At 61.7% G+C, this 111,243-nt stretch carries 112 protein-coding genes, 1 tRNA gene, 7 pseudogenes and 1 riboswitch (1 of these 121 only partly in view); of the genes and pseudogenes, 77 read left to right on the forward strand and 43 right to left on the reverse strand.

Features of this window, described 5'->3' with window-relative positions; genetic code table 11:
- Positions 1 to 294, forward strand: a 294-nt coding sequence (locus C5748_RS28715) for a hypothetical protein (RefSeq protein ID WP_210204473.1), incomplete at its 5' end; no start/stop codon positions are given.
- 117 nt (positions 295 to 411) lie between these two features.
- Positions 412 to 810, forward strand: coding sequence for a hypothetical protein (locus tag C5748_RS12260; RefSeq protein ID WP_105742234.1), 399 nt, complete (start codon positions 412 to 414; stop codon positions 808 to 810).
- 32 nt (positions 811 to 842) lie between these two features.
- Here C5748_RS12260 and C5748_RS12265 read toward each other — a convergent pair.
- A tRNA-Gln gene (locus C5748_RS12265) sits at positions 843 to 916 on the reverse strand.
- Between the two features lie 287 nt (positions 917 to 1,203).
- Positions 1,204 to 1,283: riboswitch (Fluoride riboswitch) on the forward strand.
- A 145-nt stretch (positions 1,284 to 1,428) separates the two neighbouring features.
- Here C5748_RS12265 and crcB (C5748_RS12270) point away from each other — a divergent pair.
- The 5 genes from crcB (C5748_RS12270) to C5748_RS12290 all read left to right on the forward strand — a co-directional run bounded on the left by crcB (C5748_RS12270) (position 1,429) and on the right by C5748_RS12290 (position 5,015).
- Entirely contained in the window at positions 1,429 to 1,830 is a 402-nt protein-coding gene (gene crcB / locus C5748_RS12270; RefSeq protein ID WP_105742448.1) for a fluoride efflux transporter CrcB, read from the forward strand.
- Positions 1,806 to 2,243 (forward strand): fluoride efflux transporter CrcB, encoded by a 438-nt coding sequence (gene crcB / locus C5748_RS12275; protein ID WP_105742235.1) that lies wholly within the window; start codon positions 1,806 to 1,808, stop codon positions 2,241 to 2,243. Before crcB (C5748_RS12270) ends, crcB (C5748_RS12275) begins: the two co-directional genes overlap by 25 nt.
- Positions 2,244 to 2,257: 14 nt before the next feature.
- Positions 2,258 to 2,605 carry a DUF190 domain-containing protein gene (locus C5748_RS12280; RefSeq protein ID WP_105742236.1) on the forward strand — a complete coding sequence of 116 codons (348 nt, stop codon included), beginning with the start codon at positions 2,258 to 2,260 and terminating at the stop codon, positions 2,603 to 2,605.
- 194 nt (positions 2,606 to 2,799) lie between these two features.
- On the forward strand, positions 2,800 to 4,314 hold the full coding sequence (locus C5748_RS12285) for a Ppx/GppA phosphatase family protein (RefSeq protein ID WP_105742237.1): 1,515 nt from the start codon (positions 2,800 to 2,802) through the stop codon (positions 4,312 to 4,314).
- On the forward strand, positions 4,311 to 5,015 hold the full coding sequence (locus C5748_RS12290; protein WP_105742238.1) for an RlmE family RNA methyltransferase: 705 nt from the start codon (positions 4,311 to 4,313) through the stop codon (positions 5,013 to 5,015). The genes C5748_RS12285 and C5748_RS12290 overlap by 4 nt, the downstream gene beginning before the upstream one ends.
- Positions 5,016 to 5,024: 9 nt before the next feature.
- Here C5748_RS12290 and C5748_RS12295 read toward each other — a convergent pair whose 3' ends face one another.
- Positions 5,025 to 6,446, reverse strand: a complete 1,422-nt coding sequence (locus C5748_RS12295; RefSeq protein ID WP_105742239.1) for a DHA2 family efflux MFS transporter permease subunit — start codon at positions 6,444 to 6,446, stop codon at positions 5,025 to 5,027.
- A gap of 191 nt (positions 6,447 to 6,637) precedes the next feature.
- Between C5748_RS12295 and C5748_RS12300 the strand changes: the two genes are divergently transcribed.
- Entirely contained in the window at positions 6,638 to 7,621 is a 984-nt protein-coding gene (locus tag C5748_RS12300) for an MBL fold metallo-hydrolase (RefSeq protein ID WP_105742240.1), read from the forward strand.
- A 395-nt stretch (positions 7,622 to 8,016) separates the two neighbouring features.
- Here the strand turns inward: C5748_RS12300 and C5748_RS12305 are convergent, their stop codons facing one another.
- Positions 8,017 to 9,396: a chloride channel protein gene (locus C5748_RS12305; RefSeq protein ID WP_199194783.1), complete on the reverse strand. Its 1,380-nt coding sequence runs from the start codon at positions 9,394 to 9,396 to the stop codon at positions 8,017 to 8,019.
- A gap of 190 nt (positions 9,397 to 9,586) precedes the next feature.
- Here C5748_RS12305 and guaB point away from each other — a divergent pair, with 190 nt between their 5' ends.
- Together guaB and C5748_RS12315 are read left to right on the forward strand one after the other, a co-directional pair.
- Positions 9,587 to 11,080, forward strand: a complete 1,494-nt coding sequence (gene guaB / locus C5748_RS12310) for an IMP dehydrogenase (RefSeq protein WP_105742242.1) — start codon at positions 9,587 to 9,589, stop codon at positions 11,078 to 11,080.
- Positions 11,081 to 11,382: 302 nt separating this feature from the next.
- Positions 11,383 to 11,799, forward strand: a complete 417-nt coding sequence (locus C5748_RS12315) for an MAPEG family protein (protein ID WP_105742243.1) — start codon at positions 11,383 to 11,385, stop codon at positions 11,797 to 11,799.
- 349 nt (positions 11,800 to 12,148) lie between these two features.
- On the opposite strand, the gene C5748_RS12325 is transcribed toward C5748_RS12315, so the two are convergent.
- Complete coding sequence (locus tag C5748_RS12325; RefSeq protein ID WP_105742244.1) at positions 12,149 to 13,078, reverse strand: hydrogen peroxide-inducible genes activator; 930 nt, start codon at positions 13,076 to 13,078, stop codon at positions 12,149 to 12,151.
- 162 nt (positions 13,079 to 13,240) lie between these two features.
- On the opposite strand from C5748_RS12325, the gene katA reads away from it, so the two are divergent.
- The 6 genes from katA to C5748_RS12355 all read left to right on the forward strand — a co-directional run bounded on the left by katA (position 13,241) and on the right by C5748_RS12355 (position 20,861).
- Positions 13,241 to 14,737 carry a catalase KatA gene (gene katA, locus C5748_RS12330; RefSeq protein WP_105742245.1) on the forward strand — a complete coding sequence of 499 codons (1,497 nt, stop codon included), beginning with the start codon at positions 13,241 to 13,243 and terminating at the stop codon, positions 14,735 to 14,737.
- Between the two features lie 105 nt (positions 14,738 to 14,842).
- Positions 14,843 to 16,132, forward strand: coding sequence for an RsmB/NOP family class I SAM-dependent RNA methyltransferase (locus C5748_RS12335; protein WP_105742246.1), 1,290 nt, complete (start codon positions 14,843 to 14,845; stop codon positions 16,130 to 16,132).
- Between the two features lie 174 nt (positions 16,133 to 16,306).
- The gene (locus C5748_RS12340) at positions 16,307 to 16,762 is read left to right on the forward strand and encodes a PaaI family thioesterase (protein WP_105742247.1); all 456 of its coding nucleotides are present in this window, start codon (positions 16,307 to 16,309) and stop codon (positions 16,760 to 16,762) included.
- A 20-nt stretch (positions 16,763 to 16,782) separates the two neighbouring features.
- The gene (locus tag C5748_RS12345; protein ID WP_245429053.1) at positions 16,783 to 17,418 is read left to right on the forward strand and encodes a 5'-methylthioadenosine/S-adenosylhomocysteine nucleosidase; all 636 of its coding nucleotides are present in this window, start codon (positions 16,783 to 16,785) and stop codon (positions 17,416 to 17,418) included.
- Positions 17,419 to 17,747: 329 nt separating this feature from the next.
- The gene (gene guaA / locus C5748_RS12350; protein WP_105742249.1) at positions 17,748 to 19,310 is read left to right on the forward strand and encodes a glutamine-hydrolyzing GMP synthase; all 1,563 of its coding nucleotides are present in this window, start codon (positions 17,748 to 17,750) and stop codon (positions 19,308 to 19,310) included.
- 294 nt (positions 19,311 to 19,604) lie between these two features.
- Complete coding sequence (locus C5748_RS12355; protein ID WP_105742250.1) at positions 19,605 to 20,861, forward strand: tyrosine-type recombinase/integrase; 1,257 nt, start codon at positions 19,605 to 19,607, stop codon at positions 20,859 to 20,861.
- On the opposite strand, the gene C5748_RS12360 is transcribed toward C5748_RS12355, so the two are convergent.
- The 3 genes and pseudogenes from C5748_RS12360 to C5748_RS28860 all read right to left on the reverse strand — a co-directional run.
- A complete protein-coding gene (locus C5748_RS12360) occupies positions 20,827 to 21,111 on the reverse strand; it encodes a helix-turn-helix transcriptional regulator (protein ID WP_425350243.1) in 285 nt (94 codons plus the stop codon). The genes C5748_RS12355 and C5748_RS12360 overlap by 35 nt on opposite strands.
- 485 nt (positions 21,112 to 21,596) lie before the next feature.
- Entirely contained in the window at positions 21,597 to 22,301 is a 705-nt protein-coding gene (locus tag C5748_RS12370; RefSeq protein WP_245429086.1) for a LysR family substrate-binding domain-containing protein, read from the reverse strand.
- 18 nt (positions 22,302 to 22,319) lie between these two features.
- Positions 22,320 to 22,553, reverse strand: a pseudogene (locus tag C5748_RS28860) (helix-turn-helix domain-containing protein); the annotation flags it as partial.
- Between the two features lie 535 nt (positions 22,554 to 23,088).
- Here C5748_RS28860 and C5748_RS12375 point away from each other — a divergent pair.
- Positions 23,089 to 23,727: a TetR/AcrR family transcriptional regulator gene (locus C5748_RS12375; protein WP_105742451.1), complete on the forward strand. Its 639-nt coding sequence runs from the start codon at positions 23,089 to 23,091 to the stop codon at positions 23,725 to 23,727.
- 47 nt (positions 23,728 to 23,774) lie between these two features.
- On the opposite strand, the gene C5748_RS12380 is transcribed toward C5748_RS12375, so the two are convergent.
- The 4 genes from C5748_RS12380 to C5748_RS12395 form a co-directional block, all read right to left on the reverse strand.
- Positions 23,775 to 25,250 carry an amidase gene (locus C5748_RS12380; protein ID WP_105742252.1) on the reverse strand — a complete coding sequence of 492 codons (1,476 nt, stop codon included), beginning with the start codon at positions 25,248 to 25,250 and terminating at the stop codon, positions 23,775 to 23,777.
- Positions 25,251 to 25,324: 74 nt separating this feature from the next.
- Entirely contained in the window at positions 25,325 to 25,912 is a 588-nt protein-coding gene (locus C5748_RS12385; RefSeq protein WP_105742253.1) for a nitroreductase family protein, read from the reverse strand.
- Positions 25,913 to 25,971: 59 nt separating this feature from the next.
- Complete coding sequence (locus C5748_RS12390) at positions 25,972 to 26,376, reverse strand: DoxX family protein (RefSeq protein ID WP_105742254.1); 405 nt, start codon at positions 26,374 to 26,376, stop codon at positions 25,972 to 25,974.
- Positions 26,377 to 26,515: 139 nt separating this feature from the next.
- Positions 26,516 to 27,268: an SDR family oxidoreductase gene (locus C5748_RS12395; RefSeq protein WP_105742255.1), complete on the reverse strand. Its 753-nt coding sequence runs from the start codon at positions 27,266 to 27,268 to the stop codon at positions 26,516 to 26,518.
- Between the two features lie 112 nt (positions 27,269 to 27,380).
- On the opposite strand from C5748_RS12395, the gene C5748_RS12400 reads away from it, so the two are divergent.
- On the forward strand, positions 27,381 to 28,286 hold the full coding sequence (locus C5748_RS12400; RefSeq protein WP_105742452.1) for a LysR family transcriptional regulator: 906 nt from the start codon (positions 27,381 to 27,383) through the stop codon (positions 28,284 to 28,286).
- A 104-nt stretch (positions 28,287 to 28,390) separates the two neighbouring features.
- Here the strand turns inward: C5748_RS12400 and C5748_RS12405 are convergent, their stop codons facing one another.
- From C5748_RS12405 to C5748_RS12470, 14 genes and pseudogenes are all read right to left on the reverse strand, one after another.
- A complete protein-coding gene (locus C5748_RS12405) occupies positions 28,391 to 28,639 on the reverse strand; it encodes a DUF2274 domain-containing protein (protein ID WP_105742256.1) in 249 nt (82 codons plus the stop codon).
- A 2-nt stretch (positions 28,640 to 28,641) separates the two neighbouring features.
- Positions 28,642 to 29,430: pseudogene (locus C5748_RS12410) on the reverse strand (TraB/TrbI/VirB10 family type IV secretion system protein); the annotation flags it as partial.
- Positions 29,428 to 30,007: pseudogene (locus tag C5748_RS12415) on the reverse strand (TrbG/VirB9 family P-type conjugative transfer protein); the annotation flags it as partial. The pseudogenes C5748_RS12410 and C5748_RS12415, both read right to left, overlap by 3 nt.
- Positions 30,004 to 30,687, reverse strand: coding sequence for a conjugal transfer protein TrbF (gene trbF, locus C5748_RS12420; protein WP_105742257.1), 684 nt, complete (start codon positions 30,685 to 30,687; stop codon positions 30,004 to 30,006). The gene trbF and the pseudogene C5748_RS12415, both read right to left, overlap by 4 nt.
- Positions 30,687 to 32,039 (reverse strand): P-type conjugative transfer protein TrbL, encoded by a 1,353-nt coding sequence (trbL, locus tag C5748_RS12425; protein WP_105742258.1) that lies wholly within the window; start codon positions 32,037 to 32,039, stop codon positions 30,687 to 30,689. The genes trbF and trbL overlap by 1 nt, the downstream gene beginning before the upstream one ends.
- A 4-nt stretch (positions 32,040 to 32,043) precedes the next feature.
- A complete protein-coding gene (gene trbK-alt, locus C5748_RS12430; RefSeq protein WP_105742259.1) occupies positions 32,044 to 32,406 on the reverse strand; it encodes a putative entry exclusion protein TrbK-alt in 363 nt (120 codons plus the stop codon).
- Between the two features lie 10 nt (positions 32,407 to 32,416).
- Positions 32,417 to 33,190, reverse strand: a complete 774-nt coding sequence (trbJ, locus tag C5748_RS12435; RefSeq protein WP_105742260.1) for a P-type conjugative transfer protein TrbJ — start codon at positions 33,188 to 33,190, stop codon at positions 32,417 to 32,419.
- Positions 33,187 to 34,158 (reverse strand): annotated as a pseudogene (locus C5748_RS12440) (TraG/VirB4 family ATPase); the annotation flags it as partial. The gene trbJ and the pseudogene C5748_RS12440, both read right to left, overlap by 4 nt.
- Positions 34,082 to 34,483 carry a DUF2840 domain-containing protein gene (locus C5748_RS12445; RefSeq protein WP_105742261.1) on the reverse strand — a complete coding sequence of 134 codons (402 nt, stop codon included), beginning with the start codon at positions 34,481 to 34,483 and terminating at the stop codon, positions 34,082 to 34,084. The gene C5748_RS12445 and the pseudogene C5748_RS12440, both read right to left, overlap by 77 nt.
- A complete protein-coding gene (locus tag C5748_RS12450; RefSeq protein ID WP_105742262.1) occupies positions 34,480 to 34,734 on the reverse strand; it encodes a hypothetical protein in 255 nt (84 codons plus the stop codon). The genes C5748_RS12445 and C5748_RS12450 overlap by 4 nt, the downstream gene beginning before the upstream one ends.
- Positions 34,731 to 35,369 carry a ParA family partition ATPase gene (gene parA / locus C5748_RS12455; protein WP_105742263.1) on the reverse strand — a complete coding sequence of 213 codons (639 nt, stop codon included), beginning with the start codon at positions 35,367 to 35,369 and terminating at the stop codon, positions 34,731 to 34,733. The genes C5748_RS12450 and parA overlap by 4 nt, the downstream gene beginning before the upstream one ends.
- Positions 35,370 to 35,577: 208 nt before the next feature.
- Complete coding sequence (locus C5748_RS12460) at positions 35,578 to 36,465, reverse strand: replication initiator protein A (RefSeq protein WP_105742264.1); 888 nt, start codon at positions 36,463 to 36,465, stop codon at positions 35,578 to 35,580.
- Between the two features lie 11 nt (positions 36,466 to 36,476).
- Complete coding sequence (locus C5748_RS12465; protein ID WP_105742265.1) at positions 36,477 to 36,761, reverse strand: helix-turn-helix transcriptional regulator; 285 nt, start codon at positions 36,759 to 36,761, stop codon at positions 36,477 to 36,479.
- Between the two features lie 345 nt (positions 36,762 to 37,106).
- Positions 37,107 to 37,973 carry a LysR family transcriptional regulator gene (locus C5748_RS12470; protein ID WP_105742266.1) on the reverse strand — a complete coding sequence of 289 codons (867 nt, stop codon included), beginning with the start codon at positions 37,971 to 37,973 and terminating at the stop codon, positions 37,107 to 37,109.
- Positions 37,974 to 38,072: 99 nt separating this feature from the next.
- Between C5748_RS12470 and C5748_RS12475 the strand changes: the two are divergent.
- A pseudogene (locus tag C5748_RS12475) lies at positions 38,073 to 39,263 on the forward strand (MFS transporter); the annotation flags it as partial.
- On the opposite strand, the gene C5748_RS12480 reads toward C5748_RS12475, so the two are convergent.
- From C5748_RS12480 to C5748_RS12490, 3 genes are all read right to left on the reverse strand, one after another.
- Positions 39,234 to 40,256 carry a nucleotidyl transferase AbiEii/AbiGii toxin family protein gene (locus C5748_RS12480; RefSeq protein WP_245429059.1) on the reverse strand — a complete coding sequence of 341 codons (1,023 nt, stop codon included), beginning with the start codon at positions 40,254 to 40,256 and terminating at the stop codon, positions 39,234 to 39,236. The pseudogene C5748_RS12475 and the gene C5748_RS12480 sit on opposite strands and share 30 nt — an antisense overlap.
- On the reverse strand, positions 40,256 to 41,098 hold the full coding sequence (locus C5748_RS12485; protein WP_105742453.1) for a type IV toxin-antitoxin system AbiEi family antitoxin: 843 nt from the start codon (positions 41,096 to 41,098) through the stop codon (positions 40,256 to 40,258). The genes C5748_RS12480 and C5748_RS12485 overlap by 1 nt, the downstream gene beginning before the upstream one ends.
- 1,128 nt (positions 41,099 to 42,226) lie before the next feature.
- Positions 42,227 to 43,474, reverse strand: a complete 1,248-nt coding sequence (locus C5748_RS12490) for an MFS transporter (protein ID WP_105742268.1) — start codon at positions 43,472 to 43,474, stop codon at positions 42,227 to 42,229.
- A gap of 128 nt (positions 43,475 to 43,602) precedes the next feature.
- Between C5748_RS12490 and C5748_RS12495 the strand changes: the two genes are divergently transcribed.
- Positions 43,603 to 44,181, forward strand: coding sequence for a TetR/AcrR family transcriptional regulator (locus tag C5748_RS12495; protein ID WP_105742269.1), 579 nt, complete (start codon positions 43,603 to 43,605; stop codon positions 44,179 to 44,181).
- A 152-nt stretch (positions 44,182 to 44,333) separates the two neighbouring features.
- Here the strand turns inward: C5748_RS12495 and C5748_RS12500 are convergent, their stop codons facing one another.
- A complete protein-coding gene (locus C5748_RS12500) occupies positions 44,334 to 44,741 on the reverse strand; it encodes a winged helix-turn-helix transcriptional regulator (protein WP_105742270.1) in 408 nt (135 codons plus the stop codon).
- 102 nt (positions 44,742 to 44,843) lie between these two features.
- On the opposite strand from C5748_RS12500, the gene C5748_RS12505 reads away from it, so the two are divergent.
- Positions 44,844 to 45,764: an NmrA/HSCARG family protein gene (locus C5748_RS12505; RefSeq protein ID WP_105742271.1), complete on the forward strand. Its 921-nt coding sequence runs from the start codon at positions 44,844 to 44,846 to the stop codon at positions 45,762 to 45,764.
- A 387-nt stretch (positions 45,765 to 46,151) separates the two neighbouring features.
- Here C5748_RS12505 and C5748_RS12510 read toward each other — a convergent pair whose 3' ends face one another.
- Entirely contained in the window at positions 46,152 to 46,478 is a 327-nt protein-coding gene (locus tag C5748_RS12510; protein WP_105742272.1) for a conjugal transfer protein TraD, read from the reverse strand.
- Between the two features lies 1 nt (position 46,479).
- On the reverse strand, positions 46,480 to 46,806 hold the full coding sequence (locus C5748_RS12515) for a conjugal transfer protein TraD (RefSeq protein ID WP_105742273.1): 327 nt from the start codon (positions 46,804 to 46,806) through the stop codon (positions 46,480 to 46,482).
- A gap of 180 nt (positions 46,807 to 46,986) precedes the next feature.
- On the opposite strand from C5748_RS12515, the gene traA reads away from it, so the two are divergent.
- The 6 genes and pseudogenes from traA to C5748_RS28865 all read left to right on the forward strand — a co-directional run.
- Entirely contained in the window at positions 46,987 to 49,995 is a 3,009-nt protein-coding gene (gene traA / locus C5748_RS12520) for a Ti-type conjugative transfer relaxase TraA (RefSeq protein ID WP_105742274.1), read from the forward strand.
- A gap of 130 nt (positions 49,996 to 50,125) precedes the next feature.
- The gene (locus C5748_RS12525; protein WP_105742275.1) at positions 50,126 to 50,341 is read left to right on the forward strand and encodes a helix-turn-helix transcriptional regulator; all 216 of its coding nucleotides are present in this window, start codon (positions 50,126 to 50,128) and stop codon (positions 50,339 to 50,341) included.
- Positions 50,331 to 50,570: a hypothetical protein gene (locus C5748_RS12530; RefSeq protein ID WP_105742276.1), complete on the forward strand. Its 240-nt coding sequence runs from the start codon at positions 50,331 to 50,333 to the stop codon at positions 50,568 to 50,570. The genes C5748_RS12525 and C5748_RS12530 overlap by 11 nt, the downstream gene beginning before the upstream one ends.
- Positions 50,567 to 51,046: a putative toxin-antitoxin system toxin component, PIN family gene (locus tag C5748_RS12535; protein WP_245429062.1), complete on the forward strand. Its 480-nt coding sequence runs from the start codon at positions 50,567 to 50,569 to the stop codon at positions 51,044 to 51,046. The genes C5748_RS12530 and C5748_RS12535 overlap by 4 nt, the downstream gene beginning before the upstream one ends.
- Entirely contained in the window at positions 51,043 to 51,297 is a 255-nt protein-coding gene (locus C5748_RS12540) for a toxin-antitoxin system HicB family antitoxin (RefSeq protein WP_105742277.1), read from the forward strand. Before C5748_RS12535 ends, C5748_RS12540 begins: the two co-directional genes overlap by 4 nt.
- 251 nt (positions 51,298 to 51,548) lie before the next feature.
- Positions 51,549 to 52,601: pseudogene (locus C5748_RS28865) on the forward strand (recombinase family protein); the annotation flags it as partial.
- Positions 52,602 to 53,090: 489 nt separating this feature from the next.
- On the opposite strand, the gene C5748_RS12550 reads toward C5748_RS28865, so the two are convergent.
- The 3 genes from C5748_RS12550 to C5748_RS12565 form a co-directional block, all read right to left on the reverse strand.
- Positions 53,091 to 54,902, reverse strand: a complete 1,812-nt coding sequence (locus C5748_RS12550; RefSeq protein WP_105742278.1) for a recombinase family protein — start codon at positions 54,900 to 54,902, stop codon at positions 53,091 to 53,093.
- A 458-nt stretch (positions 54,903 to 55,360) separates the two neighbouring features.
- Entirely contained in the window at positions 55,361 to 55,876 is a 516-nt protein-coding gene (locus C5748_RS12560; protein ID WP_105742280.1) for a GNAT family N-acetyltransferase, read from the reverse strand.
- Complete coding sequence (locus C5748_RS12565) at positions 55,864 to 56,130, reverse strand: type II toxin-antitoxin system TacA family antitoxin (RefSeq protein WP_105742281.1); 267 nt, start codon at positions 56,128 to 56,130, stop codon at positions 55,864 to 55,866. Before C5748_RS12565 ends, C5748_RS12560 begins: the two co-directional genes overlap by 13 nt.
- A gap of 200 nt (positions 56,131 to 56,330) precedes the next feature.
- Here C5748_RS12565 and C5748_RS12570 point away from each other — a divergent pair, with 200 nt between their 5' ends.
- From C5748_RS12570 to C5748_RS12615, 10 genes and pseudogenes are all read left to right on the forward strand, one after another.
- Positions 56,331 to 57,302 (forward strand): ArdC family protein, encoded by a 972-nt coding sequence (locus C5748_RS12570; protein WP_105742282.1) that lies wholly within the window; start codon positions 56,331 to 56,333, stop codon positions 57,300 to 57,302.
- Positions 57,299 to 57,669: pseudogene (locus C5748_RS12575) on the forward strand (DUF2958 domain-containing protein). The gene C5748_RS12570 and the pseudogene C5748_RS12575 overlap by 4 nt, the downstream one beginning before the upstream one ends.
- A gap of 77 nt (positions 57,670 to 57,746) precedes the next feature.
- The gene (locus tag C5748_RS12580; RefSeq protein ID WP_105742283.1) at positions 57,747 to 58,088 is read left to right on the forward strand and encodes a hypothetical protein; all 342 of its coding nucleotides are present in this window, start codon (positions 57,747 to 57,749) and stop codon (positions 58,086 to 58,088) included.
- Positions 58,089 to 58,219: 131 nt separating this feature from the next.
- Complete coding sequence (locus C5748_RS12585; protein ID WP_105742284.1) at positions 58,220 to 60,364, forward strand: ParB/RepB/Spo0J family partition protein; 2,145 nt, start codon at positions 58,220 to 58,222, stop codon at positions 60,362 to 60,364.
- 251 nt (positions 60,365 to 60,615) lie between these two features.
- Positions 60,616 to 61,038: an antirestriction protein gene (locus C5748_RS12590; protein WP_105742285.1), complete on the forward strand. Its 423-nt coding sequence runs from the start codon at positions 60,616 to 60,618 to the stop codon at positions 61,036 to 61,038.
- 165 nt (positions 61,039 to 61,203) lie between these two features.
- Positions 61,204 to 65,547, forward strand: a complete 4,344-nt coding sequence (locus C5748_RS12595) for a strawberry notch-like NTP hydrolase domain-containing protein (RefSeq protein ID WP_425350249.1) — start codon at positions 61,204 to 61,206, stop codon at positions 65,545 to 65,547.
- A complete protein-coding gene (locus C5748_RS12600; protein WP_105742455.1) occupies positions 65,547 to 66,578 on the forward strand; it encodes a DUF7146 domain-containing protein in 1,032 nt (343 codons plus the stop codon). The genes C5748_RS12595 and C5748_RS12600 overlap by 1 nt, the downstream gene beginning before the upstream one ends.
- Positions 66,579 to 66,893: 315 nt before the next feature.
- A complete protein-coding gene (locus tag C5748_RS12605; protein WP_105742456.1) occupies positions 66,894 to 67,823 on the forward strand; it encodes a DUF2493 domain-containing protein in 930 nt (309 codons plus the stop codon).
- A gap of 29 nt (positions 67,824 to 67,852) precedes the next feature.
- Positions 67,853 to 68,269 carry a hypothetical protein gene (locus C5748_RS12610; protein ID WP_105742287.1) on the forward strand — a complete coding sequence of 139 codons (417 nt, stop codon included), beginning with the start codon at positions 67,853 to 67,855 and terminating at the stop codon, positions 68,267 to 68,269.
- Between the two features lie 305 nt (positions 68,270 to 68,574).
- Complete coding sequence (locus C5748_RS12615) at positions 68,575 to 69,534, forward strand: DUF2971 domain-containing protein (RefSeq protein WP_105742288.1); 960 nt, start codon at positions 68,575 to 68,577, stop codon at positions 69,532 to 69,534.
- A 275-nt stretch (positions 69,535 to 69,809) separates the two neighbouring features.
- Here C5748_RS12615 and C5748_RS12620 read toward each other — a convergent pair whose 3' ends face one another.
- Positions 69,810 to 70,241 carry a RidA family protein gene (locus C5748_RS12620; protein ID WP_105742289.1) on the reverse strand — a complete coding sequence of 144 codons (432 nt, stop codon included), beginning with the start codon at positions 70,239 to 70,241 and terminating at the stop codon, positions 69,810 to 69,812.
- Positions 70,242 to 70,414: 173 nt separating this feature from the next.
- Between C5748_RS12620 and C5748_RS12625 the strand changes: the two genes are divergently transcribed.
- Positions 70,415 to 71,191, forward strand: a complete 777-nt coding sequence (locus C5748_RS12625; protein WP_146119513.1) for a hypothetical protein — start codon at positions 70,415 to 70,417, stop codon at positions 71,189 to 71,191.
- 78 nt (positions 71,192 to 71,269) lie between these two features.
- Here C5748_RS12625 and C5748_RS12630 read toward each other — a convergent pair whose 3' ends face one another.
- Positions 71,270 to 72,184 (reverse strand): aminoglycoside phosphotransferase family protein, encoded by a 915-nt coding sequence (locus C5748_RS12630; RefSeq protein ID WP_158259852.1) that lies wholly within the window; start codon positions 72,182 to 72,184, stop codon positions 71,270 to 71,272.
- 61 nt (positions 72,185 to 72,245) lie between these two features.
- Here C5748_RS12630 and C5748_RS12635 point away from each other — a divergent pair, with 61 nt between their 5' ends.
- The 3 genes from C5748_RS12635 (at position 72,246) to C5748_RS12645 (ending at position 74,548) form a co-directional block, all read left to right on the forward strand.
- Entirely contained in the window at positions 72,246 to 72,731 is a 486-nt protein-coding gene (locus C5748_RS12635) for a GNAT family N-acetyltransferase (protein WP_105742292.1), read from the forward strand.
- Positions 72,732 to 72,906: 175 nt separating this feature from the next.
- Positions 72,907 to 73,542 (forward strand): class I SAM-dependent methyltransferase, encoded by a 636-nt coding sequence (locus C5748_RS12640; RefSeq protein ID WP_105742293.1) that lies wholly within the window; start codon positions 72,907 to 72,909, stop codon positions 73,540 to 73,542.
- Positions 73,543 to 74,143: 601 nt separating this feature from the next.
- Positions 74,144 to 74,548: a single-stranded DNA-binding protein gene (locus C5748_RS12645; protein ID WP_105742294.1), complete on the forward strand. Its 405-nt coding sequence runs from the start codon at positions 74,144 to 74,146 to the stop codon at positions 74,546 to 74,548.
- A 72-nt stretch (positions 74,549 to 74,620) separates the two neighbouring features.
- On the opposite strand, the gene C5748_RS12650 is transcribed toward C5748_RS12645, so the two are convergent.
- Positions 74,621 to 75,055 (reverse strand): hypothetical protein, encoded by a 435-nt coding sequence (locus C5748_RS12650; RefSeq protein ID WP_146119514.1) that lies wholly within the window; start codon positions 75,053 to 75,055, stop codon positions 74,621 to 74,623.
- A gap of 422 nt (positions 75,056 to 75,477) precedes the next feature.
- On the opposite strand from C5748_RS12650, the gene C5748_RS28580 reads away from it, so the two are divergent.
- The 8 genes from C5748_RS28580 to C5748_RS12680 all read left to right on the forward strand — a co-directional run bounded on the left by C5748_RS28580 (position 75,478) and on the right by C5748_RS12680 (position 79,606).
- On the forward strand, positions 75,478 to 75,645 hold the full coding sequence (locus tag C5748_RS28580; RefSeq protein WP_199194784.1) for a hypothetical protein: 168 nt from the start codon (positions 75,478 to 75,480) through the stop codon (positions 75,643 to 75,645).
- Between the two features lie 197 nt (positions 75,646 to 75,842).
- Positions 75,843 to 76,055, forward strand: coding sequence for a helix-turn-helix domain-containing protein (locus C5748_RS12655; RefSeq protein ID WP_105742296.1), 213 nt, complete (start codon positions 75,843 to 75,845; stop codon positions 76,053 to 76,055).
- Positions 76,056 to 76,095: 40 nt separating this feature from the next.
- Positions 76,096 to 76,236 carry a hypothetical protein gene (locus C5748_RS28195; protein WP_158259853.1) on the forward strand — a complete coding sequence of 47 codons (141 nt, stop codon included), beginning with the start codon at positions 76,096 to 76,098 and terminating at the stop codon, positions 76,234 to 76,236.
- Between the two features lie 31 nt (positions 76,237 to 76,267).
- Positions 76,268 to 76,531: a DNA -binding domain-containing protein gene (locus tag C5748_RS12660; RefSeq protein WP_105742297.1), complete on the forward strand. Its 264-nt coding sequence runs from the start codon at positions 76,268 to 76,270 to the stop codon at positions 76,529 to 76,531.
- Between the two features lie 154 nt (positions 76,532 to 76,685).
- Positions 76,686 to 77,009 (forward strand): transcriptional regulator domain-containing protein, encoded by a 324-nt coding sequence (locus C5748_RS28870; protein ID WP_245429065.1) that lies wholly within the window; start codon positions 76,686 to 76,688, stop codon positions 77,007 to 77,009.
- The gene (locus C5748_RS29475) at positions 76,963 to 77,472 is read left to right on the forward strand and encodes a DUF2285 domain-containing protein (RefSeq protein ID WP_425350250.1); all 510 of its coding nucleotides are present in this window, start codon (positions 76,963 to 76,965) and stop codon (positions 77,470 to 77,472) included. The genes C5748_RS28870 and C5748_RS29475 overlap by 47 nt, the downstream gene beginning before the upstream one ends.
- A gap of 215 nt (positions 77,473 to 77,687) precedes the next feature.
- The gene (locus tag C5748_RS12675; protein ID WP_105742299.1) at positions 77,688 to 78,485 is read left to right on the forward strand and encodes a class I SAM-dependent methyltransferase; all 798 of its coding nucleotides are present in this window, start codon (positions 77,688 to 77,690) and stop codon (positions 78,483 to 78,485) included.
- A gap of 335 nt (positions 78,486 to 78,820) precedes the next feature.
- Positions 78,821 to 79,606 (forward strand): alpha/beta fold hydrolase, encoded by a 786-nt coding sequence (locus tag C5748_RS12680; RefSeq protein WP_105742300.1) that lies wholly within the window; start codon positions 78,821 to 78,823, stop codon positions 79,604 to 79,606.
- Between the two features lie 406 nt (positions 79,607 to 80,012).
- Here C5748_RS12680 and C5748_RS12685 read toward each other — a convergent pair whose 3' ends face one another.
- The 3 genes from C5748_RS12685 to C5748_RS12695 all read right to left on the reverse strand — a co-directional run bounded on the left by C5748_RS12685 (position 80,013) and on the right by C5748_RS12695 (position 81,278).
- Positions 80,013 to 80,294 carry a putative quinol monooxygenase gene (locus C5748_RS12685; RefSeq protein ID WP_105742301.1) on the reverse strand — a complete coding sequence of 94 codons (282 nt, stop codon included), beginning with the start codon at positions 80,292 to 80,294 and terminating at the stop codon, positions 80,013 to 80,015.
- A gap of 79 nt (positions 80,295 to 80,373) precedes the next feature.
- Positions 80,374 to 80,739: a nuclear transport factor 2 family protein gene (locus tag C5748_RS12690; RefSeq protein ID WP_105742302.1), complete on the reverse strand. Its 366-nt coding sequence runs from the start codon at positions 80,737 to 80,739 to the stop codon at positions 80,374 to 80,376.
- Positions 80,740 to 80,981: 242 nt separating this feature from the next.
- Positions 80,982 to 81,278 (reverse strand): nuclear transport factor 2 family protein, encoded by a 297-nt coding sequence (locus C5748_RS12695; RefSeq protein ID WP_342588359.1) that lies wholly within the window; start codon positions 81,276 to 81,278, stop codon positions 80,982 to 80,984.
- Between the two features lie 69 nt (positions 81,279 to 81,347).
- On the opposite strand from C5748_RS12695, the gene C5748_RS12700 reads away from it, so the two are divergent.
- The 9 genes from C5748_RS12700 (at position 81,348) to C5748_RS12740 (ending at position 88,944) form a co-directional block, all read left to right on the forward strand.
- Positions 81,348 to 81,926 carry a TetR/AcrR family transcriptional regulator gene (locus C5748_RS12700; RefSeq protein ID WP_105742303.1) on the forward strand — a complete coding sequence of 193 codons (579 nt, stop codon included), beginning with the start codon at positions 81,348 to 81,350 and terminating at the stop codon, positions 81,924 to 81,926.
- Complete coding sequence (locus C5748_RS12705) at positions 81,923 to 82,594, forward strand: hypothetical protein (RefSeq protein ID WP_105742304.1); 672 nt, start codon at positions 81,923 to 81,925, stop codon at positions 82,592 to 82,594. Before C5748_RS12700 ends, C5748_RS12705 begins: the two co-directional genes overlap by 4 nt.
- Positions 82,595 to 83,060: 466 nt before the next feature.
- Positions 83,061 to 83,327 carry a helix-turn-helix transcriptional regulator gene (locus tag C5748_RS12710; protein WP_105742305.1) on the forward strand — a complete coding sequence of 89 codons (267 nt, stop codon included), beginning with the start codon at positions 83,061 to 83,063 and terminating at the stop codon, positions 83,325 to 83,327.
- A 12-nt stretch (positions 83,328 to 83,339) separates the two neighbouring features.
- Entirely contained in the window at positions 83,340 to 84,185 is an 846-nt protein-coding gene (locus C5748_RS12715; protein ID WP_105742306.1) for a replication initiator protein A, read from the forward strand.
- Positions 84,186 to 84,507: 322 nt separating this feature from the next.
- Complete coding sequence (locus C5748_RS12720) at positions 84,508 to 84,999, forward strand: DUF2840 domain-containing protein (RefSeq protein ID WP_105742307.1); 492 nt, start codon at positions 84,508 to 84,510, stop codon at positions 84,997 to 84,999.
- Positions 84,999 to 85,559: a S26 family signal peptidase gene (locus tag C5748_RS12725; protein WP_105742308.1), complete on the forward strand. Its 561-nt coding sequence runs from the start codon at positions 84,999 to 85,001 to the stop codon at positions 85,557 to 85,559. Before C5748_RS12720 ends, C5748_RS12725 begins: the two co-directional genes overlap by 1 nt.
- 36 nt (positions 85,560 to 85,595) lie before the next feature.
- Entirely contained in the window at positions 85,596 to 85,922 is a 327-nt protein-coding gene (locus C5748_RS12730; RefSeq protein ID WP_105742309.1) for a DUF736 domain-containing protein, read from the forward strand.
- Positions 85,923 to 85,928: 6 nt separating this feature from the next.
- A complete protein-coding gene (locus C5748_RS12735) occupies positions 85,929 to 86,966 on the forward strand; it encodes a lytic transglycosylase domain-containing protein (RefSeq protein ID WP_199194785.1) in 1,038 nt (345 codons plus the stop codon).
- A 241-nt stretch (positions 86,967 to 87,207) separates the two neighbouring features.
- Positions 87,208 to 88,944 (forward strand): relaxase/mobilization nuclease domain-containing protein, encoded by a 1,737-nt coding sequence (locus C5748_RS12740; protein WP_105742310.1) that lies wholly within the window; start codon positions 87,208 to 87,210, stop codon positions 88,942 to 88,944.
- 32 nt (positions 88,945 to 88,976) lie between these two features.
- Here the strand turns inward: C5748_RS12740 and C5748_RS12745 are convergent, their stop codons facing one another.
- Positions 88,977 to 89,756, reverse strand: a complete 780-nt coding sequence (locus tag C5748_RS12745) for a DUF5710 domain-containing protein (protein WP_105742311.1) — start codon at positions 89,754 to 89,756, stop codon at positions 88,977 to 88,979.
- A gap of 170 nt (positions 89,757 to 89,926) precedes the next feature.
- Here C5748_RS12745 and C5748_RS12750 point away from each other — a divergent pair, with 170 nt between their 5' ends.
- The 10 genes from C5748_RS12750 (at position 89,927) to C5748_RS12805 (ending at position 101,986) form a co-directional block, all read left to right on the forward strand.
- Positions 89,927 to 91,954, forward strand: coding sequence for a conjugal transfer protein TraG (locus tag C5748_RS12750; protein WP_105742312.1), 2,028 nt, complete (start codon positions 89,927 to 89,929; stop codon positions 91,952 to 91,954).
- A gap of 3 nt (positions 91,955 to 91,957) precedes the next feature.
- Entirely contained in the window at positions 91,958 to 92,377 is a 420-nt protein-coding gene (locus C5748_RS12755) for a ribbon-helix-helix protein, CopG family (protein ID WP_105742313.1), read from the forward strand.
- 236 nt (positions 92,378 to 92,613) lie between these two features.
- Positions 92,614 to 92,916: a heme-degrading domain-containing protein gene (locus C5748_RS12760; protein WP_105742314.1), complete on the forward strand. Its 303-nt coding sequence runs from the start codon at positions 92,614 to 92,616 to the stop codon at positions 92,914 to 92,916.
- A gap of 243 nt (positions 92,917 to 93,159) precedes the next feature.
- Entirely contained in the window at positions 93,160 to 94,026 is an 867-nt protein-coding gene (locus tag C5748_RS12765; RefSeq protein WP_105742315.1) for an alpha/beta fold hydrolase, read from the forward strand.
- A gap of 807 nt (positions 94,027 to 94,833) precedes the next feature.
- Entirely contained in the window at positions 94,834 to 95,463 is a 630-nt protein-coding gene (locus tag C5748_RS12780; protein ID WP_245429068.1) for a (2Fe-2S)-binding protein, read from the forward strand.
- Positions 95,464 to 95,465: 2 nt separating this feature from the next.
- Positions 95,466 to 96,443, forward strand: a complete 978-nt coding sequence (locus C5748_RS12785; RefSeq protein WP_105742318.1) for an FAD binding domain-containing protein — start codon at positions 95,466 to 95,468, stop codon at positions 96,441 to 96,443.
- A complete protein-coding gene (locus C5748_RS12790) occupies positions 96,440 to 98,674 on the forward strand; it encodes a xanthine dehydrogenase family protein molybdopterin-binding subunit (protein WP_105742319.1) in 2,235 nt (744 codons plus the stop codon). Before C5748_RS12785 ends, C5748_RS12790 begins: the two co-directional genes overlap by 4 nt.
- 23 nt (positions 98,675 to 98,697) lie before the next feature.
- On the forward strand, positions 98,698 to 99,555 hold the full coding sequence (locus tag C5748_RS12795) for an aldo/keto reductase (protein ID WP_105742320.1): 858 nt from the start codon (positions 98,698 to 98,700) through the stop codon (positions 99,553 to 99,555).
- 55 nt (positions 99,556 to 99,610) lie between these two features.
- The gene (locus C5748_RS29480; protein ID WP_105742321.1) at positions 99,611 to 99,877 is read left to right on the forward strand and encodes a response regulator; all 267 of its coding nucleotides are present in this window, start codon (positions 99,611 to 99,613) and stop codon (positions 99,875 to 99,877) included.
- A 318-nt stretch (positions 99,878 to 100,195) separates the two neighbouring features.
- A complete protein-coding gene (locus C5748_RS12805; RefSeq protein WP_105742322.1) occupies positions 100,196 to 101,986 on the forward strand; it encodes a PAS domain-containing sensor histidine kinase in 1,791 nt (596 codons plus the stop codon).
- Positions 101,987 to 102,130: 144 nt separating this feature from the next.
- On the opposite strand, the gene C5748_RS12810 is transcribed toward C5748_RS12805, so the two are convergent.
- Complete coding sequence (locus C5748_RS12810) at positions 102,131 to 103,027, reverse strand: LysR family transcriptional regulator (RefSeq protein WP_105742323.1); 897 nt, start codon at positions 103,025 to 103,027, stop codon at positions 102,131 to 102,133.
- A 138-nt stretch (positions 103,028 to 103,165) separates the two neighbouring features.
- On the opposite strand from C5748_RS12810, the gene C5748_RS12815 reads away from it, so the two are divergent.
- The gene (locus C5748_RS12815; protein WP_105742324.1) at positions 103,166 to 103,489 is read left to right on the forward strand and encodes a hypothetical protein; all 324 of its coding nucleotides are present in this window, start codon (positions 103,166 to 103,168) and stop codon (positions 103,487 to 103,489) included.
- Between the two features lie 46 nt (positions 103,490 to 103,535).
- A complete protein-coding gene (locus tag C5748_RS12820; RefSeq protein ID WP_105742325.1) occupies positions 103,536 to 104,144 on the forward strand; it encodes an FMN-dependent NADH-azoreductase in 609 nt (202 codons plus the stop codon).
- A gap of 260 nt (positions 104,145 to 104,404) precedes the next feature.
- On the opposite strand, the gene C5748_RS12825 is transcribed toward C5748_RS12820, so the two are convergent.
- Positions 104,405 to 104,827 (reverse strand): DUF983 domain-containing protein, encoded by a 423-nt coding sequence (locus tag C5748_RS12825; RefSeq protein ID WP_105742326.1) that lies wholly within the window; start codon positions 104,825 to 104,827, stop codon positions 104,405 to 104,407.
- A 222-nt stretch (positions 104,828 to 105,049) separates the two neighbouring features.
- Here C5748_RS12825 and C5748_RS12830 point away from each other — a divergent pair, with 222 nt between their 5' ends.
- The 7 genes from C5748_RS12830 to C5748_RS12865 all read left to right on the forward strand — a co-directional run.
- Positions 105,050 to 106,444, forward strand: coding sequence for an aminotransferase-like domain-containing protein (locus C5748_RS12830; RefSeq protein ID WP_245429071.1), 1,395 nt, complete (start codon positions 105,050 to 105,052; stop codon positions 106,442 to 106,444).
- A 452-nt stretch (positions 106,445 to 106,896) separates the two neighbouring features.
- Complete coding sequence (locus C5748_RS12835) at positions 106,897 to 107,223, forward strand: hypothetical protein (RefSeq protein WP_105742328.1); 327 nt, start codon at positions 106,897 to 106,899, stop codon at positions 107,221 to 107,223.
- A gap of 36 nt (positions 107,224 to 107,259) precedes the next feature.
- A complete protein-coding gene (locus tag C5748_RS12840; protein WP_105742329.1) occupies positions 107,260 to 107,667 on the forward strand; it encodes a hypothetical protein in 408 nt (135 codons plus the stop codon).
- A 44-nt stretch (positions 107,668 to 107,711) separates the two neighbouring features.
- Entirely contained in the window at positions 107,712 to 108,554 is an 843-nt protein-coding gene (locus C5748_RS12845) for an alpha/beta fold hydrolase (RefSeq protein ID WP_105742330.1), read from the forward strand.
- 309 nt (positions 108,555 to 108,863) lie between these two features.
- Positions 108,864 to 109,754, forward strand: coding sequence for a LysR family transcriptional regulator (locus C5748_RS12855; RefSeq protein WP_105742332.1), 891 nt, complete (start codon positions 108,864 to 108,866; stop codon positions 109,752 to 109,754).
- A gap of 189 nt (positions 109,755 to 109,943) precedes the next feature.
- Positions 109,944 to 110,948 (forward strand): P-type conjugative transfer ATPase TrbB, encoded by a 1,005-nt coding sequence (gene trbB, locus C5748_RS12860; RefSeq protein WP_105742333.1) that lies wholly within the window; start codon positions 109,944 to 109,946, stop codon positions 110,946 to 110,948.
- Positions 110,945 to 111,243: the 5' portion of a TrbC/VirB2 family type IV secretion system protein gene (locus C5748_RS12865; protein ID WP_105742334.1), read on the forward strand. It continues 37 nt past the right edge of the window; only the first 299 of its 336 coding nucleotides appear in the window; its start codon is at positions 110,945 to 110,947; its stop codon lies off the right edge, out of view. The genes trbB and C5748_RS12865 overlap by 4 nt, the downstream gene beginning before the upstream one ends.

Here is a 111,243-nt window from a genome sequence, read left to right on the forward strand (position 1 = left end):
GCGGCTCGATCCGGGACCATTGTTCATCGGAAAACCAAAAGAAAGCAGTCATCTCATCGCTCCATATTGGAGCAAGTGAATCATCGTCAGACTGATTTGAAAAGACCGTTATTGGGTCCGGACCCTAAAGTGGTAGGCGAGCACAGGATCGTGGTGTTACCAGTTGGGACAGTTGTTTCTGTAGTTCTGGTATTCGGAGATCCTAACGATCCAGAAGCCTATGAAATAGAGGCGTTCCTTGAAAGTAGAGGTGAATACGCGCTCGCTACGGTTGAGGCTGACGACATAAAATGACTTTACAGTCTACGAGACTTATCGATGCAGTTCGTCTTTGGGCGGGAGCGATTGTCGGAGGAATAACAGGCATAATTGCGGCGAGCAGCGCGGCGATGCCGGTTTCGATCTATGGGAATGGATTGTCCCCACGGCTCATGCCGCGGACTGTACGCTTACGACGCTCTCTCCGGCAAGCCGATTACCATCCATGACCGCGAAGGCTGCTTCGACGCACTAACCCTGGCTCTCTATAGCCAGACAGTCGGTGCCTCGGGCAACCTCGACAGTTTCAGCCGTGGCATTGCGAAAGGCGTCGCCTCGCAAGGCGAAGAGTTCGCAGCGCTGATCTCCGATCCGACCGGCATGGCCAAGGTCGTTTCCGGCGTGGCGATGGAGATTGCCTATGATCTTGTAGCGGCTGCGGCGAAATATGGCCTTGCCACCGCCGACAGTCTTTCGGAGCAATCGCTTCTCTATCTGCAAGCGATAATGAGTTGCAACATGAAAGGTGCAAATTTGCCCGGTTATGTTTGATTTAAGGCGTTGATTTTGTTTCCAAAAGTGATTGGCTGGGGAACCTGGATTCGAACCAGGACTAACGGAGTCAGAGTCCGTGGGTCTACCGTTAACCTATTCCCCAAAACGCCGTCGTTTCAACGCTTTGCATCCACGGGATAAAAGCACATGATGCTTTTCCTGGCGCGGTTTGACGAACCACGTTCCCGTTGAGTGCCGCCTTCTAGCATATTTGCCGTTTCAATCAAGCCCCTGAAACATCTAAGGAGAAGAATATTGATCGGCCGATTTCGGGAGCCGTTGGCCGGAAAAACACCCAATAGCGCGAAATATCGAAACGTGCCGCAATGCCGGAATGATCCAGAATGATATTGACAGGAATCCAGTCGCTATTGTACGCGATTGTCTTGTAATCAATGCGGTAATGGATTCTGCCGGACCGGAAATGGTCGAACCGCTTCCCTGATGAAGCTGATGATTCCTACTCGTTTGCCGTCGAGCGAAAGCGTAGGGTCATGTCCAAGCCGGATTTCTTTTGGTTGCAAATCTCTCCGTTGAAAATGTCCGCCGCTCCGCAGATGAGTTCGCGGGACCGAGATTTGGATGCTTCCACAGGATATCCCCCAAGGTGCCGCCATGTCTCTTGAAGCATGTGCCCTTGTGTTGTCAGGCGGATTTATCGGCGGGATCGCGCGCTTCTTTCTATCCGGCCTCATCGGCAGAAGGGTGGGTGAGACCTTCCCTTGGGGAACCTTCGTCGTCAATGTGACAGGGGCCTTGCTGATCGGTGCCGTCGCCGGACTGGCGCAATCGTCCGATGGCTTCTTTTCCGGCGCGTTGTTTCGCGATTTTCTGATGGTCGGCCTGCTCGGCGGCTATACGACCGTCTCGTCCTTTGCCCTGCAGAGCCTCAATCTGGCCCTGGGCGGACAGCAAAGGCAGGCGCTGTTCAATATTGCCGCCTCCGCCGTTCTCGGTGTCATTGCGGTTGGCGTCGGCTTCGCGGTGGTCGCATGGATGCTGGAGCCGGGACGGTGAGGGGACGCCTGCGCAAATTGGAAACATGGAGACTGTATCTGGCGGTCGGATGTGGCGCGGCCATCGGCGCGCTGTTACGGTTCCTGTCAGGTTTTTTCATCATCGCCGGGCTCGACCAGAGCGCGCTGTGGGCAACGGCCTTCGTGAATATCGTCGGATCGTTTATCATCATGTTCTTTGCCGCGATCACCGGCCCCGACGGCCGTTGGATGGTCGGACCGGTGGGACGGCAATTCGTCATGGGCGGCATCTGCGGCGGCTTCACCACATTTTCCGCCATGAGCCTCGATGCCTTCATGCTGATGCTTCGGGGTGACCTGCTTCAGGCTGCTCTCTATCTCGCGGGCGTCATCTTCTTTTCGCTCGCTGCCGCCTGGGTCGGATACGCATTTGCCATACAGATCAACAGATAATCGGGAGGACGGACATGCAACTTCCTAAGGAATCCACGCTACTGCGGATATTTTTCGGAGAAAGCGACGAAACCTCCGACGGCATGGCGCTTTATGAGGCGATCGTCACGAAAGCCCGGGAGATGCAGATGGCCGGGGCGACCGTCCTGCGCGGTCCGATGGGATTTGGACACTCGAGCGTTTTGCATACGGCCAAGATATTGCGCCTTTCGCAGGACCTTCCGATCGTGGTGGAGATCGTCGATGCTCCCGAGAAGATCGAAAAATTGATCCCTGAGATCATGAAGATGACGAATAGCTGCCTGATCACGACCGAGAAGGTGCGGGTTATCCGCTACGGGAACGGGGATGATAGCGGTTGATGGAACCGCGAAACCGTTCCTCATTGCCATTCCCGCAATTCCTCCTCACGGATTGTTCTCTCCTTCCGCTGCGGCCGATCCTGCCGAAGCCCTTGGTTATTTGACAAAGCGCTGTTACATTGAAGGCAACGTGAAGAGTGACAGCGCCTGCTTGCGTCCTTCAGAGGTTCGCGCGGCGCGTTGAGGACAAGACTTTGAAAAACCCGGAAGAGGACGCAGGAACTGCGTCGCATGACGGGGCGTCCGGCGGAAATTGGGCTCATAATGACGCCCGCAATTCCACCGAAAACGGCAGGCGGGAGAACCGCCAGCCCAAAACCGCATCAGCGGAGCCGCAACAGGCTTCCGATTCGGGACGCCTCGATACCAATCAGAAGAAACGTGCGCGCCGCCGCAGGCGCGGCAAGGCGAAGCTGCGCGACAAGGCTTCGCAGGGGGGAGCTTTGCAGGCGGAGGCGATCGCCATCGTGCTGCCGCATGCCGATGCGCAGCCCGCAGCCCCTGCAACGCCCTCCAATACCAAGCCGGCATCGAAACTGTCCAATCGCCGCCGCCGTTCAAAGCGCAACAAGCAGGCCCGGTCGCAGACCGCATCCAGCCCAGCCGCCGAGAAGCAGGCGGTACAGGGCGCAACGCCGAGACCGCAGCAGGAGCAGCCGCGCCCACGGCCGTTTTCCGCGCGCACCGATGCGCCGCCGCTTTATGCCGCGCTTGATCTGGGCACCAACAATTGCCGGCTTCTCGTCGCCTCGCCGACGCGGCCCGGCCAGTTCCGCGTCGTCGATGCCTTTTCACGCATCGTCAGGCTTGGCGAGGGGCTGGGGGCGACGGGCAGGCTGGGCGACAACGCCATGAACCGCGCCGTCGAGGCGCTGAAGATCTGCCGTGACAAGCTTGCCTCCAAGACGGTCCGCAGGTCGCGGCTGATCGCCACGGAGGCCTGCCGCTCGGCCGATAATGGTGCGGAATTTCTGGCGCGGGTGCGCGATGAGACAGGGCTCGATCTCGAAATCGTCGACCGCCAGACCGAAGCACGCCTTGCCGTCTCCGGCTGTGGCACGCTGGTCGATCATGGCACGGATGCCATCGTGCTGTTCGATATCGGCGGCGGCTCGTCCGAGATTGCGCTGATCGATGTCTCGCGACGCCGCTCGCCGCGCCTTGCGGAACATATTATCGCCTGGACGTCGCTGCCCGTCGGCGTGGTCACGCTTGCCGAGCGCTTCGGCGGACGCGAGGTGACACGCGAAAGCTTCGCCACAATGGTCGGCCATGTCTCGGAATTGATCGAATCCTTCACCGATCGGCACAAGCTTGGCGAACTCACCAAAAGCCCGCGTTTCCACCTCATTGGCACGTCGGGCACGGTGACGACCCTTGCCGGTATTCATCTGGGGCTGGAGCGTTATGACCGCAAGCGCATCGACGGCATGTGGATGGACAAGGACGACGTGACCAGCATGACCAGCCGACTCCTGTCCTGGGATTTCGACGCCCGCGTCGCCAATCCCTGCATCGGCGCCGACAGGGCCGATCTGGTGCTGGCGGGCTGCGCCATCCTCGATGCCATCCGCAATGTCTGGCCGAGCCAGAAGCTGCGCGTTGCAGACCGGGGCCTGCGCGAGGGCATTCTCACAGAACTCATGTCGCGGGACGGCGCCTGGCGCGACCGTCGCCATCCGCGCGCAAACGGCAGGCGCATATCATGAAAAAACCAACGACAACCGGCGGCAGGGGCGGCGTGGGCACGCGCGGCCTGCACACGCGCGTCAAGAAGAAGGCAGGTACGATCAAGGAATCGTCGCGCCGCTGGCTGGAGCGCCATCTGAACGACCCCTACGTGCAGAAATCCAAGCAGGAAGGCTACCGCTCGCGCGCCGCCTTCAAGCTGATCGAGATCGACGACCGCTACAAGATATTGAAGAAGGGACAGAGGATCATCGATCTCGGCGCCGCGCCCGGAGGCTGGAGCCAGATCGCGGCCGGGATCGTCGGCTCGACCAATGATGATCCCCATGTCGTCGGCATCGATTATCTCGATGTCGAACCGCTGCCCGGCGTGATCCTGCTCAAGATGGATTTTCTCGATGAGCAAGCGCCGGACAAGCTGATCGAGGCTCTCGGCGGCAGGCCCGATATCGTGCTTTCGGACATGGCCGCGCCGACCACCGGGCACCGCCGCACCGATCATCTGCGCACCGCTCATCTCTGCGAGGTCGCCGCCGATTTCGCCGTTTCCGTCCTGAAGCCCGGCGGCCATTTCCTGACCAAGACTTTCCAGGGCGGCACGGAAAACGAACTGCTGACGCTTCTCAAGCAGAATTTCAAATCCATCCACCATGTGAAGCCACCGGCATCGCGTGCGGAATCGGTCGAGCTCTATCTGCTGGCGCGGGATTTCAAGGGCTAACTCTTCACCTTATTTCACCGCGATCGATGGCGCATCGCTTGGTGCCGGTTCTTTTTCGATCCGCTTTTGCGACAATTCCCGGCCTGCATCCGGTGCAAGCCGGGCAAAGATGAAGAATGCCAGCGCCGACACCGCCGCCACGATGAAGAAGCCTGTATGGAAATCGGCGAGCCGCAACGCTCCGCCATGGATCGCCGTGCTGACTTCGAGGATGCCGCCTGCGAGCGCCACGCCGAGCGCGATGGAGACCTGCTGCGCCACGGCGACGATCGGCGTGGCCTGACTGGTCTGGGCATCAGGGATTTCGGCATAGGCCAGCGCATTGACGCCGGTAAAGAAAAGCGAACGCAGGAAACCGCTGATCAAAAGCAGCGAAAGAATGAGTGCATAGGGCGTTGCCAGCGTGAACGAGCCGTTGATGGCGATGAACCCAGCAGAGATCAGCGAGCCGAACATCAGCGTGCGCCGGAAGCCGAAGCGGGTGAAAATCCGGTTGGCGCCGAACTTCATGCCTATGGCGCCGATCGCGGAGACGAAGGTCATCATCCCGGACTGGAAAGGGTTGAGGCCGAAGCCGATCTGGAACATCAGCGGCAGCAGGAACGGAATGGCGCCGATCCCCAGCCGGAATATGCTGCCGCCGATGACGGCGGCCCGGAACACCTGATTTTGGAACAATGCCAAATCGAGAAGCGGATTGGACGTCCGACGCGCGTGGCGCATGTAAAAAATGCCTGAAACGATGCCCATGCCGACCAACGCAAATCCGATGATCGGCGGCAGATAGGGCAGGCTTACCACCGAGAGCCCGAAGACGACGGCCGACATGCCGACGCCGGAAAGGATGAAACCCGGCCAGTCGAGCGGGCGCAGCGAGCGTTCGCCATTATCCGGCAGATAGCGTGTGGCGAACCAGATGCCGATGAGGCCGATCGGCACGTTGATGAGAAAGATCCAGTGCCAGCTGAAATAGGTCGTGATGAAGCCGCCAACGGGCGGCCCGACCAGCGGGCCGACAAGTGCTGGAATGGACAGCCACGCCATGGCCGAAACGAGCTCGTGACGCGGCGTCGAGCGCACCAGGACCAAGCGCCCGACCGGCGTCATCATCGCCCCGCCCATGCCCTGCAGGAAGCGCGATATCACGAAGGCGAACAGCGAATTCGACGCCGCGCAGGCCACCGAGCCGATGATGAAAATGGCGATGGCCGTGCGGAAGACGTTCTTCGCGCCGAAGCGGTCCGCCATCCAGCCGCTCACCGGAATGAACACCGCAAGTGAGACGAGGTAGGCGGTCAGCGCCAGTTTCAGCGCGATGGGGCTTGTGCCGATATCGGCCGCGATCGCCGGGAGCGAAGTGGAGATGACGCTCGAATCCATCTGCTCCATGAAGAGCGCGACGGCCAGGACGAGGGGGATGATGCGGTTCAAGGCTGAAATCCATTCCCTGAAAGACGGAAGTATCAAAAGTATTGCAGATCACGCCGCGCGCTTATTGCGGCAACTCCGGCAAAGATCATCTCACAATCAGGTGATTTCCTTCTTAACGTATCTGCTTTCTATTGCCATCCTGCATCCGTCGTTCATGATTAAGGAATACTTCAAAAGAGGAGGAGCATATCATGCCGCCCGTCACGATCTCCCGTCGCACCCTGTTTCAGGCATCCGCCGTCCTCGCCGGCGGCCTGGCTTCGCCGCAGATCATGATCCGCGCCGCCGAAGCCGCCGCGCCCTTTTCGGATGCCAGGCCGCCACGCTTCAACCGCTTCAAGCTGGGCGATTTCGAAGTGACGACCATTCTCGATGGTCTTCGCGCCGGGGATGGGCCTTACCCGACTTTCGGCATGGACCAGACGCAGGAGGCCATGGCGGAACTGATGCGGCAGAATTTTCTGCCCGAGACCAAGTTCGTCAACGGCTTCACGCCGACCCTGGTCAACACCGGCTCGGAGCTCATCTTGTTCGACACGGGCTTCGGCGAAGGCGGGCGTGCGAATGGTCAGGGCCAGCTTGCCGCCACCATGCAGGCCGCGGGCTATTCGCCCGATCAGGTCGGCATCGTGATCTTGACCCATATGCATGGCGACCACATCGGCGGATTGATGGAAGACGATGCGCCGGCTTTCCCGAACGCCCGTTATATCGCAGGCCAGATCGAATATGATTTCTGGACGAGCGGTGACCGGGCGGGCACGCCTGCGGAAAACAACGCCAAAATGGTCGATGCCAAGGTCAAGCCGCTGGCGGAGAAGACCAGCTTCATCAAGCCGGGCGACGCGGTTGTCTCCGGGATCACCAGCGAAGCCGCCTTCGGGCACACGCCGGGTCATTTGATCTTCCGTCTGGAATCGGGCGGCAAGCAGTTGCTCCTGACGGCGGATACCGCGAACCACTACGTCGCCTCATTGCAGCGGCCGGAATGGAACGTCGCGTTCGATGTCGACAAGAAGCAGGGAGGCGAAACCCGCAAGCGGGTGTTCGACATGATCGCCGCCGATCGGCTGCCCTTCATCGGCTACCACATGCCGTTTCCCGCTGTCGGCTATGTCGAGAAGCTCGACACGGGCTATCGCTTCGTGCCGGTGACCTACCAGATGGAGCTTTAGGCGGTTGGCTTTCAGACGGAAACGATGCGTTCAGGCGTTCCTCAATCTTGACGGTGGCAACACCCTATTCCAACCGTAGCAACAGCGGCATCGGCGAGGCATGGATTCCTGTGACGAGCACAGGAATGACGGAGGTGGTGATGATTTCGTTCCTATGACAACCGTTCTACGGACGGAAACGTCTGCAATTGACCGCCAACAGCCAAACTGCCGTCATTCCGTGCTTGTCACAGGAATCCTGCCTCGTCATCACCGCATTTCCAACGGTGCAGAATGATAAGGCTAGCCGATTCCATCAAAACAGGAACCGCTTTAGATTTGTCGCCATTTTGGTGGGAATCGCGTGGGACACGGTTGGCTAATAAGCTAACGGGCAGGTTGGAGCAGCGCCGGAGTCATTTCCCCGCGGGCGGCGGCTTGACACCACCCGGCTCGCTTTCCGTCCTTTCCCGCGCGCGCCTGAGGCGCAGCGCATCGGCAATATAGGCGCGCGAAAGGCCGTGATAGAGCGGTTCGTGCGAGATCAGCCGCGCGGTGCCGTAGCCGAGTACCGAGGCGCACATCAGCGGAATGACATTGTCATGGTTGCCGGTCATCTCGAGGATGATGACGAAAGCGGTCATCGGCGCCTGCACGACGCCTGCGAAATAGCCCGCCATGCCGAGGACGGCGGCGAGGCTGGCGCTGGCGCCGAAGATGAGGCCCAGCGAACTGCCGAGCCCGGCGCCAACCGCCAGCGACGGCGCAAAAATGCCGCCCGGAATGCCCGAAATCGTCGAAAGCAGGCCTGCCAGGAATTTCTCCAGGAAGAACAGCGGCGGCAGGGAGGTGCCTTCGACGGCGCTCCGTGCCTGGTCATATCCGGTGCCGAAGGTCTGTCCGCCCGAAACAATGCCGATCAGCGCTACCGCGAGGCCGCAGCCGGCGGCGAGTAGCAGCGTACCGCGCAACGGCTGGGGCTGGATCAGGCGCTTGATCCGGCGTGATGCCTTCAACGTGATCGCGCTGAAGATTGCGCCTAACGCCCCGCCGCCAACACCGCAGACGAGGATCAACGCCCAGTCGGCGGAAGCGGAAGCAGTGACCGCAGTCCTGCCGAAATACGTATAGTTGCCGACAAGCCCGAGCGAGGCGAGGCCGGCCAGGATGACGGCGGAGAGCACGAGGCCGTTGGTGCGGGCGGCATAGGCCCGGCCCATTTCCTCGATGGCGAAGACGATGCCGGCAAGCGGCGTATTGAACGCCGCCGCAATGCCTGCCGCCGATCCGGCGAGGATCAGCCCGCGCGCCTGCTCCATGCCGCCGAACCGCGCCGATTGCAGCATGATGGCCGCGCCGACCTGCACGGTCGGTCCCTCGCGCCCGATCGACGCGCCGGAGAACAAGCCTATGATGGTCAAGACGACCTTGCCGGCGGCCAGCTTGAGCGACAGAAGACCGATCCGGTCCTCGTCATGGGTCAGGTGGCGCGCGGCGATGGCTTGTGGAATGCCGCTGCCCTGGGAATTGGGGAAGACCGTATAGGCGATCCAGGCACAGAAGGTGAAACCGAGCGGCGTGATCAGGACCGGCAGCCATGCCTGCCATGTGCCACCGGTGGTCACATCGCGGAAAAGCTTTTGGGCGATATCCGCCAGTTCGGCAAAAACGACGCTGATGACGCCGATGGCGATAGCCCCCGCCCAGAAGACGAGGCGCGGTTTCCAAAGTCGAGGCGACATCCACATCGCATGAGAACGTCTGAGCACGCGAACGCGCTTATATGCGGGATGCACGATCGATTCCCCCTATTCCTGCAACAGGTGTAACATGGATGGATGAATGGAATGAAAACAGCATATCGCGTTTTCGTCTCTTCCCATTTCGACATAACCGTGTTACCAGCCCGTGCCAATTCAAGCGAAGCATAAAAGAGTCGTCGCCCCGACCAGGGAGCGGCGTTTTCTTCATTTAGAGGAATTGGCTATGGCAAAGATCATTGAATCGCCCACCGGGCTTCTGGCGCTCACCTTCGATGATGTGCTGCTTCAGCCGGGCCACTCGGAAGTCATGCCCGGCCAGGCCGATATCCGCACCAGGATCGCTGCCGACATCGAACTGAACCTGCCGCTGCTCTCCGCCGCTATGGACACGGTGACCGAATCGCGGCTGGCCATCGCCATGGCGCAGGCCGGCGGCATCGGCGTCATCCATCGCAACCTCTCGCCGCAGTTGCAGGCCGAGGAAGTGCGTCAGGTCAAGAAATTCGAGTCCGGCATGGTCGTCAATCCGGTGACCATCGGCCCCAACGCGACATTGGCCGAGGCGCAGGCGCTGATGCGGGCGCATCGCATTTCCGGCATTCCCGTCGTCGAGGGCAACGCCGCTGGTCCCGGCCGTCTTGTCGGCATTCTGACCAACCGCGACGTGCGTTTCGCCTCCGATCCCAACCAGAAAATTCACGAACTGATGACCCGCGATAGCCTGATCACGGTTCGCGAAAATGTCGAACAGGGCGAAGCCAAGCGCCTTTTGCATCAACACCGCATCGAGAAGCTTCTGGTCATCGACGATGAGGGGCGCTGCGTCGGCCTCATCACCGTCAAGGACATCGAGAAATCACAGCTCAACCCGAATGCGGCAAAGGATTCTCAAGGACGGCTGCGCGTGGCTGCGGCTTCCAGCGTCGGCGATGACGGCTATGAGCGCGCCGAGCGGCTGATCGATGCCGGCGTCGACGTTCTGGTCATCGATACCGCGCATGGCCATTCCCAGCGCGTGCTCGATGCGGTGACCCGCGTCAAGAAGATGTCGAATTCGGTGCGCATCATGGCCGGCAATGTAGCGACGGCGGCAGGCACCCAGGCATTGATCGATGCCGGCGCAGACGCCGTCAAGGTCGGCATCGGCCCCGGTTCGATCTGCACGACGCGCATTGTCGCGGGCGTCGGCGTTCCGCAATTGTCGGCCATCATGTCGGCGATGGAAGCCGCGCATAAGGCGGACATTCCCGTGATCGCCGATGGCGGCATCAAATTCTCGGGCGATTTCGCCAAGGCGCTTGCGGCGGGCGCTTCCGCCGCCATGGCCGGCTCGCTGCTGGCCGGAACCGAGGAAAGCCCCGGCGAGGTCTATTTGCATCAGGGCCGCTCGTTCAAGGCCTATCGCGGCATGGGCTCGGTCGGCGCGATGGCGCGCGGCTCGGCCGACCGTTATTTCCAGGCGGAGGTCCGCGACGAGCTGAAGCTCGTTCCCGAAGGCATCGAAGGACAGGTCGCCTTCAAGGGCCCGGTTTCCGGCGTGCTGCACCAGCTCGCAGGCGGTCTCAGGGCATCGATGGGCTATGTCGGTGCGAAGAACCTCGAGGAATTCCGCGAAAAGGCCACCTTCGTACGCATCTCCAATGCGGGTCTGCGCGAAAGCCACACCCATGATGTGTCGATCACCCGCGAAAGCCCCAATTATCCCGGCAATATGTGATTAGAGCGTGGTTGCAGGGCTTTTCGCTATGGAGTGGCGCGACGGTGCCACCTCTTCCCTTCTCCCCTTGTGGGAGAAGGTGGGCTCGCGAAGCGAGGTCGGATGAGGGGTAGATGCCGCGCTCATTGCTCGCCGCACCGCCATCGAGGCGGCTTGCGCGCCACCCCTCATCCGACCGCTTCGCGGCCACCTTCTCCCACAAGGGGAGAAGGAAGTGGAGCGTAAATTGCGCCATATGCGATTGCCTTGCCACTCGCGGGGTGAGGGGCAATAATAGTTTTGGGGAAAAGGGGGAACAACACATGTCGCAGACAGCGATTTTCTGGCCGATGATTGCCCAGACGGGACTGATCTTTGTTATCTACCTGATCGGTTCCGTCCGCCGCTTGCAGGCCGTCAAGAGTGGCGCGGCGCGGGCGGGCGACTATAAGCTGCCGTTCACGGAACCCGCACCCAGCGCCACCGTGATCCGCAATCTGACGAACCAGTTCGAATTGCCGGTGCTCTTTTATGTCGTCTGCCTCTCGCTTTATGTGCTGAACGGCGCCACGCTCGTCGCCGTCCTCCTGGCCTGGGCCTTCGTCGTCAGCCGCATCCTGCACGCCGCCGTGCACATCACCTCGAACGATCTCAGGCTCCGCCGCCCGCTGTTCATCGTTGGATTTGTCATCAACGCGCTGATGTGGGTCTGGCTGGCGGTGTGGCTGCTGCGGGCTTAGAGCGGTTCCTGTCTTGATGGAATCGTTTGGCCTTGAGCCATTCTATTGCCGAAGCAGCGGATTAATCCGGTCGGATGGCGAGGTTGTGCTTTGTCACACCCCCCTCTGGCCTGCCGGCCATCTCCCCCACAAGGGTGGAGATTGGCTGACATAGATGACGGCATATCACCTGGTGCGTTGGCGATTAGCGAAAGCGGAAATCATAGCCCAATCTCCACCCTTGTGGGGGAGATGGCCGGCAGGCCAGAGGGGGGTATCACTGCGCCGATGCTTTCAATTAAAGCGGGGGACCCTTCGCCCTCATGGTGAGGTGCGAGCGAAGCGAAGCCTCCAACCACGAGGACGAAGCTCATTTTCTCAACGCAGATAGTTCCGCCGCGCTGAGGCGCAATGTCTCCGCGCTCTCCGCAATACACCGCGCAAGCGTGCGAAAATCGTCCTGCCGCTCGCTCTGCCTGCGCCAGATGAGGCCGATCTCGCGCTGAGGTTCGGCGCCCGCAAAGGGAACGATGCGCATCCGCATATGGCTGGCTTCCGCGCGTACCGCGATCTCGGGGATCAAGGTCAGCCCCATGCCGTGGCTGACCATCTGCAACAGCGTCGCCATGCTGGTCGCGCCGTAATTGACCAATTGCCGCTGCTTGGGGGCCGAGCAGACCGCCAGCGCCTGGTCCCGCAGGCAATGGCCTTCTTCCAGAAGCAGCAGGCGTTCCACCGCGACATTGTCCTGCGTCATGGGCGAGGAGAGGACGTCATTGTCGTTTGCCGACGTGGCGATCAAAAACCGGTCGCGGAACACCGGTTCGACTGTCAGCATGTCGTCTTCTATCGGCAAGGCCGCCACGATGGCGTCAAGTTCGCCGATGCGCAGATCCTCGACCAGCTTCGATGTGACCGCTTCCTTCAGTTCCATCTTCAGCGACGGGTACCGCTGGCGCAATTTCGGGATCAGCTCCGGTACCAGATAGGGGGCGATGGTCGGAATGATGCCGAGCCTGATGCGGGCCTGCAGGACGCCGCGCTTTTGTGCGGCGATTTCCTCGAGCGAGCGGATTTCGCCCAATATGTTGCGGATACGCGGCAAAAGCCGCTGCCCCATCTCGCTCAAGACCACCGATCTCCGCGTCCGCTCGAAAAGCTGGACGCCGACGATCTCCTCCATCTCGGCGATCTGGGCGGAGAGCGCTGGCTGTGAGACATGCGCCATTTCCGCTGCCTTGCGGAAGTGCAGCATGGTTGCCAGCGCATCGAAATAGCGCATTTGCCGAACGGTGAACATGATAGGAAAACCCTATCAAGAATGATGAGAAATGCAATTGGAAATTATGATTAGAATAGTTCTATACTGTCGGCACAGTGCCGTGGCCATTATAACCGCCACGTCTTCACCAATGCCAGAATTAGAATAGCCAGAACCAGAATAGATGGAGGGATTATTCCCATGGCCGACCGTCCGACATTGACCACGACCGCTGGAGCACCGGTTCCCGACAACCAGAATTCGATTACCGCTGGCGAACGCGGTCCCGTGCTGCTGCAGGATTATCAGCTCCTTGAAAAGCTCGCGCATCAAAACCGCGAGCGCATCCCGGAGCGTGTCGTCCACGCCAAGGGCTGGGGCGCCCATGGTACGCTGAAGATCACCGGCGATATTTCCAGGTACACCCGCGCCGGGGCGCTGCAACCCGGCGCCGAGACGCCGCTCATCCTGCGCTTTTCCACCGTTGCCGGCGAAATGGGCGCGGCAGACGCCGAGCGCGACGTGCGCGGCTTCGCCATCAAGTTTTATACCGAAGAGGGCAATTGGGATCTGGTCGGCAACAACACGCCGGTCTTCTTCGTCCGCGATCCGCTGAAATTCCCCGATTTCATCCACACGCAGAAGCGTCACCCCAAGACCAATCTGCGTTCGGCCACGGCGATGTGGGATTTCTGGTCGCTGTCGCCGGAAAGCCTGCATCAGGTGACGATCCTGATGTCGGATCGCGGCCTGCCGGTCGCGCCGATGTTCATGAACGGCTATGGCTCGCACACCTATTCGTTCTGGAACGACCAGGGCGAGCGCTACTGGGTGAAGTTCCACTTCAAAACCCAGCAGGGCCACAAGCACTACACAAACGCCGAAGCCGAGAACGTCATCGGCAAGACGCGCGAAAGCTATCAGGAAGAGCTGTTCGGCGCGATCGAAAAGGGCGATTTCCCCCGGTGGAACGTGCAGGTGCAGATCATGCCCGAGGCCGACGCCGAAAAGACATCGTACAACCCCTTCGATTTGACCAAGGTCTGGCCGCATGGCGATTATCCGCCGATCGATCTCGGCGTCCTCGAACTGAACCGCAATCCGGAAAACTATTTCGCCGAAATCGAGCAGGTTGCCATGTCGCCGTCGAATGTCGTTCCCGGCATCGGCCATTCGCCCGACAAGATGCTGCAGGCCCGAATCTTCTCCTATGCCGATGCGCATCGCTATCGCCTGGGAACGCATTATGAGACGCTGCCGGTCAATGCGCCGCGTTGCCCGGTTCATCATTACCATAAGGATGGCCAGATGAATTTCTTCGGCCAGAAGACCGGCAATCCCGACGCCTATTACGAGCCGAACTCGTTCTCCGGCGCAGTGGAAAAGCCGTCCGCCATGGAACCGCCGCTTAAACTTTCCGGCGATGCGGACCGTTACAACCACCGTATCGGCAATGACGATTATGCGCAGCCGCGTGCCCTCTTCAACCTGTTCGACGCAGGACAGAAGGCCCGCCTCTTCGCCAATATCGCCGCGGCGATGGATGGCGTGCCCTCGGTGATCGTCGAGCGCCAGCTTGCCCATTTCAAGCTGGTCCATCCCGACTATGAAGCCGGCGTGCGTGCGGCCCTGAAGGACGCACATGGCTATGAGGCGACCGCCATTTCCAATGAGGAAAAGGCCGACGCCGCCGAATAAGCGCCTCTTATAAGTCTATGATTGAAGCCGGGGGTAGCAGCCCGGCTTTCTTTTATGCGCGGGGGAGGGTATGCGGATCAGCAAAGAACATTCAAAGGAAATGACATGCGGCTTGGCGGACGCCTTCAGGCGGCGATTGAAATACTGGATGACATCGAGACGCGAAAACGCCCCGCATCGGACGCGCTGAAGGATTGGGGCCTGGCGCATCGCTTTGCCGGCGCCGGCGATCGCGCTGTTATCGGCAATATCGTCTATGACGCGCTGCGCCGGAAACTCTCCATCGCCTGGCGTATGGACAGCACGGAGGCCCGCGACATCGCCTATGGCGCGCTGCTTTCCGATGCCGAGATGGACGCCGAAAGCATCGCTGCGGCTCTCGGCGACGACAAATTCGCACCTGAACCGCTCGATGCGGCACGGCTTGCCGCCTGGGAAAGCCGCGACCTTGCCACTGCGCCCGACCATATCCGCGCCGACGTGCCGGAATGGTGCGCTGCGCAGCTGGAAGCGCTTTTCGGCAATGATTGGGTGGGCGAGGGCGCTGCCCTTGCCGCTCGCCCGCCGGTCGATCTGCGTGTCAATACGCTGAAGGCCAGCCGGGCGAAGGTGCTGAGGGAACTGGCCAGGGCAGAGGCCGGCGAAGCGCCGCTTCTGGCCGGAGCCGTTCGCGTGCCCCCGCTTCGCGCGCTCGGGCGGCATCCCAATGTCCAGGCCGAACCGGCCTTCCAGAAGGGCTGGTTCGAGGTGCAGGATCTGGGCTCGCAGATCGCCGCAATGGTCGCGGCGATACAGCCGGGCCAGCAGGTGCTGGATTATTGCGCCGGCGCCGGCGGCAAGACGCTGGCGCTCGCCGCGAGCATGGAAAATCGCGGGCAGATCCACGCTTTCGATGCTGAAAAACCAAGGCTCGCGCCGATCTTCGACCGCTTGAAACGCGCCGGCGTCCGCAACACGCAGGTCCACGCCAATCTGGAGGATCTGGTTCAGTTCGAAGGCCAGATGGATATCGTCCTCACCGATGCGCCCTGTACCGGGTCCGGCACATGGCGCAGGCGGCCCGATGCGAAATGGCGCCTGTCGCCGCAGCAGCTCGAACGCCGCGAGGCCGAACAGCGCGAAGTGCTGAACGCCGCGAAACGCTATGTGAAGCCGGGCGGATGCCTCGTCTATGTCACCTGCTCGCTGTTCGCTTCCGAGAACAATCTCCAGATCGAGGAATTCCTTCGGGAAAATTCCGATTATTCCGGGATTGACGCAAAGCCGCTCTGGCATGCCGCCGTGCCGGATGCGGGAGAAGTCACACCCGTCTTCCCCCCGCATGGCATGATGCTTTCGCCTCAGAGGACGTCGACCGATGGTTTCTACATCAGCGTCCTCAAGCGCGCCGGTTGATTTGCCCCTGTCCTGCCGTCATTCTCGGGCTTGTCCCGAGAATCTGCCATAAGAAGGAAAGTGATTACCGTCCTGATTGAACGCTCCGTCGTAGATTCTCGGGACAAGCCCGAGAATGACGGCCAGGGGGAACTGTCTCAAGCTAGTTCTGATACCACTGTAGGAGGAGAGCACATGCCACAGGCGCGCATAGCAGAGCCGGATTTTCGCGAGCGGGTTGAGGAGAGCTTCGCGCGCCAGGCGGCGATGAAGCTGATCGGCGCCGAGCTGACCTTGTGCGAGCCGGGCATCGTCGAGATCGAGCTGCCGTTTCGCGACGATCTCACCCAGCAGCACAATTTTCTCCATGCCGGCATCATCTCCGCAGCACTTGACGCGGCCTGCGGCTACGCGGCTTTTTCGCTGATGCCGCAGGAGGCTGCCGTCCTCACCATCGAATTCAAGGTCAATCTGCTGGCGCCCGGCAAGGGCGAGCGCTTCCTGTTTCGCGGCGAGGTGACCAAGCCCGGCCGCACCATCATGGTAAGCGACGGACAGGCTTTCGCCATCGCCGATACCGAGGCCAAGCTGATCGCCACGATGACCGCAACGCTGATGGTCGTGCAGGATCGAAAAGGCCTGCAAGGATGAACGCGCCCTTGACACAGCCCATGACCCGGATTGGCGGCGCAAATGTTCTTTTCGTCATGGCCGTCGAGGCGGAATATGGCCCGCATCTGCGCCGGCTTTTCCAACCGCTGATGACGGGCGTCGGCCCGGTGGAGGCAGCTGTAGCGCTTTCTTCCTCCCTGGCGTCGATGGCCGCTTCCGGCAGCCTGCCGGACCTGGTGGTTTCGCTCGGCTCCGCCGGCTCGCGCAGCCTGGAGCAGGCGGAGGTCTATCAGGCGACGAGCGTGTCCTATCGCGATATCGACGCTTCGCCCCTCGGTTTCGAGAAGGGCAGGACGCCATTTCTCGATCTGCCCGCCATTGTGCCGTTGCCCTGCCGCATTCCCGGAATCAGGCAAGCGACGTTGTCCACCGGCGGCAACATCGTTTCCGGCGCCGCCTATGACGGCATCGCGGCCGACATGGTCGATATGGAAACCTTCGCGATCCTGCGCGCCTGCCAGCGCTTCGCCGTGCCGCTGATCGGTCTGCGCGGCATTTCCGATGGCGCAGCCATTCTGCACCACATCGACGACTGGACGGAATATCTCCATATCATCGATGAAAAGCTGGCGCTTGCCATCGGCAAATTGGAAGAGGCGCTCGCGAGCGGGGCGTTGAAACTCGGAACCACCTAGCTTTAAAGCGATTCCTGCTTTGATGGATTCGCCAGGCATACCCCTCATCCGACCGCTTCGCGGCCACCTTCTCCCACAAGGGGAGAAGGAAAGAGCCTAGCATTGGCCTTACTGCCAATTACATTCGTTGGCGTTTGGCAGCAACGTAAATGCCAAGCTCTACCCTTCTCCCCTTGTGGGAGAAGGTGGCCGCGAAGCGGTCGGATGAGGGGTATGCTTGGCGCCAGCGTTTCCATCTTCTGACTCATCTTGTCAGGAGGTGGAATCTGTTTGCCAACTGCGGCGTATAAGTCGTTGCATTGCGCCGGCTTTTTCTCTAGAGGCTCCGCATGAGCACCACAGCACACCCCGACACAGTCCTTATCATCGATTTCGGCAGCCAGGTCACGCAGCTTATCGCGCGTCGTGTCCGCGAGGCGGGCGTCTATTCCGAAATCGTCCCCTTCCAGTCCGCCGAGGAAGCCTTCCACCGCATCAAGCCGAAAGCGGTGATTCTGTCGGGAAGCCCCCATTCGACCATCGATATCGGCAGCCCGCGCGCGCCGCAAATCGTCTTCGAAGCCGGCATTCCGGTGCTCGGCATCTGCTATGGTGAACAGACGATGTGCGCGCAGCTGGGCGGCAAGGTGGAAGCCGGGCATCACCGCGAGTTCGGTCGCGCTTTTCTCGAGATCGAGGCCGATAGTGCGCTCTTCGACGGCGTATGGGCCAAGGGAACGCGTCATCAGGTCTGGATGAGCCATGGTGACCGTGTCACGGCACTGCCCGATGGCTTCCGCATCATCGGCACCTCGAACGGCGCGCCCTTTGCGGCGATCGCCGACGAGAAGCGCAAATTCTATGCCGTCCAGTTCCACCCGGAAGTGGTGCACACCCCCGACGGCGCGAAACTGCTGCAGAATTTCGTCCACAACATCGCCGGCATCAAGGGCGACTGGTCGATGGCCGCCTACAGGCAAAAGGCGATCGAGACCATCCGCAAACAGGTCGGCAAGGGCAAGGTGATCTGCGGTCTGTCGGGCGGCGTGGATTCCTCCGTCGCCGCTGTGCTGATCCACGAAGCCATCGGCGACCAGCTCACCTGCATTTTCGTCGACCATGGCCTCATGCGCAAGAATGAGGCGGCGGAAGTCGTCAACATGTTCCGCGAGCATTACAACATCCCGCTGGTGCATGTGGATGCCGCCGATCTCTTCATTGGCGCGCTGGAAGGCGAAAGCGACCCGGAGACCAAGCGCAAGACCATCGGTCGGCTGTTCATCGAGGTCTTCGAGGAAGAGGCCAAGAAGATCGGCGGCGCCGATTTCCTGGCGCAAGGCACGCTCTATCCCGATGTGATCGAGTCCGTCTCCTTCACCGGCGGCCCCTCTGTGACCATCAAGTCGCACCACAATGTCGGCGGCCTGCCGGAACGCATGAATATGAAGCTGGTCGAGCCGCTGCGCGAACTCTTCAAGGACGAGGTGAGGGTGCTGGGCAAGGAACTCGGCCTGCCCAAGCATTTCATCGGCCGCCACCCGTTCCCCGGCCCCGGCCTCGCCATCCGCTGCCCCGGCGGCATCACCCGCGAAAAGCTTGACATCCTGCGCGAAGCCGACGCGATCTATCTCGACGAAATCCGCAAGGCCGGCCTCTACGACGTTATCTGGCAAGCCTTCGCCGTGCTTCTTCCCGTCCAGACGGTCGGCGTCATGGGCGACGGTCGCACCTACGAATTCGTCTGTGCGCTGCGCGCCGTCACCTCGGTCGACGGCATGACGGCAGATTTCTATCACTACGACATGGATTTCCTCGCCCGCGCCGCCACCCGCATCATCAACGAGGTCAAAGGCATCAACCGCGTGGTCTATGACGTGACGTCAAAGCCGCCCGGCACGATCGAGTGGGAATGATTCAGGCCCATCCGAACGCCGCCGAATTTACGCTGAAATACGATCTAACCAACTGAAAATAAAAATAAATTCCTTCTATGCCTATCGACATCTATCGGTGGGCATAGATCGCGTTCGTCGGCCTTGCTGACGGGCCTCGCCCCCATTGATCAACCGGGAAAACGAAAGTACCGTCAGGTCAAACGAGGCCAATGACGGTACTTTTTTCGAACTAATACGCTGAAATATAAGCGTTTTCGATACCATCGGCCTCCAAAAACCGCGTGACGGTACTTTTCCGCAAGGAGGCCCGAAATGTTGACCGATGCAGCACTCAAGTGCTTGAAACCAAAAGCCAAAATGTACAAGGTATCTGATCGTGACGGCATGTATGTGCGCGTCGCACCGTCGGGCGCCATCTCGTTCAGGCTCGACTATCGGCTGAACGGCAGGCGGGAGACCGTCTATCTCGGTAGGTATGCGCGTGACGGGATATCGCTTGCCAGGGCTCGAGAGCTATGCATCGATGCACGCCGGGCGATTGCCGAGGGGCGGTCCCCCGCCATCGAGAAGCAGCGGGAGAAGCGCCGGATCAAGGAAGCAAAGAGCTTCGGCGAATTCGGTGAGAAATGGCTGACCAACGCGACCATGGCCGACAGCACGCGCGCGATGCGTCGCTCCATCTTCGAGCGCGAGCTCATGCCCGTCTGGCGAAATCGTCTCCTGACAGAGATCACACCGGACGATCTCCGCGCTCACTGCGGCAAGATCGTCGAACGGGGTGCTCCTGCCACCGCCATTCATGTGAGGGATATCCTGAAGCAGATCTACGGCTACGCCATTCTGCACGGCGAGAAGGTCGCCAACCCGGCCGATGACGTCGGTCCGGCCTCGATCGCCACCTTTACGCCGAAGGACCGCGCTCTTTCACCCACCGAGATCCGCATCATGTTCAAACAGCTCGAGCATGTCGCAACGTTGCCGACGATCCGTCTCGGCATGAAGCTTTATCTTCTCACCATGGTCCGGAAAAGCGAACTGCAGGATGCAGTGTGGGACGAGATCGATTTCGATAACGCCGTCTGGACCATTCCGAAGGAGCGCATGAAGCGGTCGAAGCCGCACAACGTCTACCTGTGCCGGCAGACGTTAGACATCATGATCGCGCTCAAGACCTGCTCCGGCAACTCCCGATATCTGTTGCCGTCCCGGTACGATGCGGACGCGCCAATGTCTCGTGCGACCTTCAATCGGATCACCTACGCCGTCGTCGAGCGAGCCAAGAAGGAGGGGCTCCCACTGGAGCCTTTCACGGTCCATGATCTGCGGCGAACGGGCTCGACGCTGTTAAATGAGCTAGGGTTTAATAGCGACTGGATCGAAAAGTGCCTGGCGCACGAAGACGGGCGTTCGTCGCGCGGCGTCTATAACAAGGCCGAGTATGAGGTGCAGCGCCGGCACATGATGCAGCAGTGGGCGGACACCGTAGATGCCTGGATCGACGGCCGGAAATATGCCCCCACGCTTTTGCCGCAAGCTATGCCCCTGATGGAGCTTGATCCCGCCCTTTGACGGGGCGGCTTCTGCGCTTGGTGACGTCAGGGTGCTGGGCCCGTCGAATCGGGGCAGCCCGCCTTGCCATCAGCCAAGCCTCGACCTCTTCCAGGTCCCATACAATACAACGTGGCGAGAGCGCGAACCGGCGGGGAAACTCGCCACGCTGCTCCATCTCATAAATCGTGCTGTCAGCCATCGGCACCATCTCCCGCAACTGCTGCCGCCGAATTGTTCTCCGAATTCGCGTAGTTTCCATCTTTGCCATGCTCAATCTCCTGCATTGCTGAGGCGATTGAGACTGATAGATGCTGGTACTGGAAGCCCCGCCGAAATTCCGTGCGGTGTTTTCGGGCCATAGCGTACACATCGGCGGGTTCCCCGGGGCTGCTAGGTGCAGCATACGGGCGAGCAGGCGCTGATGGACGAGCCGGGATGGTGAGAGACCCGCGACAAGGCGGAAGCCTGCGCAAGACACAACTCCCTTCAAAATTAGGTTCCGAGAGGAATGTCGGTTCGATTCTGACTACCCGCGTTGTGCATTCGGGAAAGCGGCCGCATTGTCAGTTTCTCGTCCAGCGTTGTGGGGCTGCACCAACCGACATACGGAGTAACAACGCGGACTAGGTCAATGACACCGCGGCCGTCGCCCAACAATTCCTCCACCGGATTGGCTTAGCCCGGGTTGCTGCATTCAAGCCGCGCTAGCGACCACCAGCGATGTCGCGATAGCAATCTCGTTCTTGATGCGCCCTAAGGGGGAGAGACATCGGTACTCGTAATGGCAGCGGTCAGTTCCAGCAGTCGTTTCAGCGCCGGGTTCGCATTATTCGACGACCAGACAACGCTCCACATGATGGTCTCGGCGGGTTCGATCGGGACGAACTGAACACCTGGATATGTGGTGCCTAGAGTCGAGCTCGCCACGAGCGTCAGCCCATATGCCTTTCCGACCATGTTGATGAGATTTTCACGGCCAACTTCTTGGACCGCGATATTTGGCCGGAAGCCCAGGGTCGACAGGTGGCGAGTCAAGATACCCTCGACCTCTGGCCCGGACCCGTCTGCGCTCACGAGCAGAGTCTCCTCGCGTAAATCCTCCCAGGCGAGCCTCGGTCGTAGCGCTAGCACGTGGTCGGCGGGAACCGCGGCGAAGAGGGGTTCGTGGTAGAGCAGTCTCGTTTCACAGGTGGGAAGGCGCGGGTCGCCGACGATGAATGCTGCATCGAGCCGACCATTCAGCACTGCGACCGCATGGGCCTGCGAGGTGCCCTCACTGATCCTCACCTCGACCTTGGGAAACCGCTCATGATAGGCAGCGAGCAGTTCTGCGAGCGGTCCCTGCGCAAATGAGGCCATAAGCCCGATCCTAAGTCCACCGATGTGACCGCGTCGGACCAGTTCCATATCACCGACGGCACGACGCAGATGTTCGGCGCCAAACTCGGCCTCGCGCATGAAGCGTTCGCCGGCGAGGGTTGGCCGGGTCCCAATTCTGGTCCTCTCGAAAAGGATGACACCTAGTCGGCGCTCGAGTGACTGGATTCGGCGGCTAAGGGTGGACTGAGAAATATCCACCGATTCCGCGGCACGCCGGAGGCTTCCGTGCTGAGCGACAAGGAGCGCGTCTCTGAGGTGCCTTAAATCCAGCGAAAGGTCGGGGCATAAGATGCTAGCTGCCAAACCTTCTCGTTCACTCGCGTGCGACATCGACCGGTGCCTGGCCGATTATCGACGAAGTGCAGGCAAAAATGACGATGGCCGTGAACTGCCGCATCGCCTGATCGCCTCTTGTCGCGGCTGTCTCCGTCGGTCAGTCATGTAACTCTTCTCCCTTGAAGGCCTTATCAACGTCCTTGCTTGCGCCTCGGACTGCAATGCTGACGAGATCTACGGATTCCGCCTCGGCGCGAACGCCTCTCGGTTCGCGGCGTCATAGGCCGTGCTGAACATCGGCTGGGTATAGGCGACGCATGCCAGTGTTGCTCAAGCGCTCGCCGACGAGCACGACTGTTTTTCACCTGCTAACATGCTGCAACGATGTGCGGAGAAGTTGTAGTTCCATGATTGGAGTAGATAAACGGGGCCTGTGTAGAGAGTTAATCTACTGCGGTGCATAATCGTTCGATTCAAATGTCAAAGGCGCGTTGCGTCGAGAATCTCTCTAGCCTATCAAAATCGTCGGATCGCGATGCAGTCAATGACTGCGGTGACGCTTGTCCGACTAGCGACAATGGTGACGAAAATGCCCAAACAGGTTGGACGACCGCGGGGAAGGCCAAAAGATGAAGGAAAGCGCGACGCCATTCTAGACGCCGCGCGAAGCCTTCTGTTGGCGCGGGGACTAGAGGTGACGACCGAAGAGATCGCGGCACAAGCAGGCGTGGCGAAAGCTACGCTATATGCCAACTTTTCTGACAAGGATGATCTGATCGAAGCCGTGATACGGCGGGAATCTGACAGAACCGTCACAGACGAGGATTTTGAGAGAAGTCGCTCCGGGCCAGCCGAAGTCGCGCTGGCTGAGTACGGAAAGCGATATCTTCACTTCATCAACCAGCGTGAAACGTTGGGGTGGGACCGTCTTATTAGTCTAGCGGCTGCGAGAAACCCGGAACTGCCACGTCGCTTCTTCTCTGCCGGTCCAGGGCGGGGGCAGAAGATGTTGACCGGGATCATCGATGCAGCAATGGAACGAGGTGAACTGAAAAAGGGGGATGCGTCGGCTGCAGCAGACGATCTCGCTGGGCTCTGGATCGGGTTTACAAACCTTGAGATCAAACTCGGCGCTCGGCCGCCCCTAAGCCCCGCTGAAATAAACGCCCGCGCGCTGAGGGGGGTGCAACTGTTCACGCTTATCTACGGCACCACGAACGCTGACTAGCACAGGAGTTGCAGCTGGCGCTGAGTTGTCGAAATATCCATCAAGATTCAGCTCAATGCCAGCCCACGAAAAGCGGGGATTTGATAGGTTTCCATCCAAGGGCGCACCTGTTCGAACGCCGCGCAAGCGGCCAGCAAATTGGCATCCTGCTGCAGACGGCCTATCAACATGAGGCCAACTGGTAGCCCGTCGGCTAGTCCTGCTGGAAGCGAAGCCGCCGGATTGCCGCTGAAGTTCGTGAGGAAGGTTGGACAAAACCCGATCAACGGATTTACCGACATCCCGTTAATCATATCAGGCCCGACGGTCTGGCCACGCTCCGCATTCCTGACGGGAAGACAAGTGGTGGTCGGTCCTGCAATGAAGTCCACCTTCTCCAATGCCTCGTTCAAGACACAGTAGACGTCGGACCGCATGATCTGATCGTCCTGTAGTTCCGCGAGTGTCTCGTTCCGCGCCTTCTCCGCCCACTCTCGGACCGTTTCAGGAAGGTCATGCTGCAGGGACATACCTTGGGAAGCGAAGTTTTCCAGGACGGCAACGGCGCCCTGGGAGATCATTCGGCACCACAGATCACTCAATTGATGATGGGAATAAGCGAAGCTGAGCGAGAGAGGGACTATCTCCGCACCCGCTTCTTGGAAGGCCAACACGGCCTCTGCAACCTTAGCAGCAACAGTCGGCTCAACGGGAAATCCTCCAAAATCCGGTGTGAAGCCGATACGTAAGCCTGTGATCGGCCGCTTCAGTGCCTCCGACCAATCTACTTTGGTCGAGATACTGAAAGGGTCGGATACATCTGGTCCCGCGAGGACGCTGAGGGCGAGTGCGGCATCTTCTACCGTCCGGGCAATTGGACCTTGATAGATAAAGGGCGCTGTCCCGCCGAACGCGTTTGGACGTATCGCGACAGGAACCCGACCAAAAGACGGCTGAAACCCAAAAACATGACACCAGGCAGAGGGGATACGTATGGACCCGCCGCCATCCGTGCCGTCGGCGAAAGGTAGAAGGCCATCTGCTACTGCCGCGGCGCTTCCGCCGGAAGAACCGCCACTGTTCCGGCGCAGATCGAAGGGATTCCGCGTCGGGCCATGCAGAGCGTTGTCCGTTGTACCCCGAAAGCCGAATGTGGGGCTGTTGGTCGTTCCCAGAACGATGGCTCCGGCGTCTTCCATCCTGCTCGGATAGATGGACTTCTGATTCAGGCGAAAATTCTTGAGTGCTGGCACCCCACCAAACGTCGACGGCCAGCCTGGGTAGAAATTGAAAAGGTCCTTCATCGCTGTCGGTACGCCAGCCAGGGGACCGACATCGTCGCCAGCGAGGATGCGTGCCTCAAGCTGCTTGGCTCGGCTGCGCGCCTGGTCAAAATCTGTGTGGGCAAAGGCGTTCAATGACGGATCCCGCGCTTCTATCCGTGAAATCGCATGCTCGATCACTTCGACTGGGGAGATTTTACGCTGCCGGACCACACGAGAAGTTTGGGCGGCGGATGCGTAGTCGAGGTTGGAGTGATGCATAGCCGAAGCTCCTCAGTTGGTCTTAAACGAAGGAGAGGCCGACAGCATGGCTATCGGCCTCTCCGGAATTGGTATCAACGATACGTTCGAAAACGCATTTCATCAGGCATGAAGCTCTTTTCATTGAACGGTGCTTCATTGGAGCCGAACGGCATCTGAGCGCGGAGCTTCCAATTTTCTGGAACATCCCACATCTGCTGAACCTTGACGTCTATCAAGGGATTGTAGTGTTGGAGGCTGGCGCCGATTCCGGCGTTTGCCAAGGTTGCCCAGACCGCAAGCTGTGCCATGCCGCTCGACTGCTCAGACCAAGCCGGAAAATGGTCTGCAAAGATGGCCCATTGCTGCTGAAGATCATGAACGGTCCGCTGATCCTCGAAGAACAGCACGGTGCCAACACCAGCGGCAAAGCGGTCAACCTTCGCCAGGGATTGTTCGAGCATTTCAGCCGGGAGGATTTCCTTCAGCTCATTGCGCACGATCTCCCAAAACGCCTGGCTTTGTTCGCCAAAAAGGATGATTGCGCGGGAACCCTGTGAGTTGAATGCGGTCGGAGATTGCCGAATGGCTTCGCGGATCCACTCGTCGATAGCTTCCTCGCCCGCGCCAATGTTGCGGCCCAAGGCATATTGAGTACGACGTTTTGTCAGTTGCTCCAGCATTATGTCCCCCTGAAGGTCTTCGGATCCCGATGGTGCGGCGATCGCTGTTTTCTCTGCGTTTACGTCCGGATCGAGAGGATTGCTGCCAGCAACATTCCACCCGTTACGGCGATGTGTTCGAGCGCGATCTGAAATTCCTGCATCCTGCGAGGCCCTTCGTAGGTCCAGAAGGGATGTCCGAGCGGGATTGATAACAACGTGAAGACGCCAAGCGCCCCGGCTCCCAACCACCCCAGTCCCGCGACATTCGTGATGATCAAGACGGAGCCGATTAGCTGGCAGATAATCGTTGCTACTGCGAAAGCTCCTGGCATCGGCAAGCCAGCACCCTTCATCTCTTCAACCACAACGGCGAAATTCAGCAGCCCGAAGATTCCTGCGATCCAGAAAAAGGAGGTGAGGACAACTCGGCCGCCGATCAGTGCAGCCGAACTCTCGAGAAAGGTGGTGATTATGCTAGGCATGGAATCCTCATTTATCAGACGCATCAGTATAGAAATTATATAACAGACTGTCCAGTATGGTAATTAGGCAGGTTTGTGCGCGAGTTTGCAGGCCGGTAAGGAGGTCGGCTTGGCCGACCTGCCAGACCAGGTGCCGGACTTAAATTTCGCCCAGCCCTCCGTCGACGGCCAGTTCTGCTCCATTGAAAAAGCTTGAATCGTCGCTGGCGAGGAATAGGACAGCGCGCGCAACATCCTCCGGTTCACCTATGCGCCCCAGGGGGATGGTTGAACCGAGATAGTCCACGAGGCCCTGCTGTTCCTTCGGGTCAGGGCCAGCGGCACCAAGCAGCAGGGGAGTTCGCGAAGGTCCTGGGCTGACGACGTTAAACCGGATGCGCCGATCCTTGAGATCCAGCATCCAGTTTCTGGCGAGGCTTCGTACCGCAGCTTTTGACGCTGAGTAGATGCTGAACGCAGGAGAACCCTTCCTCGCCGTAACTGATCCGGTCAGAATGACCGATGCCCCGTCTGCGAGAAGAGCCACTGCCTTCTGTACCGTGAAAACAACGCCTTTGACGTTGGCATCGAAAGTTTCGTCGTAGTGCTCTTCAGTCACGCTCGCGAGTGGCAAGAGGGAGAAGTTGCCAGCATTGGCAAACAGAATATCGATTTTCCCCTTCTTGGCAGAGACAGCTTCAAAAAGCCGGTCCAGATCAGCCATTTTTGAGGAGTCAGCTTGGATGCCAAATGCATTCGCGCCAAGCTCAGCGACTGCACTATCCAGTTCCGCTTGGCGGCGCCCTGTTAGGAAGACGAAAGCTCCCTCGTCAATGAACAACCTTGCGGCAGCGAGGCCAATGCCACTGGTCCCACCAGTGATCACGGCTACCTTATTTTCCAGTTTCGACATGGCGTGGCGCTCCTAAATCAATTTGCTCTGCAACCTAGATCGCGCATTGATGTAGATAAAGCTGACCTGTATGAAGATATAATTCATGAGAGTGCACAATGGGGAGCGCGATATGGACAGATTTATGGCGTTGAAGCTCTTCGTGCGGATCGCGGACGCTGGCAGTTTTGCCAAAGCAGCGGATCACCTCGATCTGCCCCGTTCAACGGCGAGCAAGCTCATCCGGGACCTTGAACAGCATTTGGGAGCTAAGCTTATACAGCGCACGACCAGAACTGTTTCTGTTACCGCGGAAGGGGCGAGCTACTACGAACGCGCAACGCGCCTACTCGCGGAACTAGATGATATGGATTCAACGATCTCAAACATGCCCGCGAAACCGGTTGGTAGGCTCCGTGTCGACGTCGGTTCCGTCTTAGCAAATCTCGTCATCATCCCGAGACTTCCCGAGTTCCGCCGCCTTTACCCAGGCATCGAACTGCATCTCGGCGTGAGCGACAGGCGTGTCGCACTGATCAGCGAGGGGGTTGACTGTGTCATTCGTGGCGGAGACCTGCCGGATACCTCGCTGATTTCACGCAGACTGTGCGATATAGATTTCGTAACATGCGCGTCGCCGAACTATCTCCAGGAGTACGGAACCCCGCGGATCCCGACGGACCTTGAGAATGGTCACGTCATCGCGAGCTACTTCTTTGCGCAGACGGGCAAGACCTATCCGCCCGTTTATCAAAATGGGACGGATCGATTTGAAGTGTCATTCGCATCAGCAATGCTCTTCAATGACAGCATTGCTCATCTGAACGCGGTTCTGGCGGGGGTCGGCATAGGGCAGATACTGCGCATCGCAGCCCAGCCGCACTTGGATCACGGCTCCCTTGTTCCGCTTTTTGAAGACTTCACCGGCCCCCGCCATGAGATGCACATCGTTTATCCATCCAGCCGTCATCTCAATGCGCGCCTCCGAGTGTTCGTCGACTGGATTGTTGAGGTATTCCGCAGACTGGGGCCGGCATAGAGCTGGAGTGCCCCCGTTTCACCGGACGCGGCGGCTATTGGGCTTGCTCTCGCGGCGGAACGAAAGAGCCTATATCCGATGAACCAATGTCCAGTGCCTGATGCCTAGGAACCGGGTGATTTGGTCTGCGGCGCATCATACATCTTTCGCGCTTTGGCAAACCCACGATCAGTCAGCATGAAGCGTGCCAGCATTGGGGCGATCAGCTTCGTCGGGTCATTGATCTCTTGCTTGGTCTCACGAGCCAGAATCTCGGCATAGGCCACGAGGTCGCCATGAAGCGCCGCCGGCAGTTCGATCGTCACCTTCACCGGCTTGTCGTCCGAAATTCGGCCGAGTTTCAGCTTTGGCATAATCACCCTCCATACGGTTCGAGGACGAGATCGCGCGTGACGATCACGCGCACCGGAAACCCGGGCCGAATGGTGAGCGTCGGTGCCACGTTGAGCTGGCGGCGTACGATTTGCTGTCCCGCATCGTTTATGGTGTCTTGGCCGCCGTTGCGGATAGCCTGAATCAGGCGGTCGTCGTCGTTGGTGGCGAGCTCCGCGCCGATGCTTAACAGCGTCGAGAGACCCGCCGCCTTGGCGACATCCCACCAGTGATAGTCCACGCCGTCTTCAAGACCGGCATAGCCTTGGGTGTCGGCGCCGGGCTGGCGTTCCAGAACGATGGAGCGACCATTCGGGAAGATCAGCCGATTCCAGACGAGCAGGATGCGGCGCTGACCGAAGCCAACATCGTTGCTGTACTCGCCGATGATGCGCGTGCCCTGTGGGACGAGCAGCAGCCGGCCGGTCGGGCTGTCGTAGATGCTCTCGGTGACCTGGGCAGTGATCTGGCCCGGCAAATCGGATCGGATGCCGGTGATCAGCGCAGCCGAGATCACCGCACCCGCCTGCAGCACGTAAGGTGAAGCGGGCGCCAATACGCGATCGAGCGCGACCATGCGGCGATCGACGCCGGCGTTGAGGAAGGTCATCTGCCGCTCCTGCGCGGTCTGAGCAGTCTGTTGCCCCGGCAATCCGAGGCCAGTTAGGCCTGGAAGCGCGGGAGCGTCGCCGCTGGGTATCCCCTGCGTGGCCGCCGTCCTTGTCTCTGTCTGAAAGAACACGCGCGAGGTGCGCGCCGCTTCCTCCTCCGATCATATAGATGCGCCGGTCGGTGGTAATCACGAGATTGGTCGAGAGATCCGGCCGCGTCGGTTTGACCAGGACATGGACGCGGCGTGTGACGCCGCTGCCGCTTTCGGTATCGCCGATGATCCAGCGCGCCGTGTCGCCGGCGGCGATCGGACCTGCACCGGTCAGGCTTTCGCCCGGCTCGAGCGCAATGTTGGTGATCTGCCCGGGTGCTGCATAGACTTGGTAGAGGGCGCCTTCGCTCCACGGATAGATCTGGATCGAATTGTAGTAGCCCTCGCGGCGCGGCTCGACCCGCGCGGCCGCATTGGCATTCTGTACACGGCCAGTCGGCGTGTTTGCCGCGGTTCCGCCTTTAGTCGGCGTCCAGGCTGGTGGGTTGTGAAGCGGACGGGGGCGCTCGTTCGTGACGGTGGCTGGAACGGCGGGCAATGCTGGCACATCGGCGTCGTAGCTGATCTGCGGCGGTTTCGGCGCCGTAGCGCAGCCGGCGAGCGTCGTTGCGGAAAGTAGGATTGCCGCAAACGCGGGTCCACCGAAAAGCGGCTTGCCGGCAGTACGGGAAGTCTGCCCGTTCATTGGCCCATCTCCCGTGACCAGTTGATGGCATTGACATAGATACCGAGCGGGTTCGCCCTCAGGCGCTCCGCGTTGCGCGGGACCTGCACGACGATCGTCAGGATCGCGGTCCAGCGCTCGGTTGTGGCAAGCTGGCCGTTCTCGTAACGGCGCTCGACCCAGGCGACACGGAAGCTGTCTGGAGACGCGCGGATGACGCTTGAGACTTCCACCGCGACCTGCTGGCGACCGACCTTTGTGAACGGGTCGTTGGAGCGGGCATAGTCGTTGAGCGCCGCCGCGCCGCGATCGGTCGTGAAGTCATAGGCGCGCAGCCAATTCTGGCGGACGATGATGGCGTCGGCCGGGATCGAGCGTACCTGCTCGATGAAGCGCGCCAGGTGGAAGGCGATCTGGGGGTCGGTCGGACGATAGTCGGCAACAGCTGGCGCCACGGCCTGCGCCTGGCCGAGCCGGTCGACCTGCACCACCCAGGGCACGATCGTGCCGCGCGCCGATTGCCAGACCAGCGCGGTTGCGAAGCCAGCGGAGAGGATCAGCGAACCGAAGGCCATCAGCCGCCAGTTCCTCGCCTGGACGCGCGAGGACCCGATCCGTTCGTCCCAGACCTGTGCGGCGCGCTGATAGGGCGTCTCGGGTTCGGGGGCTTTGCCATAGTGGGTAGAGGGTCGTTTGAACATCAGCGGTCGCCTTCGGAAAGATTGACGGAAGAGCCGCCGCCATGGGCATCACCGGAGCGCACGGCGTGTGCGGTCGCCTGGACGGCGTGGGTCATGCGTTGGGAGCGGCGCATACGCTGCGCCCATGCTGGCGGTCCGCCGGCGATTGCCGGTGCGGCCGAGCCGCCGCCGTCGCTACCGACCGATCCCATCGTCGAGGAGCCGCCAGTGGCATCGAACGCGGCCTTGCCGCCGGCATTGAAGCTGGAGCGCATGCTTTCGGCGGCGCGTGAGGCGGCGCGGCGCAGCGGTGAGATAGCCGCGTTGCCACCTGCCCGGGCGACACCGCCGAGACCTGACGCGACGCTACTGGCGCTTGACTGGCCGGCTGCGCCGAGGTTGTAGGCCGTGGATGCGCCACCCGCCATCGCCGCGCCGCCCCGGGCCGCGGCTGCCGCGCCTCCGGCAAGTGCCGCGCCTCCGGATGCAACGGCGCCGACCGCGCCGGCTCCGGCAGCGATCATGCCGCCGGCGGCGAGGCCTGTACCTACCGCCGCGCCGGCGCTGAGCTGCGGGCCGCCAGAGACGATGCCGCTGGCGATGCCGGGGCCGAAGATGCCGAGACCGAGGAGCGACAGCGCGGCGAGCACGATGGCCATGGCTTCGTCGATGGATGGTGTTGCACCGCCAAAGCCGGCGGTGAATTCGGAGAACAGCGTTGAGCCGATGCCGATGATAACGGCCAGCACCAGCACCTTGATGCCGGAGGAGATGACGTTGCCGAGGACACGTTCGGCCATGAATGCGGACTTGCCGAACAGCCCGAACGGGATCAGCACGAAGCCGGCAAGCGTCGTCAGCTTGAATTCGATGAGCGTGACGAAAAGCTGGATGGCGAGGATGAAGAAGGCGAGCAGCACCAGCGCCCAGGCGAGGAACATGCAGGCGATCTGGATGAAATTCTCGAAGAACGACCAGTAGCCCATCAGGCCGGAGATGGATTCCAGAAGCGGACGTCCGGCGTCGAGGCCGGTCTGCGCCACCTTGCCAGGTCGCAGCAAATCGGCGGTCGTAAAGCCCGTGCCGCTGGCCTTGAGGCCGAGGCCGGCGAAACTCTCGAAGATGATGCGGGCGAGGTTGTTCCAGTTGCCAATGATGTAGGCGAAGACGCCGACGAACAGCGTCTTCTTCACCAGCCTCGCCATGATGTCGTCGTCGGCGCCCCAGCTCCAGAACAGAGCCGCCAGCGTCACGTCGATGACGATCAGGGTGGTGGCGATGAAGGCGACTTCGCCGCTGAGCAGACCGAAGCCGCTGTCGATGTAGCGGGTGAAGACCTCGAGGAAGTGGTCAATGACGCCGGTGTTGCCCATGATGCTACCGCGTCCCGGCCGGCGGCCACACCGGTGCCGGTTGAGCCGGGACAGCCGCATCGGATGACGGATGCGGAACAGGCGGAGCGTCAGGCAGCCGCTCGGCGGGTCGAGCGCCCGGCGCAAGGAAGCGGTTGCGGTTCTCGGCCCAGGCCCGCAGGCAGGCCGCGTCACGCGGTCCGGCTTCTCCGAGGGCCTGGCAGCGGAACAGCTCGTCGCGCAAGGGGTCGGACGGAGCCGTGTTCGGCCGTGACGTAGCCCAGCTCTCCGTCGGCTCCTCTTTGCGGCTCATCTCGATCGCCGTCGCGGTGATGGCCACCGCGACGAACACCACCGCGCCAAGTCGGGCGAGCATCTTGCCGTCCATGGCCGCGCCCTCAGTTGCCGCTGTTGGGGAACATGCGGGCGTTCCCCGCCTGGTAGCCGGAGCCCGGCGTCAGGAAGCGGCGACGTTGCTCGCGGCCCTGTTCGGCGGCCGCGGCGCGCTCCGCCTCTGACAGCGCCTGTGCCCGACCGTTTGCAGCGACGACGGCCGTGAGATCGGCAAGCTGCTGTGCCTGAAGCGCAAGGAGCTGGTTGCCGGCCTGCGTCGCCTGCAGTGCGCCCGTTGCTCCTTGGCTGCGGCCGATCAGCGAGGACATCTCCGATCGGTTAGTGTCGATGTTGCCGACGACGCCGGCCTGAACGCGCATAGCGTCTTGCAGCCCGCCGACGGTGTTCTGCCAGCGCTCGCGCGCCCCCGCCACGAGCGCCTGGTCGGAGGCGGACATCGAAGCGTTGCCGTAGGTAGACGTGAAGGCCTGGTCGATGCGCTGGACGTCATAGGCGATGCCCTGCGCCTGTTGCAGAAGCTGTTGGGTGCGCTGAACCGACTGCTGAAGCTGCTGGAGAGAAGAGTATGGCAGGCTCGCCAGATTGCGGGCCTGATTGATCAGCATCGTCGCTTCGTTCTGAAGCTGGGTGATCTGCTGGTTGACCTGCTGCAGGGTGCGCGCCGCTGTCAGGACGTTCTGCGCATAGTTGGTCGGATCGTAGACGATCCACTGCGCGGCGGCGGGTGTGCTGAGGATCGGCGAGAGCGCGATCGGCGCGGCCAACAGCGCGGCGGTCAGACGCAGTGCGCGCGAGCGGAATTGAATGGAACGGGTCATGGGCGTGCCTCCGGATCGGTTTGGGGGGTGACGTTGGTGAGGTCAGCGATCAGGTCTGCCGCCCAGCCAAGCCGGTTCTCGGCAAGCCACTCGGCGAGGAACCCGTCGGTGCCGCTGCGGGCATGAACCTCGGCGATCAGCGCCTGGTGCTGCTTCGAGGATGCGGCGCAGAGCGCGAGCGCCACGTCCGACAGGCCCAGCTCGAATAGCCGGTTGCCGCGCCGGGACTGGCAGTAGTAGTCCCGCTTGGGCATCGCCCGCGCGAGGATCTCGATCTGACGATCGTTGAGCCCGAAACGCCGATAGATGGCGGTGATCTGCGGCTCGATCGCACGCTCGTTCGGCAGCAGGATGCGGGTCTGGCAACTTTCGATAATGGCCGGCGCGATCGCCGACCCATCGATGTCCGACAGCGACTGCGTCGCAAAGATGACGCTGGCGTTCTTCTTGCGCAGCGTCTTCAGCCACTCGCGGAGCTGGCCCGCAAACCCCTCATCATCGAGGGCGAGCCAGCCTTCGTCGACGATCAGCAGGGTCGGCCGTCCGTCGAGGCGGTCCTCGATGCGATGGAAGAGATAGGCAAGCACGGCGGCCGCAGCGCCAGTGCCGATGAGCCCTTCGGTCTCGAAGACCTGAACATTGGCTTGGCCGAGGTGTTCGGCTTCGGCGTCGAGCAGTCGGCCGTAGGGGCCACCGACACAGTAAGGGCGCAGCGCCTGCTTCAGATCGTTCGACTGGAGCAGAACGGACAGGCCTGTCAGCGTGCGCTCGGAAACCGGCGCGGAGGCCAGGGACGAGAGCGCAGACCAGAGATGCTCCTTGACCTCAGGCGTGACAGGCACGCTCTCGCGCCCGAGGATGGCGATCAGCCAGTCGGAAGCCCATGCGCGTTCAGCGACGTCGTCGATGCGTGCGAGCGGCTGAAGCGACACGCTGTCGTCTGAGCCTTCGGTGAGGCCAGCCGTCAACGCGCAGCAGGATGTCGCCGCCGGGCGTCACGGTCGGGATCGTCTGGCAGGCTTCGCCGGGAGCGACGGCGCGCAGGATGTCGAGCCGGGAGAGCACGGTGCCGTGCTCGTTCGCGGCCCAGCGCACCAGCGCGAAGGCTGCGCCGGGAGGGAAAAAGAGGATGCGACGACGGCGGTCGAGGACCTGTTCGCGCAGCTCGCGGCCGAACCGGATCCAGTGTTCGACCTGCTTCTCGATCCAGATGAGTTCGACTTGGGTGAGATCGTCGAGCGACAATCCAGTGGCGCGGCCGGCGCGCGCGGATGCGGCGGCAAGACCGGTCATTGGGCGTCTCCTTGTGGTGGTGGGAATTCGCGTTCGAACAGCGCGCGCAGCATGTCGGCAACCGTCTGGCCGCGCTGGAAGGCCGCGATCTTGATCCGCCCCCGCATGTCGGCAGTGACGTCGATCGTCAGCCTGGCGGTGAAGTCGGCGGCGGCGTCCGCACGCGCGGATGGACGGTCTGGCGCTTTGACCCAGCTTTCCGGATCGGCCGGGCGGGATGCGAAGCTGCGTTTCGGGGACCGCTCGCTCATGCCCCGATCCTCAAGATCTCGGCGGCGAGCGCGGCGATCTCCCGCGCGGCAGGCGATGTCTCGTCCTGCTCGGCGGCGATCCGGCCGGTCTGCACGACATCGGCGAAGACGATGCGCTGACCAATGGTCGTCGCCAGCAATGGCGGGTCGTGCTCCGCCAGCGTTTCGGCGGTTTCGCGGGCGAGGATCGTGCGGGCCGCACAGCGGTTCAGCACGAACCGCGCCTTAAGGTCCGGCCGATAGATCCGCGCTTCGCTGAGCAACGTCAGCATCTCGGCCGACGCCCAGCCGTCGAGCGGGGACGGCTGCACCGGGATCAGGACAAGATCGGCGGCGAGCAGCGCCGAGCGCATGAGACTGGCGACGCGTGGCGGTCCGTCGATGACGACATGGTCGGCGTCACGCGCCAGCTCCGGCGCCTCACGATGCAGCGTGTCGCGCGCCAGGCCGACAACACCGAACAGCCGCTGCAACTCCTCCCGGCTACGTTGCTGCGACCAGTCCAGCGCCGAGCCTTGCGGATCGGCGTCTATCAGCGTGACGCGCTTGCCGCCCCGAGCCCATTCACCGGCGAGATGCAGCGCCAGCGTCGTCTTGCCGACGCCGCCCTTCTGGTTGAGGAGCGCGACGATCATGACGGTCTCCCGGGAAACGGGGACTCGTCCACACGGCGCGAAAAGGCGGGTTCCGTTAGAAAGATTCCGTAGGAATCTAGGTTAGATAAGTTACGGGGCTCGCAAGCTGCTGATTCAGCGCGATGAATCGACGATTCCGGTCCCCGATAGCACGAGAGTCCGGTCCCCGATGGCACGATAGTGCCGGTCCCTGATAGCACGAGATGATTCACAGCTTATCCCCAGAGCGAGTTGACGAGCGGCGACGGCGGCGCGGGATGCCGAGCGCGTCGGGATCGGTTGGTACGAAGGACAGGATTTCGGGGCCGCCGACGCATTGCTCGATGGTGAGCCGATAGCCCGGCAGCGGCTGGCGGCGGACGATGTCGCGCAGGTCGTAGGCGAAGTGTTTGAGCGGCGAGAGGCTGCCGGACTTCGCGTGGAGGTGGGGGAAATCGAAGCTCCAGCCGAACTCTTGGCGACCGCCGTGCTTGCGCACCAGGCGGTAGAGCCAGCGCTCCAGGCCGCCCGTGAGACCGAAATAGTTTCGGTCGATTGTGAGCACGAGCGCGTCGTCGAGGACCGCGCCATAGAACCAGTCGGGGACGATCAGCTCGAGGCCGAGCGGACGACCGCGGTGATCGGCGCGTTCTTTCCATTCGTTGATCCAGGAGAAACGGTGCATCCGCCGCTCGTTCGGTTGGCGGATGGAGGTCGCGACCGTTGTCGACTGCAACCGGTCGAGTGCGGCCTTCAGGCGGTCGTAGTCGCGTAGCGACACGCCGCGGCCGATGAAATTCAGAATCTCGTAGGGCGTGGTTGCCATCAGGCGCGACGGGCGCAGGCCGACATCGCGCGCTTCGACGATCTGCGAGGCGGCCCAGATGAGGACATCGGCGTCCCAGATCGTGGCCATGCCATGTTCGGGCACGGCTTCGACGCGAATCTTGACCGAGCCCGCCTTGAAGTCGATCGGCGCCAGGCGCTTCGACTTGGCGAGCGAGAAGAACGGATAGGCCATGAGGTCTTGCGCGTCGCGCGGCGCGAGATCGCCGGGCAGCGCCCGGAATAGATCGAGCTGCGCGCGCTCCTCGCGATGGTGGGGGTGGGACGACATGGCCAGCCGTCTCAGCGCGGGAAGCGGCCACCGGCGGTGGCGGGCGAGGCGGTATGGCGTTTGGCCGGAAGCACGGTGCCGCCGCGCGGGTCGGAGGTCGAGGTGACGAGACCGCGATCCGCCCAGGCCTGAAGGTCGTCGATGGAATAGACGACGCGGCCGCCGAGCTTGCGGTAGATCGGGCCGGTTCCGTAGGTGCGATGCTTCTCAAGGGTGCGCTCGGAGAGGCCGAGGAAGCGCGCCGCCTCCTGCGTTCGCAGGTAGCGTGGCGGTATATTGGCGGCTTTCTCGGCCATGATCGAACCTCCGTGGTCTCGCGGGTGGCCGCTGCGGATGAGCGGCGGGTTGCGAGCACGGTGGCGTGAAGACGGCGCCTCGAACGATGTCGAAGTAAGGTCGCTAAATTCGACACCCTTGTGGGTGTCAGCGTTGGTTATAGTGTCAGTGCGGGATTGGAACCGTTCTCTCAGCCTAGAATGGTGCCTTGAACGGCCGGGGTCGTTAGTAAGCCGTCAAGTTGCTATGGCCCCATCGGGCTCGTCCGCGCCCGGCAAGCTCCACGCAGCGAGAAACGGTCTGACGCAGAGTGGCGCGGAGATATCAGCCCGGCTACTGTATTGACGCTTTCCCGGGCGTCCTCATCACGCAGAAAAGCCGCCATGCTGAGTGATGAGCGCGACGACGAAATCCATCACGGCGCGGACGGAAGGCGTCTTGCGCAAATCCCGATGGACAACAAGCCAGATGCCCCGAGAGAAGGATGGAACATCCTGCCCAACCCGCACGAGGTCCGGGTCGGCGTCTCCCAAAAAATAGGGCAGCCCTGCGACGCCTGCTCCGGCGCGCGCTGCGATAAGATGCCCGCTGATATCGTTCAATTCGCACGCGATCGGCCGTGGGCCGGCAATCCCGAGCAGCCATTGCTGCTGTGGCATGTCGGCGAAGCTCTCGTCGTAGGCGATAAACTGCCATCGGTCGGGCGCCTCGCGATGCTCGTAGTCACGGCGTGCGTAGAGACCGAATTCCATGACCCCAAGTTTTCGCGCGAAGCTGCCGGTCTCTTCGGGGCGCACCAGCCGGAGAGCCACATCCGCCTCCCTGCGGCTGAGCGACACCTGCTGCGCCTGCGCGGCGAGAGAAAGACGGATATCCGGATAGAGCGATCGGAAGTGCGCGAGATGCTGTGCCAGCACATGGGCCGCCAGCACCGGCGGGGCGCTGAGCGTGACCTTGCCGATAAGCGGCGTATGCGCAGCCCGGGCAATCCGGGCAATGCTGTCAGCCGCGCTTTCCATCGTGACGGCCTGATCGAAAACCTGCTGTCCGATCGCCGTCAAGCGACAGGATCGTGGCAGGCGGTCGACCAGCATCACATCCAGCTCGGCTTCGAGCGCCGCCAGCCGACGACTGACGGTGGCGTGGTCGACCTTTAACGCACGCGCCGCACCGGACAGGGTGCCACTGCGCCCCACCGCCATGAAATGGCGAAGATTCTCCCAATCGGCCATCTGTGCGATTTCTCCAGGTTCGCTGGCGAATATAGGGAATTTTCGCATAGAAATCACCGGCGTAATTTCGAGACGAATTGCCTTCGTAAGGTTGTCTCGATGTCCGTTTCTTCCCTTCAACACCCACGCATCACGCTTGCTGCCGCCGCGCTTGGCTTCGTGGTCGTTCTTCTCGACGTCAGTGTCGTCAACGTCGCGCTCGACGCCTTGCGCACGAGATTCTCCACCGACGTCGCCGGTCTCCAATGGGTCGTCAACGCCTACACGCTCATCTTCGCCGCCCTGTTGCTCATGGCCGGAGCCCTGGGCGACCGCTTTGGCGCGCGCGCCATCTTCATCGCCGGCTTCGTTCTCTTCACGCTTGCTTCGCTCGCGTGTGGGCTGGCGCCGACGCTGACGACGCTGATTGCGGCGCGGCTCGCGCAAGGTGTCGGCGCCGCGCTGCTGGTTCCGAACTCGTTGTCGCTGCTCAGCCAAGCTTTTCCCGACAAGGAGCAGCGCAACCGCGCGGTCGGATGGTGGGGAGCGGCGGGCGGCATCGCACTGGCGGCCGGCCCGGTGATCGGCGGCTTTCTGGTGACGCATTTCGGCTGGCGGAGCGTTTTCCTGATCAACATTCCGGTCGGGCTGGTCGGCTTGGCCCTGATCCTGCGCTATTCCTCAGCCAGTCCCAGGAACGAGGGCCGCTCGCTCGATCTGCCGGGGCAGGCCGCCGCCATCATGGCGCTCGCATCGCTCGCAATAGCGCTGACGGACGCGGCGTATCTCGGCTGGACCCATCCGCGGATTCTCGTGGCGCTTGGCGTAGCCGTCCTATCCGCAATCGGCTTCATCCTGTTCGAGGCGCGAAGCCACGCACCGATGCTGCCGCTGGCATTGTTCTCCAGTCCGGCCTTCTCGATTGCCTCGATCACCGGCGTTATCGTCAACTTCGCCTACTACGGGCTGATCTTCGTCTTCAGCCTGTTCTTCCAACTGGAGCAGCATCTTTCACCGCAGGAAACCGGCATTGCCTTCCTGCCGATGACCATTGTTCTGATGGTCATGAACATCGTCGCAGGCCGATTGATCACGCGCCTTGGCGCACGCCGGCTCATGGTGTTCGGCCTCCTGCTGGGAGCGGTCGGATATCTTCTACTGATCCCGGTCAGTGTCAGCGGCTCCTACTGGCGACTGGTCGTGCCGATGTTGACGGCGGCGAGCGGAATCGCACTGATGGTGCCGACGATGACGAATGTGACTCTCTCCTCGGTCGATCCGTCACGGGCGGGCATCGCGTCGGGTGTTCTCAACACGGCGCGGCAGGTGGGCGGCATGCTCGGCGTCGCGACGTGCGGTTATTTGGTGCGGGACACAGCGCCTGCCGCGTTTATGCAAGGCATGCATCTCTCGCTCATCGTCGCTGTGGTGCTGCTTCTCGGCACTCAGGCTATCGAGATTGTGTTGCCGCCATCGCACGGCCGGCAGATCAGCGGCCGCCTCCAAGCCGATTGTTGACCAATCGGGCTCGCCTCGTTCGAACGCCAAGAGGAATTGGCGGAGAGCATCAGGCATTGAGCCGACGATTTCGCTGATCAGCGCTTCACGCGCCGCCAGAAGGTCGTCGAGTGCGACCGGCTGCCGCGTCATGCCGATGAAGCCGCGCTCGAACTCAGCCTTGATGTCCTTGCGCCGTACCGTCAGCACCTCGGCCATGGGGCGGTCGTGGCTGATGAGGTAGACAAGAAAGGTCCGTCGCAGCGCGTCGTCGATGCCTTCGTTCGCCAGGAGGTCGCGCGCATCGAAGAGGTCACGTGGGTGCTGCCGGTCGAACGCGGCGACGATCTTGCCGGCATAGAGATCCGGAAAGGAGACAATCCGCATTTCCGCAAACCCGAACTCGTCTTCGACGCTGGAGGAAACCGGACGAAATTCGGGTTCGAATACGCAGCCACGCAGGACCGGCGTGACCTCGATTTTGATCTGTGCACTATCGCTGCGAACCACGAGCTTGGTGATGACGTTTTCGCGCGAGCGCGATGGCGCGACGCGGGTGCCACGAACCGCTTGAGTGATGCGCTCTGCGATGCGCAGCATCGCCGCATCGATGTCGGCCAACGAGGTCGCACGATCCTGAACGGGCAGATAGGTGAGGTCGATATCGACCGAAAGCCGTGGCAGGTCGCGGATGAAGAGATTGATGGCCGTGCCGCCCTTCATCGCAAAACACTCTTCCGCTGCGACGGAAGGCAGCGCGCGGATCAGGAGCGCGACCTGGTTGCGGTAGGCATCAGCAAAAGCCATCAGGGTGCCTCGTCTAGTTCTTTCGGCACGGTGATCTGATAGACGGGATCGTAGCGCCCCTCCTTGACCAGCATGCGCTTGCCCGAGCCAAGATCGATCGCAGCGCGCTCAATGTGTTTGAGCCATGCGTGGCGGTGCCGATCGGCGAAGAAGAAGAAGAGGCGCTTCACCTTCACGCTTCGACAGCGGACAAGCAGCTTCTGCAGCCGTCGTGGAGCAAGATCGCTCAGGCCCTCCATGAGCACGTCGACCTGATGGAAGCTTTCATGGTCGGGCAGCTCGTCGAGAAGCTCGAGGATCGCACGTTCAGGTGCTGAAACCGTAAGCGGCCAATCCCATTGTCCCCAGGCAAGGGAGCGCAGTCCGGCCTCCTGGAGAGGCCGGTCGCCTTCCTTGCCGGCACCCGGAACGAGGGGAGGGAAGTCAACATCGTCCAGGTCGCTCCCAAAGAGCGGTGTGCTGTTGCGGTAGACGAATTCCTCCTTGAGTGGCAGCGCGGCGAGCCAGTTGGGAGGCTTGGTTGGTCCGTGAAGATAGACCTTAGAACTGCCTTGCGAGACGTAATGGGCATAGCCCTGCAGCTCGAGAGCTGACCGGCCACCAACGACAAGGCGATGGCCGAGGAGCGTCTGGAGTGAGATAATGACCTGCTGCCAGCTCAACTGCCCGCGGGGGCGTCGATAGACCCGGCGTGCCGGCTGTTCGAGCCAGCCCGAGGCGACATATTTGGTGCGCAGGGAGGCATAGTAGTCGCGCGCGGTGAGCCACGCGGAATCAACGAGCAAGCCCTCCGGGAGGAGGCGCTCAAGTTGCTTCAGCTTTCCCGTGATTTGCTCACTCATGGTGAACATTCTAGCTTATCTTTAAACCGGGCGCTAGTTTGAAAATACCCCGGTTAGCATCACCTCGGTTAGCAAACGCGGCATATGGCAAACCCGCTGCTATCGTCTTGATACAAATCCTCGAATTCTGATGGCTGAAAACCCCGGTTTCGTATCAGCCAGTCGGAGAGGCCTAACCCGTCTCGGCTGCCTCAATCGGCAAGACCAACCCTCCATCCCAGCAATCTAGGATGGAGGTGGATGTATTGATTTTGCCGGTTTTGACGGTACTTTATCGGGACGCTAGATTCTACGTTTGCCGTCTATGCCTCACCGCGAAACGGTCGATAGATGCCGATAGTTCACAGAATTTTTTCTGTCGTGAAATTCCAAAAAACTCTAGCAAAATCAAGAGGTTGCCTTTTTGACGGCCCCGGCCACGGCGCTGAGAGCCCAAAAGGAAATTTTCTGCAGGAAATCAATTCCTTAGGACAGGAAAAATATTAGAGTGGGCGTGACGGGGAGTGCTGTGGAGTAAAGCAGGATAGAGTAGCGGGTTATATACGATCTTTTCCCAGCGATAGTGGTCGATAGTTCTCGCATCGCTCTGTCATCTGCAAACAATTCGACTCGCGCTAAAGTCCAGTGCATCAAGAGCTAACGTGCGATTGCATGAGGTGCTCTCAACGGGTCAGCTATCGTGAAGACGTAGGTTCAAATCCCGCCCCCGCAACCACTTCCGACATAATTCGCTGATAGTGCAAATATAACAACTTCTTAGACCGTACACGGGGCGGTCGCCTTGCGTTCAGGCTCCGGTTCTCGGACTGAGCCTGGCGATCGTGTTCATCGAACTCCACGAGAGGGCTGCCACTGTCGTCCGACGCTCAGCGCCCATTCCTACTAGGACGAGTAAGCTGACAGTAATCTCGGAATTAGTCTGAGAGCGGTCGTTCTCGCACCTGCATCTGCGAACAATAGAGCTTCTTAGGCGGCGGCTTTCTAGATCAGCGGGACCGACCATTACCAATTCTTCTCTCGCACAAAACCCTTAACTGAGCCAATTTGCGAGAGAGTTCAGTGGCAAATGGGAAGGCCGGCGTTTCGGTTGATCGCTGCAAAGGCGTCAGACTCAGCCAGACAGCGAAGTCACGGCCCTTTGCACATACTCCCGCACTCTGCGCGGGGTGTTTCGGGTGTTTTTGCAGCGCCCGAACCGTCGCGGTGCAAGTTTCCAAGCACGATAGCCAAAATTGAGAGCGCGAGGATGAAGAGTCCGAAGATGCCCGCCGTTTCCTCAAGCCCGATTTGCTGCGCGAGATAGCCAGCAGCAATGGCTGGCACGGCGTTGGCAAGATAGCTTTCGATGTAGAAGGCGGCCATGAGGCTTGCGCGCTCCTGTGGTGCGGCGAGCGGAACGACGCTGCGCAGTGCACCCAGAAAGCCGGCGCCGAAGCCCAGTCCCGCGACCACCGAGCCCAAAAGCAAAGCCAGTGGCAAGGAAAGCGCAACGCCGCAAAGGATCATGCACACACCGATGATGAGCGCCGTTGAACCTGCGATAAGCGAGGCGTGGGCCGAGTGTCGCCTGGCAAAGAGGATTGCGGTCGCACCGCTGACGGTGAGCGCCGCAACGGTGAGCCCCCCCATCCAGGTGGCATCGGATCCCGCGACTTCTTTCAGGAGCGAAGGCATCAAGGAGAGATAAAAGCCGCCCAGTGCCCAGGCTGCGACATTGACGGGTGTGACGATGAGGAGAGTACGCCTTGCCGCGACCGGAACGGCGATGCGCGGGCGCCAGTTCCAGGCGTGCCGCGCGCACTCCACTGCTGTCTCCGGTGATCGCGCGGTGCGGAGGAGTTGCATCAGGAAGACAGCGAGAAGCAGGAGATAGACGAGATGCAGCGGCGCCGGTGCGAACTGGGCCAGAAGCCCACCGCCAAGCGCACCGAGGCCCATGCCGGCCATCGGCGCCACGCTGCCGACAAACGCGCCGCGCTCCCGATCGATGTCGATCAGAGCCGCGCCGAGCGACGCGGTGGCAAGCCCCGTGGAGAAGCCTTGCAGGAGCCGGGCGGCGACCAGCCAGACGACATCCTTCGCCGCAAGAAAAAGGACGAGAGCGCCCGCTTGCAAAAGAAGCGCGCCGATGATCACGGGACGCCGGCCAAACCGGTCGGAAAGGGAGCCAAAGCACAGAAGAGCCACGAGCAGCGCCAGAGCATAGACGGCGAAAACGATTGTCAGGAGAAAGGGCGAGAAGCCCCACATCTCCTGGTAAAGCCGATAGAGAGGCGTTGGAGCGGCGGAGGCAGCGAGGAAGGCGACCAGGGAGATCGCGTGAAGGGCGATCGAGGGCCTGTGCGGCGGCACCAAGCCATCGAATTTGGTGGTCATCGGGTTGCTCCTGCGATAAAAGAGAATAAATTGCTTTTAGCGATGTAACCCCAATTCCACACTAACGCAAATATTTTGCTTTAATGCGGAATCGGGGCGGTTATCGAAAGGGTTTTGCGGTGGCAAACATGGGTGAAGCACGACAAAGAGGCGGCGCGCGCCCGGGCGGGCGCAGCGCCCGGGTGCAGGTCGCGGTTCATCGCGCGGTTCGAGAACTTCAGGCCAAAGGGGAACCGGGGGAGCTGACCGTACCGACCGTTGCTGCGCAAGCTGGCGTCACCCCCTCTACGATATACCGGCGCTGGGGCTCGCTTGCGCAACTCCTGTCCGACGTGGCGGCGGAAAAGCTTCGCCCCGATAGCGAGCCCGAAGATACGGGAAGCTTGAGAGGTGATCTGCGCACATGGCTTGAGCAATATGTGGAGGAGATGTCCTCGCAGCCGGGCCGGGCCATGGTGCGGGACGTCTTGGGGGGAAACCAGCCGGAAAATGCCGCTTTATGCTCAACCTATTTGCGCCAACAGTTCGAGAGCATCCAAGCTCGCGCGCTGGCGCGGGGCGAGACACCCCCATCGACGGACGTGCTGCTCGACCGGATTGTTGCGCCGATGATCTACCGCATCCTGTTCACATCGTCGGTGCCCGAGGTCGAGTATTTCTGGCGGCTGCTTGACGATGTCCTGGAGGGCAAACCCGCCGCACAATGATTGGGCGGAAAACATCGCAAACGCGCTTCGTGCAGCGCGCGATCAGACAGCGAGAGCATTTTGCAGTCAGGTGGACTCACCTGACGTCGCATAAATGCGGTGAAAACAAATGGACAGAGCGGAACAGCGTTTCCGTGAAACGATGATCCGTTCTAGCTGCGTCCGGCTCGATCGAAGCGCTGACGGGCTTGCTCGATCGCCTGCCAGTTGTCCCGGATCCAACCGGTAAATCCTTCAAGCGCCGGCAGCATCGTTTTGCCCATCGGCGTCAGCTCGTATTCGACGCGCGGCGGCACCTCGGCGAAGTAGTGGCGTGTCACCAGGCCGTCGCGCTCCAGGTTGCGGAGCGTGAGGGTGAGCATGCGCTGCGAAATGTCCGGGATCCCGTTCTTGATCTCGGAGAAGCGCAGCGCTCTTGCGGGATCCAGTGCGAGAATGCTCATCACGAGTATCGTCCATTTGTCGCCAAGCCTCGCCAGAACGCCATTTGGCGCGCATGGCGTGAGGATCGGCCCTTTCTTCGTTTCGATATAGGGCCGACCGTGGATCGTCTTTTCCATGCGTTACCTCCAGGTAACCGGCAGACAAAAATGTGCCGTCTTGCGTGCTTCTTATAGCAGTGCCATTTCGTAACTATCAATGGTTATGGAAAGGAACTTTTAATGGAAGACGAAAGGACGGTGCTCGTGTTCGGCGCCACGGGGCAACAGGGAGGGGCGGTTGCGCGGGCGCTCGAGAGTGCCGGATGGCATGTCAGGGCGCTTGTCCGCGACCCCGCCGGCGAGAAGGCAAAGGCGCTTGAGGCCATCGGCGTCGAGTTGCACAAGGGCGACTTTTCGGATGTCGCGTCCACCGAAGCGGCGATATCGGGGATGTACGGCGTCTTCAGCGTGCAGCCCAGTTCAGGACAAGGCGCGGCATATGGCGTTACTGACGAAGAGGAGGTCCGCTACGGCAAGATCGTTGCTGACATGGCCGTGAAGCACGGTGTTCGGCATCTCGTCTACACCTCCGCCGGTGCTGCTGGCAAAGGCAAAACCGGTCTGGGGCATTTCGACAGCAAGACGGAAATCGAGGAGCATATTCGTGGTCTGCCCATCCGTAGCACGATCGTGCGGCCGGCCGCCTTCATGGAGATGTTGATGCTGCCGGGCATGGGCCTGGACCGGGGATCATTCAGCTTCTTCATGCGGCCCGATCAGGCCATGCAGTTCATCGCGGTAAACGACATCGGAAAGATCGTTGCCTCGATTTTCGCCGATCCCGAGCGCTTTACGGGTCAGACCATCGAAATTGCAGGGGACGAGGTCACTGGAAGCGGAATGCAGGAGACGCTCAGCCGAGCCGCAGGCAGGACGATCACATACAATCGCTTCCCCGACAGCCTCCTTGAACAGAATGCGTTCCTTGGACGATTGGCAGGGCTCGTCGACGACGGCCGATGTGCCGGATCAGCGGACATCGACACTCTCCGCAAGGATTTCGGCGCACTGACGACCCTTGATGCGTGGCTCTCCGGACCCGGCAAGCCGCTTCTTGAGGCCGCCTTGCAGGCGCAGGATGCACCGGTCGCGCTTCGCTAAGCCTTTCTCACTAGCGGACGCGGACGCGGACGCCTGTGTACTGGCGTCCGCGTCCTCATCTCCGTCGGAGTGTCAATCGCTCCAGCGTACTCGAACTGACGTTCGACATTATCCTTGACGGCAAGGTGACCCAACCCAGTTCCGAAGAGCCATTCACAGCAATGTTTGCATTATGGGTTACAATGAGCTGACGGTTCTGCTTTGCGCTGTGAAGCCTATCGGTGAGATCGGCAATGATCTTATTTCCCAGATCACCTTCCGGCTGGTCGACGATTAATGGTCCGCCGAGCTGCTCAAGAAATATGGACGCTTTTGCAAATGAGATTTCGCGCGTTCCGTCCCAATACGACAGCGCTATTGAGGGCGAAGTGCACGCGCGCTCATCCCTCATGGCTGATTGCGGGAACTGATCCGCCTGGCTACCTGCTTTCGGTCAGGAGGGCGGACCGCGCCAGTTTTCGCGCGGGATTGATACCACCGCTGATATGGGCGCGCCCCACCATCTTCAAATGCATTCTTCCCTTTCGCCGACCATAACGCCCGCGCCCGTTCGCCGTCCTGACTGTCGAGCTTGTCGGCCATCCAGAGAAGCGCGCCGAAGATCATCGCGCGGTCATCGCCGGTCAGTTCCACAATGCCCGCCTTGACGACGAGACCACCGAGTTCGATCAGATGCCGCGTTCGTTTGCGGCGCTCAACCTGCCAGCTTCGCATGTCATGCCGCGCCCGTTGTGCCTGATGCCGGTTGCGCGCCGCCCGGTTGCGGCGGAGCGCTGCCGCTGTCGCGGTCAGCCGCCTTTGCAGATCGCCGCGACCGGCTGCGAAAGAACGCTGCACCACGTTTCGCCCATGCCTCCCTCTTTGCGGGGTCTTTCGTTTCCGAGAGCGCAACCAGTGCCCCCGCCAGTTCCTCGACACTGAGCGCATCTGCTCCCGTGGCGATCACCAGTTCACCCAACTGCTGCACCTTGCGTGTTTTCAGTTCCTTGGCCTTGTCCTCCAGCGCCTTGAGTTCCGCATCGAAGTTTCGCGGTTTCCGCATGTGTGCCTCCTATCGGTCTGCAACTTGATGATGCAGTAAGGATAGTTGCGTGAGGCGCGGAACGCAGTATTGTTGCCGGGACGGTCTGGCACGGTCCGGTCCATCCCGAGATTTTTTCGAGGGAGGGCGCGCTTATACGTCGTTCCGACGTGCGCTTGACCGTGCCATTCCTGGATCGCGATGGCGATCTATCATCTTCACGTCAAGGTCATTTCCCGCAAGAGCGGCCAGAGCGCGGTGGCGTCCGCCGCCTACCGCTCGGCCTCGCGTTTGCGCGACAACCGGCTGGACCGCGATCAGGATTTTACGGCCAAGCGCGGCGTCGTTCATTCCGAGGTGTTGCTGCCGGAGAACGCACCCGAGGTGTGGGAGGATCGCGAACGGCTTTGGAACGATGTCGAAGCCTTCGAGGTCAGGAAGGATGCCCAGCTTGCCCGCGAGGTGGAATTCGCCATTCCGCGCGAGATGACGCAGGCACAAGGCATCGAACTTGCCCGCGACTTCGCACAGTCCGAATTTGTCGATCAGGGCATGATCGCCGACCTCAATGTGCATTGGGACATCGGCGAGGACGGCATGCCCAAACCCCATGCCCATGTCATGCTCACCATGCGCGAGGTGGATGAAGATGGCTTTGGCAAAAAGCAGCGGGACTGGAACCGTACGGAGATGGTGGAGCGCTGGCGGGAACGCTGGGCCGAGCTTGCCAATGAACGGCTGATGGAACTCGACATAGACGCGCGCATCGACCATCGCAGCCTTGAGGCGCAGGGCATCGCGCTGGAGCCGCAAACACAGATCGGCGCCCCCGCGCAGCGCATCGAGGTCGAAGGGATCGAAGCCGCCGACCGGGCTGAATTGCACCGCGAGATCGCGCGCAACAATGGCGAACGCATCATCGCTAATCCTTCCCTCGCACTGGACGCGATCACACATCAGCAATCGACCTTCACGCGCCGCGACATGGCGATGTTCGCGCATCGGCACAGCGACGGCATCGACCAGTTCAACGAGGTCATGGGCGCGATGCGCGGTTCGCCCGATCTGGTCGAACTTGGTCAGGATTCTCGCGGTGTAGATCGCTTCACGACGCGCGAGATGATCGAGGCCGAACAGCGCCTGCACCGCGCCGTCGAACTTATGGCTGAGAAGGAATTGCACGCGGTCAGTGACAGGGACAGAGAGGCAGCGCTTGCGCGCGCCGAAGAACGCGGGCTGATCCTGTCCGGTGAGCAGGCCGATGCGCTGGCGCATGTCACGGACGTGCGCGATCTCGGCATCGTGGTCGGCTATGCCGGAACAGGAAAGAGCGCCATGCTCGGCGTTGCACGCGAGGCTTGGGAGGCGGCAGGCTACGAGGTCAGGGGCGTCGCCCTTTCCGGCATCGCGGCGGAAAATCTCGAAAGCGGATCGGGCATTGCATCCCGCACCATCGCCAGCATGGAACATGGCTGGAAGAACGGCCACGACCAGCTCACCTCACGCGATGTGCTTGTCATCGACGAGGCGGGCATGGTCGGCACGCGCCAGTTGGAGCGCGTGCTGTCCCATGCCGCAGACGTTGGGGCAAAAGTGGTGCTGGTCGGCGATCCGCAACAGTTGCAATCCATCGAAGCGGGCGCAGCATTCCGCTCGATCCACGAGCGCCATGGTGGCGTCGAAATCGATACCGTACGCCGCCAGCGCGAGGACTGGCAACGCGATGCCACGCGCGATCTGGCGACGGGCAGAACGCGAGACGCCATTCATGCCTATGACCGTCACGATATGGTGCATGCAGCGCAAAGCCGCGAACAGGCGCGTGACGATCTGATCGAGCGTTGGCACCGCGACCGGCAGACATCACCGGATGCCAGCCGCATCATCCTCACCCATACCAATGCCGAGGTGCGGGAACTCAACGAAGGCGCGCGGGAACGGATGCGGGACGCGGGCGATCTGGGCGAGGACGTGCGCGTCACGGTCGAGCGCGGCGAACGCAGTTTTGCCAGCGGAGACCGTGTCATGTTCCTGCAAAACGAACGTGGTCTTGGCGTCAAGAACGGTACGCTCGGTACAATCGAAGAAGTCAGTACCCAGAGCGTGACGGTGCGCGCCGACGACGGGCGCAACGTCTCGTTCGACCTCAAGGACTACGACCGCATCGACCACGGCTATGCTGCGACCATCCACAAGGCGCAGGGCATGACGGTGGACCGCACCCATGTGCTGGCGACACCGGGATTGGATGCACACGGCAGCTATGTCGCCCTGTCGCGTCACCGCGACGGCATGGACCTGCATTACGGCCGCGACGACTTCGCCAGTCAGGATAGGCTGGTGAACACGCTGTCACGCGACCGGGCGAAGGACATGGCCACCGATTACGAGCAGCAGCTTGACCCGGCGCAGGAGTATGCCGAGCGGCGCGGCATCACCTTCCGTGCCCGCGTGGCCGAGATCATGCGCAAGCTCGTGCCGGAGAATGTCCGCGACAGGATCGAGGACATCATCGATAGCTTGCGTTCCCCGGGCGACGGTGTGCCTGGATCAGATGCTGTGAAGCAGCCGGAAAGGGAGGTCGCCGGGAAGGACGCGGACCGCGAAGCCGCAGCACGCGTGCCGAAAGCGGAGATAGACCCGGAACAGGCAACACGCCGCGCCCGTGGACAGGCGTTCGTCCGTCATGCCCGAGCCGTGGACGCAATCTTCAAGGCGCAGGCGCACGATATCGCCGCAACGCCCGAGCAGATTGAGGAACTGCAAGAGGCCCGCACGGCATTCAACGATTTACGGCCCCACGGCTCTCACGATGCTGAAGCCGTCTACAAGAGGAATCCCGAATTTGCGACGGAGGTCGCTTCGGGCGATCCCGACCGAGCCTTGCCAGCAAGACGTGCCCTGCAACTGGAAACCGACCTGCGCAAGAACCCCGACCTGCGCGCCGACCACTTCGTGGAGCGGTTTCAGGAGCTTAAGCAGACCGGTGAGCGCCAATATGCGGCGGGCGATTATTCCGGCTACAAATCCATCCGGGCCGAGATGGGCAACATGGCAAAAAGCCTTGAACGCGATCCGCAGCTTGAATCCATCCTTGAAGGCCGCAAACGCGATCTAGGCATCTCGTTCGAATCAGGCATGGGCATCAGCCGTGACCTCGCCCTTAGTCACGGTCTCGGCAGGGGGCGAGGGCGAGATCTCGGCTTGTAAGGTTTTCCTTTTTACCGCCGATTGTACGCCGCAGCCCTACGCCGGCTAAATATTTCTTGCACAACGACAAATCCGTGCCCTGACTGGTCTCAGAAGCCGTCAGGAACAATCAGTAGGAGGCGTCGTCACCATGCCCGCATCAGATCGTATCATCCGTCTCAAAACCGTCCTTGCCCGCACCGGCCTGTCCCGGTCCACCATCTATCGCAAGATCGCTGAAGGCACATTCCCGACCCAACTCAAGATCAGCGTCAACGGAGCGGGATGGCGGGAATCCGAGATCAATCGCTGGATCGCTAACCCTGTCGCATGGCGACCAGAGGGAGAGCGCAGCGATGGCCGGTGACGAAAAGCACAATGGCAGAGAGAGCCCGACGAATGACAACCGTCCACCCGATGGGCAGGAGAGCGGGGAGAAGGCCGTGGCTTCCGAGCGGCTTGATGCGGTTGTGCTGTCCATTGCCCGGTTGATCGGCAGGCAGATGGCACGGGAGGACTTCGCCGCTCTTACTGCCGCCAACGATAATCGGGCCGGAAGCGCAGACCACTCAGAAAGCGCCGAGGATGATGAATGAGGGGAACCATTACCCAAAATATTGACATCTTATGGGATGTCTATAAATTGTCTCCCATGAGACTGGTTCTAGATACCAATGTGATCGTGGCAGGGTTCCGCAGTCGCAATGGCGCCAGCAACTTGCTTCTGCGTTTCGCGGATCGTGGCGTGGTGACGCCGCTTTGTTCGACAGCGTTGTTTCTGGAATATGAAGCCGTGTTGAGCCGACCGGAAACTCGGCACGCGACAGGGCATGGTCTTGACGATGTAGCCTTGGTGATGAGCGCGCTTGCCGCCATTGCCGAGGGCGTTGATATTTCGTTTCGGACGCGGCCAATGCTGTCTGATGTCGCCGACGAAATGGTGCTGGAAGCTGCCTTGAACGGGCAGGCCGAGGCCATCGTCACGCATAACGTGAAGGATTTCCGTCCGGCGCTCAGGCTGGGCGTGACCGTGGTTACACCGGGAGAGATCGTCAGGAGATTGAACACATGACACAGACCCAACGCTACAAATACCCGCTGCAACTGCCGCAGTCGCTCAAGGAGACGGCGGCGCGTCTGGCGCAGGAGGACGGCGTGTCGCTCAACCAGTGGATCGTCTCGGCGGTCGCGCAGAAGATCGGGGCCGTGGAGACGGCCAGCGAATTCCTGAAAGCGCGCGCAGGCACGACGAAACGCGGCGCTCTGACAGGCTTGCTGGACAAAGCACCGGATGCGCCGCCGCTGCCGGAAGACAGTATGTGACGCAATGAAGTGCCGGAATGCGTCTGCGGTGAAAGCCTTTTTGCCTGCTGGCAGTGGGCCGGAACGAAACCGCCCCCTCAAGGCCAGGCCGCGTTCCGCGGTGGCGCGTGCCGCGCCAGCCTTGACCGGTCGGCTCCGTCCCGGCGGGGGCTTGTGAGGCAGGAAAGGCGAGGCGTGCGCTGGCGAGCAGCGCCAGCCGCAACGAGACCGCCCAGACGCAGAGCATTGTTCGAATGAAGGAGAAGCAGACCATGACCCGTGCAGCCCTTTATGCCCGCTATTCCTCCGATAACCAGCGGGAAGCATCGATTGAAGACCAGTTCCGGCTTTGCGAAGAATATGCAGCGCGTGAACGCTGGCAGGTTATGGGCAGCTACCAGGATGCAGCCATATCGGGGTCGAGCACCATTCTCCGCACCGGCATCCAGCAGCTTGTGCGGGACGCGCAGCGCGGCGAGTTCAATATCCTTCTGGCCGAAGCGCTGGACCGTATCAGCCGCGATCAGGCGGACGTTGCCACGCTCTACAAGCACTTGAAGTTCGCAGGCGTCAGCATCGTGACGCTGGCCGAGGGCGAAATCTCCGAGCTTCATGTCGGCCTGAAAGGCACGATGAACGCGCTGTTCCTGAAAGACCTTGCCATGAAGACCCATCGCGGCCTTCGGGGCAGGGTGGAGAAGGGCAAGGCGGGTGGTGGCTTGTGCTACGGCTACAAGGTCGTGAAGAAGTTCGATGCCAACGACGAGCCGATCCGGGGGGATCGGGAAGCCATTCCCGAGGAAGCGAACGTAATCCGCCGCATTTTCCGCGAATTCGCTTCCGGCAAAAGCCCGAAGGCGATTGCCGTTGACCTCAACCGGGAGGGCGTTCCCGGCCCGCTTGGCCGTGCATGGGGCGACACCAGCATCCGGGGCCATGCCAGCCGGGGAACCGGGATCGTCAACAACGAGCTTTATGCTGGCGTGCTTGTGTGGAACCGCCTGCGGTTTATCAAGGACCCGTCCACCGGCAAGCGCGTGTCGCGGATCAACCCGGAAAGCCAATGGATCAGGAGGGAGGTTCCGCATCTGCGCATCGTGGACGATGAATTGTGGAACGCCGTCCGCGCCCGTCAGAAGCAGATATCGGAAATCTTCGGGCCGAACCTGGCCAATACGCTTGAAGGCCGGATGAAGCGCGTGCATCTGGCGAACCGCCCGGTTCATCTTCTTTCCGGCCTTCTGACCTGCGGTTGCTGCGGGGGCAAGATCGGCATCATCACGCCGAACCGTTATGCCTGCCTCAACCATCATCGGCGCGGCACCTGCGACAATGGCCGGTCCATCACCCGCGACAAGATCGAGGCGCGCGTACTGACCGGCCTGAAAGAGCGACTTGTGTCCTCGGAAGCGGTTACCGAGGCCGTCAAAGCCTATGCGGAAGAAATGAACCGGCTGAACCGCGACCGGCGTGCGCAGACTACCACGGACCAGAAGGCGCTCGCCAAGATCGAAAAGGCCATCGCAGGCATTATCGCGGCTATCGAGGACGGCATGTATCAGCCGAGCATGAAAGCGCGCATGGATGAGCTTGAGCGGCAGAAGGCCGAGATTGTCGCCCGCATGGCCGAAGCGCCCGCCGATGTGCCGGACATTCATCCGAATGTCGCCAATCTCTACCGCCTACGTGTGGAACGCTTGACCGAAGCCCTCAATGACCCGGACGGCGGCAAGCAGGCAGCGGAAGCCCTTCGTTCCCTTATCGGTGAAATCATCCTCACGCCTGGAGCCAAGCGCGGTGAGGTTCACGCCACCTTACGCGGCGAGTTGTTCGGCATCCTCGACTTTGCCAAGGCGGAAGAAACCGGCAGGCCAGCCGGATTTATGCCAGCAGTCGAAGCCTGCCCCCGCAACCAACGATTCCTGCGATATGACAGAAGGCGATCCAACCGGGTCGCCTTTTTCGTTTGTACCGGTTCGACGGGACCGGACTTGACGCTGCCCCTGAGCGGTCGACCCCGGAAGGAGGTCGTCGAGGACGCCGATCTCGGAAAGAGCCTCAGGGTCTTTCTTGTTCGCAGCAAAGCGCAAGATGGCCGCCAGATCGCCCCGCAGAACAATTTGAAGCTCGTTGCCTTCAGGAACCAGATCAATCCGGTCGACGAGGGAACGGAAGGTCTGCGCCGCCAGGGCCGTGGTCTCTTCGTTCTGAAGGTCGCCGTACAGCGCAGAGATGCGCTGATGGTAGATCTCGGCCATGTTCGGGTGCAGCAGAGGCGGCGGCTCATCGACGTTCGCCAACATCTCCGTCAGTTCCGCCTTGCGGGCCTCCAGCTTCTCCATCCGTTCCTTCAACTGCAAGGGTGGGACACCGGAAAGGATCGCGTCAATGGCCTTGTCCAAGTCACGCACGGTCTTTTCCAATTCTCGCTGGGCGGCATCCATATCTGTGCGGCGCTCGATCCGCCGGCGGTTCACCTCACGGGTGAACTCGGCGCAGAATTCCTTGAACAGCCCGGGCTCCATCAGATGCGTATGGAGGCCCTGGAGGACTGACTTCTCGAGCGCGTCGCGACGGATGTTCAGCCGATTGTTGCAGATGCCCTTGTTGCGGGCGCCGAAGCAGCCGAGCAGATCCTTGGAGATCATGGTGTAGCCGCTGCCGCAGCAACCGCATTTGACCATGCCGGTGAACAGGTGCTTCGGCCGCCGTCGTGCGTTCAGCATGTTCTCGCCGGGCTCGGACTGAGGCTCACAGGCGAGTACCTTCTGGCGTGCCTTCGCCGCGTCCCACACGGCCTGTTCGACGATGCGAAGTTCCGGAACGTCCTGAATGACCCATTCGCTCTCCGGGTTGAGGCGCGAAACGCGCTTGCCTGTGTCCGGGTCCTTCAGATAGCGCAGCCGATTCCAGACCAGCTTGCCGACATAGAGTTCGTTGTTGAGAATGCCGACGCCGCGCTTCGGATTGCCATGAATGGTGGTTGGTCCCCATGCCTTGCCCTGCGGACCGGCAACGCCCTCACGGTTGAGCGTCATGGCGATCGTGCGTGAGGACTTGCCGGCGAGGTAGTCGGCAAAGATGCGGCGCACGACAACAGCTTCCGCTTCATTGATGGTTCGATCGCCGCGGATCGCCTCGCCATTGACGTCGAACTGTTTGACGACATCATAGCCGAAACACAGTCCGCCCCCGGACTTGCCTTCCTCGACGCGGCCGCGCAGGCCACGGCGCGTCTTGTCGGCCAGGTCCTTCAGATAGAGCGCGCCCATCGTCCCCTTGAGGCCGATATGCAATTCGCTGACTTCGCCTTCCGACATTGTGACGATGGTGACGCCGGCGAAGCGCATGCGCTTGTAAAAACCAGCGATGTCCTCCTGATCGCGCGACAGTCGGTCTAGCGATTCCGTCAGGATGACGTCAAACCGGCGCTTGAACCCATCAGCGATCAGCTTCTGGATGCCGGGCCGGATCAGGGATGCGCCTGAGATGGCACGGTCTATATAGCTGTCAACGACCTGCCAGCCTTCGCGCTCGGCACGAGCGCGGCAAATGCGAAGTTGGTCTTCGATGGAAGCGTCGCGCTGATTGTCGGAGGAGTAACGGGCGTAGAGCGCAACCTTCATGAAACGACCTCCCTATTCCGGAAGGCGGTCGCCGGCTTTGCGCTTCCCTTCAGCTTCGACGAATTCCTTTGCGGCCTGTCGCGCAAGCATACGGACGAATTCGACGAGACGAGAGTCGGGCTTGGCCGGATCATAGGCCGGGGAGCGCAGGGATGGTTCGAGAACCACCCGTACCCTTTCGGTTGTTGTCCTTCTCGGCCTTGCCACAACGACGTCCTTGCCTTCGGGCGGACCATTCCGCTCCGGGCAAAGACTGGGCCGGAAGTCGGCGGATTTGAATGCGAAATCGCGGGCATGTCAGCGACCTTCAGCGTAGGGCGTCGTCCTCTGGTGTCTCGCCTCGTAGTCAAGCGTAGACTATGCGGCGGGAAAAGCGAATGCCGTCGTAAAAATACTGGAATTTCGCGGAGGCTCAGTCCATTCGTCGCCGATATCTCTGGAACAACTCGGATCATTATTCAGTCCTCACCGAAGCCGTTGCGCTCCAAATCCTTGATCCTGACCATCATGCTGCGTCGACGATCGTAAGGCAGATCTTCAAAACCGAAACGTCGATAGAAGGCGCGCACTTCATCATCGAGTGGATGCGTGAGCACACCGACGCAGCCGACCTCCTTCGCCACCCGGACGGAGGTCTTCAGAGCGTAGAACAGCAGCGACCGGGCAACGCCCGTCTTCTGAAAGCGACGATCAACCGCAAGCTGCCCAAGGAGAAAGATCGGGATGTTCTCCGGTCTGTTGCGCTGCGATGCCTTCGGCAAATACTCCCTTTCGATATGCCCCATGGCCAGTGTGACGTATCCGGCAATCTCGCCTGTCTGCGCATCGCAGATGACTGTGCTCCGGGAAACGCCGAGTTGCTGGTTGCGCCAAGCGTGCCGGCGGAACCATTCGTTCATTGAATCCCGGCCACAATCGAAGGCCTGTCGATTGTCTTCCTCGATGAGCTGGCGCGGTGGACTCAGTCGCGCCATGCCGGACGGGTCTTTGCAAGGTCGCGCAGGCCGGGAACATCCTTCGGCGGACTATTCACCCACGCCTCGAATTTTTCCCAATCGACGGCAGGGATGACGATGCGATTCTGATGGAGCAGTTCCATTTCAGCGGCTTCCACCGCCTTGCGGCGGATGAAGTCACTCAGATTGGTGCGGGACTGCTCGGCTGCTGCTTCGAGCAATTCACGTTCTTTCGACGATACCCGGACGCTCACAGGAGCAAGATTTGCCATGGCGACGTTCCTTCATTGATTGTAGGACGATAGCATACATTTCCGCTCTAGGGCCAGACATTTCTGCTGACAATTCGAATGCGGGGAAGAATCAAGCCGCTCGCCGATCCCACGACTGAGAGGAAGAGGTCGGTGCGGTTTGCCGCGACGGGTTGGGATTGGGAGAGAGGCTTCCAAGGCCCGTCGTGGAGACAATCCCGATGGCCAAACATCATCGCAACGCTCGTCCCAGCTCCAAGCGGACGAGCATTTATGACGACATCACCAACAAGATCATCGCCGAGCTGGAGGCCGGCCGCGTTCCCTGGGTTCAGCCCTGGGGCACCGCCGCTGCCAAGGCACCGCTCGGCCTGCCACAGAATGCGGCTACGAGCCGCAATTACTCCGGTATCAATGTGCTCATCCTCTGGGGCGCCGTCATCCAGCACGGTTTTCCAAGCCAGGGTTGGCTCACGTTCCGTCAGGCCCTGTCGCTTGGGGGCAATGTGCGCAAAGGCGAGCGCGGCACCACCGTCGTCTATGCCGACCGCTTCACGCCGGAGGACGAGAAGAAGCGTGCTCGCGAGACCGGCGAAGAGCCCCAGGCGATTCCGTTCCTGAAGCGGTTCACCGTCTTCAACCTCTCGCAATGCGAGAACATGCCCGAGGAGATGGTTGCGGTGGCGCCGCCTCCGCCCCCCGGCCAGATCGAGCCGAAGGTCGAGGCGCTCATCAAGGCGACCGGCATCGATTTCCGCATCGGCGGCAACAAGGCCTTCTACGTGCCGTCGCTCGACTATGTGCAGGTCCCTCCGCCCGCCGCCTTCTTCGAGCCCATCAACTGGCACAGAACGGCCTTGCACGAGATCTCCCACGCCAGCGGTCATCACAGCCGCCTCAACCGGGACCTTACCGGCTCGTTTGGCTCCAAGCCTTATTTTTTCGAGGAATGCATCGCCGAAATTTCGAGCGCCTTTTGCTGCGCGGCGATGGGGATCGTCCCTACTGTGAGGCACAGCGATTATATCGGCGCGTGGATCGACACGATGCGCGAGGATTCCCGCGTCATCTTCCGCGCGGCCTCCCAGGCCAGCAAGGCCGCCGACTGGATTCTTTCCTTCCTGCCGGACGATCAGTCCTCTGTCGACGCCATCGAGGCCAAGACGAGCATCGACAGGAGGGCCGCGGCATGATCCTCCTGACCGATGATCTTCGCGAGCGCCTGCTCGCCAATGGCCGTCAACGCGGCGCTGATCGCGTGCCCGTGGTGAAGTTCTTCAACCCCTTTGGTGCGGGTGTGTGGCTCGCCACCGAACTGGACGCCGATGGCGAGACCCTGTACGGCCTCGCCGAAATCTGCGAGCCGGAGCGCGGCCACTTCTCGCTCAGCGAGTTGTCCTCGCTACGGCTTCCATTCGCGATGGAAATCGAGCGCGACATCCTGTTCACCGGAACTTTCCGCTCTCGGCGTGGGCGGAAGCTGCCCGCCAGGCCGGCAGCATCCGGGCTGCGGAACGCGCGCTCTATCGCGCCGCCCGATCTTGGCCGCAGAGTCGGTAGCGCGCTGATGCCAGCGCCTGAAGGCGGTCGCAGAAGGACCGCCTCCGCCGGCATTTCCTGAACAAGGGAATCCTGTCATGATGAACCGTGTGCAGTTGCGCGCGATGCTGGCGCGCATGGAGTCGCGCCTTGCCGAAACCCGCCACAATCTCAGCCAGGCCGAGCGCGTTCTGGCCGTTAGGGCCGAGGCCGAGACAATCAGCCGACGCCCGAAGGCGAGACACTATCATCGCCGGATGAGCCGATGGACAGGCGCCGACGAAGCGGAATACCAGCGCATTCTCGATGACCTGCTGGAGATATCCGGTCCGGACCTCGACCGCTTGCGGCGCAAGATCGACCGGCAGGACGCGGCCATCGAGGCGCTACGCCGCAAATACGGCGTCAACATGGAGCGGCCACCGTTCCTGGACTGGTGACGGGAATGCTGACCTGCCGGCGCTGGTACTTGTGGCCGACGGATCAGAGAGCGAGAGGAGCGACCGGTTCGGTCGACGGGTTGGGAGGCTGAGAGAGAGGCTCTCTGCCGCCCGTCGCGGAGTATCCGACCATGGCCAAGGCTGCCAAGAAGATCGTCTTCTCGCGCTCGCGAGACATCCCCTTCAACAAGCTCGTGCTGAGCGAGTCGAATGTCCGCCGCGTCAGGCCAGACACCGATGTTGAGGAACTGGCCGACGACATCGCCCGCCGCCAGGACCTCGTGCAGGGACTCAACGTCCGGCCGATCCTCGATGACGACGGCAACGAGACCGGCATGTTCGAGGTGCCGGCGGGCGGGCGGCGCTATCGCGCCATCGAGCGCCTCGTGAGAGCCAAGCGCTTTCCGAAGGACGGCCTCGTGCCTTGCATCGTGCGCGATCCGTCGACCAAGATCCTTGCCGAGGACGATTCGCTTGCCGAGAACGTCCATCGCGTCGCGCTGCATCCGCTCGATCAGTTCCGGGCCTTCAAGGACATGCGCGACAAGGGCATGAGCGATGAGGAAATCGCCGTTGCCTTCTTCACCACCGCCCAAGTCGTGCATCAGCGACTGCGCCTCGCCGCCGTCTCGCCCGCACTGCTCGAGATCTACGCCGAAGATGGCATGACGCTGGAGATGCTGATGGCCTTCACCGTCAATCCCGATCATGCCCGCCAGGAGCAGGTCTGGGAAGCGATCCAGCATTCGTGGAACCGCCAGCCCTGGCATATCCGCCAGATGCTGACGGAAACCACGGTTCTCGCTTCCGACAGGCGGGCGCTCTTTGTCGGTGTCGATGCCTATGTCGCGGCCGGCGGCACCGTACTGCGGGATCTGTTCAAGGCCGACGACGGCGGCTGGCTCGAGGACGTGCCGCTTCTCGACAAGCTCGTCTCCGAGAAGCTCAAGACGGTGGCCGACGAGATCGCCAATGAGGGCTGGAAGTGGGTTACGGTCGATCTCGATCTGCCTTATGGCTACAACCATGACCTGCGGGCACTGACCGGCACCTCTGTCGATCTGAGCGACGAGGAGCGCGCGGAACGTGAAGCCCTGCGCGAGGAATACGAGCGGCTTGAGGCCGAGTATGCCGAAGCCGAGGAACTCCCCCACGAGGTCGACCAGCGGCTCGGCGAGATCGAGGCTGCTCTGGAAGCCTTCGAGCAGCGTCCGGTCATTTACGATCCTGAGGACAACACCCGCGCGGGCGTTTTCGTCAGCGTCGACCGCGATGGCAAGCTCGTCGTCGATCGCGGCTATGTCTGGCCTGAGGATGAGTCGCGGCCTGACGTCGAGGGCGAGGGATCGCAGTCCGAGCCTGGCAGCGAAGCCGAGCGCAGCAAGGAGCACCCGGTCCAGCGCGCCGTCATCACCATCGGCGGCCAGTCCACCGATGCGGAGGAAGACGACGACAGCGATGTCGTCAAGCCGCTGCCAGACCGGCTGGTGACCGAGCTCACTGCCCACCGCACGCTGGCGCTGCGCGATGCTCTGGGCAGCAATCCCCATGTCGCGATAACTGCGCTCCTGCACAAGCTGGTACGTGACACTTTCCAGCGGACAGGGGCACATGGCGGGAGCCTTGAAGCTTCGGTCCGGCACGTCTTCTTCCGCGAGCAGGGCAAGGACCTCGCCGACAGCCCCTACGCGAAGTCGGTCGCCCAGCGGCACGAGGACTGGAAGGCAGAACTGCCGGCCGACGACGACGCGCTCTGGGCGTGGCTGATCTCTCTGGACAATGCCAGCCGCCTGGCGTTGCTCGCCCACTGCGTCAGCTACGGGATCAACGCGCTCTACGAGCGGCCCAATCCCTACAGCGCCACCGGCGTCTCGCAGCATGGGCTTGACCGGCGCATGGCAGAAGCCCACCGCCTGACCCATGCCACCGGGCTCGACATGGTGGAAGCTGGTTTCCGTCCGACGGTCGAGAACTATCTCGGCCGCGTGACCAAGGCGCGTATCCTGGAGGCCGTGCGTGAAGCGCTCGGCGAGGATAAGGCCCAGCTCATCGACCATCTCAAGAAGGCCGACATGGCGAAAGAAGCCGAGCGGCTCCTGGCCGACAGCGGCTGGCTTCCCGAGCCGCTGCGGAACATTGATGTCGAACCGGAGACAGCTGTCGAATCGGAAGGAGACGCCGAGGCGTTGCCGGCCTTTCTCGACGGTGATGGCGGCGCATCGGCCGATGCCGATGCGGATGCTGACGAACCGGCGCAGGTGTTCGCCGCAGAATAGCTGCCAGGGGCGGCTTCGGCCGCTCCGTTTATTCCATCCCTCCACCTCAAGGCCCGGCATACGCCGGGCCTTTTTCGTTTCTGGAGTGTAACGACGTGATGATGAAGGCGCGGGCCTTCGTCGCGCGCGAAATCGCGGATGGCCTTTGGACGGTCTGAGAGCAAGAGGGCAGTGTGGCCGGGACGGGTTCGGATGGGTTGAGAGAGCGCCGTCCGGATCTGTCCTTTCCACGCTCTCCGGAGAAACAGGCCATGACGACCGAAGTGACCACACCCCAAATTGCAACCCTGGTTCCGGAAGACCGCCGTGAGATGTTCTTGCCGACCCTGTTCGGGCTTCCGCTGCTGATCGTCGCCGAAAACGCGGTCTATACATTCATGGAGCGGCTCAGCCCGCGCGATTATGGCGGCGGCTTCTGGAATTTCTACGAGCGCGATGGCAAGCCCCTGTTCCTCGCGCCGACCTCCCGGCCGCGCTTCCGAATCGAGAGCGACATCACGGAATATCGCGGCGAGGTTTCGGCAGAAGCCGCAGGGATCATAGCCACCCTGTTCACCTTCTCGCATCTCTCCTTCCGATACGAATCCGACCTTCTTGCGGAGGGCTACGACCGGCTTCACGCCTGCTTGGCCGGCCATCCGGAGGCATCCGAGATATTCCAGGCCATCGACTGAACCGAAAAATGCGCTCCGCCGATCGGCGGAGCGCTTCTTTCATGCCGGCCACGGCCGCCTCTTGAGAGGCAGAGGAAGGCCGGAACGGGTTTGAGCCGGTGCGGTCGAGAGAGAGCGCTGCGCGGCTCGTCCTGTTTCAGCTCTCCTGGAGGTTCCCCGATGAACATGATGCCCGCCACCGTGACTGGCGATACGGACGCGCGGATCCCGCTCAGCTCGGAAGCCGACACCGCCGGCGCCATCCTCGCGGCGGCGCAACTCCTTCTCCCTCATCTCGAGCGCGGCCAGCGCACCGACGCTCCGACGCTACGTCACGCGATGGAGACCGCCTTCGGCGCCTCCGATGCGTCGGGCGTCTGGACCTGGAAGACCGCCTACGAAGCCTGCGAGGCGGCGACAGTGCTGTTCCTGCGCAGGTACGGCAGGGCGCTTTTCCGCAAGGCTGGCTCGCCGGCCGCCGCGCTTTCCATGCTGGAGAAGATCGCTGATCTGCTGCCCACGCACACGCGCCGTTCCGAAGAAGCGCAGTCCTTCCAGCAGTTTTCCACCCCAATCCCGCTTGGCTTGGTCGCGGCGACCGCCGCAGCCATTACTCCGGTCGACCGCGTGCTGGAGCCGTCGGCCGGCACCGGTCTGCTCGCCATCCTCGCCGAGATCTCCGGCGGTACGCTCGTTCTCAACGAACTGGCCGAGACGCGTGCCGGTCTTCTTTCGTTCCTCTTTCCGGCCCTTGCCGTCACGCGCTTCGACGCGGCCCAGATCGACGATCATCTTGACCCAAGCCTTGTTCCGACCGTGGTGCTGATGAACCCGCCATTCTCCGCCATGGCCAATGTCGAGACGCGCATGGCCGGCGCGGCATTCCGCCATGTCGCCTCGGCGCTGGCGCGCCTGGCTCCGGGCGGGCGGCTCGTTACCATCACCGGTGCCAACTTCGCGCCCGACGCACCGGCCTGGGCCTCCGCCTATGCTCGCCTTCAGGAGCGCGGCCGTGTCGTGTTTTCTGCGGCTATCGATGGCTCCGTCTATGCGAAGCATGGCACGACGTTTGCGACGCGGCTTACCGTCGTCGATAAGCTGCCCGCCGATGACCCATCCGTGTTCCCGGCCGCTCCCGGTGTCGCGCCGGACGCGGCGGCGCTGATGGGCTGGGTAGCCGAGCATGTGCCGGCCCGTTTGCCGATCGATCCCGCCATGGCTGTTCCGGTCGCCGCTACGCCTGCGCCGCGCACCGTGCGCGGGTACATCGCCCGTGCCGTCAAGGCCGCGCCCAGAAAACCTCTGGCCGAGCTGGAGGGCGTTGATCTCGCTTATGAGACCGCCGAGCGGCGGGAGGCGGATGCCGGCCGCATCACGGACGCCATCTATGAGGAATACGCGCTTCAGTCGATCCGCATTCCCGATGCGCAGCCTCATCCGACCAAGCTGGTGCAGTCTGCGGCGATGGCCTCCGTCGCGCCGCCGAAGCCGAGCTACCGGCCGCGCCTGCCGGCCAATCTCGTCTCGGACGGCCTGTTGTCCGACGCCCAACTCGAAACTCTGATCTATGCCGGCGAAGCCCATTCCGATCGTCTCGCCGGATCGTGGACGGTCGACGAGACCTTCGACGTCGTGAAGGCCGCTCCAGACGATGCAACGGATGTCGTGCGCTTCCGCCGCGGTTTCATGATCGGCGACGGCACCGGCGTCGGCAAGGGCCGCGAATCCGCGAGTATCATCCTGGACAACTGGATGCGGGGACGCCGCAAAGCGCTATGGATCTCCAAGTCGGACAAACTTCTCGAGGACGCGCAGCGGGACTGGTCAGCGCTCGGCATGGAGCGTCTGCTGATTACGCCGCAGTCGCGTTTCCCCCAGGGCAAGCCGATCACGCTGTCCGAGGGCATCCTGTTCACGACCTACGCCACGCTTCGCACGGACGAGCGCGGCGGGAAGGCGTCCCGCGTCAAGCAGATCGTCGATTGGCTTGGCGCCGACTTCGACAGCGTCATCATTTTCGACGAATGCCATGCGTTACAGAACGCGGTCGGCACCAAAGGCGAGCGCGGCGACACCGCGCCCTCGCAACAGGGCCGGGCCGGCCTGCGCCTTCAGCATGCGCTCCCCGATGCCCGCGTCGTCTATGTCTCGGCCACAGGCGCAACCAATGTCCATAATCTCGCCTATGCGCAGCGGCTTGGCCTGTGGGGCGGCGAGGATTTTCCGTTCAGCACGAGAGCGGAATTCGTGGAGGCGATCGAAGCCGGCGGCGTCGCGGCAATGGAGGTGCTGGCCCGTGACCTGCGCGCGCTCGGTCTTTACACCGCCCGCTCACTCTCCTTTGACGGTGTCGAATACGAACTGGTCGAGCATGAACTGACGCCCGAGCAGACGCGCATCTACGACGCCTATGCCGGCGCTTTCGCCGTCATCCACAACAATCTCGACGCGGCCATGGAGGCGGCCAACATCACCGGCTCGTCCGGGACGTTGAACCGGCAGGCCAAGTCCGCCGCACGCTCGGCCTTCGAGAGCACCAAGCAGCGCTTCTTCGGTCATCTGCTGACCTCGATGAAGACGCCAACTCTGCTGCGCTCGATCACCCGCGATCTGGAGGCAGGCCATGCCGCCGTCGTACAGATCGTCTCGACCGGCGAAGCGCTCACCGAGCGCCGCCTTGCCGAGATTCCCACCGAGGAATGGAACGATCTGAGGATCGACCTCTCTCCTCGCGAGTACGTACTCACATATTTGCAACATTCCTTTCCGGTGCAGCTCTATGAGCCGTTCACTGACTCGGAGGGCAATCTGTCGTCGCGGCCAGTCACGCGCGACGGCCAGCCGGTCGAAAGCCGCGAGGCCGTCGCCCGGCGCGACGCGCTGATCGAAAAGCTCGCCAGCCTGCCACCGGTCCCCGGCGCGCTCGACCAGATCGTCCAGCATTTTGGCACCGACATGGTGGCGGAAGTGACGGGCCGGTCCCGGCGGATCGTGCGCAAGACTAGCCCCGGCGGCATCGATCGCCTTATGGTCGAGAACCGCGCCGGCTCAGCCAATCTCGCCGAGACCGCATCCTTCATGGACGATCAGAAGCGCATTCTGGTCTTCTCGGACGCCGGCGGCACCGGACGCAGCTACCATGCCGAGTTATCGGCGAAGAACACGCGGCTGCGCATCCACTATCTGCTCGAACCGGGCTGGAAGGCCGATGCCGCCATCCAGGGGCTCGGCCGCACGCACCGCACCAACCAGGCCCAACCACCGTTGTTCCGGCCGATCGCCACCAACGTCAAGGCCGAAAAGCGCTTCCTGTCAACCATCGCCCGCCGGCTCGACACGCTGGGCGCGATCACGCGTGGCCAGCGCCAGACCGGTGGTCAGGGCCTGTTCCGGCCGGAGGACAATCTGGAGAGCCATTATGCCCGCGATGCACTGCGCCAGCTCTACATGCTGATCGTTCGCGGCAAACTCGAAGGCTGCTCGCTCGACCGCTTCGAGGCGGCGACCGGCCTGAAGCTGATGGACTCTAATGGCATCAAGGACGAGCTGCCGCCGATCACGACGTTCCTCAACCGTCTGCTGGCGCTCACCATCGAGCTTCAGGGCATCATCTTCACCGCCTTCGAGCAGTTGCTGAACGCCCGCATCGAGGGCGCCATCGCGGCGGGCAGCTACGACATGGGCCTGGAGACGCTGCGCGCCGAGAGCTTTGTCGTTACCGACCGGCAGGTGATCTACACCCATCCGGGCACCGGCGCGGAAACCCGGTTGCTCACGATCACCCAGCGCCAGCGCAACCGCCCCGTCACGCTCGGCGATGCGTTCGCCCATCTCTCCGACGGACGGGCGAAGCTGCTCGTCAATGAGCGCTCCGGCCGTGCCGCCGTGCAGGTCCCAGCGTCAAGCGTCATGCTCGACGATGGGGAGATCGAACGCCGTATCCGGCTCATCCGGCCGATGGAGGCGCACAACATGCCGGTGAAGGTGATGGCCGAGAGCCATTGGGTCGAAGCCGACCGCGGCAGCTTTGCCGAGGCATGGAATGACGAGCTCGCGCAGGTGCCGGAGTTCTCGGATTCCACGCTGCACATGGTCTCCGGGCTGTTGCTGCCGATCTGGAAGCGGCTGCCGAAGGAGTCGACACGCGTCTATCGGCTCCAGACGGATGACGGCGAGCGCATCATCGGCCGCCGTGTCTCTCCCGCCTGGGTGGCCGAGGCCACCGCGACCGGCACGAGTTCGCTGACGCCGGACGACGCCTTTGCAGCGCTGATGGAAGGCCGCACCGTCCTCGACCTCACCGAGGGGCTCCAGCTTCGGCGCAGCCGCGTCATGGGCGCCAATCGCATCGAACTGTCCGGCTTTACAGACACGATGCGCGAGCGCCTGACGGCCTATGGCCTCTTCCACGAGATCATTTCCTGGAAGCTGCGCATGTTCGTGCCTGCCGACGCCAAGGGACCGGAGGTTCTTGCGAAGATTCTTGAATGCTGGCCGGTCCAGCGCATCGGCGAGCGCGAGGCGGCGTGATGTCCCGTCACGACGCCACCGAACTGGCGATTCGTCTCTGCCGGCAGGCCGAGGCGGTGTGCCGATACTATCTCTCTAACGGCCGGAGGCAGGGCCGCTATTGGCTGGTCGGAGATGTCCGCAACACGCCAGGTCGTTCCATGTTCGTCCGCCTTGTCGGCCCGGAGACCGGTCGGGGCGCTTGCGGTCGCTGGACCGATGCCGCAACGGGCGAATACGGCGACCTGCTCGACGTCATCCGCGAAACGCTGGGCCTTGTCGACTTCAAGGACGTGGCTGAGGAAGCACGCAGCTTCCTCAGGCTTCCGCATCCGAAGCCGGAGCGTCGGCGGGAACCGGCTCCATCCGGCTCCCCCGAAGCGGCACGGCGGCTCTTCGTCATGTCGCAGCCGATCCACGGCACGCTCGCCGAAACGTACCTGCGCGGGCGCGGCATCACGAATCTTTCCGGCACCGCCAGCCTGCGCTTCCATCCGAGCTGCTATCATCGGCCGGACGAGCTTTCCACCACCGAGACCTGGCCGGCGATGATCGCCGCCGTCACCGATCTCAGCGGCCGCGTCACCGGCGCGCATCGCACATGGCTGGAGCCGGATGGCAGAAGCAAGGCCCCAATCGACACGCCGCGACGTGCAATGGGCAACATTCTCGGGCATGGCGTCCGTTTCGGTCTGATAACCGATGTGCTCGCGGCCGGCGAAGGCATCGAGACGGTGCTGTCCGTACGCTCGGCTCTCGCCCACATGCCGATGCTGGCGGCAACCTCGGCAGCCCATCTCGCGGCCGTCCTGTTCCCGGCGACGCTGCGCCGGTTCTACGTCCTGCGCGATCGAGATCCCGCCGGCGACGGCGCGCGAGACCGGCTCGTCGAGCGAGCCACGAGCGCCGGCATCGAGGTAATCGTGCTGTCGCCATGGCTGGAGGACTTCAACGATGATCTGCGGCTCCACGGCATCGACGCGCTTCGGGCGGTGATCGTGCCGCACCTCGTCCCGGAGGACGCCAATCGCTTCATGGCGCTGGCGGCATAGGCGGGATCGGGATCGAGCCGCGGTGTCCACTGCCGTCCTGTTCGATTCCGCGTGGCCGGCCGAACGTCGGCTGAGATCGCGGCCCGGCCTTCTTGAGAGGGCGATCGGCCCACAAACGGCTCGGCCCGGCAATGGCCGCGCTCCGGCTATCGTCCGCCGGCGGGCAAGCCCGCCTTTGCATCGCGAAGCAAGATAGCCGGGCTTAGCCATCAAGGCCCTCGCGAGCGAGGGCTGCCGTTCCGGACCGCCCGTGGGCTTTCGACGCCTGCGAAGGCCGCGAGGGTCGCGGTCAGACCGACGAAGGAGACCATGCTGATGAGAAACGAACAGGACGGTATCGACCCGCATCACGCCTCTTCCCCGACCGACCATCTGCTCACCGAGCTTCAGCTCTATGGCTGGCGTCCCTTCCAGGATGAGCCCGATCCGAGGCCGCTCCCCGAAGGTGGTCATGTCGCCGGCGCCGTCGCAGACATCTTCGACGCCCTCATCGCCACCCTTGGCGACACCCGCCTCGAGCCCGACCTTGATGAGCTGCTCTGGGGCACGGTCAATCTCTTCCACCGTGCGGTCGGCCGGATCGAGCGCGAACTGGACGACAACGAGCAGGCGCAGCGCCAGCTTCAACGGGAACAGGACGGCACCGAAATCAAGGCCGTGGAGTTGGAGCGCCTGACGGCCGAGGGCCAGACGCTGATCGAGCGCCGCGACGCCTTCGAACTGATGCGCGACCAGGCGGCCGAGCACTACGAACACCACACCGGCACTGCCTGGCGTCCACGCTCCGGCTCTATGGTCAACCATCGCAACCTGACCTCGGCGATGATTGACAGCCGGGATTTTCTGGCCGCGAAGCGCCGGGCCGAGGCGCAGGTCATGCTGCCCGACGGCCCCAGGGTCGCCTTCACCGGCGGGCTCGACTTCAACGATCACCGGCTGGTCTGGGACATGCTCGACAAGGTTCTGACGAAGCACCCGGATATGGTGCTGCTGCACGGCGGCTCGCCCAGGGGTGCCGAGCTGATCGCCGCCAAATGGGCCGACGCTCGCAAGGTTCGCCAGGTCGCCTTCAAACCCGACTGGGACAGGCACGGCCGCGCCGCGCCCTTCAAGCGCAACGACGCCATGCTGGAGACGCTGCCGGTCGGGGTCATCGTCCTCCCCGGCACTGGCATCCAGGAGAATCTCGCCGACAAGGCGAAGAAGCTCGGCATCCCGGTCATGAAGTTCTCCGGCAGCGCGTGAGCGCTGCCTTCTTTTCACAGGAGCCGGCTATGACGCTGATCCTTCTCGCCATCTCGTTCACGATCGCGCTGACGATCACCGCATTTCGTTTCTCGATGTACGCTCTCCCGTGCATGGTCGGGCGGGCGGCGTTCCGTTACGTCCATGCGATGGATGCCGGCTTCCTGATGTCCGGTTTTGCCGCGCTCGGCGCCGCGTTCCTGTCGATCGCGCTGGTCGTTGCCCTGCTTACCATCGCAGGAAACTCCCGACTGCGCATTGTCATCCTCGTGATCTTCGCCGCGCCCGCCGCCGTCGCGGGCTACGCGCTGGTGTACGGCGTGGCGCACAACGCCGTCGATTCGGTCATCGCGCTGCGGACGCTGTGCGGCGCAGGCGGATTGTTCGTCGGCATCGCCGCCATGTTGAACGTCAACGCATTCGCCGCCGGTACCTCGGGGGGTTAGCCTAAATGACGGCAACCGACCCCAGTATGTCATTCGCTATTGCATTGTGAAATCCCGAAAGCAGCCATTCCTCTGCTCACGGTAGTAGCGGTACGGCGCCCCAATTTTGCCATTCGGTAAGCCGCTGGGACTTGACAAAGTCAGACTTTGGCTTGGGCACTTGTTTGCTTCGAAAGGCTTGGATTTGCTGGCACCATGGCCTGCGTTGGAGAGCGATCCGCGTAGTTCTGAGGAAAACTCAGTAAACAGGTGAACGAAACGAGAAGGATGAGTTAAATATATGTCCCGTCTTCTGGAGTCGGCCCTTGGACAAAGACCTGCTACGCGCGATATTTCTGCCTACCCTCGACGAAGCCATCAAGAACATGGATGCCAAAAAGATCAAGTTGGCGCACTACACCTCGTTTGAGGTCGCCCTCCAAATCATCGAGGGTGAGGCCGTCTGGATGCGTGACGTGTCCCACATGAATGACATCGGCGAAGTGCGCTACGGCATTCAGGCAGTTGACGCATTTATCTCTGAAACGGCCGACCGGCAGACGCTGGTTGATACACTGGACGCTGTTCACTCTGGCCTCGGCGCTCAGATTGTCCCGCTCTGGCAGATGATGAAGGCTAATATATCTACTAGTGTGTACATCTCGTGCTTTTCCGAGCACCTACCCGGCAAGGAAGATTTCGGGCGGCTATCCATGTGGCGGGCATACTGCTGCAAGCCAGACGGCGTAGCATTAGTGCTGAACACAGAGGCGTTCCGTTTGGAATCGAATGCGCTCAACGCCTATTCAAGCCCCGTATTCTACGGCACCGTCGGCGAGTTCCACGCGAAATTCCGCGAGATGCTGAGCAACATCCAAGCGAACGCCGACATGCTGCGAACCATCGATCCCCAGATGCTGCTAGGCCATGTCATCATGGCTGTCCTTTTCGGCGCAGTTTGCTTGAAGCACCCCGGCTTTTCGGAGGAGAAGGAATGGAGGGTGATCCACATGTCGTCGATTAAGTTGCCGTCCCTTCTTCGGAAAAAGGAAGTGACTGTCCGTGGCAGCGACGAAACGATATTTGAGATTCCGCTGAAGGATGCGCCCGAGCAGGGACTAGTCGGAATTGAGATCAAAGACCTATTGCACCAGATCGTTATCGGACCGTCGAACCGGACAGAGACGATAAGATCGGGGTTGGCTGAGGCGCTGAGCAAGAAAGGTATCATGAACCCTGCTTCCCGCATCGTAGCCTCGGATATTCCTCTCAGGGTGGAAGCCTAATTATCGAACTGAAATCACCGCCAGTGTTGAGAACGAGCGCGACTATGCACCGGCTGCGGGAGTCCTTGAGCCGGCGCGGTGTTATTTACGCCAGCGCATAGCCCCGGCTACTTACTCCATTTTACTATCTCGTGCGGCATCCCTGGGATGGAACTGGCAACGGCTAGTGTATGTCCGCTTTCCCGATCCCATATCCCAAAGCAGGCCGACCGCTCCCCACCCTTTTAAAGCCTTCGCCTGGAACTGCGACCCGACCGCTGCTCAAGTTGGTGTAGTTAATCTTCGACTGCTGCAATGGCGTCCATCTCAAACAGAATATCAGGGCTGAAGAAGGCTGCCACCTGCACCAGCGTGCTTGTCGGCGGGCTTTGAACTCGAATGAATTGATCTCGTACGCGCCGCAGGGTGGCAAGGTTGGCCATGTCGGTCACATACAGTCCGATCTTTACTAAGTCACCGAAACCCGCCCCGACCTCTTTGAGGGCAATCTCCAGGTTCTCGAAAACCTTGACCGCCTGGGCTTCGAAGTCGCCCTTGCCGATAAGCACACCATTCACATCGAGAGGCACCTGCCCGGAAATATATATGGTCCGCGCTCCTTCGGGCACGACGGCTAAATGCGAGTAATTTGCGGTTGGCGGCAGCGCCTGCGGTGAACTGAACTGAATGGTTGGAATGATATGCCTTCCTCCTGGTTGGTGGATCATCCGCTTTTACCCAATCTGCCTCAGAAGCAGACAGTCTGAAAGCCACCCCACAGCGGAAGCCAGTCCGCCCCGTCAGGTGCAGAGTTGTCGCTTTGGTCTTAGTGGAGAATTGCCCGAGACCGCCACATTTGCAGAGTACCCGGCATAGTCGCCGTAAGCCGCTGGAGCCGCACTTGTTCAGACGCTCTTCCCTCGCCACCGCTGCCTTGTGCCTGATCCTCGCTACTGTGCCTGCACATGCGGATACGGCCTGCGAGTTTGAGAGTGAACCGCACGTGCTGATGGAAGAAGGTGATCCTCATGAGGTCGGCAGCAAGCTTCTGCAGGTGTGGGAAGTCCCGAACTGCCCGGTTCTCTGGTCGGAAACGCCTCCCGAAAGCGGCCATTATCGTCGTTTCAGGGATGATCTGGCCAAACGAAAGATTGAAACGGATCCGGTCCGCTTGCTGGAACGCAGCCCAACAGAAAACAACCGGATGGTGGTGCGGAATGCCGACGACTGGATCAGGCCCGCTGCTTGCCTCGAAATGCTGATGTTCGGCCATCAGCATGGACGCCTTGATACCTTTGAGACCCCAAGCGAGTTCGCGAGCATCGTTCTGCGTTCCGCCGATGGCGAACGCCTGCGAGTCTACTACTATACGATAAATCATGACGGCATCGGTCGGATGGACCCCATCGTAAAGCCAGCGCTTGAGGACAAGCGGGATGGATGGGAGGTGCTGGTGGCGCTGCACAGTCACGTGTTCCATCCGGATCAGCCCCAGATTGACGGCATCCTTGCCCCGAGCGAGGCCGATGCCGATTTCCATGTCCGGTTTCATGCCGAGTCTGGCGTCCAAGAGGCACGGATTACCAATGGCATTCATACGATCATAATGCCGGCGTCGAGCTTCGACGGGTTTAAGCGCCCCGCTGATGACAGAGAGATCAGCAATCCATCTGACTAGGCGGGGCTAAGCACGAAAGCAACCAGGCCCCCTCTATCGGGCAGCAACCGACCCCGAAACAGCGCTCTTCACGGTCGCTCAGAAAGCAAGTTCCTGGACTCGATGCAGATGGTATTCAGCGGCTTCCCGAATCTCTGCGCTGTGGGAAATATTCGCCCAACACCAGACGGCCACGCACACGCTCTTCAGGTCAGCATAGCGCCTAACGAGGGCTTGATCGATATCTCTGAAATGCGACCACGCGGCGAGCGGCAAGCCAGCGATGTCATATTCGCGAGGTCCGCGGCATGCGTCCTCAAAATCCGTCCACAGAGGGCCTCGCTCGCCAAGCAGGAGATTGCCGAGATGAGCGTCTCCGTGGAGGGGAACCCAATTGCTGGCCACTTCCTCGACTTCGTGACGAAGGCGGCGATATTGCGTCTTCAGGAGATCTCTATCGTGCCTGCTAAGCACGGCAGACGCTCCATCATCGACAAGCACAGCCCAACAGCGGTCCAGTGCAAGCGTGTACGGCGGCAGTTCGCCGCCGTAATCGAGCAGAGCTTCATGAACCGAAGCGAGCGTCGTGGCGGCGAGTGCCGCATCAGCCTCATCGGCCGTCCGCTCGTGCTTCACATAAGGCCAAAGCGTCACGACAGAATCCGCGATGACGTGCGGTCCCGCCAGATCCACCAGGGGCGCAACGACGGGTGCGCTGCGGGAGGCCAGGTGACGTGCGACGGCTACTTCCCTGATCGCCCTTTGCCGAGCCGCGTCGAGCGGCTCGGAGGATTGGACCCTCGCAACAATCGTGAGAGGAGAAATCAGGAGCGTAGTGTGATGTGCCTTCTTCAGAATAGTAGGCGTGACCTCGCCCAGTCCGAGGTTCCTGCATATGGTGGATACCACCGCAATCTCATCGTGGAAGTTCGGTCGGGACATGTTCATTAAAATGCGCGAGAAGCTGACCTTCCGCAAACCACCCCGAAGCTGCTGATCCGATTTCGCCCCCATAGCTGCCGTTGCACGTTCCCCAGTGCCGACCCATCTATGACGGAGGACGGGAGACCGATACATGGACGAAACCAGGATTCGGCCAGCACAGATCGACGAGGCCCCTCAGCTCACGAAGCTCTGTAAGGATGCGTCTCTTCCGTACGGTTATAACGAAGAAACGATCGAGCGATTTGAGCCTGCACTCTCGGTGAATCTGGCGCTGATCGCATCCGGGCTGACGTTTGTCGCTGAAAGGTTGGACTCCCAACCACTCGGCGTTATGGCTCTGAGGCCCATTGGGCTTGGCGGTCTCATCCTTCTGGACCGCATCTTTGTTCATCCGTCTGCGCAACGCCAAGGAATAGGTATGCAGCTATTTTCCAAGGCGGCCGATAAGTCGGCTGCAATGGGTGGAAGTGCAATCCTGATCTATTCACACCCGCAAGCTGCTGCCTTCTACAAGCGGGTCGGCTGCATCAACATTGGCGAGACACCCTTCTATCTCTCACACGACCTCAAGATGCCGATGATGGTGTATTCAATTCCCGCGTCTGAAGCGGGATGATCGGCTGCTTTCCACCAAACTGCGACGCTCCTGCGAGCTGAGCTTGCTTGCTGTGTTTCCGGGTCTTACTCCACGTTCTTCTGCGCGCTCCAGTTGCCGTGTGAATCTGACGGACGGTTGTCATGCAAATTCACATCCTGGCACATACGGTGGAGCACAAAACAGGGAGGCTGTCATGCTCCGCGTCACCAACGACGCACGCTTCTGGGATCGAATTGCGCGCAAATACGCCGCCGATCCGGTCGCCGACACGGCCGGCTATGAGCGAACGCTGGAGCGAACGCGGCAGCATCTCAAAGGCAGCGATACGGTATTCGAATTCGGCTGCGGCACGGGCACCACGGCGCTCAAGCTTGCAGGAACCGTCGAGCGTATCGTGGCAACCGACATTTCCGGTGAGATGATCGCCATCGCCCGCGAGAAGGCCGAAGCGGAAGGCTGCTCCAACGTCGAGTTCAAGATTGCCACCCCGGATGTGGCGCCGTGGTCGGACGGCACGTTCGACGTCGCGTTGGGCTTCAATGTCCTGCATCTGATGGCCGCCCGGGAAGCAGCTCTGAAAGGTGTGTACCGGCTGCTGAAATCGGGCGGGCTTTTCATCTCCAAAACGCCATGCCTCAAGGAAATGAACCCGTTCGTGCGCGTCGCCATTCCCGTGATGCAGCTCTTCGGCAAAGCGCCCTATGTGAGCGTTCTCGATGGGAATGAGCTCGAGCGTGAGATCGCGGCGGCGGGGTTCGAGATCATCGAGCGTGAGCGTCATGCCACGCGCGGCAAGGATGCGCGCCCGTTTCTCGTCGCAAGAAAGTGATCCAAGGGCTTGCGATCAGGTTGCCTTGAGCCTCTCCGCATTACCCCGGTTCTCCTGCGGAAACCGACATCTCCCCTGATCTCGGTCCCCGGGACTGAGCGTCCTCGTGGGTTTCTTGCTTCGGTGCGGTAATGCGAAGCCCGGACATACGTCCACGCCGTTTATCGTAGCTGTGATCGTCTCCCCCGCGCCGTTGATGTCAAAGCGGTGCCGCTAACCTGAATCCGTTAGCCGGTCTGTCCCGCTCCTCGAAGTCTGCAGCCAGGAAGCATGAGCAGGTGATGCCGCGGGATATGGCTGGTGCCACTTGGTTTGAGAGCATCGGGAGCTTGCCCGGTGTCCGGGCCGGCAAGGACGATGCGGCTGCTGTCGTCTCCGAAGAGCTCCATCGCAGGACTAACCCCTCCGACTGACTGATTCCCTAATCCCGAGCGGCTGCCGGCAGCAACCACCAAGATTCCGGCCGTGTTGTCGCTGAAGCGACTGCCCGCCCCACACCGGAACTTGGCGGCGAGCCTTCGGTTGCAACCGGCCTCCGGCGGGCTTGGCCGGGTCTCGTCGGAGGGATGGTCCCTCGGACGGAAGCAACGGAGACAGAAAAATGCAGAACATCGTCATTCTCGCCGGCAACATCGGTCAGGACCCCGAGACCGTCACCACCCAGGGCGGCACCCGCATCACCCGCTTCACACTGGCCACCTCGCGGCCCCGCTACGCCGACGGCAAGGTGCTTCGGGACGAGAACGGCTACCGGGTCCAGGACACCGAATGGCACCGTATCACCTGCTTCAACGGCCTCGGCAAGACGGTCCAGGAGCACTGCAATAAGGGCATGAAGGTGCTGGTGCGCGGCCGCATCCACTATACCAAGTGGACCGACCAGAACGGCAATGACCGCTACGGCTGCGAGATCATCGCCGAGACGGTGGACTTCCTCAGCCGGGCCAAGCAGGCGGAAAGCCAGAGCGGCAGCCAGCCCGACTACGATGACGAGATACCATTCTGAGCGGTTCGAATCGACGCCCGGCGGCGCAAGCTGCCGGGCTCTATGTTCATGCTCGCACCTTGCCGCTCGGGCCTAACCGCAGGAGATGCTGGTGATCGCCCGTGAATCCTCGTCGTAGGACACGTTCATCCGCTCGCGGCCGAGATCCGACGTCACCGCGCAGGTCGAACATGCCATTCGCCATGTAGCGCCGGCTGGCTTGTCGGGGAGGGCGTCGACCGGTTGGCCGACGAAATGCTGGAACTGCGAGGCGCGGCACTGATCCCCGAAATAATACAAGCGCGATCCGCCTTCGGTCTCCGCAATCCAGGTCAACGGATCGCGGGGATGGTTGCGGATCGTGGAGTTCTCGGGCGCCCAATAGGTGAAAGGCGGCGGCGGATCGGCTTCCATTACCACCTTAGGCTCAGCGAGCGGCGTAGGCTCCGCGTCCAGCACCACCGCGCACCCCGACGCCGCGAGCACAGTTACAACGACGAGAGCGGGCACTGCGGGAAGGAACTGCAATCCTGATCCTCCTAGACGGTGTTGCGCTGGCCGCGCCTATCATTGGCCTGAGACACCGGCTAACCCGCAATCGCGGCGTCAAAACGGCAGCGCTCTGGTCCGCACCTGCATGTTCGCAGTTCGTGCTCTTCGCAAAGCCGTGGTGGCGCGAAAGGCGTCGATCGATAACACGATGGTTGCAGAACAGACCTTTGGGCACCGCATCCAGGGCATGTCCGGCTCCGGTTGCCGGGAAGCGAACCCGCTCTTGGAGGCTTACCTTGGTTTCAATCACGGCCTTCCACGATCAACCCTGAAAGGGTCGGACTATGCGAAGCATGCCGCCGCTGAGGTGACCTCAGCGGTGATCGCGGCCGTGGCCGAAACACATCGGCGCCTGTCGAGCGGGCAATCGCCCCGCCAAAAGAACAGGAGCCGGAACAATGTCCTTCCCAGATGCGCAAGCCTTCGCCCTCAGCCTCGCCGACACCCTGATGATCTCCATCGTCATCTTCCGCGCCGGTGACGGCACGCACTCGGTGGTGCCCGCGCCCGAATACGACGGCGACGAGGATGAGATCGTCAGCGAGATTGATCCCTTCGCGCCCTGAGCGCGAAGGAACTGTGCGCTCAGGGCACACTTTCCCGCCGGCGTTGACGGGCGGCGGCGCTGGCTGCCTCAGTTCGCGAATGAGGAACGAATCCGCCGGTTAATGCATATCAAGAGACTATTCTGTCAGATCTGGCTATATCCGATTACCTAGTATATTGGGTGGAAGTATATTAGGTAGCTGGCGACTTCTCCCGTATGAGCTTACGGGAGAGAGTCGCACGCAATCTGCGCCGGCTGAGACAGGAGAAATCCATCTCGCAGGAGGAGCTTGCCCATCGTGCCCAGATCAACCGCAATTATGTCGGCATGGTCGAACGCGAGGAATATTCGATCTCGGTCGACAAGCTGGAGAAGCTTGCCGATGCTCTGGGCGTCGATCCGGCGGAGTTCTTTCGGAGCGAAGCCTGATGCGCCACGCCCGCCACGCATGGGGAAAAGCACAATATTCGTGGATATGGCGCCGCCGAAAACACCCGATCACCGCAAAAAAAGCGCCAATTCTCGTCATGGCGGCATGGTCTCATTCCGCGATTGCCGGATGCTTGCTGTCGCCAAACTTGTTGCGCTCATGACCGATAAGGTATTGTGAGCAACACATCGGAGGACGTAAAGACAGGCCGATGAATAAACCCGACTTCCAGGAGAGCCCGCCTCAGACCGACAGGGTGAATGCCTATGACGAGGCGCACCTTGCCACCTATCTGCGTCTGCTGGACGCGGATGAGGAAGGCGCCGACTGGCGGGAAGTCGCCGGAATCGTCTTCGGCCTCGACGTCGCAGCCGATCCGGAACGCGCGAAGCGCGTTCACGACAGCCATCTCGCCCGTGCCCGCTGGATGTCCGAGAAGGGCTATCGCCACCTTCTCAAACCGCGCATGCAGTGATCGGTAGCCGAAAGCCGCTCCACATCGGAATCCATGGCGCCAGAATGCTCAGCCGACGAAACAACAGCATTCCGATTATCTGTCTATACGATCCTCAGCCCGCCCCAATACTCGAATCAGCCTGAAGCCATCGGTTGAGGCGGGGGAGGAAGACATGGAACCACTGCACGACTGGCGATCACCGCAATTCGAGGAACAACTGGGCCGTCTTGACCGTGGCGGTGTCGCCTTCGAGTTTCTTCGACGCAACCTCCAATACCGGCAGGACTATGCCGAGATGCTGGCAAGGATCGCCTCCGGCGGCACGGACGAGGCAGCGGAGATCGAGCGCCTGTCCTGTCGCTGGGGGCTGTCCTTTCCCGGCGGACCCTTCTGTCTCTGCCGTCTCCGCCCACCCAATCTGGCAAGCCATCCACTTCCCCGCCACGCTCATTGTCAGGGCTGTTCCGGACGGCTTCGGAGGTTTACCGCTCCCTGATCCGCAAACACTGCCCGCCGATGGCCGGCTTGCCAGGGATGGTCTCCACACCCTCGTCGCCGACGACGATGGCGATCACCGGCTGTGGTTTCCCGATGGTAACGAGCCGACCAAGTCGGCCATCGTTCTGCCTATCGACGAGCACTTCTTCTGGCGTCACCGCAATGCGGGCCGCTTCGTACGAAGGCTTGAGGGAAAGCGACCCGGCATCTTGCCGCGCGCGCAGCGCCTCACGGCCTTCCAGATCCATCGCGCAGCTCTCATGCTGCGTGCCTGGGACGGCATGGAGGCTGGCGCGTCGCGCCGCATGATCGCCTCAGTCCTGCTCAACAGAAAGATAGAAACCTTGCGCGCCATCGAATGGCAGAACGCGCCGGAGCGCCGACGGCTCGCCCGCATCCTCAAGGCTGCGCGCGGACACATCGAAGGCGGCTATCTACGCTGGCTGCGAACTCGCAGGTGATCCGCGTGGGCTCTTATTCTCGACGCCCAGGACGTCCTGCCAACCCGGCTGGCGTGCGTCTCTGGCGACTCGCAGTGTTGCAGCTTGTGGTTCTAGAAACGTTTTTCGGGTTTTGGGAGTTTCGCGACGGCCGAACGGCTATGTCTGGTGGTTTCCTGTCTGTCCGCTTGCGGCGGTAAGGAAGAAAAGCGGGCCAAAGAATTGAGGAGAGCGAAGTGACGTCACTGACCACGGGAAATGCAGAACAGTATGGTTCCAGCGAGAGGCTTGCGGCGAGAGCGCGCCTAGCCTCCGAATACACCATATCGGAGCATCCTTGGTTCGCCTGGGTGGCGAGCCATCTCCCCATGAAGACTGGCGACCGGATTGTGGATGTCGGATGCGGGCCTGCATGGTTTTGGGAAGGCGCGGGTGCCGTGCCTGGTGGCCTCGATCTTACCTTAACCGATCTCTCACAGGGCATGGTGGAAGAAGCAATGAAACGCTGCGGTTCCCTGCCTTTTGCCGCTGTAGCCGGTCAGACAGCGGATGCGGCGTCACTGCCGTTCGAGGACGGGAGCTTCGACGGCGCGATCGCGATGCACATGCTCTACCATCTCACCGATCCGGCGGTGGCGGTCGCCGAGATGCATCGCGTCCTGAAGCCGGGAGGCTTCCTTGCTGTGACGACCAACGGCGCCAACAATATGCGTCGGCTCTACGAACTGACGACCGCGTTCGGTGGAACGCCTTACGATCCGGCGGCCGCCGCGTTTGGTTTCTCGGATGCCGAGCGGTTGCTTCAAGAGCGGTTCGGGAACGTGAAATCCTATGTTCATCCCGCCCATATGCGAGTGACCAGTCCAGATGACGTATTCCTCGCCCTGACCTCCTACCCACCGGGAGACCAGGCCGACGACCGACAGCTCATAGCCTTCAAGGACGCGATCCAGTCCGCCTTTGCGGAGGGCGGCGGAGCGTTGGATGTGCCGAAGGAGACCGGTCTGTTTCTCGCGATCAAAGACAATTCCTGACCCGAAGGGCGCTATCGGGCACGCCTATCGCTCCACAGAATGTCTCTGACGGGATCGACCTTTTCCGGTTCCCATCTGTCTCAAGGGGTGGGATGCGGATGGTCTGGTTCCAGGCATGAGATGACCAAAGCGGACGTGCTACCGTTTCTCGGTTCGTACGATGCCCACTCAGACTGCCGCTGCGCGGTACGCAGATAGGCGACCCCGATAGAACGAAGATCCTATCAGACATGCCGACAAATCGAAATCCTGATACTTTCTTGTTCGATATTGCTCTGTTAGCAGCTTCTTTAGGGGTCCATAACCGTCATTTCTGCGCATTGGGAGGTGCACGCATGATAATTAATTATGCCCCTAAATTGAAAACGGGTAACGGGCGTACTGCTGAAGTTAACACCGTCGATATGTATTATGAGGAGTATGGATCAGGAAGGCCGCTCCTGCTGCTACACGGTTTCGGTGGCTCGGGACAAAACTGGTATCCCTTCCTCGACGCGCTCGCAGAACGCCATCGACTAATTGTTGTTGACCTGCCTGGGCATGGGCATAGCTCTGATCCAACCAGCGAGTTCACCCACCGGCAAGCGGCGCTTGATGTGTTGCTGCTCCTCGAAAAGCTGGGAATTCATCAGCTTTCGGCCATGGGCATCAGCTCTGGTGGGATGACTTTGCTGCACATGGCTACGATCGCTTCCATGCGCATCGAAGCGATGGTCTTAGTCAGTGCAACCACTCACTTTCCCGTTCAAGCAAGGGACATCATGCGCGAGGCCTCGTTTGCCAGAATGCCGCAACATGTTCAGGACATGTACAGGGCATGCGCGAAACGGGGTGACGCGCAGATCCGCCAGCTTATAGCTCAGTTCAACGCGCTGGCCGACAATTTCGATGATATGAACTTCACTGAGGAGGATCTCTCCGTCATCAATGCGCGCACGCTGATTGTGCATGGGGATCGTGACAGCTTTTTTCCGATTGAGATACCCGTCAGCCTTTATCGGTCCATTCCTGATTCCCAGCTATGGATCATCCCTAATGGCGAGCACGTTCCGGTTTATGATCCCATGATCCCATTCGCGGCAACGGCCATGCGATTTCTTGATCCTCCAGCCTGTGCTTAAGTCCCGTCCGCTTCCAGTACATTGACCCTGAGTCTTGGATGGGGTGGACTTCTGCCTGTCCGCTTGTAGGTCTCTAGGTGAGGAAAGCAGCCGTTCTGGTGACCGCCGCACTTCGACCGCAACGCGCCTCCATGTCGGTCATGGAGGCAAAGTTGCCTTCCCCTGGAAGCGGACGTTCGAGCGAGGGTATTGAGGCTTGTGTCTCATGCAGAGCGTTGCTAGAAAATCGCGCGGAAGCTGTGACAGGTCACGAACTTCATACGGCCGCCCCACTTTTTGAGCGCGAGCGAACGCGCGTTGTTGCGCACCAATCCCTAGCCGCCATCGGGCAATCTTCGGGATTCGATGCTTCCGACCCTTTAGCGCCCGGTCGCCGGACCGGGTGACTGGCCCCGGCTTCTCTTCCTCAGAAAGGCTTTTCGGCCTTGTCGGTGCGATAGAGGCTGACAGCGACCTCTCGAGGCTTCACGCGCGGCCCCTTCGCGACCTTGCGCCAGGCGTCCAGCGCGGTTTGGTCGCGCCAGCATTCGAAGAGATTGACGCGCTCCGGATCGACCGCGTCCGCGCTTATGGAGAAGTCGAGACAGCCGTCGTACGCCCTCGCGCGTTCGACCATGCCCCTGAAGGCGTCCACGGCGCCGTCTCGCTTCTCAGCGTCGGTGCGGGTGTAGCCGGCTATGATGATCATTGGTTTTCTCCTTCAGGCTGACACGGCGCCGGGCATGGTCAGGTATAGCGACCCGAGGATCGCCGGTGCGATGGGAACGTCAGCCTCCCTTTACGTAGCCCAGACCCTCGACGATCTTTCCGTCCCGGACGCGCATAATGTTGACGCCTCGGATCCGGTCCGCTTCGCGCTCGCTCCAGCGAAGCTGCCAGCGGATGATCCCGCGGTCGCCCATCGCGGAGATTTCCTCAGCTGTGAAGGCAAGGTTGGCCGACGACGCCACTTTCTTCCAGAAAGCGAGGCAAGCCTCACGCCCTTCGTAGAGCGCGCCATCCGGGGCCGGCGCCGTGTTTTCGAGAACACAGCTCTCGCCGATGAGATCATCGAGGTCTTCGGGGCGATGCTTCTCAAACGCGTTGTGGAATCGTTCGACGATGTCGCGGGTAACTTTGCTTTCAGTGGTCATTTTCTCACCTCATTGAACGATGGAGCCACCGTAGATCCCGACCGAGTGGTCGATAGTGAACGAGGTCCGGTTGAACAACGAAATACAACGGTGCTTCCGACTCTCACTTTGTCTTGTCATCCTTTCCGCGGATGACGTGGGGCAACAGGCCACATACAACGGTCACTCGGGCAAGGGCGCCACCTGACCGGGTGTTTTGGCGTAAGCCAGGGCTTCGACGATCCGACCGTCGCGGACACGGATCAGGCTGACCCCGCGCATCGAGCCGCCGTCGCCGAAATGGAAGCGCAGCGGATGTTGGCGCGGTCGCCCATCACAAAAGTGTCTTCCACCTCGAAGCGGTTGATGCGGTCGGCCGCCATCGCCTGCCAGAATGCCAAGTTGATATCGTAGCCTTCATAGCGCGTGCCGTTTGGTGCCGGCTGGATCGACTCCATGACGCAGTCCGCTGCGACCAAGTCCTCGAAGATCGCAGGATCGTGTTCCTCAAACGCCTGATTGAACCGACGGACGACTTCGGCTGTGTCTCTCGCTTGCATGACGTTTTCCTATACAGACAGGTCTGTCTACATATTGCACTATACAGACCTGTCTGTTAGGGTCAAGCGATGAGACAGAAAAAATCTGAAAGCCAGTCTGAAGTAGGTTCCGCGCGTGGTCGTCTGCTCGACACCGCGACACGGCTTTTTTACGAAGGCGGCATCCATGCTGTCGGCATCGACCGCATCATCGCGGAAGCCGGCGTGGCCAAAGCGACCTTCTACAATCACTTTCCCTCGAAGGATGACCTCGTCGTCGCCTATCTCGAAGAGATAGACCGGCTCGGCCGGGCGGCAGTGGCTGCGCTTCCGAAGCAACCTCCTCGGAAAATGATTGCGGCTATCATGGCGCGTATCAGCGAGGCTGTGACCGCGGGAGGCTGGCGGGGGTGTCCGTTCCTCAACGCGGCGGCGGAATATCCCGATTCAGCCAGCCCTGTGCGCCAGGCGATCAATGCGCGTCGCGTTTGGTATCACGACAGCCTTGAGAACCTTCTCGCTGAGGATGGCGATCCCGCTCCTTCCGTTACCGCTTCCCTTCTCGTCGCGCTTTCGGACGGCCTGCTGGAAAGCGCCTATCTGGATGATGCCGAAAGCGTCCCCGCCCTTGTCCGCGAGGCGGTGACGAGACTGCTGGACCGGCGATGAACGCCGCTCGCAGCCCAAGCAGCACGGGTCTGCGCCAGTTCCTGGATCTCGAGCAGCAGCGCGATTGGATGGAGGGCAAGACGGTTCCGCGCGACGCCGCCGACCGCTCGGAGTCCCTCGAACTGCGCTTCAAATATGTCGCGCGGTTTGAGAAGCTGCTGCGCCAGCCGCAGGCACAGGAGGTTCTGGCGATTCTGCGGCGCTACGGTCGCGACTGCATCCCGATCCCACGCCGGACCGAGCGGCACTACTGGTCGATTTCCTGTCTGCCGTCGACTCCGGGCAAGGCGCTTCTTCGCATCAATGCGAGTTGGATGGAGCTCTTCTCGCTCTACGCGGACGGTGAGGGCATCCGCGCGCTTTTCGTGGTGCATCTTTCCGATTTCACCACCGACCATTCACTTGATCGCGGGCAAGTAGACGATGCTTTCCTTGAGCGCTGTGTCGTGACGCCGGAAGACATCAGCTACTTTTTTCCCCGCGGCGAGGACATGTTCGGCATCCAAGTCCGCGGCTTCCCCTCGATTGGCAAATTGCTCGCGGCGCACCGCGCATTGCGGGCCATCCGGACGTTCAACCTGACGCACATGAACCGGGGCCGGAACGCCTATCAGGCGAGCCACTGCTACAGCCTGGCCGATCACATGTTGAGTGATGAGGGACGCTGAATAACGGGTCAGAACATCGGGGAGCCTGCGGCGGCACCTTCCGACTTTGGTTGGAGACTGCTTTCCGCTGTGCTCATCCTGTAACCGGACAGGCCGCTTGCGGCCCCGACCCAGCCGTCAGTCTGAGCCTCACGAATGGCGGGTTTTGGTACTTATGCACCTTAGCCGAAAATGACCGGGACAAGGTCGAAAGCTGCCGTTTTCGCGTCGCAAAAATTCCCTAAACCCACGACGGATCGGGCAGGATCGGGACGGCCGTTCCCATTGCTGCACGTCCCGGACTGCCCGAATGGGTAAAGCGAGACGGCATCCCGAAAGCCGTTTCCCATGTCTCCGACACCAGACAGTGGGAGGGGGACACTTCTCCTAAGATCCCCCGAATTTTGTCACTCCGCCTGACCGATGTTTCTTCGCCATCGTCGCATCTGCAACGCCGCTCTGCCGGCTTACGCGACGGAGGCCGAACATGCAGGACAAGACCGACACCGACTGGCCGCGCTTCGTGCGCACGCCCGAAGCCGCCCGGCTCCTCGGCCTTTCTCCCCGCACGTTGGAAAAGTATCGCTGCGAGGGCATGGGGCCGATCTACCACAAGCTCGGCGGCCGCGTGGTCTACACGGTCGCCGATCTTGTCGCATGGATCGACGCCTGCGCCCGCCAGTCCACCTTCGAGCCGCTGACGCCGGGCTTTCCCGCACCGCAGGACGCGGACGCACCGGCCGGCGACCGCTGACTGGTCGCCTCCATGCCAACGCCCGTTCCCGCACCCCATACCGAACCGTTCCGGACGCATGCACGCGACATTGCCGCGCGTGATGCGCAGGACCTTATGTCCTGGCCCTTCTTCTCGCTGGCAAAATCCCGCCGCGTCATCCCGATCGACTTCCGCCTCGGCGACGTGTCGATCCGCGTCGAGGCCACGGCAGAGCACGGCATGGCGACCATATGGGACGCGGACATCCTGATCTGGGCCGCCAGCCAGATCGTCGACGCGCGTGACAACGGCCTGCGCACCTCGCGCTTCATGCTCGCCAGGCCCTACGAGATCCTCTCCTTTATCGGCCGCGCCGATACCGGGCTGAACTACATACGTCTGAAGGCCGCGTTCGACCGGCTCCAGTCCACCACCGTCGTCACTTCGATCCGCCAGCTCTCAGAGAAGCGCCGGCACCGCTTCTCGTGGATCGCCGAATGGAAGGAGCGGCTGGATGGCGCCCGCTCACTCGGCGTCGAACTCGTGCTCGCGGACTGGTTCTATGCCGGCGTCCTCGATGACGCGCTGATCCTGACCATCGACCGGGAATATTTTGCGCTGAAGGGCGGCCTCGAACGCTGGCTCTACCGGCTCGTGCGCAAGCATGGCGGCCGACAGCGCTGGGGCTGGAGTTTTGATATCGCCCATCTCCACCTCAAATCGGGGAGCCTCGCGCCGCTGCGCCGCTTCCGCTTCGAGCTGCGCGCCATCGTTCGGCAGCAATCGTTGCCTGGCTATTACCTGGAACTGGTGGATGAACCTGATGGCCGTCAGCGCCTGATCTTCCAGCCGGACAAACCCGATCTGGTGGGGCGTCGTACCGGAGGCGCAAAATGACGTCCCCCGCGCCGCACGGCAATTGTGGATGGCCTGTGAAACAAGCCGAACCAGCGGGAACACTCTTTCCCGTACCAGCAGGAACGCCATTCCCGTACCAGCGGGAACGAATACACACTGTAATCGGCGGATATTATTGGCGGATTCCAGCCCCTCTAACTTATCTAACATCAGGAATCCTTCGGATCCCTGATTCTAACGGCATCTCCGAAACCCGGAGAACGGGGATAAACCCCGGCAGGCAGCAAGGCTCCGAAACAGTTTTCGGATTGCCAGCCCGCGCGCGTCCGATCGCCAGCGATTGTTGGTGCAGGAGCGCGCTATGAGGACGGGCGAACATCATCCAGCCATTGCGTCCGCGACCACCCTGGTCGAACTGACGTGGCGCGAGAAAGGGATCGAGCATTGGCTTCGCTTCGGACGGATCGCCGGCGAACAACGTCTCGACCGTCATCGTCGGATCGTCAGCTTCACGCCGGGTAACGTCTTCGCCTTCGTGCGCTGGGCCGGAAACGAGTATGGCACGATCATCTCGCGTATCGACATTGTGCGCGCCGTCGATCAAGGCGAGCCGTTCCAGACATTGCCTTTCGTTCGGCCAGGGGGCGAGATCCTACTCCGTATTCATGGCTGGCCGAAAGTCGAGACGGTGCTGAAGGCAGTCGACGGGATCGAAGCGCTCGGCATTGATCCAGCTGACGTCGCACCGGATCACTGGCGGCACATCCACAATCGCGTCAGCGTCAATGAACCGTTCCGAGCCTATACGCTCGTACAGCACCGCGCCTGGCTGCGCCGCCGCGAGGTGACGTGATGTCCAGCCGCCGCCTGAAGATCCTTTCAATGCTCGCCGGGGTGGCGCTGGTCGCCACACCGGCATGGCACCGGCCCGACATTCGCTTCATCTGGAATGCCTCCGCCAGCGTGCCGGTCGGTCTCTACCGCATTGTCCCTGCGGATCGCATCGACGTCACAGATCTGGCCGTCGTCATGCCGCCCGACGAGTTGGCGGCGTTCCTCGGCGAACGCGGCTACCTGCCGCGCGGTGTTCCGCTCATCAAGCGCGTGCTGGCGCTCGGCGGTACCGAGATTTGCCGGTGCGGCAGCGCGATTATCGCCTACGGCATGAACTACGGACAGGCTCGCGGCCACGACACGCGTGGCCGGTCGCTGCCCGTCTGGAAGGGCTGCCGGACGCTCGGCGACGGTGAAGCCTTCTTCATGAACTGGGACAGTCCCGACAGCTTCGACAGCCGGTATTTCGGGCCGCTTCCCATCTCCACCATCGTCGGCCGAGCCGTCCCCATCTGGGCGGCCGACCACCCCGATCCGGTCGCGGAAGGCTTTCGCGAGCCGGTTTCCAACGAGCCGTAGCGGCTCGCTTCCGCCAGCAACGAAAGGAAAGACATCGTGGCCCAGATTGGAACCTTTACCCGCAATGACGACGGCTTCTTCGGCCGTGTCCGCACGCTCACCCTCGACGTCGAAATGACCATTCTTCCTGCCGAAGGATCGGACGCGGAAAACGCGCCGAACCATCGCGTCTTTTGCGACGGTCTGGAAGTCGGCGCGGCCTGGGACCGCACCGGCGACAGGGCGGGCGGCTACCTCTCCGTGACCATCGACGATCCGTCCTTCGTCGAGCCGATCCGCACCCGCCTGTTCGAGTCCGATACAAAGAAGGACACATGGAACCTGCATTGGACGCGCAGGAAGAAGAACGACGGCGAGGCATGACAAGTCATGCGGTGCCATCGTTCTCGTCGAACTTCTGGCCCAATCCCCTCGATCGATCGAGCGCCGGTCAATCCCCTCGACCCGATCGCCTGTCAGGCGGCCGTCGCGCGCAGAGAAGGTCAAGGGCGGCGGCCTGTTTTCCGGGAGACGCTCACGTTTTCGGACGATGCCCGTCCGGAAAATGTTGGCCGCCGGCGCAGCCTTGCCCTTGGCCGCAGCGAGCACGATGGCAGGCTGATGGCGGTTCGGGACGGCGGTGCTTGCGCTGCCGTCCCTACGACCATGACGATGCTCATCGCCTGTACGATGATCGTCGTCATGGCGGCTCCGTCGTCAGCAGAGCCTCCATCGGACGAGTCTCTGCCCGCCGCCATGGCGACGCGCGACGGATCGCCCGAGCGCTTGTCGGCAGTCGCGTCGGCGACCGATCCGTGGGCGGCTCACGTCACCGAAGCCGCCCGCCGTTTCGCCATTCCCGAGCGATGGATTCGCGCGGTCATGGCAGCTGAAAGCGTCGGCGATCCGGCTGCTCTGTCGCCTAAAGGCGCTATCGGTCTCATGCAGGTGATTCCCGCGACATGGGACGAGCTGCGCGTGAAGCACAGTCTCGGAAACGATCCCTGGCAACCTCGCGACAACATCCTCGCAGGTACTGCCTATCTGCGCGAGATGCACGACCGCTACGGCACGGTCGACGCGATGCTGGCCGCCTATAATGCCGGGCCGGCGCGCTACGACGAACATGTCGAGAGCGGCGGCGCGCTGCCAGCGGAGACGATCGATTACGTCGCGAAGATCACGCCGATGATCGACGGCACGGTTCCCATTGCGCGCGCTATTGGCAGATCATCGCGACCGACATGGCCCCACGCGCCGCTCTTCATTGCCCGCTCGAGTGTCCATTCAAACGACGATCCGGCGATTGCCAATCTTCCTTCTGGTCGCCCCTCAAACGATCCGGCGGTGGTCGATCTGTCAGCATTCGTGCCGCCATCCGACGGTCTCTTCGTGGGACGGCCGGAAGCGGAAGGAGAAACGCGATGATCATCGTGGTTTCTCGCGTTGCAGAGTGTGCAATCGCAGGCGTTGCGAGACACTGCGGGGCAGCCGGGACCGACCGAAGAGGAGGGCGGGATAAAAAGCCGCACATCGCGGCTCGGTTGGGTGGGGGGTATTGCTGGCTCTGCCGGAACCTTCCGCACATCGCGGCCAAGCACTGCGATGTGCGCGTCTTGACTTTATCGAGCGATTTCAACGGAATCCGCACATCTCAACGGAAATGGCCATGAGCCGCGACGACGATTTCCGCGTCCGGCCAGGCCGCATCCGCTCATCGAGGGCGCAGCGGGCAAAACCCTTCGTCGCCCAGGCGCTCGCCGCCGCGCAGAAAGCCGGCGGCCGCATCTCGCGCTCGGGCAGGATCACCTCCGGCAACGGCTCGCGCTTCGGCCGCGGCCGCGTCGCCAGCGTGCGCGCCAACCGCCTGATCACCAGCCGCTCGCGCGGCGCCGTCATCAAGACCCGCGTTGTCCGGCACACTGTGCGCTCCGCGACGCTGACCGCCCATCTCAACTATCTTCGCCGCGACGGCGTGACCCGTGACGGCGAAAAGGCTCGCATGTTCGGCCCCGAGACGGACGATGCTGACGTCAAGGGCTTCGCCGAGCGCTGCGAGGACGATCGCCACCACTTCCGCTTCATCGTCTCGCCCGACGATGCGCTGGAGATGACCGATCTGAAAACCTTCACCCGTGATCTCATGGCGCAGATGGAAAAGGATCTTGGCACGAAGCTAGAATGGGTGGCCGTTGATCACTGGAATACGGCGCATCCCCATGTCCATGTCATCCTGCGCGGCCGCGCCGATGACGGGCAGGACCTCATGATCGCCCGCGACTACATCAAGGAGGGCATGCGCAACCGCGCACAGGACCTCATCACCCAGGAACTCGGCTCGCGCACCGATCTCGACATTCGCCGCGTGCTGGAGCGACAGGTCGAGGCTGAACGCTGGACTCGGCTCGACCGTCAGCTTGTCCGGGACGCCGACAGATACGGTTTCCTCGACGTTGCTCCCGTGCCCGACCAGAAGCCGGACGAATACCTCACCCTGAAGGTCGGCCGGCTGCGCCATCTCGAGCGTCTCGGCCTTGCCGAGAGCGTCGGCCCTGGCCAATGGCTCATTGCCGATGAAGCCGAGCCGACTTTGCGCGAGCTCGGCGAGCGCAACGACATCATCAAGCGCATGCACCGAGCGCTCACCGAGCGCGGCATAGATCGCGGCCTCACCGATTACGTCATCGCTGGTGACACGCAGGCCGAACCGATCATCGGCAGGCTGGTCGATCGTGGCCTCGACGACGAACTGCGCGGCACCGCCTATGCCGTGGTCGACGGCATAGACGGCCGCACCCACCATATTCGCTTCCACGATCTCGACGCGGCTGGTGATTCCGCGCCCGGTTCCATCGTCGAGTTGCGCCGCTTCGAAGATCGTAGCGGTCGGCCCCGCACCGCGCTCGCCGTTCGCTCCGACCTCTCCATCGAGGCACAGGCGACGGCGGACGGCGTGACTTGGCTCGACCGCCAGCTCATCGCCCGCGACCCTGTCGATCTGGGCGGCCGCTTCGGCCTGGAGGTGAAACAGGCCATGGAGGCTCGCGCCGAGCACCTGATCCAGGAAGGGCTAGCGCGGCGCGAAGGCCAGGGCATCGTCTTTGCCCGCAATCTGCTCGCCACGCTGCGCGAGCGCGAGCTGGATGCGCTCGGCCAAAAGCTCGCGGCCGAGACCGGCATGCCCTTCCAGAAATTCGCCGCCGGTGAATATGTCGCGGGCACCTACCGGCAGCGCTTCGCGCTCGCCTCCGGCCGCTTCGCCCTAATCGACGACGGGCTCGGCTTCAAACTGGTGCCCTGGACCCCATCCGTCGAGAAGCATATCGGTCAGCACATCTCCGGCGTCGCTCGTGGCGACGGCGGTGTCGATTGGTCCATTGGCCGCAAGCGCGGGCTGGGATTGTGATCACCACCTATCGATACGGCATCGATCTGTCGTCACCGCTTGCCGCCGATCAGAGATTTGAGACGCCCCATTAAGCCGCCTTGGCGCCGCGGCGGAAGAGGCGTACTCTGCCCGACGGGTGGCTTGACAAAGATCGTCTGTCTCAGCCGCTCAGAGGCGACATCCCGTCGGCGCTCGGTCCGTGGCGATCTGACTCCAGGCAAGAGGTCGGCCTCGTCAATACCGAATGATGGCGAGCCCACGGCTTCGAACGGCATGGCAAGCCTCGTCGCCTTCATCCTTCGCACATGGTTGACGCTCATGGGAAAGAAGGCGCCGTCCGGTTCCTCGAACAGGTTGAAGTCTCCCTGCAGCACCTTGCACGCCGGGCAATGATTGGCCCAATAGGTCGTCTGCGTCGTCTTGCTGAAGGCCGGGCGATAAAGCGGCGCTTCCGACTTCAGCGTCTTCACGACCGCTGGCGGCAGATCGGTAATGTAGTGAGCAAAAGCCCATTCGTCGTGCCTGAACCAGAACCGCACCTCCTCGCCGTGCTCATCCTCGTCATAATCCCGCATCTCGAAGCCGGGCGCCATCAGAAGCCCGACCGCCGCGAAGGGCTCCGAACAGCGCCAGCATCGTGCCGGTGAGCGCACGAGATAGGCTTCCGCCGCCCGCAGATTGAAATCGCTCTCTGCCGGAAGCCAGCGAGCAAAGGGAGCCGGATCGACACCGTCCGGCACATACCAGACGCGCTTGCTTGGGTTCCAGCGGGCTCCGAGCTTCTTGACTTCGTCCTTCTGTGGGTAGGGAACATTGAGATCGATTCGCATCTGCGGGCACCTTTGAGCGCGCATCGACGCGCTCTGTTGCTCGCCGAAATGCGCAAATATTTTTTCGCTATCCTACGATCAGCTACGCCGGCCACTCAATATCAATTGGCCAACAAATCCCTTCTGCGCTTCTTTGGCTATTTGAATGCTTTGATGGGAGTCAGATCGTCTTGTCCGCGAGCCGCATCATGTGGGGCCAGATCATCGTCGTGTTCTCGATCGTGCTCATCGCGGTCTGGAGCGCGACGCAATGGACCGCATGGCGGCTCGGTTTCCAGGCGCAGCTCGGCCAGCCCTGGCTCGAGATTGTCGGCCTGCCGGTCTATCCGCCACCCGCCTTCTTCTGGTGGTGGTATTTTTACGACGCCTATGCACCACATATTTTCTATGAAGGTGCGGCCATTGCGGCCTCGGGCGGCCTTGTCGCTATCGCTGCCGCCATACTCATGTCGATCTATCGTGCGCGCGAGGCAAAGGATGTGCGCACCTTCGGCTCGGCGCGCTGGGCCGAGCGGCAGGAAATCAGGGATGCTGGCCTGCTCGGTGACGATGGCATCGTACTCGGCAAGCTCGACCACGAATATCTGCGCCATGACGGTGCCGAGCATGTGCTGTGCTTCGCGCCGACACGCTCCGGCAAGGGCGTCGGGCTCGTCGTGCCAACCCTGCTCACCTGGCCTGGTTCGGCCATCGTCCACGACATCAAGGGCGAGAACTGGGAACTGACCGCTGGCCTACGTTCGCGTTTCGGCCGCGTGCTGTTGTTCGACCCGACGAATGCGAAGTCGGCGGCCTACAATCCGCTTCTCGAAGTCCGGCGCGGCGAATGGGAAGTACGCGACGTTCAGAACGTCGCTGACGTGCTGGTCGATCCCGAAGGCTCGCTGGAGCGCCGGAACCATTGGGAAAAGACCAGTCACGCACTGCTGGTCGGCGCGATCCTGCATGTCCTCTATGCCGAAAAGGACAAGACGCTCGCCGGTGTCGCCGCCTTTCTTTCCGACCCGCGTCGGCCGATCGAGGCGACGCTTGCCGCCATGATGACGACGCCGCATCTGGGCGAGAAAGGTCCGCACCCAGTGGTCGCCAGTGCCGCGCGCGAACTGCTCAACAAATCGGACAACGAGCGTTCCGGCGTGCTGTCCACCGCCATGTCCTTCCTCGGACTCTACCGCGATCCGGTTGTCGCTGCCGTCACCAGCCGCTGCGACTGGCGCATCGCCAACATCGTATCCGCCGACAAACCAACGACGCTCTATCTCGTCGTGCCGCCCTCCGACATCAGCCGCACAAAACCGCTCGTGCGCCTCGTGCTCAACCAGATCGGCCGCCGGCTCACCGAGGAACTGCATGCGAAGGACCGCCGCCATCGCCTGCTCCTGATGCTCGACGAATTCCCGGCGCTCGGCCGGCTCGATTTCTTTGAATCGGCGCTTGCCTTCATGGCCGGCTACGGCATCAAGGCGTTCTTGATTGCACAATCGCTCAATCAGATCGAGAAGGCATACGGCGCCAACAACTCGATCCTCGACAATTGCCATGTCCGCGTGAGCTTCGCGACCAACGACGAGCGGACGGCCAAGCGTGTGTCGGATGCGCTCGGCACCGCCACCGAGATGCGCGCCATGCAGAACTATGCCGGGCATCGGCTCGCGCCCTGGCTCAGCCACCTGATGGTCTCGCGTTCCGAAACGGCGCGGCCGCTGCTGACCCCCGGCGAGGTGATGCAGCTGCCACCCGACGATGAGATCGTCATGGTAGCCGGTACACACCCGATCCGGGCGAAGAAGGCGCGCTATTACGAGGATGCACGCTTCACGGAGCGGCTGCTACCTGTACCCAAGAGCCCGAGTGCCGGGTTCTTGCCACAGCCCGACGACTGGTCGGTGCTGAAGCCGGTCGTACCTTCTCGTCCTCCCGAAGATGATAGTGGCTCAACGCTTCCTTCTGCCACCCAACCGAAAATCGCTCAATCTGCGAAGGAAGACGATCCGGCCAATGCCGGCCTGCGCCGTGAGCCCGGCCTCGAGCCGCACAAAGATATCGCACCGGAGCCCGCCAGGCCGCTGGCCAACGAGTTCGATCCCGACATTGATGAACCCGACCGCGAATCCACCGCCAACCGTGCGCTTGTGCGCAACATGCGCCAGGTCGCACGACAGGTCTCGATGGATCCCGGAGACCGTATGGAGATGTAAGCGATGCGTGAGCGTCCCGACAAGAAGAGCCGCCTGTCCGTCTATCTCGACCCGGATCTGATGCGCCTGCTGGCTGATTTCGCTGCTCGGCGCGAGCAATCCCGCTCCCTCATCGCCGAGGCGGCGATTGCCTCCTTTCTCTCCCCCGATGCCGACGAGCGGCAGGAGGCAGCGGTCGCCAAGCGCCTCGACCGGATCGACCGCAACATCCAGCGGCTCGAACGCGACATCGGCATCGCCAATGAAGCCTTCGCTATCTTTATTCGCTCCTGGCTGACCTCCACCGCGTCTCTGCCAGAAGCCGCACAAGTGGCCGCCCGGGCCAAGGGTGGCGAGCGCTATGACAAGTTCTTGGAGGCGCTCGGCCGGCGTCTAGCCAAGGGGCCGAAGCTCAGGCAGGAAGTGCTGGAGGATGTTCCCTAAGCCCACCGCAGGGCTGCGCCTAGCCCCGCCGACTAGCCTGAAGGCATCAGTTGCAGGCATGGAAGAAACGCATTGAAACGCAGGATGCGATCGTCGTTGAGATCGTGCCCGAAACGGCGCCTACGCTTTCCCAGGTCTGAACGGGAGAGCAGCGATGGGGCTAACACAAACGGTCAGCGATCCCGTGGTTGTGGCGGCATTGGACGAAGCCCCAGCAACCGTTGTAGAATATCGCCATGTTTGATGACGGCGCGTACCTGAAGGCGTTCGATGGTGCCCAGCTCGGATCGGTGGACATCGCCTTGAAGAAGGGGCGGACCGCCTCAATGAATCGCGCGCTGATCGCCCGTAGCTTCAAGGGGTATCGGACAGGCGCCGGCAGCTCCTATGATTTGCTCGCCCCCGACGCGAGTTGGACGAACACCGGCAACTCGCTCGCGGCAAAGACGTGTCCGACAAAGGACGCCTTCATTGAGGTCATCCGGCCGTTCAACGCGCGCGTGAAATCCCGCTTGGTACAGTCGGTCCGTAAGCTCTAAGCGGAAAATGAGACGGTCGTCGCCTTCGTCGACGCGACCGGTACGGCCCGCCACCAGCGACCTTGTTCCAATACCTACGCTTGGACTCTTGAGATCGAGGGTGGACAGATCGTTTGCGCCTGCGCATTTTACGACAGCGTTGCTTTCGATAATCTGTGGCAACGGATCCAGGTGACATCGGCGGGCGCTGCCGAGCCGCCGGGCGTGTCTGACGACTAGGCGGCATCGAGCAAAGAGGAACGGATGCACCAGACGAGCTATCGAACTGCGAAGGTCGACGGGATCAAGCTCTTTTATCGCGAGGCCGGGGTCGTCGGCTCGCCGAAGATCCTGCTGCTTCACGGATTTCCGACGTCAAGCCACATGTTCCGCGATCTCATTCCGCTGCTGACGGACCACTTCCATCTCGTCGCACCAGACCTGCCTGGTTTTGGTCGATCGGATAATCCAAAAGCGAATACATTCGATTCCATTGCTGAGACCATAGAGCGGTTCACCGAGATTATCGGCTTCGACAGCTTCGCAGCCTATGTGTTCGACTATGGCGCCCCCACGGGATTTCGGCTGGCTATGCGTCATCCAGAGCGCATCACTGCGCTCATCTCCCAAAACGGAAACGCGTATCTGGAGGGACTAAGCGACGGCTGGGGTCCGCTCCGCGCATATTGGGAGGATCCGTCGCCAGCCAACCGCGTAGCGCTGCAAACCCTGCTGACGCGGGAGACAACTTACTGGCAGTATACACACGGCGTGCCCGATCCTGCGGCTGTCTCGCCGGACGGCTACGCGCTCGACGAATATTATCTGAACCGTCCGGGCGCAGCCGATGTGCAACTCGATCTCTTCGGCGACTATAAGAATAACGTGGCGCTCTATCCGGCCTTCCAAGCCTATTTTCGAGAGGCTCAACCACGGTTGCTTGCGATCTGGGGCAGGAACGATCCCTTCTTTTTGCCAGCCGGCGCGGAGGCCTACAGACGGGACCTCCAGAATGCGGACGTGCGGCTTCTCGACACCGGCCACTTCGCGCTTGAAACCCACGCATTTGAAGTTGCCGACGCGATACGTGAGTTTCTGGGCGTCAGCGTGGCTGCCGGGCCTGCTCGCTAAAGCCTGGTTGGCGGCTGCAGGGTCTGACCGCGAAACCCTTCAATTGGGTGCCCCACGGCCGGTCCACGGATGTTTAGTGCGTCCTCGGCAGCGCTAGAGTTTTCCGGACCCTGATCGGCACACGGAATCGCTTCGTATGCCGATTTCATGAGCACGATCAGTGGTTTGCTGCTTTCCGCGCTATGGGACGAACAATGGCGGCCGGCCTGGAGGAGGGACAGGCCGGCCGCACGAACCCGGTGCAAGGCGGGGGGAGGAGGGGCCGGGTTCGTATCAATGTGCACATCCTTGTTGTCGAAGTGCACGGAGATCGACAAGTGAGGAAGTTGTGAGACGCTTCCAATCGCCATGGCGCGATTTCTTTGTTGATCTCAATCTACGCCACCACTGCCGATCCACTCCATCCTACGTCGGTGGGCTCGCGTAACGTCTTTGTCTGAACAGGGGCATACCATGGTCTATAGGCGTGAGCCGGTCCGGCGTAACCGACCCATGGGTGAGCCTTCGCCGCTGCTCCATTCGCCGGAGCGTTACTGAAACCGCCGACGTACATTTCGAAGCGGTCAAACAATGGTTACCCGTTGAAGGAGAGGCGGTGAGCCAGGAACATCTACCATCGACAGCGATGGTGCGTAATGCGTCCACGCGTGCTGCCGGCCGCAAAGCGCCGTTTAAAGCTCAGCCATACCAACGTATGAGCCGCGCAACCTCCCGTACGATGGCTACACCCGCATTTGTCCGGCAGCATCGTGCCAGCCACATTGCTGAGCTCAGCGAATTCGAAGCCGAAGAGGAGCTGCGATTGCCATGTCAGGTAGAAAGACGGATCATCGTGCCGATAGTGAAGACCGCGCACATACTTGGGAAGTGACGCGCCGGGAGACTTTCGAGATTGCTGCAGGTGCCGCCGTATTCGCAGCGATGCCGCTCACCACGTCACAATCCGCAAACGGCATGGGAGAGGGCAGCATGCAGGGCCACAGCATCGAGCTCGTCGTCAATGGACAGTCGCACGCACTTGCGATCGATCCCCGTCAGTCGCTGCTTGACGTGCTGCGCGAAACGCTGGATCTCACCGGTACAAAGAAGGGCTGCAATCAAGGCGCCTGCGGGGCCTGCACGATCCTCGTCGACGGAAAGCGCGTCGTCTCCTGCCTGACGCTGGCGGCGATGCATGACGGCGGCGAAATTACGACGATCGAGGGGATCGCCAACGGTGAGGAGCTCCATCCACTGCAGACGGCCTTCATCGAGCATGAGGGCTTCCAGTGCGGCTACTGCACACCCGGCCAGATCATGTCCGGCATCGGCTGCATCAGCGAAGGGCATGCCGGCTCGCCCGACGAGATCCGGTTCTGGATGAGCGGGAATATCTGCCGCTGCGGTGCCTATCCAGGCATCGTTGCCGCTGTCGCGGACGCTGCAGAGAGGAGTTGATCATGCTTCCCTTCACAATCCAGAAAGTGACTTCCGTCGAGGCTGCCATAGCTGCCGCGACATCCGGCGGCCGCTACATCGCCGGCGGCACCACGCTGGTCGACCTCATGCGTGAGGAGGTGGAACACCCGGAGCGCCTAGTCGATATCAATTCGCTGTCCATGAGCGACATCCGCGTTGAGGGCTCCGATCTCATCATCGGCGCGCTTGCCCGCATGTCCGAGGTCGCCGCCCATCCCGAGGTGCGACGTCTCCAGCCAGTGATCGCCGAGAGCCTGATCGAAGGCGCTTCGCCGCAGCTGCGTAACATGGCCTCGATGGGCGGCAACCTGCTGCAGCGCTGCCGTTGCCCCTACTTTCGCATGCTCGACACGGCCTGCAACAAGCGCGACCCGGGTTCGGGCTGTGCGGCGATCGACGGCCTTAATGCCGGCCATGCGATCCTTGGCACCAGCAACGATTGCGTGGCGACCCATCCCTCCGACGTCGCGGTAGCTCTCGTTGCCCTGGATGCGACGATGCGCGTTCGTGGTCCGGATGGCGAGCGAAGCTTTCCCGTGGAAGACCTCTTTCGCCTGCCGGGTGACACGCCGCATCTCGAACATACGCTGCTCCCGGGCGAGTTGGTCCTGGACATCCGCGTGCCCGGCGGGCCCGACAGTCGCCGCGCGCGCTACCTCAAGGTGCGGGACCGCGCGTCATACGAGTTCGCCCTCGTTTCGGCGGCCGCCGCGCTCGATGTGGAGGACGGCGTCATCCGCTCCGCGCGTATCGCCGTCGGCGGTGTCGGCACCAAGCCGTGGCGTCTGAGAGCCTGCGAGGAGGCACTTGTCGGTAAGCCCGCGGATCGCCCGACCTTCGAAGCGGCCGCTCAACTGGCCACGGAGGGCGCCCGCCCGTTAAGCCACAATCATTACAAGGTCGAACTGTTGCCGCGGACGATCGTCCGCGCCCTCGAGATGTCGGGAGAAGTCGCATGAACACGAGTGTCATCGGAAGGTCGCTACGGCGCGTGGATGGCCCCAGAAAGGTGACCGGGAGCGCCCGCTATGCGGCCGACTTCAACCAGCCAGATCAGGCCTACGCGGTGATTGTCGGCGCCACCGCCGGTCTCGGCCGGGTGACCGGCATCGACATCAGCCCGGTCGAAGAGATGCCCGGAGTTGTCGCGGTGCTCACGCATCACAATGCCGAAAGGCTGCCTTATCTGCCGCACAAGGCTGGCATCGATCCCGCTGTTGGGGAGCGTCTGCATGTATTACAGGACGATACCGTGCGCTTCTACGGTCAGCCGGTCGCGGTCGTCGTGGCCGACACGCTCGACGATGCCGAACGTGCGGCCGCGGCGCTGCGTATCAGCTATGAAGCCAAGCCTCCGATTGTCGATCCCACCGGACCCGATACGCAGAGGATCGTGCCCGAGGCAGCGGCCCGGCCTGGTGCCAGAACGCTGGCTGACCGGTCGCGCGGCGATGCGGATGCAGCGGTAGCGAACGCACCGGTGAAGGTCGACGCAAGATACGGCATGGCTCGTGAGAACCACAATCCCATGGAGCCGCATGCAACGATCGCCGCCTGGGATGGCGACCGCCTGACTTTGTGGAGCAAGAGCCAGTATCTCGTCAACGAGCAGGCCGAGATCGCCGCCATCTTCGGTCTGCCGACCGAGAATGTGCGCGTGATTTGCCCCTTCATCGGCGGTGCCTTCGGTACAAGCCTCAGAACCTGGCCGCATGTCACGCTGGCGGCACTGGCGGCACGGCATGTCGGGCGGCCGGTCAAGCTCGTTCTGACACGCAAGCAGATGTTCTTCACTACCGGCCATCGGCCGCACACCCTGCAGCGCATCGCCATCGGCGCGACGATGGATGGACAACTGACCGGCCTCGTGCACCAGGGTGCCGGCGAGACCAGCCGCTATGAGCAGTTCATGGAGGCGCTGACCTCGGTCACCGACTTCATGTATTCGTGCTCGAACCTGCGCACCGAATACCGGCTCATCCCGCTCGACACTGGCACGCCCAATCACATGCGCGGTCCGGGCGAAGCGAGCGGCGTCTTCGCCCTCGAATGCGCCATGGACGAACTCTCCTACGAGCTCGGCATCGACCCGATCGAGTTGCGCCGCCGCAACGAGCCCGAACTGGACGAAGCCGAGAACCGGCCGTTCTCGAGCCGCTCGCTGATGCCATGCTACGATCTCGCTGCCGAGCGCTTCGGCTGGTCGCGGCGGTCGCCCGAGCCGCGTTCGATGCGCGATGGCCGGCTGCTGATAGGCATGGGGGCGGCGTCGGCCAGCTACCCGGCCTTCCACGCGCCGGCGAGCGCTCGGGTGCGGCTGCTCGCCGATGGAACGGTCGAGGTTGAGGCGGCGGCCAGTGACATGGGCCCCGGCACCTATACGTCGATGACGCAGGTCGCGGCCGAGTTCCTGGGCGTGCCGCCGGAGCGGGTCCGGTTTCGCCTCGGCCAAACCGACTACCCTCCCACGCCCTCCCACGGCGGCTCGTGGACCATGGCGTCGGTCGGCTCGGCGATCCGCGCGGCCTGCATCGCGGTCCAGGAGGAGGCTGCGAGGCTGGCTATTGCCGACCAGCACTCGCCGGTGTTCGGTGCGTCGGCCGGGGACGTCGAATGGAATGAGGGTCGCTTGCACCGGCGTGGAGATGCCTCCCGGGGCCAGCCCTACGGCGATATCGCGGCGAGCGCCGGTCGGCCGATCGAGGCGGAGGGTTCGGCGCAGCGCGATCCGGAGGTCGCTTCGCGCTATTCCATGCACTCGTTCGGTGCGGTGTTTGCCGAGGTCGCTGTCGATCCCGATGTCGGCACGATCAGGGTCCGGCGTATCGTCGGCGCTTACGGGATCGGCCGCGTCGTCAACCCTCTTCTCGCCCGGAGCCAGTGCACCGGCGGGATGATCGGTGGAATGGGCATGGCGCTCATGGAGCGCACCGCGCTCGATCCTCGCGACGGCCGGCCGGTGAACGCCCACATGGCCGACTATCTGATGCCGGTGAACCTTGATATCCCGGAGATGGAGGCGCACTTTGTCGAGGAGGACGATCCTCACGTCAATCCGCTTGGCGTCAAGGGACTGGGTGAGATCGCCCTGGTCGGTACCGCGCCGGCGATCGCCAACGCCATCTTCCATGCCACGGGCAAGCGCGTACGTAACCTCCCGATCCGGATCGAAGATGTGCTGAGTGTTTAACCCCCTAGACCTGTGGGCGAGCCATGACATCCGTGAACGCTGCCGCATCCGGAACTTTCAAAATCGGCGGGGAACAACCCGTCACCCGCTTGGGCTTCGGCGCCATGCGCATCACGGGGCCGGGCATCTGGGGAGAGCCCGAAGACCGCGCGGAAGCCCTGCGTACGCTCAAGGCTCTGCCGGAGTTCGGCGTCAATTTTATCGATACCGCGGATTCCTACGGCCCCGAGATCTCGGAGCGCCTGATCCGTGAGGCGCTCCATCCCTACGGCGGTCTCTTCATCGCAACCAAGGGCGGGCTGATGCGACCGGGACCGAACAATTGGGTTTCGAACGGACAGCCCGAATATCTGATCGCACAGGCGCACAAGAGCCGGGACATTCTCGATGTCGCGAGCATCGACTTGTGGCAGTTGCATCGTATCGACCCGAACGTGCCACGCGACGAGCAGTTCGCGGCCGTGAGGCAGCTGATCGACACCGGCGTGATCCGCTTTGCCGGGTTGAGCGAGGTATCGGTCGAGGAGGTCAAGGCGGCACAGGCAGTGTTTCCTGTCGCGACGGTGCAAAACCGCTATAACCTCGCCGACCGCGGCAGCGAGGACGTGCTTGTCTACTGCGAGGCTCAGGGCATCGGCTTTATTCCCTGGTATCCGTTGGCGGCAGGCAGCCTTGCCCGCCCGGGTGGTCCGGTGGAGGCCATTGCGCCCCGCTATGGCGCAACGCCGGGCCAGATCGCGCTTGCCTGGGTGCTGAAGCGCAGCCCCGTCATGCTGCCGATCCCGGGCACGTCGAAGCATGCGCACTTGGAGGAGAACATCGCCGCCGCCGAGATCAAGCTCAGCGATGAGGACCTTGCAGCGCTCGATGATGGTACGTGAAGTGTCGATGACGACCTGTCTCTGCAAAACGCTCTTGTCAGGCTGATCCGTTCGCTTGGCTATAGCGCGGTTCGCGTCCGCCGAAGAGTTCCTCGAATCAGGCGTCATATCGGACTCTTCTTGCGTTATTACGGATATCCAAATACCGGGTATGAGTGGCATCGCTTTAAAGCGTACCATGGACGAGCGTGGATGCTGCATACCCGTCGTCATGATCCCGGCGCGTGCCGAGCTGGGCCTCGAAGAGAAAGCTCTTGCAAGCGGTGCTCTGTGCTTCCTCAGGAAGCCGATCGACGCGAAGGCTCTCGCTGAATGCATTTGAGCGCTTAAGCCAAATTGACCCAATCCTGGATAGAAGGTCCGACCCCATGGAGGTTGCGGTTCAGTCGGTAGGGAAGCTCGTCAACAAGGACGAATATTTGGCCGGGCGGGACGGGAAATTGCGAGACAAAGGGCGCAAGATCACACCTCCTCCGTCAAACTTTGATCTTTCCGTTGGTAGGTGCTTTTCGGTTGGCACTTCGCCACGGCCGACGGGACGGCAACAAGGCTTAACACGCTTTCACAGACCTAAACTCGATTAGCTCAATCAGGTAACGCAACGTGCATCAGCATTGCCGAAAAAGGGAGGCAACTGACGATGTACGTGTCTTATCAAGCCCGAGCGCTTCTCGAAAGCGCGGAGGCCAAAGCGCGAGAGTTGGAGGTGCCGGTCGTGCATCCCGATGATGCTGCCATAGCGCGGCAGGTCATCGAGCAAGCGGCAAACGACGGGCAAGGTTTTGATTTGGTGCATCGTCTGGTGATGCCCGACGGTTCCGTCAAATACGTTCATGCTGTCGCCCATGCCGCGCCAAACGGATCAAACGGCCGCCAATATTTCGGTGCGGTCTCGGACATCACCGAAAGCAAGGAGGCGGAAGAGCGGGCCCGCCAGGCGGAAGCGGAGTTGCGCGCGGCTATCGACACCATTCCGGTCAATGTCTGGACTGCTACGTCCAGCGGCGAGCATGCCTTTTACAATCAACGTCTGCTGTCCTACAGCGGGTTTACTCCCGAAAGTGCCCCAAGCTCGGGGCGGGTGCTCCATCCGGAGGATGCGCCGCGACACGCCGAGGCTTGGGAAATGGCCGTAGAAGCTGGCACCTCCTTCGAATGCGAAGTCCGTCTGCGGGGTTCCAATGGGCAATATCGCTGGTTTCTGGCGCGAGCCGAACCGGTGCGAGATGAGCACGGCAACGTTACCAAATGGTACGGAACGGACGTCGATATCGATGATCTGAAGCGAGCCGAGCAAGCCTTGGTGGCGAGCGAGCAGCGGCTTCGAAGACTTGTCGATACGGTGCCGTCGCTCATCTGGTGCACGACCGCCGAAGGAGAGCCGACCTACATAAACAAGCGGCTGGCGGCCTACAGTGGTTTGGCGATCGAGGACCTTGACTCTCCGGACTGCACGCGCCTTTCGCGGGCCATTGAAACCACCATCCACCCCGACGACATGCTTGCCCTGAGAGAGAGCCTGATGCATTCCTTCCGCACGGGTGAGACATTCGCAATGAAGTACCGCCGCCGCCGAGCCGATGGTGTGTACCGCTGGGTTGAAGGTCGCGCGGATCCGTTGCGCGACGAGGATGGCCGCATTCTCGAATGGTATGGCGTGACGGTGGATATCGACGACGAAATCCGGGCACAGGAGGCTCTTCGCGAGGCGCAAGATCGGCTCGCGCGCGCTTCGCAGGCTGCAAGCCTTGCAGAGCTTTCCGCCTCGATCGCCCATGAAGTCACCCAGCCGCTTGCCGCCATCGCCGCCAACGGCGAGGCCGGCTTGCGCTGGCTCGGCCGCCCCGAGCCGGATATCAGCGAACTGCGCGAGGTGACCGAAAGCATCGTCGCGGACGCCCGACGCGCAGTCGATATTGTTGCGCGCATTCGTGCTATGGCCGCCAGGCAGGCGCCCCAACAAACGCTGCTTTCACTCGACGATGTCATACGCGAGGCGTTGCAGTTCCTCCACCACGAAGTTCAGTCGCGGGCAGTCACCGTCTCGCATCAACCGGCGCCAATCGCGCCGCGGGTGCTCGCTGACCGAATCCAGCTCCAGCAGGTGATCATCAATCTCACCCTCAATTCGATGCAGGCAATATCCCAAGCGGGAGGTGCTGCGCACCGAATTACCATTCGGACCATCGCGCCTGATCCTGCCACGGTGTGTTGCACACTCGAGGACAGCGGACCTGGCATCGAGCCTGAGCACCTCGGTCGGCTCTTCCAGAGCTTCTTCACGACCAAGGAGGGGGGTATGGGCATGGGCCTGCCCATCTGCCGATCCATCATCGAGACTCACGGCGGACACCTCACTGCCGACAACAACAGCTCCGATGGCGGCGCCCGCTTCTCCTTTACGCTTCCGGCGGCCTCCAATTCGCACTGAAAGGACGCAGCGACAAGTTCACTGCTACGATTCTGCTATCAGTAGCAAGTTCGCAGTGACCAAGAAAGTTGAGGTCTGCCGCCACAGTGGCGTGCCATCTTGGCTGCTTCTCCTATCGTCGCTGAGTCCAAAGACGGTGCTGATTTAACGCCTGCGCTCTCGCAGAAAGTCGACCAGCGCCTTTAGGGCCGGCCGCATCTGCCGGCGGCTCGGATAGTATAGGAAGAACCCGTCCACCGGCGGCGGCGCCCATTCGTCGAGGACCGTCACAAGCCGACCCGCAGCAAGTTCGGGAGCGACCATTTCTCGCGTTGCCTGGAAGAGCCCCATGCCCTCAACCGCTGCCCGTACCTGCATTGTTGCCGTGTTGACGGTGAGGCGACCGTCTACATGGGCCTCGACCGGCCGGCCTTTCGCATGGAAACGCCAAGGAATTGTTGCCCCGTTTGGCAGGCGAACACTGAAGCAATTGTGCTCTGCCAGTTCCTGCGGTGTCCTTGGTTCGCCATGTTCGGCCAGATAGCGCGGCGAAGCGACAACCACGCCCGGAATTTCATTGCTGATACGCACGGCGATCATATCGCGTTCAAGCCGCTGGCCCGCCCGGATTCCGGCATCGAAGCGGCCGGCAACAATGTCGACCAGCCCGCTGTCGACGGAAATATCGAGACTGATCTCAGGGTAAAGCGCGAGAAATGACGAAACCGCCGGCTCAAGGGCAGAGTCCGCGGCCGGCGGGGCCACCGTCAGCCGCAGGAGGCCCGCGGGCTTGTCACGGAACTCGTTCGTGGATTCCAGCGCGGCCCGGTAGTCGTCGAGTACAGGCCGCAGCCGCTGAAGCAGGTGCTCGCCGGCAATCGTAGGACTTACCGACCGTGTGGTGCGCTCGACAAGCCGCACGCCTAAGCGCTCTTCCAGATTGCGCACCAACTCGCTGACCCGCGGCAGTGAGAGGCCGAGCTGTTTCGCCGCCCTTGTAAAGCTCTTCTGCTCCAGGACGGTGACGAAGGCATTTGCCTCCGCGAAACCAGGCGCGGTCATGAGGCTCACTCTTCGGCACTCCAATATAGTCTATTCTGGTTATTCGACATTATCCGTTTGGCGCCGCGTGTCCATATTCCCGGTCAGAGAGGACTCGAACAATCGAATGGATCCTCTCAGATCAAAAGGAAAAGACCAATGCGCAAGTTCATTCTCCTCACTTCTACTCTCGCCATACTCGGGCTCTGCCTTGGAAGCACTTACGCGCAGAACAACAGCCGCAGCAACGCACAGAGCCACGCCGGATATAATGCTTCGGACGACTTCGGATTCAGCGAACAGAACGACCTTCCATCCCACGGCAGGCAGCAGTTCGGTCGCTCCGACGTCGGGGTTATTACGGACAGGGACAGGATGCATACCGGTTACCCCGCTCTAGAGCAGCCCGGTGACACGAAGCGGGTCTACAGGGGTTGGATCTATAGGGGTTACAATGCTTCGGACGACTTCGGCCCCAGCTAAGGAAAGGAAACTGAACTGCACCCCAGGCAGGCGTCGGAGCACCACTATGAAAATCCTACATGTCGATACGAGCATCACCGGGCCGGCTTCGGTGAGCCGAAAGCTGTCCGCCGAGATCGTCGAGGCTGCGCTGCGGCGACATCCTGATGCCGAGCTGACGGTTCGCGATCTTGCCGCCCAACAGATCGATCATCTGTCAAGCGCACACCTTGCCGCCGCGCAGGGCACGGCGCCGGAAAACGCGCAGGTTCGTGAGGACATCGCGGCGGGCCGGTCCGCTTTGGAAGAATTCCTTGCCGCGGACCTCATCATACTGGGAGCGCCAATGTACAATTTTGGCATTCCCAGCCAACTCAAGGCGTGGATCGACCGCCTCGCGGTTCCCGGTGCAACCTTCCGTTACACCGAGAGCGGCCCCGAGGGCCTTGTCGGCAACAAGAAGCTGATTATCGCCTCGTCGCGCGGCGGCTTCTACGGGCCGGGTTCGCCGGCGGAAGCGCTCGATCATCAGGAGAGCTATCTCCGAGCGATCTTTGGGTTCTTCGGCATCACGGATGTGACGGTCGTGCGGGCCGAGGGTGTCGCCATCAGCGAACAGGCTCGTGCAACCGCAATCGACAGCGCACGCGGTGAGATCGCAGCCATCGCATCATAGCTGCCCATGGTATAAGTGAGCGCCACCTGGTGGGATTGCGGCTGTTCCAGCCGTCTTCTCCCAGGCGGAGTTCTGTGCTGTCGTTTGTTCGGTGAAAGGCGGGAGCGGTGGCGTGCCATTGTTCAATTCCTTTCAGGGACTGCGGATGCGCTCATCCTGACCACATAAGGCAGAGAGCCAAAGAGCCTCGGAAGTGTGACGAGGCTCTTTGGAAACTTAGTCAGGAGCTATTGCTCTGGGGCCGGCTTACCAAATGGTTGTTACCGTTTCCCAGTCGAGCTGGACACGATAGGCCTTACAAGCTGCCCCTCTTCGGCCTTGTAATAATATTGGCTTGCCACTAGCCACCCCTTGAGCGGCCTTAGCGGGGGGATGCAGGTAATGAGCATGAATGGCATTGTCGTAAAGAGATGCACCCAGAAAGGCGCCTGGTAGGCGACCTCCAGCCAGACGGCGAAAGCCACGCTGGGCACACAGGCGAAGCAGATGACAAAGAATGCGGGGCCATCTGCCGGGTCGGCAAAGGAATAGTCCAGTCCACAGACCTCACATTCCTTTCGCAGCTTAAGGAAACCATCAAACAGATGTCCCTCGCCGCAGCGCGGGCAGCGCCCGCGTATGCCCGTCTTCATCGGTGGGAGCGGCGGCCATTGGCGGTCGGCGGAAGCGGTCTTGTTGGACATGATCGTTCCTTTCGCGTTTGGGAACAGATGCGAAGGGCCAATCCGCCCATACATCTGACCGCTATATAAGGATTGTATGCATCGATGTAAGATCATTGTATGGAATATGTGCATTTGTCGCGCCAGACATCAAGACTCGGGCGAGCTGGAGAATGCGGTGTATAAGGAGCTTAATCTTGTCCGGTTGCATCGTCAGGATATCTCTTCGTATGGGAAAATAGCATGCAAGGAGTACCAATGTTCTCGTGGAAGCCCTGGACCGTCGAGGATTCCCGGCTCAAATATCTTGGCCTCGTGGAGGCGCTCGAAGCCGACCTTCGCCAAGGCCTGGTGAAGCCGGGCGACCGTCTGCCTCCGCAGCGCGCCATTGCCGAGGCGCTGGGCATCGACGTCACGACGGTGACGCGCGCCTTCAACGAGGCGCGGCGGCGTGGGCTGGTGGAAGCCAATGCCGGGCGTGGCAGCTTCGTGCGCGCGGCGCCCGAGATAGCGGCGGCTTCCGCCGACCGTCCGGTGGATCTCAGCATGAACATTCCGCCGCAACCTGCGGGCGCGGCCCTCCAGCGCCGCATTCCCGAGGCCATCGCAGGCATCCTTTCTGCGCCGCAGGGCATGTTGCGGCTTCACTACCAGCAAAGCGAAGGCAGCGCGCCGGACCGCGCCGCAGGCGCGGCCTGGCTTGCGGAACGGCTCGGCTCGCTTGCGCCTGACCGCGTCATCGTCGCTGGCGGCGCGCAGAGTGCGCTCTTTGCCATCTGCTCGGCGCTGCTTAAGCCAGGCGAGGCTCTGGCCGCCGGACGACTGACCTATCCCGGTTTCAAGGCAGTTGCCGCACAATTGAATCTGCCGCTCGTCGGTCTGGCCATAGATGAGAATGGCATTGTGCCGGAGGATTTTGAGCGTGTTTGCCATGAGCGCAGTCCGCGGGCTCTCTATGTCATTCCGGCCATCGACAATCCAACGACGGCGACGCTTCCCGAGGGGCGGCGGCGCGAAATCGCGGAAATCGCGCGCCGCCATTCCGTCGCAATTATCGAGGACGACCCCTATTCCTGCCTTCGAGAGCAAGTCGTACCGACCTTCGCCGAGATCGCTGGGGATATCACCTGGCACATCGCCACGCTCTCCAAATGCCTGACGCCGGCGCTGCGCATCGCCTATACGGTTGCGCCCGATGCCGGTGGGGCGATGAGGCTTGCGGGCATCCTGCGCGCGACGAGCCTGATGGCCCCGCCGCTGATGGCAGCACTCGCGGCGCGCTGGATTGCGGACGGGACAGCGCGTGAGGTCACCGATGCCGTGCGGCACGAAAGTGCGGAACGACAGAAGCTTGCCGCTACCGCGCTCGGCACGGCCACCTTCTTCGCCGATCCGAACGGCCATCATCTGTGGCTGAAGCTTCCCGACCATTGGCGCGCCGAGGAATTCGCCGCCGAGGCGGACCGTTCCGGTATCGCCATTGTCCCTTCCGGCGCGTTTTCGATCTCAGGCGATCCCGAGCGGGCGGTTCGCGTATCGCTCGGCGTAGCGCCTGATCGGGCCGCGCTCGAACGCGGATTGACGCTGCTGGCACGGTTGCTGGAGCGGCCATCCTACGCCGCTCGGGTCGTCGTCTGATCGGCCTGCTCTCTGGGGAGGGGAGGCGGCAATGAGCACGACAACCGGCAAGCCTTGCTACATCTGCGGGACCATCGACATGGTCAGCCATGTTCTGCCGGTCGAGCAGGGCTGGGTGGTGTAGGATTTCCAAAGCGCGAAGCGACCGGAGCAATCGGCTCGTGCTCGATCCAGCCTCAGCGCTCGCGGGAATAGCCGATCATTTCCCTCCAAGTGCGCGTCTGGAGCCAGCCCATTTGGACTATCTGGCGGTACGGGAATGTGAATTTGCGAAGCCACCCGCACGAGCGGATGGCTCTGGAAAACCAGAGTGTTAGCGCGCTAACACCTACCGACGTGACCGGCACATGCATGGGTGGTGGTTGGCGTACAGGGCGTCCGGTAGCCTTTCAACCGTACCAGCGCGGTCAGAAGCACCCTGACCCAACAGAGCCAACACGAAAGGAAATGCAATGCGCAAGTTCATCCTTCTCACGTCCACTTCTGCCTTGCTTGGGCTCGGCCTTTTCGGCGCCAATGCGCAGGGATACTCCGGCTACAACGCAGCGGACGACTTCGGCGTCAGCGAACAGAATGATCTGCCGCCTCGTCTCAGACAGTACTCCGGTGGCCCTGACATCGGAGCTATCACCTCCAGCACCGGCCAGAGCCGGATGACCGCACCCTATCATGTCCCAGCCCTGCCCAGTGGCATGGACCGGGCCTACAGAGGTTACAATGCTGCGGATGACTTCGGTCCCAGCGAACAGAACGATCTGCCATTTCGATTCAGGCGGTAGATCGCTGGTTCAGACATAGACGCCATGATAGCTCCGATGACCGTCGGTTCGGACGACGGGACCGTAGCCGATGGAGCAATCTTGAAACGAAATAGGCAGCCTCCACCGAGGCTGCCTATTGGCGTTCTTTGTCATAGAATCATTACGTTGCTGTCGCCGTGGTCCGATAAGCGGCGGGCCGATCACGAGATCATCCTGATCCGCGGAGATGATCTGTTTGATACGTTGGTATTAGTGCGCGAGCCGTGCGTACTATTCTCGATCGCCATGTCCTTCTTTAGCTTCTTTCCTGCGGGTTTTGCCGGAGAGGACAAAAAAGTCATGGCCACGATCATTTCGTCATCCGAAAACTTTTTCCCGGGGCTACGGTCCACCGCCGCTGTAGGCGAGATGGCATCTGTTTCCGCTCTCGCGCGACGTCGCAGCTTCCCGTCGCGGCACTAGCGCAGAACACAATACTCAGCGACAGCTCGAAAGGAGAGCTTCACATGAGCAGTGGATTCGTGAAGACCGAGGACGGCACCGATATCTTTTACAAGGATTGGGGGCCGAAGGACGCTCAGCCGATCATGTTCCATCATGGCTGGCCATTGTCGTCGGACGATTGGGACACGCAGATGCTGTTCTTCCTGGCGAATGGCTATCGCGTGGTCGCTCACGACCGACGTGGTCACGGCCGTTCCTCGCAGGTGGATACCGGCAACGATATGGATCACTATGCAGCTGATGCCTTCGCGGTCGTCGAGCACCTGGATTTGCGAAATGCCATCCATATCGGCCATTCGACCGGTGGCGGCGAAGTCGGGCGTTATGTCGCGAAGTTTGGCCAACCCAACGGCCGCGTCGCCAAGGCAGTGCTGGTCAGCGCGATTCCTCCGCTGATGCTCAAGACCGAGGCGAACCCCGGTGGCACCCCAATCGAGGTTTTCGACGGTTACCGCAAGGCGCTCGCGGGCAATAGGGCACAGTTTTACCTTGATGTGCCCTCGGGCCCGTTCTACGGCTTCAATCGCCCGGGGGCGAAGGTCTCGCAGGGCGCCATCCAGAACTGGTGGCGTCAGGGAATGATGGGCGGTGCTTTGGCACACTATGAAGGCATCAAGGTCTTCTCCGAGACGGATCAGACGGAAGATCTCAAGGCGATCACCGTGCCGACCCTCGTAATGCACGGCGATGACGACCAGGTCGTGCCATACCAGGACGCCGCTCTGCTTCAGGCCGAGTTAATCAAGAACAGCACGCTGAAAATTTATCCCGGTTTCCCCCATGGCATGCTTACGACGCACGCCGATACCGTCAATCCGGACCTGCTCACCTTTATCAAGAGCTGATGAAGATCGTCGCTTGGCAAATTGATCCTCACAATGGAGGCGTTGTGCCAAGATCAGGTGCCAAGCGATCGGCTCGGAATATCGCAGTTGTTGCTCGCGCGCATCAATGCTCATATCGCCACGATTGAATATCCTATCCTCGCAGGCGTGTTGCACGACACGCGGCTTATCGAGAAACTACAAGCTCTAATAGTTGCGGGTGCCAGACAGATGAAACCCACAAGGGAGTTGTAGAAAAATTCAAGAGCCACGGCGATCGCGAGGTGGAGAAATCGTCCAGCTAAAAAGCGCCTCGCGGGAGGGAAACGATTGGAACTGCGCCACCTTCGCTACATCCTGGCTAGCGCGCGCAACGGCAGTTTCAGCGCTGCCGGGCACGAACTCAATGTCCGGCAGCCGATCGTCAGCAAGCGCATCAAGGAGGTGGAGGACGAGCTTGGTGGCATTGCCTTGTTCGACCGTTCGACCTCAGGCGCGCGCCTCACGCCGACCGGAGAGGAATTCCTTGTCTCCGCGCGCCGCATTATCGAGGATGTCGAGCGGCTGACCGAACGCGCGAAAGCTAGTGCTGCCGGGAAGGTGGGACGCCTCCTCGTTGGCTTCTACAAATCGCTCTCGGCCGGAGCTTTCCGCGCCGCGCTGCACGATTTCCGGGAGCAATATCCCGATATCGAGGTGGAATTGGTTGAAGTTCCCTTCACCGAATTGATGGCCGGCCTGCAGTCTGACAGGATAGATCTTGCCGTCATCCTCGGTGACGCCGGCAAGTGCAAGGACTTTGCATCGGTCACGCTATGGGCCGAACGTCTCGTGGTCGCGTTGCCGGAATGTCATCCACTCGTCGACAGACCCCTCATCTACTGGCCGGAACTGAAGAGCGAGCGCTTCCTCATCAGCCACCACGATCCTGGCCCCGACATCCGCCACATACTGCTTCGCCATCTTGCAGCACCCTCGGACCACCCGGAGATTCTTGCGCGTCACCTTAGCCGCGAAAGCATTTTGAGCGAGGTAGCCGATCGCCAGGGCATTGCGCTGCAGTGCGAGTCCGCGATGGGGCTCACCAGCCTCGGCGTGGTGTTTCGGCCCGTCCATGATGGCCATGGAGCGACCCGCCTCGGCTACATTGCCTGCTGGAAGCCCGAAAACACTAACCCGGTTGTGAAGACCTTCGTTGATGCCATAAAGCCGCGCGGTTGATTCGGCTTAACCTTCACGGAGGTGGCTATCTACCGGCTCGGGCCGCCGAATACTGCCTGTATTTTTTCGATTGCCTACGACCGCGTACGTTACGCCGAAGAATAGTGTTGCGCGCGCGCAAATTGTGCCTTTCTTAATTGTCCCCGTTGCCATCCGATCGTTTCGTGGGTGGCCGGAAACGGGGGCGAGATGCCGGCACACCATCACCAGAATGAAAGACTATCGCGCGGCGCGCGCATGCTGCGCACGGCGCTCGGTCCCGCCATTGCGCGCTATCTCGAAGACCCTTCGATCGTTGAGGTGATGTTGAACCCTGACGGGCGGCTCTGGGTCGACCGGCTGAGAGAAGGGCTGATCGCCACGGACGACCTTCTGATCCCGGCCGATGGCGAGCGCATTGTCAGGTTGGTCGCGCATCATGTCGGCACCGAAGTCCATCCGGGCAGCCCTCGCGTCTCAGCCGAACTGCCGGAGACGGGCGAGCGCTTCGAAGGTCTCCTGCCTCCGGTCGTTGCGGCGCCCGCCTTTGCCATCCGCAAGCCTGCCGTCGCCGTCTTCACGCTCGCCGACTACGTCGCGTCCGGTATCATGACGGCAGCCCAGGCCGACGTGCTGCGCCTCGCCGTCGAGAAGCGGAAAAACATTCTCGTCGCCGGCGGCACTTCGACCGGCAAGACCACGCTGACGAATGCCCTGCTGGCGGAGGTGGCAAAGACCGCCGACCGCGTGGTGCTGATCGAGGACACCCGCGAGCTGCAATGCGCCGCGGCCAACCTCGTGGCGCTACGCACCAAGGACGGCGTGGCCTCGCTCTCCGAGTTGGTGAAGTCGTCCCTGCGCCTGCGCCCCGACCGCATCCCGGTCGGCGAGGTGCGCGGAGCGGAGGCCCTCGACCTGCTCAAGGCGTGGGGCACCGGCCATCCCGGCGGCATCGGCACGATCCATGCCAGCACCGCGATCGGCGCGATGCGTCGGCTGGAGCAGCTCGTGCAGGAGGCCGTGGTCACGGTCCCGCGCGCGCTGATCGCCGAGACGATTGACCTGATTGTAGTGCTCGCTGGCCGCGGCGCCGAACGCCGGCTGGCGGAGATCGCCCTTGTCGAGGGGCTCGATCCCGCGACCGGCGATTACCGCACCCTCAACGCGCAGCTCGTACCCGATCCGCAACGCCGTCCCGAAGGAGACGAACAATGACGCCTTCCATCCCCGCCCGAATCCGCAGCGGCTTGGTCCACGCGACCGCGCTCGCTGCCGCCACCGTGCTGACCGCGCTTCCCGCCCGTGCCGCCGGTTCCTCCATGCCGTGGGAGGAACCGCTTCAACAGATCCTAGAATCCATCGAAGGCCCTGTCGCCAAGATCGTCGCCGTCATCATCATCATTATCACCGGCCTGACGCTCGCCTTCGGCGACACGGCCGGCGGCTTTCGCAGGCTGATCCATATCGTGTTCGGATTGAGCATCGCTTTCGCGGCCAGCTCCTTCTTCCT

The sequence above is a fragment of the Phyllobacterium phragmitis genome, from assembly GCF_002980495.1.
GTDB classification, from domain to species: Bacteria; Pseudomonadota; Alphaproteobacteria; order Rhizobiales; family Rhizobiaceae; genus Paramesorhizobium; species Paramesorhizobium phragmitis.

Excerpts from the sequence above, each read along its gene's own strand:
- C5748_RS12290 (WP_105742238.1), top strand. The coding sequence starts at position 4,311 with ATGAAAAAACCAACGACAACCGGCGGCAGGGGCGGCGTGGGCACGCGC.
- C5748_RS12715 (WP_105742306.1), top strand. The coding sequence starts at position 83,340 with ATGCCAACGCCCGTTCCCGCACCCCATACCGAACCGTTCCGGACGCAT.
- C5748_RS12510 (WP_105742272.1), bottom strand. The coding sequence starts at position 46,478 with ATGCGAAGCTGGCAGGTTGAGCGCCGCAAACGAACGCGGCATCTGATC.
- C5748_RS12315 (WP_105742243.1), top strand. The coding sequence starts at position 11,383 with ATGTCGCAGACAGCGATTTTCTGGCCGATGATTGCCCAGACGGGACTG.
- C5748_RS12460 (WP_105742264.1), bottom strand. The coding sequence starts at position 36,465 with ATGTCGTCCCACCCCCACCATCGCGAGGAGCGCGCGCAGCTCGATCTA.
- C5748_RS12590 (WP_105742285.1), top strand. The coding sequence starts at position 60,616 with ATGACGACCGAAGTGACCACACCCCAAATTGCAACCCTGGTTCCGGAA.
- C5748_RS12755 (WP_105742313.1), top strand. The coding sequence starts at position 91,958 with ATGCGTGAGCGTCCCGACAAGAAGAGCCGCCTGTCCGTCTATCTCGAC.
- C5748_RS12710 (WP_105742305.1), top strand. The coding sequence starts at position 83,061 with ATGCAGGACAAGACCGACACCGACTGGCCGCGCTTCGTGCGCACGCCC.
- C5748_RS12810 (WP_105742323.1), bottom strand. The coding sequence starts at position 103,027 with ATGACCGCGCCTGGTTTCGCGGAGGCAAATGCCTTCGTCACCGTCCTG.
- C5748_RS12825 (WP_105742326.1), bottom strand. The coding sequence starts at position 104,827 with ATGTCCAACAAGACCGCTTCCGCCGACCGCCAATGGCCGCCGCTCCCA.
- C5748_RS12695 (WP_342588359.1), bottom strand. The coding sequence starts at position 81,278 with ATGCAAGCGAGAGACACAGCCGAAGTCGTCCGTCGGTTCAATCAGGCG.
- traA (WP_105742274.1), top strand. The coding sequence starts at position 46,987 with ATGGCGATCTATCATCTTCACGTCAAGGTCATTTCCCGCAAGAGCGGC.
- C5748_RS12560 (WP_105742280.1), bottom strand. The coding sequence starts at position 55,876 with ATGGCGCGACTGAGTCCACCGCGCCAGCTCATCGAGGAAGACAATCGA.
- C5748_RS12840 (WP_105742329.1), top strand. The coding sequence starts at position 107,260 with ATGACCGTCGGTTCGGACGACGGGACCGTAGCCGATGGAGCAATCTTG.
- C5748_RS12690 (WP_105742302.1), bottom strand. The coding sequence starts at position 80,739 with ATGACCACTGAAAGCAAAGTTACCCGCGACATCGTCGAACGATTCCAC.
- C5748_RS12370 (WP_245429086.1), bottom strand. The coding sequence starts at position 22,301 with ATGCGCGAGGCCGAGTTTGGCGCCGAACATCTGCGTCGTGCCGTCGGT.
- katA (WP_105742245.1), top strand. The coding sequence starts at position 13,241 with ATGGCCGACCGTCCGACATTGACCACGACCGCTGGAGCACCGGTTCCC.
- C5748_RS12395 (WP_105742255.1), bottom strand. The coding sequence starts at position 27,268 with ATGTCGAAACTGGAAAATAAGGTAGCCGTGATCACTGGTGGGACCAGT.
- C5748_RS12530 (WP_105742276.1), top strand. The coding sequence starts at position 50,331 with ATGGCCGGTGACGAAAAGCACAATGGCAGAGAGAGCCCGACGAATGAC.
- C5748_RS12490 (WP_105742268.1), bottom strand. The coding sequence starts at position 43,474 with ATGACCACCAAATTCGATGGCTTGGTGCCGCCGCACAGGCCCTCGATC.
- C5748_RS12820 (WP_105742325.1), top strand. The coding sequence starts at position 103,536 with ATGAAAATCCTACATGTCGATACGAGCATCACCGGGCCGGCTTCGGTG.
- C5748_RS12735 (WP_199194785.1), top strand. The coding sequence starts at position 85,929 with ATGCGGTGCCATCGTTCTCGTCGAACTTCTGGCCCAATCCCCTCGATC.
- trbB (WP_105742333.1), top strand. The coding sequence starts at position 109,944 with ATGCCGGCACACCATCACCAGAATGAAAGACTATCGCGCGGCGCGCGC.
- C5748_RS12340 (WP_105742247.1), top strand. The coding sequence starts at position 16,307 with ATGCCACAGGCGCGCATAGCAGAGCCGGATTTTCGCGAGCGGGTTGAG.
- C5748_RS12680 (WP_105742300.1), top strand. The coding sequence starts at position 78,821 with ATGATAATTAATTATGCCCCTAAATTGAAAACGGGTAACGGGCGTACT.
- C5748_RS12700 (WP_105742303.1), top strand. The coding sequence starts at position 81,348 with ATGAGACAGAAAAAATCTGAAAGCCAGTCTGAAGTAGGTTCCGCGCGT.
- C5748_RS12645 (WP_105742294.1), top strand. The coding sequence starts at position 74,144 with ATGCAGAACATCGTCATTCTCGCCGGCAACATCGGTCAGGACCCCGAG.
- C5748_RS12465 (WP_105742265.1), bottom strand. The coding sequence starts at position 36,761 with ATGGCCGAGAAAGCCGCCAATATACCGCCACGCTACCTGCGAACGCAG.
- C5748_RS12375 (WP_105742451.1), top strand. The coding sequence starts at position 23,089 with ATGCCCAAACAGGTTGGACGACCGCGGGGAAGGCCAAAAGATGAAGGA.
- C5748_RS12725 (WP_105742308.1), top strand. The coding sequence starts at position 84,999 with ATGTCCAGCCGCCGCCTGAAGATCCTTTCAATGCTCGCCGGGGTGGCG.
- C5748_RS12325 (WP_105742244.1), bottom strand. The coding sequence starts at position 13,078 with ATGTTCACCGTTCGGCAAATGCGCTATTTCGATGCGCTGGCAACCATG.
- C5748_RS12720 (WP_105742307.1), top strand. The coding sequence starts at position 84,508 with ATGAGGACGGGCGAACATCATCCAGCCATTGCGTCCGCGACCACCCTG.
- C5748_RS12635 (WP_105742292.1), top strand. The coding sequence starts at position 72,246 with ATGGACGAAACCAGGATTCGGCCAGCACAGATCGACGAGGCCCCTCAG.
- C5748_RS12740 (WP_105742310.1), top strand. The coding sequence starts at position 87,208 with ATGAGCCGCGACGACGATTTCCGCGTCCGGCCAGGCCGCATCCGCTCA.
- C5748_RS12815 (WP_105742324.1), top strand. The coding sequence starts at position 103,166 with ATGCGCAAGTTCATTCTCCTCACTTCTACTCTCGCCATACTCGGGCTC.
- C5748_RS12660 (WP_105742297.1), top strand. The coding sequence starts at position 76,268 with ATGAATAAACCCGACTTCCAGGAGAGCCCGCCTCAGACCGACAGGGTG.
- C5748_RS12385 (WP_105742253.1), bottom strand. The coding sequence starts at position 25,912 with ATGCTGGAGCAACTGACAAAACGTCGTACTCAATATGCCTTGGGCCGC.
- C5748_RS12780 (WP_245429068.1), top strand. The coding sequence starts at position 94,834 with ATGTCAGGTAGAAAGACGGATCATCGTGCCGATAGTGAAGACCGCGCA.
- trbF (WP_105742257.1), bottom strand. The coding sequence starts at position 30,687 with ATGTTCAAACGACCCTCTACCCACTATGGCAAAGCCCCCGAACCCGAG.
- C5748_RS12345 (WP_245429053.1), top strand. The coding sequence starts at position 16,783 with ATGACCCGGATTGGCGGCGCAAATGTTCTTTTCGTCATGGCCGTCGAG.
- C5748_RS12655 (WP_105742296.1), top strand. The coding sequence starts at position 75,843 with ATGAGCTTACGGGAGAGAGTCGCACGCAATCTGCGCCGGCTGAGACAG.
- C5748_RS12630 (WP_158259852.1), bottom strand. The coding sequence starts at position 72,184 with ATGGGGGCGAAATCGGATCAGCAGCTTCGGGGTGGTTTGCGGAAGGTC.
- C5748_RS12580 (WP_105742283.1), top strand. The coding sequence starts at position 57,747 with ATGATGAACCGTGTGCAGTTGCGCGCGATGCTGGCGCGCATGGAGTCG.
- C5748_RS12565 (WP_105742281.1), bottom strand. The coding sequence starts at position 56,130 with ATGGCAAATCTTGCTCCTGTGAGCGTCCGGGTATCGTCGAAAGAACGT.
- C5748_RS12485 (WP_105742453.1), bottom strand. The coding sequence starts at position 41,098 with ATGAGTGAGCAAATCACGGGAAAGCTGAAGCAACTTGAGCGCCTCCTC.
- C5748_RS12495 (WP_105742269.1), top strand. The coding sequence starts at position 43,603 with ATGGGTGAAGCACGACAAAGAGGCGGCGCGCGCCCGGGCGGGCGCAGC.
- C5748_RS12745 (WP_105742311.1), bottom strand. The coding sequence starts at position 89,756 with ATGCGAATCGATCTCAATGTTCCCTACCCACAGAAGGACGAAGTCAAG.
- C5748_RS12845 (WP_105742330.1), top strand. The coding sequence starts at position 107,712 with ATGAGCAGTGGATTCGTGAAGACCGAGGACGGCACCGATATCTTTTAC.
- C5748_RS12515 (WP_105742273.1), bottom strand. The coding sequence starts at position 46,806 with ATGCGGAAACCGCGAAACTTCGATGCGGAACTCAAGGCGCTGGAGGAC.
- C5748_RS12500 (WP_105742270.1), bottom strand. The coding sequence starts at position 44,741 with ATGGAAAAGACGATCCACGGTCGGCCCTATATCGAAACGAAGAAAGGG.
- C5748_RS12600 (WP_105742455.1), top strand. The coding sequence starts at position 65,547 with ATGTCCCGTCACGACGCCACCGAACTGGCGATTCGTCTCTGCCGGCAG.
- C5748_RS12525 (WP_105742275.1), top strand. The coding sequence starts at position 50,126 with ATGCCCGCATCAGATCGTATCATCCGTCTCAAAACCGTCCTTGCCCGC.
- C5748_RS12765 (WP_105742315.1), top strand. The coding sequence starts at position 93,160 with ATGCACCAGACGAGCTATCGAACTGCGAAGGTCGACGGGATCAAGCTC.
- C5748_RS12300 (WP_105742240.1), top strand. The coding sequence starts at position 6,638 with ATGCCGCCCGTCACGATCTCCCGTCGCACCCTGTTTCAGGCATCCGCC.
- C5748_RS28580 (WP_199194784.1), top strand. The coding sequence starts at position 75,478 with ATGTCCTTCCCAGATGCGCAAGCCTTCGCCCTCAGCCTCGCCGACACC.
- C5748_RS12380 (WP_105742252.1), bottom strand. The coding sequence starts at position 25,250 with ATGCATCACTCCAACCTCGACTACGCATCCGCCGCCCAAACTTCTCGT.
- C5748_RS12480 (WP_245429059.1), bottom strand. The coding sequence starts at position 40,256 with ATGGCTTTTGCTGATGCCTACCGCAACCAGGTCGCGCTCCTGATCCGC.
- C5748_RS12405 (WP_105742256.1), bottom strand. The coding sequence starts at position 28,639 with ATGCCAAAGCTGAAACTCGGCCGAATTTCGGACGACAAGCCGGTGAAG.
- C5748_RS12830 (WP_245429071.1), top strand. The coding sequence starts at position 105,050 with ATGCAAGGAGTACCAATGTTCTCGTGGAAGCCCTGGACCGTCGAGGAT.
- C5748_RS12260 (WP_105742234.1), top strand. The coding sequence starts at position 412 with ATGGATTGTCCCCACGGCTCATGCCGCGGACTGTACGCTTACGACGCT.
- C5748_RS12585 (WP_105742284.1), top strand. The coding sequence starts at position 58,220 with ATGGCCAAGGCTGCCAAGAAGATCGTCTTCTCGCGCTCGCGAGACATC.
- C5748_RS12805 (WP_105742322.1), top strand. The coding sequence starts at position 100,196 with ATGTACGTGTCTTATCAAGCCCGAGCGCTTCTCGAAAGCGCGGAGGCC.
- C5748_RS12450 (WP_105742262.1), bottom strand. The coding sequence starts at position 34,734 with ATGAGCGAGCGGTCCCCGAAACGCAGCTTCGCATCCCGCCCGGCCGAT.
- C5748_RS12835 (WP_105742328.1), top strand. The coding sequence starts at position 106,897 with ATGCGCAAGTTCATCCTTCTCACGTCCACTTCTGCCTTGCTTGGGCTC.
- C5748_RS12790 (WP_105742319.1), top strand. The coding sequence starts at position 96,440 with ATGAACACGAGTGTCATCGGAAGGTCGCTACGGCGCGTGGATGGCCCC.
- C5748_RS12595 (WP_425350249.1), top strand. The coding sequence starts at position 61,204 with ATGATGCCCGCCACCGTGACTGGCGATACGGACGCGCGGATCCCGCTC.
- trbJ (WP_105742260.1), bottom strand. The coding sequence starts at position 33,190 with ATGACCCGTTCCATTCAATTCCGCTCGCGCGCACTGCGTCTGACCGCC.
- C5748_RS12335 (WP_105742246.1), top strand. The coding sequence starts at position 14,843 with ATGCGGCTTGGCGGACGCCTTCAGGCGGCGATTGAAATACTGGATGAC.
- C5748_RS12685 (WP_105742301.1), bottom strand. The coding sequence starts at position 80,294 with ATGATCATCATAGCCGGCTACACCCGCACCGACGCTGAGAAGCGAGAC.
- C5748_RS12785 (WP_105742318.1), top strand. The coding sequence starts at position 95,466 with ATGCTTCCCTTCACAATCCAGAAAGTGACTTCCGTCGAGGCTGCCATA.
- C5748_RS12445 (WP_105742261.1), bottom strand. The coding sequence starts at position 34,483 with ATGACCGGTCTTGCCGCCGCATCCGCGCGCGCCGGCCGCGCCACTGGA.
- C5748_RS12795 (WP_105742320.1), top strand. The coding sequence starts at position 98,698 with ATGACATCCGTGAACGCTGCCGCATCCGGAACTTTCAAAATCGGCGGG.
- C5748_RS12360 (WP_425350243.1), bottom strand. The coding sequence starts at position 21,111 with ATGGCAAAGATGGAAACTACGCGAATTCGGAGAACAATTCGGCGGCAG.
- C5748_RS12400 (WP_105742452.1), top strand. The coding sequence starts at position 27,381 with ATGGACAGATTTATGGCGTTGAAGCTCTTCGTGCGGATCGCGGACGCT.
- C5748_RS12610 (WP_105742287.1), top strand. The coding sequence starts at position 67,853 with ATGACGCTGATCCTTCTCGCCATCTCGTTCACGATCGCGCTGACGATC.
- C5748_RS12540 (WP_105742277.1), top strand. The coding sequence starts at position 51,043 with ATGACACAGACCCAACGCTACAAATACCCGCTGCAACTGCCGCAGTCG.
- parA (WP_105742263.1), bottom strand. The coding sequence starts at position 35,369 with ATGATCGTCGCGCTCCTCAACCAGAAGGGCGGCGTCGGCAAGACGACG.
- C5748_RS12280 (WP_105742236.1), top strand. The coding sequence starts at position 2,258 with ATGCAACTTCCTAAGGAATCCACGCTACTGCGGATATTTTTCGGAGAA.
- crcB (WP_105742235.1), top strand. The coding sequence starts at position 1,806 with ATGGATGCTGGAGCCGGGACGGTGAGGGGACGCCTGCGCAAATTGGAA.
- C5748_RS12760 (WP_105742314.1), top strand. The coding sequence starts at position 92,614 with ATGTTTGATGACGGCGCGTACCTGAAGGCGTTCGATGGTGCCCAGCTC.
- guaA (WP_105742249.1), top strand. The coding sequence starts at position 17,748 with ATGAGCACCACAGCACACCCCGACACAGTCCTTATCATCGATTTCGGC.
- trbL (WP_105742258.1), bottom strand. The coding sequence starts at position 32,039 with ATGGGCAACACCGGCGTCATTGACCACTTCCTCGAGGTCTTCACCCGC.
- C5748_RS12605 (WP_105742456.1), top strand. The coding sequence starts at position 66,894 with ATGAGAAACGAACAGGACGGTATCGACCCGCATCACGCCTCTTCCCCG.
- C5748_RS12570 (WP_105742282.1), top strand. The coding sequence starts at position 56,331 with ATGGCCAAACATCATCGCAACGCTCGTCCCAGCTCCAAGCGGACGAGC.
- C5748_RS12535 (WP_245429062.1), top strand. The coding sequence starts at position 50,567 with ATGAGGGGAACCATTACCCAAAATATTGACATCTTATGGGATGTCTAT.
- C5748_RS12550 (WP_105742278.1), bottom strand. The coding sequence starts at position 54,902 with ATGAAGGTTGCGCTCTACGCCCGTTACTCCTCCGACAATCAGCGCGAC.
- trbK-alt (WP_105742259.1), bottom strand. The coding sequence starts at position 32,406 with ATGGACGGCAAGATGCTCGCCCGACTTGGCGCGGTGGTGTTCGTCGCG.
- C5748_RS12390 (WP_105742254.1), bottom strand. The coding sequence starts at position 26,376 with ATGCCTAGCATAATCACCACCTTTCTCGAGAGTTCGGCTGCACTGATC.
- crcB (WP_105742448.1), top strand. The coding sequence starts at position 1,429 with ATGTCTCTTGAAGCATGTGCCCTTGTGTTGTCAGGCGGATTTATCGGC.
- C5748_RS12505 (WP_105742271.1), top strand. The coding sequence starts at position 44,844 with ATGGAAGACGAAAGGACGGTGCTCGTGTTCGGCGCCACGGGGCAACAG.
- C5748_RS12640 (WP_105742293.1), top strand. The coding sequence starts at position 72,907 with ATGCTCCGCGTCACCAACGACGCACGCTTCTGGGATCGAATTGCGCGC.
- C5748_RS12470 (WP_105742266.1), bottom strand. The coding sequence starts at position 37,973 with ATGGCCGATTGGGAGAATCTTCGCCATTTCATGGCGGTGGGGCGCAGT.
- C5748_RS12355 (WP_105742250.1), top strand. The coding sequence starts at position 19,605 with ATGTTGACCGATGCAGCACTCAAGTGCTTGAAACCAAAAGCCAAAATG.
- C5748_RS28870 (WP_245429065.1), top strand. The coding sequence starts at position 76,686 with ATGGAACCACTGCACGACTGGCGATCACCGCAATTCGAGGAACAACTG.
- C5748_RS12620 (WP_105742289.1), bottom strand. The coding sequence starts at position 70,241 with ATGATCCACCAACCAGGAGGAAGGCATATCATTCCAACCATTCAGTTC.
- C5748_RS12705 (WP_105742304.1), top strand. The coding sequence starts at position 81,923 with ATGAACGCCGCTCGCAGCCCAAGCAGCACGGGTCTGCGCCAGTTCCTG.
- guaB (WP_105742242.1), top strand. The coding sequence starts at position 9,587 with ATGGCAAAGATCATTGAATCGCCCACCGGGCTTCTGGCGCTCACCTTC.